Source organism: Flavobacterium sp. LC2016-13 (genome assembly GCF_009707955.1).
Classification (GTDB): Bacteria; Bacteroidota; Bacteroidia; order Flavobacteriales; family Flavobacteriaceae; genus Flavobacterium.
Genome location: NZ_WMDQ01000014.1, coordinates 1 through 115,343 on the forward strand (window position 1 = coordinate 1; position 115,343 = coordinate 115,343).

Sequence of the window (115,343 nt, forward strand, 5' to 3'; positions counted from 1 at the left end):
AATTTATTTTCATTTTGATTTATTTGCCTGTCAGTATTTAAAAGAACGTCTGTCGCTGTTGCGGGTGCAAAAGTAGCACCTTTATTTACATTTACAACACTTTTTATTATATAATTTCAATGTTTTTCTTAACTCGCTGGAAGTGTGTTTTTTATAACACAAAGTTTTTTTTGGCATTTTCTGCTTTTACTGTGTTCTTACTATCTTTTGCAGGTTTTGCCACAAAGGCGCGAAGACACTAATTTTTATTTTTGGGATGGTTTCTTCTCCTTTATACCTGATTTACCTTTGGAAAACCTCTGCCCTAGCCCCGATAGCAGTGGAAATCCTTTTGTTTTTTTTTTTCAAAAGCAAAAGATTGCAACGGATAGCGGGAATAGCTCCTCATTAATTCTAATTACAGAAAAGCTTCTGCCAAAGGAATACTATATAGTTTTACTCTTATTATATAGGTAACAAAAACAAACCCGACAAGTTTTAAAAACTGTCGGGTTGGAGAATGAAATTGTAATCTTATATATATTATATAGAAATTGTACTTATATATGTATACTTAAATTTAAACTATCGATTACTTCTTTGGTAATTTGAATACTTTTTAGTTTGGCTTGATGATCGAAGATTGGACTTGTTGCCATTAATTCATCTACACGGGAATAATCAATAAAATTTTTAAGATCTATTGCTAACTGTTCTTTGTTTCCTGTAAAAGTACATGCGGTCATTTGATTGACATGAAAGCGTTCTTCTTCGCTCATGATATCATCTAAAGATGGTACTGGTGGCTGCAATCCTTTACGATCGTTACGAATTAGGTTCAGGAACATTTGATACAAACTTGTAGACAGGAATTCAGCTTCTTCATTTGTGTCTGCTGCAACGATATTAACACAAGCCATTGTTTTGGGTTTATCTAAAACATCTGAAGCCTGAAAGTTTTCACGATAAAACTCAAATGCCTGTATCATTTGGCGTGGCGCAAAGTGACCTGCAAAAGCGTACGGCAAACCATATGCTGCGGCAAGGGCAGCACTTTCCATGCTTGAACCGAGTATCCAAATAGGAACATTTGTGCCCTCGGCAGGGAATGCACGTACTTTGGCGGTTGCATTTTCGGATGAAAAGTAATCCTGAAGCTTGCTTACATTTGCTGGAAAACGTTGTGCTTGCTCAAAAAAGTCTTTTCTGATGGCTTCGGCAGTTGGCTGATCTGTTCCTGGTGCTCTTCCTAATCCTAAATCAATTCTGTTTGGATAAAGTGTTTCTAAAGTACCAAATTGCTCTGCTACTATTAAAGGAGAATGATTTGGTAACATAATTCCGCCTGAACCTACTCTGATATTTTTTGTCTGACTGGCAATATATCCAATTAAGACTACTGTTGCTGAACTGGCAACGTGTGCCATATTATGATGTTCGGCTAACCAAAATCGCTTGTAATCTAACTGATCTGCGAGTTGTGCTATGTCTTTTGTTTTTTGAAATGTTTCGCCGGCATTGCTATCTTGTGTGATGATAGCTAATTCTAATATTGAGACTGAAATTGGGTTTTTCATGTAATTTTTTAATTTACACAAAATTAATTCATTTATAGAGATGTCTTTTCTTTTCTAATGTTAATAGAATTATAATGTTTAGAATATTACTTAATACTTTATTTAAGTTGAATATTAATTAGTTTATGTTTTGTTTTTCCGTCGCTGGAAATTTTAAAATCTGATGAATCTGATTCTATTTCAAATTTAGATGAAGTATCAATTGTTAACGAAATGTCTCGATTTCGAAAGGTTTTAGGAATTTCAGGAAGTTCAATCGTTACTATTACTTCTTTATTGTTTTGTGTGTATTTGATTTTGATTCTATCACGCAACCATATATACTCATAAACTTCTTGCCAAGGCGCCATCCAAATAGAATCATTTCCTTTTGATCCGTATTTATTAGCAATTGCTGTCATGTAATATTTAAAATCCGGAAAACGCATGCTTAAATTCCAGAGATTTCCGTTTCCAACTCCGTGCGTGAATTCATTATACCAAATTGGATTCGGCAATTTAGCTACGGAATCAAAGGTTGCTAAAAAGCGATCCATTGTTTTAAATCCAATTGTGTCTTTTGAGCTTTGGAGAAAAGTTCTTCCGTAAATCATTTTATCAAGATTGACTTTGTCTTTTACATTGATTACAGGTCCCAATCCGACATAAGATGCCACAGAAAAAGAACCATTTGCTAATGCATCTTTTTCATATTCTAATTGATATCCGGGGTCACTTTCTCCGCCCGGCACCACAAAATGTGACATCGTAAATCCTAAATTTTGTTGTATTGATGTTGTATTTTCTGTTACTTCTGTCAAAAAATTAGTTCCGTGTTTGGTTGCATGATGAAAACCATGATTCAAAATATCCCATCCTGCATCGTACATTTCTTTTACTTCTGCCCATGAAAGATGTCCGCGATAGGCCGAAAAATCTCCAATTGCACCACCGTTAATCGCTAAGCCTAGTTTAAATGGAATTTTATTTCCCAATCCATTAGAATAAAAAAGTCCTTTTGAGTTTGTTCCGTCTCCACCCTGATCATTTTTCCATTCGTTAATCATTGGGCCGCTTATTTTTCCTCCATTAAATAATGGAAAAGCTATTAAATAAGCTGATCGATATCCGTCATCAACGGTAAAACTGTATGCTAAATGTTTATCGAACTTTAATGCTGAAGGTTTAATTGTGATTTTATCAGCTGATTTTAATTTTATTTTAAAAGATATAGTTTTTGATTTTGTAGAATCTATTTTGAAATTTAATCTATTTGCAAAACAAAAAGATGTCAAATTAAGTATTAGAACAATGGTGAATAGAAATGTTTTTGCTCCTGACTGTGGTTTTTTCATTAGAGGTAATTGATTTAGAGTTTTTAAAGATACATTTCTTTGCTAAAATTTTATTTAAAAAAATGATATTTCAATAGTTCTAAATATTTTTTAACGAAATATAATAATTCCCAAAATCATCATTTAGCAACAGCGCTTTAATTTCAAAGCTTTGTAAAAAGGTATGTGATTTGTTATATAAGAGTATTCTGAGTTTCTATACTAATTAAAATCTCAAAACTAAACTATTATGTACCTATCTGATACAAAAACTATTGTGTTTATAACGGGAGCATTTATCAGTCATTCTTGCTGGAAGGAATGGATTGTTTTTTTTAGAGATAAAGGATATAAGACAGTTGCGCCGCCCTGGCCTCAGAAAAATGAATCAGTAGAAATTTTAAGAAATGAACATCCTGATTGTAAAATTGCTTTATTACGCTTGCCGCAATTAATTGATTACTATACTGAAATTATAGAAAAATTACCTGAAAAACCTATTTTAATAGGACATTGTTACGGCGGGCTCTTAACGCAATTACTGATGCAAAAAGAATTGGCCTGGGCCGGAGTTTGTATACATTCTGTTCCTCCGCAATTTGTTTTGCCAAGAAAAATTTCTTTTTATAAAGTGATTTGGAAACCTCTTGGCTTTTTTACTTCTTCAAAAAAAACTTTTTTAATGTCGTTTGAAGAATGGCAAAATTCGTTTACAAACGGAATGTCATTTGAGGAACAAATAATATCTTATGAACAATTGGTACTTCCCGAATCTAAATGTATTTTTAGAAATGTACTAAGCAAAACAGCAAAAATAAATTTCAAAAAAAAACATGAACCGCTGTTGTTTTTGTCTGGCTCTGATGATACTATTATCCCATCATCGCTCAATTATTGTAATTTCAAAAAGTACAAAAACCTTCATTCTATTACTTGTTATAAAGAATTCAGCGGTAAAAACCATTTTGTTTTAGGACAGCCAAATTGGGAAAAGGTTGCATTGTTTATTGTAAATTGGATCGAAAAGGTTTATTAATTTAACTCGCGTTTGATCTCTAATTTTTTGATTTTAGAATTTAATGTCGATGGATGAATGTCTAAAATCTCGGCAGCTCCACCAATTCCTGAAATTTTTCCGTTACATTTTTTCAAAATATATAAAATATAATCCCGTTCGTTTTCAAGAATTGTTTTAATAGAAAATGATTCTGTTGCATTTTCGGCATGCATTTTTGAAGACGCTGAAATTTCGATTTCTTTTATTGTATTTCCTTCGGTCAACAAAATTGTCCGCTGCATTACATGTTCGAGTTCTCTAATGTTTCCCGGCCAGTTGTAATTTATGATTTGCTCTAATGCATTTTCAGAAAGTATAGGAGATTTACGTCCCATTTTTTCGCTGTATATTTTTATAAAATGATTCGCTAATTCGGGAATATCATCTTTTCGTTTTTTTAATGGCGGTACCATAATAGGAAAAACATGCAGGCGATAATATAAATCCATTCTGAATCTTCCGGCTGCAACTTCTTCTTCTAAATCTTTATTTGTTGCTGCAATAATCCTGACATCAATTTTCATGGGCGATTTTCCACCAATGCGTTCAATTTCTCTTTCCTGCAAAACGCGTAATAATTTCACCTGAAGTTCCATTGGCATTTCTCCAATTTCATCCAGGAAAATAGTTCCTCCATCAGCCAATTCAAATTTGCCAATCCGTTTATCCAATGCACCCGTAAAAGCTCCTTTTTCATGACCAAAAAGTAATGATTCTGCCAGATTTTCAGGAATAGCACCACAGTTTATAATAACTAAAGGTTTATCTTTTCGTGGTGATAATGCGTGAATACTTTGCGCTATTTTTTCTTTTCCGGTTCCGCTTTCGCCTAAAACTAAAACTGATGTATCTGAAGGGGCAACTTTTCTAATGTAATTAAAAACAGTCATCATTTGTGTACTGTTTCCAATAATTCCCTCAAAACCAATCATCTCTTTTTCTGAATTTAAGTTCTTATATATTGTTTCTTTTTTAATTTTTTCATCTGCATTTAAAACCTCAACAGAATACATTTTATTAATAAACTGAATAAAATTGTTTTCTAAATTTGATAACAATTTTAAATTATCAGGAGAATAAACATTAAAATTTCTGCTATAAAACGTAATATGGAACTTTTGAATTGCTGCAATTGAAATTGGAAAAACCAAATATGATTTGATTCCGAAATTATGTGCGATTAAACCTTTTATAGGTGCAACCTGAAAATTATTAATGAGATTTTCTTCACTATAAATAATAGGCTCTGAATCTGTTTTTGATTTTTTATAGGTTTCATTTAGTTCTTTTACAGAAATATCGGCGATTTTAGAAAATTTTTCCGGACTTATAATTTGATAATCATCGATATTTTTACGCATAATTCCAAGATTAGCGTAATGCGTTGTATTAGCAAAACCTACTTCTAAATAATCAAATGAAATAAAAGTCTGCATTTTTTTTGCCAGTAAAAGTAAGCTTTCCTCCCATTTTAGATTTGAATTAATGATTTCGGTAATATCATTCTGCAACTGCAATTGTTGCAATAATTGCGATTCTAAACTGTATTCCTGTCGATAAAAAGCAATTTCAAGGGTGGTTAAAACATCTTGATCTCTAAAAGGTTTTACAATAAATCCGTAAGGCTGCGTAGTTTTGGCCTGATCTAAAATTCGTTTGCTTGAATTTGCAGATATATAAATAAACCCAATATGATTTTCTTTAAGAATTTGAGCAAGATCAATTCCGTTTCGGGTTCCTTTTAGCATAATATCCACAAACACTAAATCGGGCTTTTCTATTTGAATTTGCTCCAAAGCCTGATCTACAGAACGTGCAATTCCGGTTACTTCATAATTTGCTTTTTCAAGGATTAATTGCAAATCATGTGCTTCAATAAATTGATCTTCAACAATTAAAATTCGTTTTTTTAATGCAGTTTCAGATGAATTATTGACATCGCCGAATGCAGTTTTCATAATTGTGGTATTTTTAGTATTATAACGTATGTAATATATTGGTATAAAATTAGTTAATTATTATAACTAAAATAAACTTTTCTCCAAATATAAATCATTAAAAATTGCTTTTATGTGAATTTTCCTGATATTATTTTAAAATTCATATTGCTTCATTTCTATATTGTTTATTGAAAAACCGTTCAAAAGTTTAATTCTAAGTAAATTAACAAAGAACTTTTTACGCTCTGTCATTTTTAATTTTATTAGCTTTCAATCATTTGAATATAGGAGCGATCTTAAAATTGAATTTTCGCAAGAATTTCTGTTGAATTAAAAAAGCAAAGTGATTTTAAACCTAAATTTGTACATCAAAATACCAATTCGGTTTTAGCTTATCTGCAAATGACACACAAAATTTTAATTATAGACGACGAAGAAAAACTGAGAAGTCTGTTGGCACGTATTATAAAATCGGAAGGATTTGAAGTTATCGAAGCCAAAGATTTAAAATCAGGTTTTAAAAAACTGGAACAAACGGATATTGATGTTGTTTTATGTGATGTAAAATTACCAGACGGAAACGGTGTTGATTTTCTTCAAAATATAAAAGGAAGTTTTCCGCTTACGGAAGTTATTCTGCTGACTGCTTTTGGTAATATTCCGGATGGTGTTCAGGCAATGAAAAACGGGGCTTTTGATTATATTGTAAAAGGCGACGACAATGATAAAATTATTCCGCTTCTTTATAAAGCAATTGAAAAAGTGCATTTACAAAAGAAAGTACAGCAGCTTGAAAAACGAATCGGCGATAAATATTCTTTCAGTACCATTATTGGAAAATCAAAAGGAATTGAACAGGTTATTGATCTCGCACAAAAAGTAGCCAAAACTGATTCTACCGTTTTACTTACCGGCGAAACCGGAACTGGAAAAGAAGTTTTTGCGCAGGCGATTCATGAAAACAGTAATCGTGTCGGGAAATCTTTTGTGGCTTTAAACTGCAGCACTTTTAGTAAAGAAATTTTGGAAAGTGAACTTTTCGGTCATAAACAAGGCGCTTTTACCGGGGCTTTAAAAGATAAAAAGGGTTTTATTGAAGAAGCAAACGGAGGAACTTTATTCTTGGATGAAATTGGTGAAATGCCAATTGATCTTCAAGCTAAATTATTACGTGTTTTAGAAACCAGCGAATATATTCCTGTTGGAGATACAACTCCAAAAAAGTCAAATTTTAGATTAATTGCGGCTACAAACCGAGATTTAAAAACAGAAAGCGATGAACATCGTTTTCGTTCTGATTTGTATTTTCGTTTGAATATCTTCGAAATTAAATTGCCTTCTTTAAGAGAAAGAATCAAAGATATTGCGGTTTTGACACATCATTTCGTAAAGCAGTTTTCTGAAAAAACAAATAAAAAAACATTACATATCAGTGATGATTTTCTGCAGAAATTAGAAAACTATTCCTGGCCGGGAAATATCCGCGAACTCAAAAATATCATCGAAAGATCGGTTATTTTGAGTAATGGCGATACTTTAACTTCAGATGTTCTCCCATACGAAATGCAGCATCAAGCTGAAAAAAGCACCAAATCAATGTCGGCTTTCTCGATGCAGAGTGTTGAAAAGCTTCATATACAAAAGGTTTTAAATTATACCAAAGGAAATAAAGCTGAAACGGCACGATTACTCGAAATTGGAATTGCAACTTTGTACCGAAAATTAGAAGAATATAATATACAACCGTAATTCATCCTAAAAGGTTTTCAAAACCTTGCAGATTTAGATTTTAAATAATTTGAACTTTACACTTAAATAGAATACCTTCAAGGTTTTGAAAACCTTGCAGGAATCGGTAATAATCGAAACAACCTTATCATTTCAATAAAAGCTTATCATTTTGATAGGCTTTTTTTATGCCTGATTTTTGGCATGCAACGACATTCCTTTTATTGACAGCACTTTAGCTGTTACTTGATTTTTTCGGAACGTATTTTGGCATAAGGAGGAAGAACATTAAAATTCATTCTAAATGAAAAATCAAGTAACCTCAATCTACAAACAAGCTGAACGGTTTGCCGAAATCACTAAAAAATCTATTATTTCCGGCAATATCGTAAGAGCGAAGAAATGTCTGGCTCTTGCCGAACGTTTGTTTATAACCGGAAGCATCGAAACTAAAAATGCCATTTCTAATGTGTATGTTTTTTCGGTTTCTTCTTTTATGGAAATGCGCCACTGCAATATTTCACATCTTTTTCCACAAACGCTAAAAACGGAATATATCAAGCAAATTAATGCTTCGGGCGTATAAAGTTTAATCGGTTAATTGTTTAATTGTTTAATCGAAAAATCTAAAGTCTACAATTTTAAATCTAAAATAAATCCTATGATCACTTTTCTTTTACTCGCATTGGCCGTCGTGCTGTTCGCAATTTGTTTTCTCTCTGTTGAATTTTTTGAAAAAATCTAAATCATGACCGCACTATTTATTATTTCAATCGCCGTTTTCGTGTATTTGGTTTATGTATTAATCAAACCCGAAAAATTTTAAAATATGAATTTTTAGAATTTAAGATTGTCTCAAAGAAATCTAAAATCTAAAATCAACAATCTAATATTAAATATATGAACACAGAATTATTAGGCGTCATTGGTATTTTTATCCTAACCATTGTTTTAGCAATTCCTTTAGGAAAATATATTGCTAAAGTTTATTTGGGAGATAAAACACTTTTTGATCCGATTTTCAATCCAATTGAAAAATTTATTTTTAAAATAAGCGGTATAAATCCTGCTGAAGAAATGAACTGGAAACAACACTTAAAAGCACTTTTAAGTATTAATATGGTTTGGTTCTTTCTTTGCTTTTTTGTCTTATTGTTTCAGGGATCTTTACCTTTAAATCCTGATAACAACCCGTCCATGACGCCAGATTTGGCTTTTAATACGGCTATTTCATTTATTGTAAACTGTAATTTACAGCATTATTCAGGCGAAAGTGGCGTTTCTTACCTTTCACAAATCGTCTTGATGTTCCTTCAATTTGTTTCTGCTGGTATCGGAATGGCTGCTGCTGCTATGATTTTCACGGCAATGAAAGAAAGAACGACAGAAAAATTAGGTAATTTTTACAATTATTTCATCAAAAGCTGTACTCGTATTTTATTGCCGCTTTCAGCAATTGTGGCTGTTGCACTAGTATTTAGCGGAACTCCGATGACTTTTGAAGGTAAAGATGCTATTACGACGCTTCAAGGCGATCATGTAGAAGTTTCTCGCGGACCAGCTGCGGCCTTTATTGCGATCAAACATATTGGTACAAATGGTGGTGGATTTTTTGGAGCGAATTCAGCTCATCCATTAGAAAATCCAACTTATTTTACTAACCAAGTTGAACTTTGGGCGCAAATGATTATTCCGTTTGCCATGATTTTTGCACTTGGATTTTTCCTAAACAAAAGAAAACTTTCAAATATCATATTTGGTGTAATGACGGTTGGATTTTTACTTCTGGTTGTTCCAACAGTTATGAGCGAAATCAACGGAAATCCTGCTATCGAAAAAATGGGAATCGCACAAGCAACCGGAGCGATGGAAGGAAAAGAAGTTCGGTTTGGTCCCGCAATGTCAGGTTTCTGGAGTATTGCTACAACCGTAATTTCTACAGGTTCTGTAAACAGTATGCACGATAGTTCAATGCCAATGTCTGGTACTATGCAGCTATTATCTATGATGGTGAATGCTTTTTACGGCGGATGCGGTGTTGGTATTCTAAACTATTACATTTTCATTATTCTGGCTGTATTTATCTCCGGTTTGATGGTAGGTCGAACTCCTGAGTTTTTAGGAAAGAAAATCGAAGCGCGGGAAGTTAAAATTGCTGCTTTTATCGCCATTCTTCATCCTTTATTAATATTAGCCGGAACTGCTTTAGCTTCTTATTTTGCTGCGTATGACACTGCAATGGGTTATTGGTTTAACGGAAACGCAACAGGATGGTTGAACAATCCAGGAAATCACGGATTCTCAGAAATGTTATACGAATACACTTCTAGTGCTGCTAACAACGGTTCTGGTTTTGAAGGTTTGGGAGATAATAATCCATTCTGGAATATTACTACAGGAATTGTATTACTGTTAAGCCGTTTTATTCCAATCATTGGGCCATTGGCAATTGCAGGTTTATTGGCAGGTAAAAAATACATTCCGGAGAGTGCCGGAACTTTAAAAACCGACACATCAATTTTCGGAATCATGACTTTTGCCGTAATCGCAATTATCGCTGCTTTATCATTCTTTCCAGCGTTGGCGCTTGGACCTTTAGCAGAGTATTTTACACTAAAATAAAAATGCTGAAAATATTCTAAACACATAGAGACATAGAATTTAAATCTATAAAAAAGAATAAAAAGAAAACTCGTTTTCACACATAGTTAGAATAACGATTTTACCATTCGCATTTCAATATAGCCCGTGGTTTCAACCACGGGAAACGAATTGCAGGAACAAAGATTGTGATATACGTTGCGTCCCAGCGGTTGAAACCACTGGCTATATTCTATAATCTATATGTTTTTAGCGCATAACATTTAACAAATAACATTTAACTTTTTACAAGAAAATGACAACTAATAAATCCACATCATTGTTTGAAAGTAAGCAAGTAAAAGAAGCCTTAGCGCAATCTTTTGTGAAGCTTAATCCAAAGTTGATGATCAAAAATCCGGTAATGTTTACCGTAGAAATTGGAACTGCAATTATGTTTGCTGTTTGCGTTTCGATCTTAATGGGCGCAAATGACCAAGGAAGTTTTACTTATAACTTAATTGTATTTTTAATTTTACTGGCAACGCTTTTATTTGCCAATTTCGCCGAAGCAATTGCCGAAGCGAGAGGAAAAGCACAAGCCGACAGTTTAAGAAAAACAAGAGAAGAAACTCCTGCAAGACAGATTCTGCCTAACGGAGAAATTAAAAACATTAGTTCTTCGGCATTAAAAAAAGACGATATTTTCGTTTGCGAAGCCGGCGATTTAATTGCTGCCGATGGTGAAATTATTGAAGGTCTGGCTACAATCGACGAAAGTGCCATTACCGGAGAAAGTGCTCCTGTTATTCGGGAAGCTGGCGGAGATAAATCATCCGTAACCGGAGGAACAAAAGTATTATCTGATAAAATTAAAGTAAAAGTAACTTCTGAACCTGGCGAAAGCTTTTTGGATAAAATGATTGCTTTGGTTGAAGGTGCAAGCCGTCAGAAAACACCAAACGAAATTGCCTTAACCATTTTATTAGCCGCATTTACTTTAATCTTCGTGATTGTGTGCGTTACGCTAAAACCGTTTGCCGACTATGCCAACGCACCCATCACGATTGCGGCTTTCATCGCTTTGTTTGTATGTTTAATTCCAACTACAATTGGAGGTTTACTTTCTGCGATTGGTATTGCGGGAATGGACAGAGCTTTACGAGCTAACGTAATTACAAAATCAGGAAAAGCGGTTGAAACTGCCGGAGATATTGATGTACTGCTTTTGGATAAAACAGGAACCATCACCATTGGAAACAGAAAGGCAACTAATTTTTATCCAACAAAAGGAATTTCTTTGGATGATTTTATTAAATCTGCCGTGTTGAGTTCACTTGCTGATGATACTCCTGAAGGAAAAAGTATTATTGAATTGAGCAAAACGATCGACTTAAATGGTAAAATACAATCTGATATTGCGCATTTCACAGAAAATATTTCTCACACTATAAAATTTACTGCCGAAACCAGAACTTCCGGAGTCGTATTAAAAGACGGAACTAATATTAGAAAAGGTGCTCAGGATGCTGCGAAAAACATTGCGCAGCAAGCCGGAAATTCTTTTCCAGAAGATACTGCACAACAAGTAATCACGATTTCGTCTAACGGAGGAACGCCTCTGGTTGTTATTAAAGACAATGTAGTTCAAGGTGTTATCGAACTTCAGGATATTATCAAAACCGGAATGAAAGAACGTTTTGAGCGCTTACGCAGAATGGGAATCAAAACGGTAATGGTTACAGGTGATAATCCGCTTACGGCCAAATTTATTGCCGAAGCAGCCGGTGTTGATGATTTTATTGCCGAAGCTAAACCTGAGGATAAAATGAATTATATCAAAAAAGAACAGGCCGAAGGAAGATTAGTTGCCATGATGGGTGACGGAACAAATGATGCTCCTGCCCTTGCTCAAGCCAATGTTGGAGTTGCCATGAATAGTGGAACTCAAGCAGCAAAAGAAGCCGGAAACATGGTCGATCTTGACAATGACCCAACGAAACTAATCGAGATTGTTGAAATTGGAAAACAGCTTTTAATGACTCGCGGAACTTTAACTACTTTTTCTATTGCAAATGACGTTGCGAAATATTTTGCTATTGTTCCTGCTCTTTTTATTACTGCGATTCCTGCGCTTCAAGGTTTAAATATCATGCATTTGCATAGTCCTGAAAGTGCGATTTTGTCGGCTGTAATTTTCAATGCGATTATCATTCCGATATTGATTCCGCTTGCGCTGAAAGGTGTTGATTATCGACCAATTGGAGCTAGTGCCATCTTAAAAAGAAACCTTTTGATTTATGGTCTTGGCGGATTGATTGTCCCTTTTATCGGAATTAAAGTAATTGATTTAATTGTTGCCTTATTTATGTAAATAAAAGTTACTAAGGTTCTGAGATGCTAAGGTGCTAAGTTTTTTCTTAGTCCCTTAGAACCTTAGCTCCTTAGAACCTCTAAAAATGAAAAAAATGAAAAATCTATTTTCTATAATAAAACTTACTGCGGTTACTTTAATCTTGTTCGCAGTTATTTATCCTTTAGCGATTTACGGAATCGGACAATTGGCTCCAAATCAAGGAAAAGGAGAAACGATTTCGGTTAACGGAAAAGTTGTTGGTTATCAAAAAATTGGTCAGAAATTCGATAAGTCGAATTATTTCTGGGGAAGACCATCTGCTGTTGATTATAATGCTGCCGGAAGTGCCGGAAGCAACAAAGGTCCAAGCAATGCTGATTATTTGGCTTTGGTTCAAAAAAGAATTGATACACTTTTATTGGTTCATCCATACTTGAAAAAAGCTGATATTCCGTCAGATATGGTTACGGCTTCAGGAAGTGGTTTAGATCCGAATATTTCTCCGCAAGGCGCTTTGATTCAGGTAAAACGAATTGCTAAAGAAAGAAAACTGGATGAAACTAAAGTAAAAGCTTTGGTTGAATCTAAAATTAATACTGCTGTCGTTGGTCCTGAAACGGTGAATGTTTTGGAATTGAATGTAGCGTTGGATCAGCTTCGCTAAAACTCTAAGTTGCTATCCCGAGGCTTCGGGACTAAGATACTGACATTCTAAGTTTTTATCCTGCAAGGTTTTCAAAACCTTGTAGGTATGATTAATCTTCATCAAGCTATTATCATGAAGTAACCGTATAGTTTGTCATCCTGAGGAACGAAGGATCACACGAGAAACTCCGTCCGCATGATCGCCAATCTTTGTCGAGCTTCTGGTGTGATACTTCGTCCGGATGACAAACTTTGGCGAGGATTGGAATCGAAAAACTAAACTTAGAATAATACCTAACAGGTTTTGGAAACCTGTTAGGATATAAAACCTATTAAAATACAAAATGCCTTTTTTACCCCAAATGCCCTAGCCCCGATAGTAGTGGAAATCCTTTTGTGTCTCGTTTCTTTAACGAGACACAAAAGATTGAAACGGATAGCGGGATTAGCTCCTAAAAAATCTACTAATAAATAATAGAATACCACAAAAATGAAAAAAATAATACTTACTGCTTTAATCGCTTTTGGTTACAGCAATTTACAAGCACAAGAAGAATCAAAAAGTCCGTTTACATTTTCAGGATATGTAGACGCTTATTATAGTTATGATTTCGGGAAACCTGAAAATCATACTCGACCGAACTTTTTTTACAGTTATAATAAAAGTAACGAGGTAAATCTGAATTTAGGTATGGCAAAAGTGAATTATTCGAAAGAAAATATTCGTGGAAATTTTGCTTTGATGGCGGGAACTTATGCTGAATATAATATGGCTGCTGAACAAGGTTTATTGAAAAATGTTTACGAGGCAAATGTTGGTGTAAAGATTTCGAAAAGTCATAATTTATGGATTGATGCGGGAATTATGCCTTCGCATATTGGTTTTGAAAGTGCGATTGGAAAAGACTGCCAAACCTTGACGAGAAGTATTCTGGCTGAGAATTCTCCTTATTATGAAACGGGAGTTAAAATTGGTTATACATCAGAATCTGGAAAATGGTATTTGGCCGGAATGTACTTAAACGGCTGGCAGCGAATTGAGAAAGTAGAAGGCAATCAAACGCCTGCTTTTGGAACTCAGGTTACCTACAAACCATCTGATAAAGTGGTTTTGAACTGGAGTACTTATGTTGGAAATGAACAGCCGGATATTGACAAAAAATGGCGTTATTTTAATAATTTCTACGGACAATTTAAAGTAACAGAGAAAACAAATGTAACGGCTGGTTTTGATGTTGGATCTCAGCAGTCGGCTAAAAACAGTAACAAATATGACACTTGGTTTTCGCCAGTTTTGATTCTGCAATACAAGCCAACAGATAAAATTCAGCTTGCAGCCCGCGGTGAATATTATAGTGATGAAAAAGGTGTAATTATCGCGACTGAAACGCCAAACGGTTTTAAATCTTATGGATTTTCAGCTAACTTTGATTACTTAGTTACTGATAATGTTATGTTTAGAATTGAAGCCAGAAATCTTTCGAGTAAAGATGAAATCTTCACCAATAAAGATAATCTTCCAACGGATACAAATACGTTTTTAACGACTTCGTTGGCGATTTCTTTTTAGAAAAATATTTCTTGCCACAGATTACACAGATTAAAAGGATTTTTTTTGTGCTAATTTATTCGCCACGAATTCACGAATTTTTATTTAAAAGAATTCGTGAATTCGTGGCTAAAAAAAAACTTTGTGACTTAGCGCCTTCGTGGCAAAAAAATATGGAAAACGAAAATAATAACGCACAGCACTTTCTCGATTTAATTCAGAAATCAAGAAAGGGAAAGTTTAAAATCTACATTGGAATGAGCGCCGGTGTGGGCAAAACTTTTCGTATGCTTCAGGAAGCACATTCGTTATTGAAAAACGGAATTGATGTAAAAATTGGCTACATCGAAACGCACATGCGAAAGGAAACACATGAATTATTAGCGGGTTTGCCCATAATTCCGAGACGAACCATTTTCTATAAAGGAAAAGAATTGGAGGAATTGGATGTTCAGGCGATTATTAATCTTCGTCCCGAAGTAGTTATTGTCGACGAATTAGCGCACACAAACGTTGAAGGAAGCAAAAATGAAAAACGCTGGCAGGATGTTCTGGAAATTCTGGAAGCTGGAATTAATGTGATTTCGGCTGTCAATATTCAGCATATTGAAAGTTTAAATTCAGCTGTAAAACGTATTACCAACATTGATGTTCAGGAACGTATTCCGGATAATGTTTTACGTTTGGCGGATGAAGTGGTCAATATCGATTTAACATCTGAAGATTTGATAGCGCGTTTGAAAGAAGGAAAAATTTATACTCCGGATAAAATTCAGACCGCTTTAACGAACTTTTTTAAATCGGAACAGATTTTACAGCTTCGGGAATTGGCTTTGAAAGAAGTAGCGAGTCAGGTCGTTCGAAAAGTTGAAAATGAAGTTCCGAATCTTCATGCATTACGACATGAAAAGCTTTTGGCCTGCATTAGCAGTAATGATAAAACGGCTAAAATTGTAATTAGAAAAGCGGCCCGTTTGGCAAGTTATTACAATGGATCCTGGTATGTTTTATATGTGGAAACTCCGCAGGAAAGCAGTACTAAAATTGCTTTGGACAAACAAAGACATTTAATTAATAATTTTAAACTCGCCGTACAATTAGGCGGAGAAGTAGTTAAATTAGAAAACAAAAATATTGCCGATGCGATTTTGGCAACCGTAGAAGAAAAACAAATTACAACTGTATGTATCGGAAAACCGCATTTGAATTTATTTAAAGTAATTTTGTCTACAACAATTTTTAGGCGCTTGTTAAACAAACTGTCTTTATCAAATGTTGATCTTGTTATTCTGTCTTGAAAAAATTTTTAAACCATATAAGTTATATAAGTTCATTTAAATTAGGAACGTGTAGTTTAACCGCAAAGAACGCAAGGTTTATAAGCAAAGTTCGCTAAAGTTTTTTTGCTCGCAAAGTCGCAAGGTCGCAAAGGTTTTTGTTTGTACTATGGAAAAAATCTTTGCGTGCTTTGCGAAATCTTTGCGCCTTTGCGGTTAAAAAAAGCAATTCTAATATTTTCTTATATCACTTATATGGTTCAAAAAAAAATTAAATGTTTTATAAAATGAGAATTAAAACCAAGTTGAATTTGGGAGTTGGATTATTATTTTTAATGATCATTATACTTTCGTTAGTGAGCGGTTATTCTGTTTTTTTGATAAAAGCAGACACAGAAAATATTCTGAAAGCGAATTATAATACGCTGGAATATTCGCGAAATATGATTTTGTCTTTGGATGAAATTAAAGCCAGCCCTGATAGTAAGATTCATGTTTTCAGGGAATATCTTGAAAAACAAACACAAAATGTTACGGAACCCGGAGAAAAAGAAGCAACTGCAAACCTGGAAAAAAGTTTTACGCTTTTAGAACAAAATGGTGCCAACGAAGCTATAAAAGCAAAAATCAGACAGGATATTTTTGCTATTATGAAACTGAATCTGGATGCTATAAAACAGAAAAGCGACATTGCAAAACTGACTGCCGAAAATGCTAATTTATGGATTGCCATTGTGGGAAGTTTATGCTTTTTGATTGCTTTTAATTTACTGGTCAATTTACCCAATAACATTGCCAATCCGATTAAGGAATTAACGCTGAGTATTAAAGAAATTGCGAATAAAAACTACTCTGAGCGCGTTCATTTTACGAGTCATAGCGAATTTGGAGATTTGGCCAAATCGTTTAATACGATGGCGCAGAAACTTCAGGAATATAACGATAGTAATTTATACAAACTCTTTTTCGAAAAGAAACGACTGGAAACTTTAATCAATAATATGAACGATCCTATTATTGGATTAGATAATGAAGGAATTGTTTTGTTTGCCAATGATGAAGCGTTGAAAATTATTGGTTTGAAATTAGAGGATGTTATTGGGAAATCGACTTCTAATCTAGCCTTGTCGAATGATTTGATTCGTTCTTTAATTTTAAAAGAAGATTCAGATTCTCCTAAAAAACATCCGCTTAAAATTTATGCTCACGGAAAAGAAAGTTATTTCGAAAAAGAAATTCTAAATATTACCATAATTCCAACCGGAGAAGAAAAAGAAATTAATATTGGTGATGTTATTATTCTGAGAAACATTACGCTTTTTAAAGAACTGGATTTTGCCAAAACCAATTTTATTGCAACCGTTTCACACGAATTAAAAACGCCTATTGCTTCTATAAAATTAAGTCTGCAGTTGCTTGAAAATGAAAAAACGGGCGACATGAACGACGACCAAAAACAATTGGTCGAAAGTATAAAAGATGACAGTCAGCGATTGTTGAAAATCACGGGCGAATTGCTTAATCTATCGCAATTAGAAACCGGAAATATTCAGTTAAATATCGAAAAAAGCAATCCGCATGAAATTGTAAATTATGCTGTTGAAGCTGTAAAAGTTCAGGCTGATCAAAAACAAATAAATCTTTTAATTGATGCCGATGAAAATCTGCAGGACGTAAAAGCCGACAGTGAAAAAACAGGCTGGGTTTTGATTAATTATTTATCAAATGCCATTCGATATTCTTCTGAAAAAAGTACAATTCACATCAAACTAAAAAAAGAAAACAACCAAATTGTCTTTCAGGTTATCGACACCGGAAAAGGAATTGATACTCGATATAAAGACAAAGTTTTTGATAAATATTTTCAGGTTCCCGGAAGTCAAAAATCCGGAACAGGATTAGGTCTAGCGATAAGTAAAGAATTTATTGAAGCGCAAAATGGAAACGTTGGTGTAGAAAGTAATTTGGGATTAGGAAGTACGTTTTGGTTTTCGTTGAAGGTATAAGAATAATTGTTAATTGTTAATTGTTAATTGTTAATTGTTAATTGTTAATTGTTAAAAGAAAAAAATATTAAAAAATTTAGCCAATCTTAACTCAACTATCTTATTTAAAACCCAGAAATTAATTTTCGCTTAAGGTTCAATTAAGCATAAAATACCTACGTCGAACATTCGTTACTATTGCAAAATATAACGACAAAAAAATGTTTTACAAAACGATTTCTCTGGTATTTCTGTTTGGGTTATTTTCTGCGAATGCACAACAAAATGATTCCATTACAAAAATTGACAGCACTTCAAATCATTTAAAATTTAACTACAAAAAATTAATTATTCCGAGTATTTTAATTGGGTATGGTGTTATTGGTCTTGAAAGTGATCAGTTGCTGAGTTTCAATTCGCAAATTAAAAAAGAAGTTACGGAAGATATAGACGAGAAAATTACTATTGATGATTTCTCTCAATACGCGCCTGCAGCATCTGTTTATGCCTTGAATGCATTTGGTATAAAAGGTAAAAACAATATGCGGGATCGCTCGGTAATATTTGTGACTTCGTACGCAATTATGGCGACAACAATTTTGAGTTTAAAATCGATTGTGCATGAAGAAAGACCTGACGGGAGTTCTAACAATTCTTTTCCTTCCGGACATACTGCAACTGCTTTTGCCGGAGCTGAGTTTTTATGGCAGGAATACAAGGACAAATCGATTTGGTACGGAATTGCCGGTTATGCTGTTGCAACCGGAACGGGATTATTTAGAATTTATAATAACCGCCATTGGTTAACCGATGTTGCTGCCGGAGCGGGAATTGGGATTTTGAGCACTAAACTAGCATATTGGATGAATCCTTATATTACTAAAAAATTATTCAAATCGTCTTCTGAAATTAAATCAACTTCTATGGTTGCTCCTTTTTATAATGGGCAGCAATATGGTTTGAGTTTTGTTAAGGTTTTTTAGGATTTTTTGCCACAAATTCACGAATTTTAATTTAAAATAATTCGTGAATTCGTGGCAATAACTTTTTTAAGTATTCGAAGTATTATTCTTAATTTCTCTAACTTCTCTTTTCAATTCTAAAAGTAAATCCTTCATTGCTCCAGTTTCCGTTATTTCTTGTTTTTTGTCTGATCGGCCTATGTTGCATTCGTATTCCCAAATCTCTAAAATATCAGAAGCTTTCACTTCAAAATTCGGGTAAAAACTATTATCTGATTCTAAGACCAAAGCGTTCTTTTTATTTTTATTGAGACGTTTGTAAACCATTCCTTCGCTTTTGGTTATCAAGATATAAGTCTTTCCATCCATCACTTCTCCCAGCCTTTCTACATAACGACCAATAATAATTGAACCATCTTCATGCGGAGGCATCGAATCGCCTTCAACAGGAAAACCTCTGTGTTTACCCGGTCCTAAAAATGGAAGAGAAACCTGTTGTAAACTTTCGATATATTCCGGATCAGCATAGCCGTTTAGATAACCTGCTTTTGCTTTTTGGGATACGATTTCGATATAATTTTCTCCAAATTGATCGACCTGGATTGGTAAAATGAGTCGGTTGCCTTCCAGTTTTATTAAATTTTCCACGTCAATTTTACGAACATCAACAGACAATAACAAGTCAATGCTCATGTGAAAATATAAAGCAATCTGCTTTAAAATATCATACGGTGCTTCCGAAGTTCCATCTTCGTATTTAACGTATCTTCCTCTTGTAATACTTAGGTTTCCAGCTAATTTCTCCTGCGATATTTTATGCTTAACCCTTAATGCTCTGATGTTGTCTGAAAATAAGGACATAATTAATTTGTTATAATTTGGAACAGCAAATATATGAAAAAATGTTATCATCTGTACTAATTTTGCTTTATACAGAAAACATTTTTTTGAAGTGATCATGAAATTGAGAAATATAAATACCACCAAATCAATAGAGTTGTACATTCCGGATGTAAGTTCTGAAATTAAGCTGCCTTTTTTTGACGTTGGTATCAGCGCAGGTTTTCCTTCGCCTGCAGATGACTTTATCGAATTATCAATTGATCTCAACAAAGAATTCATCAAGCATAAATACACTACTTATTTTGCCCGGGTAAAAGGGCATTCTATGAAAAATGCAGGCATTAATGATGGTGATTTATTGATTATTGATAAAAGTCTGGAGCCTCAAAATAATAAAATTGCTGTTTGTCAAATTGATGGCGAATTTACCGTAAAACGTATCAGGATAGAAAAAGACCTCATCTGGCTTATTGCAGAAAATGAAGATTATCAACCTATAAAAGTAACTCCGGAAAATAATTTTGTGATTTGGGGAATTGTAATTCATAGTATTAAAACTTTTTGAGTTTATTGTCAAACTGACAAAAGAGAAATAGAAATAAAAAAACACATTTAGAAAATGTTTGCTTTAGTCGATTGTAACAATTTTTATGCTTCTTGTCAAAGAGTATTTGAGCCACGTTTAAGAGGAAAACCTATCGTTATTCTCTCGAATAATGATGGATGTGTTATTTCGCGGTCTGATGAAGCCAGAGCTTTGGGCATACCAATGGCCATTCCTGCTTTTAAGTATGAATCTGTTTTTAAAGAAAAAAATATTTTTGTTTATTCTTCTAATTATCCATTGTACGGCGATATGAGCAATCGGGTCATGAACCTGCTTCAAACGTATACGCCCGAAATCGAAATTTACAGTATTGATGAAGCTTTCCTGAAATTTTCAGGTTACGATTTATTCGATCTGAATGCATTGGGTTTAAAAATGCGAAAAGAAGTCACACAAGGAACTGGTATTCCCGTTAGTATAGGTTTTGCGCCTACTAAAGCTTTGTCTAAAATGGCAAATAAAATTGCCCGAAAATTTGCAGATCGTACACAGGGTGTTTATTGCATTGACTCTGAAGAAAAAAGAATTAAAGCGTTAAAATGGTCTAAAATTGAAGATGTTTGGGGAATTGGAAGAAAACACGCCAAACGACTTAAATTAAAAAAAGTCAACACGGCTTATGAATTTACCGAGCTTCCGGATGCCTGGGTAAGAAAAGAAATGTCTGTCGTAGGACTTCGGTTAAAGCATGAATTAGAAGGGAAATCAACTTTAGAATTAGAGGATACGTCAGACCGAAAAATGATTGCAACTACGAGATCTTTCGAAAAAAAATATACTACTTATGAAGAAATCTCTGAAAGAATCAGCACGTTTACAGCATCTTGTGCAGAAAAATTAAGGCGTCAGGATTGTCATTGTAATATGGTAACTGTTTTTATTCAGACTAGTTTTTTAAAGAATGAGCAATCTCATTACTCACGAAGTATTACCATTACGACTGATTTTCCAACCAATTCGACAATAGAGCTTAATGAGGCCGCACAAAAAGGATTTAAAGCTATTTTTAAAAATGGATATCGCTATAAAAAAGCCGGTGTAATTGTAATGGGCTTGACGCCAAATAGTGAAACGCAGCTTAATTTATTCGAAACTTCAAATCCTAAACATGAACCTTTAATGAGGGTAATTGATAAAATGAATCAGAGTTATGGTAATAATAAAATTAAATTCGGAGTGCAGTCCTTAGGACGGCAATGGAAAATGAAGCAGAATAGATTATCTCCCAAGTTTTCTACTTCACTAAAAGATGTTATTACGGTTAAAGTTTAATTTTTTCAGATAAAAAATAAGCCTATTACATATTTTAAATTTTATTAAAACAACAGAAAAACAATCGATTTTACGTTAAATACAGATGAAAAAGCAAGAATATGCCATAGTAGATATTGAAACCACAGGCGGCAATGCCAGTGGAAGCCGTATTACAGAAATTGCGATCATCATTCATGACGGAACAAGCGTAATCGACCGCTTTGAAACACTTGTAAATCCGGAAAGAGAAATACCAATTTCTATTTTTGGATTTACAGGCATTAATAATGAAATGGTGGCTAATGCACCTATTTTTGATGACATTTCAGAGCAAGTATTAGAAATGCTTACTGATCGTGTTTTTGTTGCTCATAATGTAAACTTCGATTATTCATTTGTACGTCATCAGCTTGAACAAGCAGGTTTTAAATGGACGGCAAGAAAGCTATGCACTGTTCGTGCAGCCAGAAAAATTAAACCTGGATTAGGATCATACAGTTTAGGGAATCTTTGCAAGTCGCTGGATATATCTTTAGAAAACAGACATCGTGCCGGTGGTGATGCAGATGCTACTGCTGTATTGTTTTCCCGATTGCTGGAATGGGACGATGAGGGACATATTAGTAAAATGATCAAAAATACGGCGCAAGATCAACGTTTACCGCCTAATCTTCCTCCTGATGATTTTAATAATTTACCTGAAAAACCAGGTGTATATTATTTTTATAATGAGGTTAAAAAAGTTATTTATGTGGGAAAGGCAATCAATTTAAAAAAGCGTGTAGCTTCTCATTTTAGTGGTCATAAGATTAATCCGCAAAGACAACATTTCTTACGGGATATTTATTCAATTTCTTTTGAAGTTTGCGGCAACGAATTAATGGCCCTGCTATTAGAATGTACAGAAATTAAGCATCTTTGGCCAACATATAATAGGGCTTTAAAGCGATTTGAACCAAAATTTGGATTGTATCAATATGAAGCCCGCAACGGATATAAATATCTTGCAATTGGAAAACTCAATAAATTTCAGTCGTGCATTGAGCATTTCAGCAGTATACACGAAGGAACAAATATACTACGGAGTCTGGCAGAACAATTTGAAATTGATTATAGATTTTGTAAATATTCAAGACCTGAAGAAGGAGAAATATTTCAAAATAATGATATAAAAGATTTACCGGATGTTTCGCTTCACAATGAGCAAGTCGACAATGCTATTGATTTTTTATTAAACAACAGACCTACTTTTGCGATTATAGAAAAAGGAAGAACAACAGAAGAAAGAAGTTGTATCTGGATAGAAAATGGTCATTTTTATGGCATGGGATATATTCCATCAGATGTTGCCATTACTGATCCGGCAGAAGTAAAAAATTATGCTACGCCTTATAAAAGCAATCAATACATTGTGCAATTGATTTTTGCTTACGCAGAAAAATACCCGCGCAAAGTATTCTTTAACAAAAAGTTTCTGAAATAAGAACATGAATTCCTGTAAATATTAATGCCTAAAAGCTGTAAATTTAACAATACAACTAATTGAATGTCAAATGAAAATAGCAACTTATAACGTAAATGGAGTCAATGGCCGCTTAAATGTTTTATTACGTTGGCTTAAAGAAGCTAAACCAGATGTTGTTTGCCTGCAGGAATTAAAAGCGCCACAAGATAATTTTCCTGTTCAGGCTATTAATGATGCGGGGTACAATGCTATTTGGCATGGACAAAAGCAATGGAATGGTGTTGCAATTCTCGCCCTTAATATGGAGATTGAGGAAGTAACACGTATTCTTCCGGGTGATGAAGACGATATTCAAAGTCGTTATATCGAAGCTTTAATTAACGGAGTTGTTATCGCATGTCTTTATCTTCCAAACGGAAATCCTGCGCCGGGTCCAAAATTAGAATACAAGTTAAAATGGTTTGACCGTTTGGCTGATCGCACCAAAACACTGCTTAGTTTAAAAACACCCGTAATAATAGTTGGCGATTTTAATGTTATGCCAACAGAATTGGATGTTTATAAACCTGAAAAATGGATAAACGATGCTCTTTTCAGGCCTGAAGTTCGAAAAGCTTTTAAAGATATTGTCTCGCAAGGTTGGACAGATGCAATTAGAAAATTATATCCTGATGAGAAAATTTACACGTTTTGGGATTATTTTAGAAATGCTTATGAACGAGATGCAGGTCTTAGAATTGATCATTTTTTACTAAGTCCACAAATAGCGACAGCATTACGCTCTGGCGGAGTTGACCGCCATGTGCGCGGCTGGGAAAAAACAAGTGACCATGCTCCGGTATGGATTGAAATTGATAAAAAATAAATGGAAACAATGACACTATTTAGCGACACCGAATTATTTACCACAGGTTTGGGAGGAAAAAAAGTTTTTGACATTCCTGACTCTGAATTGATTTTGATTGAAAACTTCTTTACTAAAGAAGAATCTGATCGTTTTTATGAAAAACTCCTTCATCAGACAAAATGGAGAGAATATGAAATGGAAATGTATGATAAAACTGTAACAGCTCCCAGAATGATTTCCTGGTATGAAGACAAAGATAATGATGGAGCAGACCCGAATGGTCCTGACTGGACTTATGAATTGTTAACTATTAGAAGCCGGGTAGAAAAAGAAACTCAACTTGACTTTAATAGTGTCTTGCTTAATCTATACAGAAATGGCAAAGACAGCGTAAGCTGGCATAGCGACAAGGAACATAATACGGGACCAAACCAAATTATTGCTTCGGTAACTTTTGGTGAAACCAGAATGTTTAGATTGCGTCATAAATTTCGAAAAGAGATTCCGCAAGTCGAAATTCCGCTGCATCATGGTTCTTTTTTATTGATGGCAGGAACTACAAATAGTTTTTGGCAACACCAGGTTCCTAAAACGGCTAAAAATGTATTACCCAGAATAAATTTAACTTTTAGAAGGGTAAATCGAAAAATATGATTTTTGATCCATGATTTTAGAAATTACATACTTATGATTCTTTTTGAGTGAAAATTCCTTGCCAAAAAGTTAAAACATCCACAGTATGAACCTTTTATTAGGCAACCCTTATCTTTTTTACTACTTTTGCAACCCTTTTTTATAAATACAATATTACGATGTCATATTCAAATAATGATTTAACGCGTTTTTTAGATGCGCAAAACAAACTTTATCTTACTGCTCTTTCTGAAATTAGTAAAGGGAAAAAAGAAACACACTGGATGTGGTTCATTTTTCCTCAAATAAAAGGGCTTGGCACTAGTGATACTGCAAATCTTTATGCGATTGCGGATTTAAAAGAGGCAACCGAATTTTTAGAACACCCGATTTTAGGAAAACATCTTATCGAAATTTCAGAACTGTTTTTAACTTTTAAAAGAAAATCTGCAGATGGTATTTTAGGAGACTTAGATGCGAGAAAATTACGTTCTTCAATGACACTTTTTTCTTTGGCAGAAAACACAAATCCTGTATTTCAGGAAATATTAGATGCTTTCTTCTCTGGTGAACTAGATCCCCTTACAATGTCTATTATTAATTCAACTATAAAATCTTCTATTGAGCCTTCTGTTGTATAAGGTATCATTGATTTTTAAATCAAAAGACACTGCATAATTGTAGTGTCTTTTTTTTTACAAGTTTGCCAGTTCTTTTTGCACGCGGATTATACAGTTTTTTGCTTATAATCTTCTTATGAAACCAACTGCCCTAGCCCTGATAGTAGTGGAAATCCTTTTGTTTTTTTCTTTAAAAAACAAAAGATTGAAACGGATAGCAGGAAATAGCTCCTTATTAAATTCTAAACTCAACATCTCAAAAGTTATAAATCTCTTTGTTCCTATATTCTTTACTGTCTTGAAATTTCACTAAACTTAATTTGATTAACGAAATATAGTATTTCATATTAGGCTAAACAATGAAAACTCTCTGATTATTAATGTTTTTTACTGTGGCACATATATTGGTTTTAAAGCATTGTTATTGCAAGCTGCTACTGAACTGAAAAATATTTAAAATAATTACCTTAAACTGAAATAGTATGAAAACAACTTCTAAAAATGTAATGTCGGTTACTCACACTTGTTGGAATGAATGGGTGAAATATTTTGAAGAAAACGGCTGTGATGAGTTTCAAGAACCAAACCATAACTTCTTACTTTTAGATGCGTGGAAAGAAAATGCAGATTTTATCGCGAATTGGGTCGACAATGTTTTAGTTGATCTGGATTTTCCGAAAAGGAAAATTTTGACTAATTCTTTTAATTAAGTTTCTTGCCACAAAGGCACTAAGCTCAAAGTTTATTTTTTTTGACTTTGAGTTTTTTTTAACGAAGATTTTAAATATTTTAATCTGTGGTAACTTATTACCCAAAAAAAAGCGCCCGTTATTGCAGGCGCTTTATATTTATATTTTTGAAAAAGGTTTAACTTAGAATCTCCCAACTTAGTAATTCTTAAACTTCTTTTGGTTTTGTTAAGTAATATACCGGAATACCAATTAGCATAATTAAGATTCCCCAACCACAAGTTGAGAATTTCGTAATTAGTAATGAGATACAAATTGCTGTTGCAATTATGATGTATAATAATGGTAAAAACGGATATCCAAAAGCTTTATAAGGTCTTTCTACATCTGGCATTTTTTTACGTAAAATGAAGATTCCGTAGATCGTTAAAATGTAAAAAATTAAAACGATGATGATTACGAAATCTAATAAATCACCATATTTTCCAGTTAAACATAATGCCGAAGCCCAAATACATTGTGCCCACAAAGCCCACGCCGGAACGCTGGATTCGTTAAGAACGGCTGCCTTTTTAAAAAACAAACCATCTTTTGCCATTGTATAATATACTCTCGCCCCCGCCATGATTAATCCGTTGTTACACGCAAAAGTCGAAATCATAATGGTAATTGCAATGATCAAAGTTCCGATATCTCCAAAAATATATTGTGAAGCCACCACTGCTACTCTATCTGATTTTGCTGTTGCAATTTCATCTAACGGAATCACAGCTAAATACATAATATTAGTTAAAACATAAATTATCGTTACGATAAAAGTTCCCAAGAACAAACTGAAACCAACGTTACGTTTTGGATTTTTAATTTCTCCTGCAATAAACGTTACACCATTCCATGCATCACTCGAGAATAACGATCCTACCATTGCGGCCGAAATTCCTGTAATCAGAGCCGTTCCGCTAATTGGTAACCACGAACCACTTTCGGCGTTGTATGAATGTGTCGTCCAGGCATCTGTCCAGTTAGCGTCCCAAACAGAAGCTTTTGCGGCCAATGTTAATCCGAAAACGATTAAACCCAACAATGATAAAATCTTGATAATTGTTAAAACAGTTTGAAGAATTTTACTGTTTTTTACACCTCTACTGTTAATATACGTCAGTAAAACAATTGTAAAAATCGAAACAATTTGAGCTGCATTTAATTTAAAAGCACCCAACTCAAACAATATATTTTCGTCACTTAAAGGTTCATAAATATAAGCTGCAAACTTGGAGAAAGCTACACCAACGGCAGCAATTGTTCCGGTTTGAATTACGGCAAAAAAGCTCCAGCCGTACAAAAAGGCAATTAGTTTATTGTATGCTTCTTTCAGGTATACATATTGTCCACCAGCTTTTGGAAACATCGCACTCAACTCGCCATAACTTACGGCGGCAATAATGGTAATTAATCCTGAGATAAGCCAAATTAATGTTAGCCATCCTGCAGATCCTACTTGTCTGGCAATATCGGCACTTACGATAAATATTCCAGAACCAATCATAGAACCAACTACAAGCATGGTTCCGTCTAGTAATCCGAGTTCTCTTTTAAAATTTTCCTGATCGTTTTCTTGCATTATTTTAGTTTTTGGGTTGGTTAAAGATATACTTTTTTCTGAAATTTTAGGTTTTCTGTTATAAATTTTAGGTTATTAAAATATTTTGGCGTATCCCTCCGGGTCGGGCTATCCCGTTTAATCTTTTATGGTGAACACCACCCTAAAAGGATGCAGTTTCTATCCCTTACGCAAACTTTTCTATAAGAACTTTTTTAAATAAAAACTTCAATTATGGTTTTCCATAAAATATAACTTTTTTGACTGTATACATTTGAAAAATTACAAATCAACAAAATCAAAAATTATGGGACAATTTAGAATTTCAGGAGTTTGGAAAGACTCTAACAATGTAATAACTCACTATGCATTTCATAGTGTAATGGAAAAAACCATATCAAGAGCAGTAAAAAAAAGTAAATCAGAAGCAATCTCATTATTAGAAACTACTGGGAATACTGCTACAACATGGGTCTGGGATTATAATCAATCATATTGGAGTATCGGGGAAAAAGTAGAAGTAGTTAAAGCAATAAATGGAAAATATCTTCGATCAAATCCAGATAATTCTCTAACCGATAACTTAGGTCATTTAATTGACTTTGATTGGATTAAACTTTAATTTATAAAAATCACATTAACACTTATAAAAAACTTCATGATACATAGATTCAAAATTACAATTGTTATATTTTTTTTAGTTCTTATTTATCCAAATCTTTTTGCACAAGAAAAGAAAGAGCTTGACAATGTAAAAACTAAAATGGAATTATTTAGCTCAAAAACAGGAACAATTACAAAATTTACAGATACCAAATTACCCAACCTAAAAACGGCATATAGTATAGCCGAAACTAAGATTAGAAAAATTTCCAGTGGTGCAATTTCGGTTTATTTTTATCAAATAACAAAAGAAGGAAAATATGGCTCAACCACTGCTTCTATTGAGTATAATGATTTGATCGAATTAATAAAGGCTTTAAAAGCATTACAACCAGAAACGGATAAAGATGTTGCCCTTAATCCTGATTATTTAGAAAACAAATTTGTTACAGTTGATGGTTTTCAAATTGGTTATTACGTTAGCGGGGGTAAGGCTAATTGGTATATAAAATTAGAAAAGGGCGGTTCCGACAATACCTTATTTTTAAATAATGGCGATCTTATTGAAACCGCATTCAATGAAGCAAAAATTAAAATCGAAGAATTAAAAAAATAAAAGAATCAGCTATTGATGTTTTATAAATATCTTAAAAAAAAAAACTTCAAATCGAAATAAAAACTGCAATATTAAACATTGCGGTTTTTTAATTTTATACAAAGAAGAATTCTGTATCTTCGAATCTCATTCAAATCAAAAAAATGTTATCATATGTCAGAAACAAATTTTAGTTGTTTTTCCTCGCTTTTTTCATTTTCTATCTAATAAAAAATAGTTACAAACAGCATAAGATTCAAGCTGCTAATAAGTATAAATTCAGAAAGAAAGAGTATTATTTACTCAGGATAGTTTGAGAATTGAATTCGCTAAATTGATAAAAACAAAATAATTGTGGACTGGGAATATAAAGAAGAAATAATCAACAAGATTTCACAAGACAAAGTAGAATTTAATCTTGGATTAAAGCTTCTGATAGAAAATGAAGAATATAATTTCGAAGAGCTTCTCAAAACATTAAGAAATTATATCATCAATTCTATTCCAAACAAAACAGATTATAATTCTGAAGCATATCAAAATGCTTTAAATACAATTCCTTTAAAATCAACCTATACTTCAATTGTAATTTTAAAAACTTATCCAACAAAAATTGCATTAGACAAGTTACTTGAACTTCCTAAAAGTGAAAATATTAAAACAATTACAACTTTACTTTGGATATTTAAAATAACTGATACTGAAAGAAGAAATACAGAATGTAAAAATGGTTGTGGCCATTTTTGGCATGAAATAAAATAAAATTAGATGCTACAAATTATTTTATGTAACTCAAAAAATAAATTCTTTTGTGCCATCTAAAATAGCAAAATAAATTTTAAAAATTCTTTGCTATGCACCTTCACTCGTTAAACAAAAAATATCTTTTTTGAAATTGCTTGTTTTTTTGAAATTAGGTTAATTTAGAGAAAATAAAAATTAATCATCTGCTTTGAAATTCAAAAAAACATTTTTAACCAAAACTAAAACACTGTAAAACAATAAATTAAATATATAAATTTCATTTAAAAAAATTAATAAGAAAAAATACGTCATTTGTAAAATCTTATTATTTTTTTACTAAATTTGAACAAAGCGTTAAACCATTGTTAAAATTTAGCGATTATAATTAACAATTGTTTAATTATGTAATAATCAGGCCCTAATCGATTATTATTAAAATAGCTTGAAAAATAGAACAAGACTGGAATAAATTATTAACCTACAAATTCAGAAGCTATGTTTAAGATCCAAGTTTTAAAGAAACTGCGTTTCCCAAATGTTTTCATTCTTCTGCTAATTGTATTCTTTTCTTGTGCGTTATTAATTTGTATTAATTTTTTTACTATTAAAATTTTATCTGCCAATAGAGCTTATGTGAATGGTGAATCACATTATTCGAAAGGACAAAAAGATGCTTCGCGGCATTTAATTACTTATCTCTATACTCAAGACCCGAATCAGTGGAAACTTTATTTAGAAGAATTAAAAGTTCCTCAAGGCGATGGTACTGCGAGAATGACGTTACTAAAAGCCGGAGATAATAAAATAGCGAGAAAAGCATTACTTGTAGGTCGAAATCATCAGGATGATTTAGATGATCTTATCTGGTTATTTGTCAATTTCAAGCAAGTGTCTTTTTTGGCGAAAGCGATTCACGAATGGGAACAAGGCGATAAATTAATCTTTAAATTATTTATTATTGGCCAACAAATTGATGCCAAAATAAAACATAATATATTAACGGTTTCTGATCAACAAAATTTCCTTTATCAAATTAGTATTATTAGTGACAAACTTACCGTTAACGAACGTAATTTTTCGAATACACTTGGAGAAGGAACACGCAAAATAAAAGATTTGCTCATTTTCACCAATGTTCTTTTTACTTTAATTATCGTTTGCAGTGTTTGCCTTTATTATTCTATAATGGTAAAACGATTAATTGTTTCTAAAAAAGAAATTGAGGTTAAAAATGAAAACTTAATATTGGTAAATCATGAACTTGATCGCTTTGTTTACAGCGCATCGCATGATTTAAGATCTCCAATAACTTCGTTAAAAGGTTTAATAGAAATTACACAATCAGAGGATAATGTTTGTCAAATTAGAGAATATCTAAAACTAATGCATACTAGTCTGGCCAGACAAGATCAATTCATCAGTGATATCATCGATTATTCTAAAAATAAACGAAAACAAATTATTATGGAACCTGTTAGTTTACGGGAAATTTTTGACGAAGCCATATCACAATTGATGCATTTTGAGAATGCAAACCGAATTGCGATTACTAAAGAGTTATTGGTTGATGAAATTCAGAGTGATAGTTTACGTTTAAAAATCATAATTTCTAATTTACTTTCTAATGCTATAAAATATGCTGACTGCAGCAAACAAGAAATGTTTATCTCGATTAAAACCTACATTGTTGATGGTTTAAACAAAATTGAGATATCTGATAACGGAATTGGAATTAAAGATGAATTTAAAGATCGTGTTTTTGAAATGTATTTTGGAACAAACAAAAATAAAGGATCTGGATTAGGGCTTTATATTGTAAAGGAAGCTGTAGAAAACATCCGAGGAAATATTTATATGTCTTCAGAAAATAATATTGGAAGTAAATTTACTGTAACCATACCAATACCGAGTTCAAATGGAATTTAAACCTGTATTTTTATTAATTGACGATAACCTGATAGATCAAGTTGTCATTAAACAACTTATAAGAAAAACTCTTGATGCTGATGTAGTTATAACTAATAATGGCGAGGAAGGGATTCAGTGGCTTTATGATCATCAGGATTTGAAATCTCTGATTATTTTGCTGGATATCCAGATGCCAATAATGAATGGTTTTGGTTTCTTGTCTGAGTATGATAAATTAAGTGAAGAATTTAAAAAAGAAATTCACATTTACGTACTTTCATCAACACTGGATGCTGATGAAATCAAACAAATTGAAGATAATAATTATGTAACTGATTTTTTAAGCAAACCTCTTCCAATTGAGGAATTTAAAAAGAAAATATATCTTAGCTAAATATTATTGTAAAACACGATTTACTTGCGAAAAAGCTCTTTGATAATAAGCTTCTTTTGTCGAAGAAATCATAACGCCTCCGTGAGTTGAAGAATGCACAAATTTAATTTCTCCATCAACTACTTCAACCACCATTCCAACATGATTAATTTGGCGTCTTCCGTTGGTTTTAAAGAAAATTAAATCTCCTTTTTGAGCTTCATCACTCGTAACGACCATTCCGATTCTAGATTGCTCTATCGAACTTCTAGGTAGTTTAATATCAAAATTACTAAAGGTTGAAATCATTAAACCTGAACAATCAAAACCTGCTTTTGTTGTTCCTCCCGATCGATACCTGGTTCCAATATTTTCAGTGGCATTTACGATCAATTGATTAATTAGATCTGAATGATTGCTAACTTTTACAACTGTATTTGTACTTGTAGAATCGTTTTTAACTGAAGCATCTGCAATGGCTGTTTCCGAAACTGATAATGGATCTTTTACTTCCTGGCTTGTTGCAGAAGCTGCTGCTGCATCAGCCTTTTCTTTTGTCGTTCGAATTTTCAGAACATAACCTACAGGCAATTTGCCTTTTATAAATGGGTTTTGTTTTTCTAGTTCTGCAACTGTTATTCCGTATTTTTTTGCAATTGCGTATTTGGTTTCCTTAGGTAAAACTTCTACAACAAGCTCAACGTCATTAGATATTTGATTGTTTTCAACTGGCTTTTCAGCTATTGCAACTGTATTTGACGGAATAGCAATTTGTTGCCCTATTTTTAAACCTTCTGTTTCTAAAAGCGGATTAGCTTTTTTCAAATCTTCTACTGAAACATTATATTTTTTTGAGATTCCCCACAATGTTTCTTTAGCCAAAACTTCATGTGTACCGGGAGTATTATTTACAACAGTTTCATTTGTTGCTACTATTGCTGTAGATGTTTGATTTGTATTTGGAATTAATAAAACTGAGTTTAGTTTTAAAATTTTAGGTGCATTTGGATTTGCTTCTATAATTGCTTTGGGTTTTACTCCGTATTTTTTTGCAATTGAAGTGATATTATCACCTTTAGAAATGGTATGTTTTAAATATTTTTCCTGAGAAAAAACACTACAACTAAAAAACAATAATATAACGACTAATCTAAAAATCATAATTTGGGGGAATTATTTTCATTATCTCTTTATAATCAATTACATAAGATTCAAGGAGACAAATTTGATTACTGATGAAGCGAATTTAACTTTTTTATGTAAAAAAAACGCTTTTTTTAACAACAAATTTTCTTCAAAGCAAAATCTAAAAAATATACAATGAAATAAAAATCTTACAAATATACATCTTTTTAAATAAAAACGCCCTGTTTTCACAGAGCGTTTTTAATATGTAATTAAATTCTTAAAGATTAAGCTTTTCCGGCAGCAATTAAGTTCAATGCTGAACCTGCAACGAACCAGCCAATTTGCCCAGCGTTATAAGTATGGTTTGCTAAGATAATATCTTTAGATCCATCTGCGTGAACGAATTCTAGCGTTAATGGTTTTCCTGGAGCGAATTCCGTTAAATCAGTAAAATTAATGGTATCGTTCTCCTGAATTTTATCGTAATCAGCTTCGTTAGCAAAAGTTAATCCTAAAAGACCTTGTTTTTTAAGGTTTGTTTCGTGAATACGAGCAAAAGATTTTACTAATACTGCTTTAACTCCTAAGAAACGTGGTTCCATAGCTGCATGCTCACGAGATGAACCTTCACCATAATTGTGGTCTCCCACAACTATTGATGGAACTCCAGCCGCTTTGTACGCACGAGCTACTGCAGGAACTGCATCATAAGTTCCTGTTAATTGATTTTTAACTGAATTTGTTTTTTGGTTGAATGCATTTACAGCACCAATCAACATATTGTTAGAAATATTATCTAAGTGTCCGCGGAAACGCAACCAAGGCCCAGCCATAGAAATGTGGTCTGTTGTACATTTTCCGAATGCTTTGATTAACAATTTTGCGCCAGTAATGTTTTTACCATCCCAAGCATCAAACGGAGCTAATAGTTGTAAACGTTCTGATGTTGGACTTACAACAACCTGAACTCCTGAACCATCTTCAGCCGGAACCTGAAAGCCCGGATCTTTAACATCAAATCCTTTTGGAGGCAATTCATCGCCTGTAGGAGCTTCAAGTCTTACTTCTTCTCCATCTTCATTGATTAAAGTATCTGTTAATGGATTGAAACCTAAATCACCAGCAATAGCCATAGCCGTTACTAATTCCGGAGAACCTACGAAAGCTAAAGTGTTTGGGTTACCATCTGCACGTTTTGAGAAGTTACGGTTGAAAGAGTGAACGATAGTATTTCTTTCTTCTTTCTCTGCTCCGTCTCTATCCCACATACCAATACATGGTCCGCATGCATTAGCAAAAACGGTAGCACCAATTTTCTCAAAAGTATCGATAAATCCATCTCTTTCGATTGTATAGCGAACTACTTCTGAACCTGGAGTAATTGTAAATTGAGATTTAGTTTTTAAATTTTTAGCGCTTACTTGTCTGGCTAAAGAAGCTGCACGTGAGATATCTTCGTAAGAAGAGTTTGTACATGAGCCAATTAAACCAACCTGAATTTGTAATGGCCAATTGTTTTTGATCGCTTCTTCTTTCATTTTAGAAATTGGAGTCGCTAAATCCGGAGTAAAAGGTCCGTTTAGGTGTGGCTCTAATTCCGTTAAGTTGATTTCAATAACCTGATCAAAATATTGTTCCGGGTTAGCATAAACTTCCGGATCTCCAGTTAGGTAAGAAGCCACTTTATCTGCAGCATCAGCAACATCAGCTCTGTTTGTAGAACGCAGGTAACGACTCATAGAATCATCATAACCAAAAGTTGAAGTTGTAGCTCCAATTTCAGCACCCATGTTACAAATAGTACCTTTTCCTGTACATGACATAGAAGTTGCACCTTCTCCAAAATATTCTACGATTGCACCAGTACCACCTTTTACAGTAAGAATACCGGCAACTTTAAGGATAACATCTTTAGGAGCAGTCCATCCTGATAATTTACCAGTTAATTTTACTCCAATTAATTTAGGAAACTTTAATTCCCAAGCCATACCAGACATAACGTCAACAGCATCTGCTCCACCAACACCAATAGCTACCATTCCTAAACCACCTGCATTTACAGTATGAGAGTCGGTACCAATCATCATTCCACCTGGGAAAGCATAATTTTCAAGTACTACCTGGTGAATAATTCCTGCTCCTGGTTTCCAGAAACCAATTCCGTATTTATTTGAAACTGACGATAAGAAATCGAAAACTTCGTTACTTTGTGTTTTTGCTCTTGCCAAATCGGTAGCGGCATCTACTTTTGCCTGAATCAAGTGATCGCAGTGAACCGTTGTAGGTACTGCAACCTTAGCTTTTCCAGCGTGCATAAATTGTAATAATGCCATTTGAGCAGTTGCATCCTGACATGCAACACGATCCGGAGCAAAATCAACATAATCTACTCCTCTTCCAAACGCCTGAGACGGATTTCCATCCCAAAGGTGATTGTACAAAATTTTCTCCGTTAAAGTAAGTGGACGACCAACAATCTCGCGTGCTTTATCAACACGCCCTGGCATGTTCTCATACACTTTTTTAATCATTTCAATATCAAAAGCCATAAGTTATAATTGTTTTTGTTTTTTCTATTTTGAACATGACAAGTTACAAATAATTGAGTAGCTATAAAAGAAAAAGCCTGAGTTTATCACTCAGGCTTTTTATATATAATGATTATAACTAATCGCGTGATTACATCACTAATTGCTTACTAGAAGGAGCAAATCTGGTTAGGTTGATGCCTTCAACTGCAGCTGTGTATTCTTCCATTGTAGGAGTTCTTCCTAAAATAGTAGAAAGCACTACAACCGGTGTAGACGAAAGTAAAGATTCTCCTTTTTTACCTTCAGTATCTTCCACAACTCTTCCTTGAAAAAGACGCGTAGAAGTTGCCATTACAGTATCTCCTTTTGCTGCTTTTTCCTGATTACCCATACAAAGGTTACAACCTGGACGCTCTAAATACAACATTTTTTCATATTCAGTACGTGCTGCACCTTTAGGAGCATTATCGTCGAATTCGAAACCTGAGTATTTTTGTAAAACTTCCCAATCGCCTTCTGCTTTAAGTTCATCTACAATGTTATAAGTTGGAGGTGCTACTACAAGAGGCGCTTTAAACTCAACTTTACCATGTAAATCTTCAATATTTTTAAGCATTTGAGCTAAAATTTTCATATCTCCTTTGTGAACCATACAAGAACCGATAAATCCAAGATCTACTTTTTTCACTCCTCCGTAAAAAGAAAGAGGTCTAATTGTATCGTGTGTATATCTTTTAGAAACATCTGCATTATTTACGTCTGGATCAGCAATCATTGGCTCTACAATTTGATTAAGATCTACTACAACTTCAGCATAATATTTAGCGTTTGCATCTGGAGTTAAAGCTGGTTTTTCAGCAGATTTAATTTCAGAAATTCTCTTATCTGCTTTATTGATCAATCCTTGAAGAACTTGTTTATGATTGTCCATTCCTTTATCGATCATGATCTGGATTCTTCCTTTTGCAATCTCTAGTGAATCAATCAAGGTATCGTCTTCAGAAATACAGATCGAAGCTTTTGCTTTCATTTCTGCAGTCCAGTCTGTAAATGTAAATGCCTGGTCAGCAGTAAGAGTTCCAAGATGAACTTCGATAATTCTTCCCTGGAATACGTTTTCACCACCAAATTTCTTAAGCATTTGAGATTGTGTTGAATGAACTACATCACGGAAGTCCATATAACCTTTCATTTCCCCAATAAATGTCACCTTCACTGATTCAGGAATTGGCATTGAAGCCTCACCTGTCGCAAGTGCAAGAGCAACTGTTCCTGAGTCAGCACCAAAAGCAACACCTTTTGACATTCTTGTATGAGAGTCACCACCAATAATGATAGCCCACTCGTCTATTGTAATATCATTTAAAACTTTGTGAATTACATCTGTCATTGAATGATAAATCGCTTTCGGGTCACGAGCTGTGATTAAACCGAAATCATTCATAAACTTCATCAATTTAGGAATATTAGCCTGAGCTTTTTTATCCCATACTGAAGCAGTATGACAACCTGATTGGTATGCACCATCAACGATTGGCGAAATTACTGTAGCAGCCATAGACTCTAATTCCTGAGCAGTCATAAGTCCAGTTGTATCTTGTGAACCTACAATATTAACTTCTACACGAACATCAGATCCGGCGTGTAACACTTTACCTGGAGCTATACCAACAGCGTTTCTGTTGAAGATTTTCTCTACTGCCGTAAGACCTTGACCTTCAATAGAAATTTCTTTTGACGGAGCAAATACAAGAGGTGCTTCTACGTCCAGAATTTTCGCTGCTAATGTTTGAAGCTTTTTACCAAATACAATTGCATATGATCCACCAGCTTTTATAAATTCCACTTTTTGAGGCGTAAATGCCTTAGAAATGTCAATTAGCTCTTGGTCGCCATTGTAAAGTTTCTTCGTTTTTGTATTTATTGTAAGTACAGTACCTGTAGCAACAGAATATGCTTCTTCTAAAACTGGTTCCCCACTTTCATTTCGAATTATATCTCCATTTGCGTCAAGCTTTTTTACCCAGTTTTTAAGATCTAAACCAATACCACCTGTAACATCAACAGTTGTTAGGAAAATTGGAGAAATTCCGTTTGTTCCTGCAACAATTGGAGCAATATTAATAAACGGAACATATGGACTTGCTTGTTTACCTGTCCAAAGTGCTACATTGTTTACACCCGACATTCTAGATGAACCAACACCCATTGTACCTTTTTCTGCAATTAGCATCACACTTGCATCAGGATGTTGTGCCTGCAGCATTTTGATTTCGTCTTGTGCCTGAGGAGTAATCATGCATTTACCATGAAGTTCACGGTCAGAACGAGAGTGAGCCTGGTTACCCGGAGATAGCAAATCTGTCGAAATGTCTCCTTCACCAGCGATATATGTTACTACTTTAATTTCTTCAACTACTTCTGGCAGTTTAGTAAAAAACTCTGCTTTTGCATAGCTTTCAAGAATCTCTTTTGCTATTGCGTTATCATTTTTAAAAGCTTCCTTTAAACGGTCAGTGTCTGCCTCATAAAGAAAAACTTGTGATTTAAGAACATTGGCAGCTTCTTTTGCAATAGAAGCATCATTACCCAAAGCTAAATCCAGTAAAACTTCAATTGAAGATCCACCTTTCATGTGTGACAATAACTCAAAAGCAAATGCAGGAGTTATTTCTTTTACTACTGATTCACCAAGAATAATTTCCTTTAAAAATTTAGATTTTACACCGGCAGCACTTGTGGTACCAGGTACAACATTATAAATAAAAAATTTAAGCGAATCTTCTCTGTATTCGTTATTCAAATCTTTAATTTGTTCAATAATGTCACTTAATAATTCAGCGCCATCGATTGGTTTTGGGTGAAGTCCCTGATTTTTTCTTTCTTCAATTTCTTGGATATAATCCTTATAAATATTCATAGTAAAAGTATTTTCTAGGTATTTTTATTTTTTTGTTCGCAAATTTAGTTATTAAAGCCGAGAATTAAAAAAAATATAACGGAAGTAGCCTTTTCAAAAATTATTATTGTTAAAAAACGATTTTCACTGCTTGTTTTTGTCAAAATATCAATTTTGTATTAAAAAAATGAATTTTTAACATTTTAAAATCTTTTCTTTAACAAAGTCGAAATTTGATGTTGCAAACAAACTGTATTTTGAGCGTATTTTAAGTCAAGAACCTTTCTAAATAAGCAATTATAACGTTATAGTTGCGATTTTGAACACCAAATTCTGCCCTTTTTCCGATAGCCAGATTTTGCATAAATATTGCATGAAAAAAATTAAACAAAATATTTGTAATTCAATTTTTCTATTAACTTTGTAATTCAAAGTTCTTTTAAAAACATAAAACTATGAAATACAAATTAGAAAATGCGAACGATTACATTAATGGAATTGGTGTTGGATTTAGTGTCTTCACCAGTTTATTCAGTGGCTTTTTTTTATTGATTTTATTATTAAATGAAAACACTAAATTTTTCGGTGCTGGAGTATTGGGCACTCTTACATTGATAATGGAGTTTATTTACGGAGTTACCGTTACATTCCTTATTCTTAAAAAAAGGGAAAAATATCTTCATTTAACTCCTTTTCTTATACTTAACTGGTTTATTGGATGTTTCTGCCTAAATATTTTTGTTCCTATATTTGAAGATCTTCCGTTTTGGGTTTACCTCATCACTTTGCTCTTTTTTATTAGTAATTTTTTCATTTACCAAAAAATACAAGGAAATAGTTTTACTCTTTCTCTCTTTTTTATAAATGGATTATCTTATAGTATAATATTGTATTTCACATTCTATCTATTACCCCTTGCACCTTTTGCCTTCATTGGAATTTTATTATTAGGAATCGGCTTTTATGCATTAGTCCCTTTACTTGTTTCCATTATTCATATAGCAACTATGGCTCATTATTTTCAAGAAAATAGAAAACATTTTATTTCATTCATCGCAGGTTTTGGATTTATTTTAGTTATGTTATCTTCTTTTGTTGTAATGCTTGACAGAGAAAGCAGACTTATTAATCTTAGACGTCCCATCAATTCTTTTACTTCAAATGAAGATTTACCCAATTATATTAAAATATCGCAAAGTCTTGAACCTAACTTTTTTAATGAAATTTTACTAAAAAAAGACATCGTTTATACTGGTCCTGAAAAGTTCTTTAACTATGATCTTGGTTCTTTTGGAGTTGAACAATTTAACGAAAGAAAAGTCCACAATCCTTTTATTACAATCGCTTACATTTTCTGTGAAGATCTCAATCTGAGCCAAGACGACCAAATTAATATTCTTAAATCTAATTTTGACAAAAGATTAGAAACCGAAGAACAGTTGTGGAGCGGTGAAGATTTGGTTACCAAAGACATTAAAGAAGATGTAAAATTATATCCAGACAGCAGGCTTGCTTATACAGAAATTACTATGGATATTTCCTGTGAGAAAGAATCCTGGCAAGATAAGGAAGCTATTTATTCTTTCCAGCTTCCTGAAGGTTCTGTTGCAACTTCACTTTCATTATGGGTAAACGGTATTGAAAGAAAAGGAATCTTAACAACAAAAGAGAAAGCTGAAAAAGCATACAAACAAATTGTTGGCGTAGAAAGTCGTGATCCATCTTTAATGCAATGGAGAGAAGGAAACAAAGTTGTCGTGAGGGTTTTTCCTGTAAATTATAAAACCCCAAGAACTTTTAAATGCGGCTTCACTACTCCTTTAAAAGTTGAAGATAATAAATTGAAATACGAAAGCCTTTCTATTAAAGGTCCAAATATTTCAAATGCTTCTACAATTTCCAGAATCCAGATGACAGGAAAAATTGATGTAGAGACAAGTAAGGATTTTAAACTGCAAAATAATTTCTATATTAATGAATCAAAAGGTCTTGATGATTGGCAGGCAATAATGCCTTTGAGCAAAATATCGAAGTTAAATTCTTTTGCATGGAAGGAAAAAATATACGAAGTAAAAGAGAGTCAAAAATTGAACATTCCTTTTAATGCATCAGAAGTCATTTTAGATTTGAATAGCAACTGGACTTTAAATGAAATAGAATCATTTGTAAGCTTAAAAGGAAAAGAATTTTATGTGTATGATGACAAGGAAAAAAAAGTAATAAACAAAGAAAATTTCAGAACTATTTTTTTAGATTTCAAATACTTACATTATTCTTTATTACCTCTATTTGAAATCAAAAAAAATAGTTTGATTATAACTAAAACCGGAAATTTTTCTGCAAATTTTGAAGAACTTAATGAATCTGAATATTTAAAAAAGATTCGAAGTAAAACTAAATCGCAAAATCTGAAAGTTATCAATATTTCCGGAGGCATTAATCCATTTTGGCAGACCGTAAAAGAGCAAAAATATGTAGATTTTTACGAGACAAACTTCAGAAATAGTTTAAAAATGCTACAGGGAAATTATTTCATCAAGTATAAAACTGCCGATAATGTGGTTAATATTGAGCCCTCAAACATTTCGATTCAGGAAAAACCAAAAGACAGTACTATTAAAAGTAATGGTCCAAATCATATTTACAGAATGTATGCTTTTGGGAAAGTTCTTGAGGAACAAATTAAAATTCAAAACGATACCTTAAGTGCTAATAAATATGTAACACTTGCAAAAGACGCCAATATTGTAACTCCAATTTCGTCTTTAATTGTTTTGGAAACTGATGCAGATTACAAAAATAACGGAATAGAGAAAAATGTGGATACTCTTGGCAACTCTTCGATTAAAAATGATGGTGCTGTTCCGGAACCTCACGAATGGTTAATGATTATTATTGGCCTGACTACACTTTTATTTTACTATCAAAAGAACAAAAAACAAAAAGCTTAATGAAAGTTTTACTGCAGTCACACACAAAATTAATTGCTATCCTTGCTATAATCATACTGTTGGTTCTAAACTACAGTATTGTATTTACCGGACTAAACAATAATTTTTTTGGCGTTATATTTTCTATTTTCCTATTTCTTTATGCAGGAAGAAAAACTGCTTTAAAGATTAGTTATCCGCTGCTTGGATTATTTTTTTTATTAGAATTTATAAGCTACAGACTGCATACAAAGTCTTTGCATTTTCATGCTCTTTTGTTGTTTGCCTGTTTTGTTTATTACAGTTTTACACAAAAATTTTCTTTTATCGCTTTTATTTGTCTCTTTTTGTTTTCGTCAATTTTTGATCAGCTATTCAATTATTTAACTGTCGAAATAAAGCAAGCGCTTTGTTACGGAGTGTATCTAACATTAAAAAATTTCGTTCCGATAACTAAAATTGAAGGGGTTAATTTTTATATCAATAATGCGAAAATTTCCATCGATACCGCTTGTATGGGTTTGTCGATGTTTAAAACGGGATTACTCTTTGGCGCTTTTCTATTGACTTTAGAAGAACGTAAAAACAAAAAGTATTTCAACATTCTGCAAATTTTATTTTTTTGCTGCATAGTAGTGATTCTGAATATTATTTCGAATTATTTCAGAATTATCACTTTAGTTTTATTCAATTGTACCGAAGAAAATATACTGCATCACACTATTGGAATTACGTGTTTTGTATTTTATCAAATTATTCCTCTTTTATTTCTAATGCGATTGTTTAATCCAAAAAAAGAAAACATAACTGGCAATTCATTTTTCCCAAAGCTTTTACCAATGATAATTGCTGCCGGAATATTGTTTATTACTAGTTTAGAAATTAAAAAAGAACAAAATTATTCGCTGTTAGAAAACCTTAATCCTAATTATAATATTAAAAAAGGAGTTTGGGTCAATAATGAAGTTTTTAAGATTGCAGCCCCACAAACTTTAATTTATATCAAAACACCAATTCACAAGCCTTTAATTTGCTGGACAGGAAACGGATATAAAATCATTGAGTCTAAAGAAATCATAAGAAACAATGAAAAAATATGGCTCACGAAATTAGAAAAAAATAATATTAGATATTTCTCTTATTGGTGGTATGAATATGATAATAAAAAATACACCTCGCTGACAGAAGTTTTACTGCTAAAACTTTTTCACAACAAAACGGTACGGTTGATAAACGAAACTAGTATTAAAGAATTGAACTAAAAAAAAGCCTGATTTAAAAATCAGGCTTTTTAGATATATCTTACATCAGCTTTTTAATAATAACCTCTTCGGTTATTCCTTCCGCATCTGCTTTGTAGTTTTTAATAATTCTGTGACGCAAAATTCCGGTTGCAACTGCTTTTACATCTTCAATATCAGGAGAGAATTTCCCTTTGAAAGCTGCATGGGCTTTTGCTGCCAAAATTAAGTTTTGCGAAGCTCTTGGTCCTGCTCCCCAATCTAAATAATTCTTTACAAAATCATTAGTTAAAGCATTATCAGGACGCGTTTTACTTACTAAAGTTACTGCATATTCAATAACATTATCTGCCACAGGAATTCTGCGGATTAAATGTTGGAAATCGATTATTTCCTGCGCAGAAAATAAAGGATTTATTGCTGTTTTAGCATCTGATGTTGTACGTTTTACAACCTGAACTTCTTCTTCAAAAGTTGGGTATTCTAATTTTATGGCAAACATAAAACGGTCTAACTGCGCTTCCGGCAACGGATAAGTTCCTTCTTGCTCAATAGGGTTTTGCGTAGCTAAAACAAAATATGGTAAATCTAATTTATGATTTTCTCCTGCAATTGTTACTGAACGTTCCTGCATTGCTTCAAGCAAAGCTGCTTGTGTCTTAGGCGGTGTTCTGTTAATCTCGTCTGCTAAAATAATATTCGAAAATACAGGCCCTTTTATAAATTTAAATTTTCTGTTTTCATCCAGGATTTCACTTCCCAAAATATCCGAAGGCATTAAATCCGGCGTAAATTGTATTCTTTTAAAATCTAATCCCAGCGCCTGAGACAAAGTATTTATTAATAAGGTTTTTGCTAATCCAGGTACACCAATTAAAAGAGCATGTCCGCCAGAAAATATGCAAATCAATATTTGATCTACCACTTCATCCTGACCTACAATAATTTTGGCTATTTCGGCTTTTAATTCGTTACGTTTTTGAACTAAGTTGTGAATCGCTGCTACGTCAGACATTTATGAATGTATTTAAAATTAAAAAGAGTTAGTTCTATGAAAACATAAAACTAACTCTTTTATTTATTTAATAAAATTATTTTTTCAACCAATTGTTTGTAAACTTACAATCTCTGTACTCTCCAATAACTTTAATATAAGTATCTTTAATTTTATCATCAAACCATTTTGCAATTGCATTGATTTGTTTTTCTTTTAAAGCTAATTCTTTAATTTTAGTATAATCTTTAGCATAATCAGCTGTATGCTCGTTGATTCTGTTGGTAACGGTAATCAATTTATATGTTTTTTTACCTTTATCATCTGTGTTTAAAAGTGGTTGAGAAACCTCAGTATCTTTTAAATTTGAAACCTGGCTGTATAATGTAGGATCCATTTTTGTAAGTTCAAAACGAGTATCTTGAGTATTAGGATTTACTAAAGTACCACCGTTTGTTCTTGTTTCTTTTTCATCAGATTCTGTTCTTGCTGCCTCAGCAAATGTAATTTCTTTATTTACTATCTTATTTCTAATATTAGTAATTCTTTCTTTAGCATCTTTTAAAGCTGTTTCAGAAACCGTTGGCGCAATCAAAATGTGACGTAATTCTACTTCTTGTCCTTTTATTTTATCAATCATAATAATATGATATCCAAAATTAGTTTCAAAAGGCTCAGAAATTTCACCTTCGCCTAAACTAAAAGCAACATCTTTAAATTCTTTAACAAAAGGTGTTTTTCTGGTCATTTTATAATAACCTCCACTATGTGCAGATCCCGGATCCTGAGAATATAAAACTGCTTTTGTTGCAAAACTAGAACCTTCTAAAACGTCTTTTCTAATAGCATTTAATCTGTCAATTACTTTTTGTTTGTCTTCTTGAGAAACTTTAGGTTCTACCACAATTTGTGCTACTTCCATTTCTGCTCCAAAAGTTGGCAATTCATCTTTTGGTATTTTCTTAAAGAAATTACGAACTTCTTCAGGTGTAATTTCAACTGCATCAATAATCTTTTTTTGCATTTCTGAAGCCAGTTTTTGCTCCTTTAATATATCTGCAAAATAAGTTTTAAATTCCTCTACAGAATTTTTCTTGTAATAAGCTACAACTTTATTAATATCTCCAACTTGTTGAATCATATAATTCAAACGCTCATCCATCATAGATCTTACTTCGGCATCACTAACAATAATACTATCCTGAATAGCCTGGTGTGCGTATAATTTATCTTCTAAAAGTTTTCCAAGCATTTGACATCTGGTAATATCTTTTGTAGAACCTCCCTGACTTGCGATCTCCAAATATCCTTTATCAATATCAGAATCTAAAACAATATAATCTCCAACATTAGCAATAATACCATCAATTTTTTGCTTTTGTCCTGAAGGAGTCTCAACTGGTTTTTCAGCTACAACAGCATCTGGTATAATTTCTTGTGCCGAGATAATTGAGTTGAAAAAAAATAAAAAACATATTGTTAACCCAAATCTGTAATCAATTGTTTTTAGCTGTAATTTTTTTAATAACATTATTTTAAATTTAATTTGAATGCCTTAGACCTTTTAAACTATAAATCTCTTATTCTGATTTTCAAAATCAATCTGAAAATATTAAAAATGCAGGATCTCGTTTCTTTTAACTTATAACGAACAAAAATAACAATTCAATTACATAATACAACTATCAGCAATACTATTAACAAAAAATTATAGGATACCTTTTCAATTAGATTATTAATCAACTGTTTTTCAGATAAAAAATTGCCTTTCTTGTCAAAATAACACGAACTTTTTCGCAAGCTTTAAAGTTTTCACAACTGATAACTTTCATAATAATAGAAGCAATTATTCTTCAATGGAATATAAAAAGTTTTCAACACTACAACGTTTTCGTAATATAAATATTTTCTTATAAATAAAAACATAGCAAAATTTATATACTTTCGATATGTAATTAATAATTTATTGTGTCTAAAATTATGAATATATCATGTTTACAGTAGAATGATTTTATAATTACAACTTTACTCTAACCTAAACCAAACCTATTATGAAAAATTCTTATGCAAAAATGTATTGCATTCTGGCTACCACAACACTCTTTTTTTCTTGTTCGCAAAATGAACTAAGTGAAACTGACGCAAAATCTCAAAGTCAGCAATTTAAAATTATCAATGTAACACATCATGACGGAAAACCTTTTAGTACCGGGGATGCAAAATCATCTCTTACCGGAAAATATGTAGATAATCCCGGAGGCGGAGTTATGATGCAAGCATTTTATTGGGATGTTCCTGCCGGAGGAAATTGGTGGAATACTGTTACTACTAAATTAACAGACTGGTCGAATGCTGGAATTGGCTCTATATGGCTTCCTCCAGTTTCAAAAGCCCAAAATGGTGCCTTTTCGATGGGATATGATCCAACTGATTATTTTGATTTTGGAGATTATAACCAAAACGGAACCGTAGAAACCAGATTTGGATCTAAAACTGAATTGGTAACCTTGATCACAAAAGCACATACTGAAAACATGAAGGTATATGCTGATATTGTAATTAATCACAATAGCGGAGGACAATCAGAAGCAAATCCGTTTACAGGAACTAATACGTGGACGAATTTTAATGGTGTTGCTTCGGGAAAATTCAAACGCACTTATAACGATTTTTATAAAAACAGTTTTGGCAATAATGATGAAGGTTCGTTTGGAGGATTTCCAGATTTATGCCACGCAGCTCCCAACGTAAAAGATTGGCTATGGCTAAGAACTGATGGCGTTGGTAAATACTATAAAAACACAATGAAATTTGATGGATGGAGATTTGACTACGTAAAAGGTTTTGGTGCTTGGGTTGTAAATGCATGGAATGCTAATGTTGGTGGATTTTCTGTTGGAGAATTATGGGATTCGAATGTAAACGTATTAAATGACTGGGCAAACAATGCGAATAGTTCTGTATTTGATTTTGCTTGTTACTATAAAATGAATGATGCTTTTGACGGAAACAATCTTGCATTATTAAATGATGACATGATGTGGAAAAGAAATCCGTATAAAGCCGTAACTTTTGTTACGAATCATGATACTGATGAAATTTCCAATAAACTATTGGCTTATTCTTATATTTTAACTCATGAAGGATATCCAACAATTTTTTACAGAGATTACGAAGAATGGCTGGATAAAAATAAATTGAATAACCTTATCTGGATTCATAACAATAAAGCAACGGGTACAACTTCAATTTTATATTCAGATAATGATGAATATGTGGCGAGAAGAAACGGTTATAACGGAAATCCGGGATTAGTTGTTTACATTAATAACTCAACAACCTGGCAAGAAAGATGGATTGAAACTAATTGGGCTAATACTCAAATTAAAGATTTTACAGGAAATTCTACTTGGTACCCAACAACTCAGGCAGATAAATGGGTAAAAATTCAATGTCCGCCTAAAGGATATACGGTTTGGTCAATTAATCAATAATATACAAAAATGAAAATTTAAGGCTGTTCTAAAAAAGCAGCCTTATTTTTTTGTTTAAAACTTCTCTTCTATAAAGTAAAGACTTCTAAATTAAGAAGTGAATATTTTTATTAAGCCGTAATTAATAGTACTTTTGCAACCTATTTATACAAAATATGAGCTTTTTAAAAGAAATACAACGCAGAAGAACATTTGGAATTATATCGCATCCTGATGCTGGTAAAACGACTTTAACTGAAAAATTATTATTGTTTGGAGGGGCGATTCAGGAAGCTGGGGCTGTAAAAAACAACAAAATTAAAAAAGGAGCAACGAGTGATTTCATGGAAATCGAACGCCAAAGAGGTATTTCGGTTTCTACATCTGTACTTGCTTTTAATTATAAAGACAAAAAAATCAATATTCTTGATACGCCAGGTCACAAGGATTTTGCCGAAGATACTTTTAGAACTTTAACCGCTGTTGATAGTGTAATTGTTGTTATTGACGTTGCAAAAGGGGTTGAGGAACAAACAGAGAAATTAGTTGCTGTTTGTAGAATGCGTAACATTCCGATGATTGTTTTCATCAATAAATTAGACCGTGAAGGAAAAGATGCCTTTGACTTAATGGATGAAGTGGAACAAAAACTTGGTTTGACAGTTACGCCTTTAAGTTTCCCTATTGGAATGGGTTATGATTTTCAGGGAATTTACAATCTTTGGGAACAAAACATCAATCTTTTTAGTGGAGATAGCCGTAAAAATATTGAGGAAACAATTGCTTTTTCTGATGTTCAGAACAATCCGGAATTAGATAAAATTGTTGGTCAAAAAGCAGCTGAAAAACTTCGTGAAGAATTAGAATTGATTGATGAAGTTTATCCAAAATTTGAACGTCAGGATTATTTAGATGGAAAAATTCAGCCTGTGTTTTTTGGTTCTGCATTGAACAATTTTGGAGTTCGCGAATTGTTAGATTGTTTCGTTACGATCGCGCCATCGCCAAGACCAAAAGATTCTGAAACTCGTTTAGTTGATCCTGCTGAGGAAAAAATGAGCGGATTTGTATTTAAAATTCACGCTAATATGGATCCAAAACACCGTGATCGTTTAGCTTTTATCAAAATTGTTTCGGGAACTTTTGAAAGAAACAAACCTTACTATCACGTTCGTCAGAAGAAAAATTTAAAATTTTCAAGTCCGAATGCCTTTTTCGCTGAGAAAAAAGAAATTGTTGATATTTCTTATCCGGGAGATATTGTTGGTCTTCACGATACAGGAAATTTTAAAATTGGAGATACTTTAACTGAAGGTGAAATAATGAGTTTCAAAGGGATTCCGAGTTTCTCTCCGGAACACTTTAGATATATCAATAATGCTGATCCTATGAAGGCTAAACAGCTAGATAAAGGAATTGATCAGCTAATGGATGAAGGTGTTGCGCAGTTATTTACTTTAGAGATGAACAATCGTAAAATAATTGGAACTGTTGGAGCGCTACAATACGAAGTAATTCAATATCGTTTAGAGCACGAATATGGTGCTAAATGTACTTATGAGAATTTCCCGGTTCATAAAGCTTGTTGGGTAAAACCTGACGACGCTAAAAATGATGAGTTTAAAGAATTTAAGCGTATCAAACAAAAATTCTTAGCTCATGATAAATACGGTCAATTGGTATTTTTAGCTGATTCTGATTTTACAATTCAAATGACACAAAATAAATATCCGAGTGTGAAATTATTCTTCACTTCAGAATTTGATTAATTACTTTCTTTAAAAAAAAAGAAAACATTAAAGCCTTTTAAAAAATAATTTTTAGAAGGCTTTTTTTATCTTCATAAAACCCCAAAATGTTTATTTCAAATTTGTTTAATATCTTTTCCACGAGAATAATTAATCCCCAATCCTCCCATGATCATCACATTAACTTTAGAAAGTTCTTCTTCGTTCATAAATATATTTTGCCACAATACATTATTCTTAATCGCTTCTACAGTAAAGGGTATTGTTTTTGAAAAATAATAATCATCTGCAGTAACTGTAACAACAAGGGTTTTGCTATTTTTTAAAACTTGCACAGGAATAGAAAACGCTCCTGTTTCAGGATTTACTTTTAGTGTGCTTTCCGAACCATTAATCGTAAGTACTAGATTTCGGTACGTTTTCTTATTAAGCGGTTTATTTGTTTTCGTTTCTAATAATTTACCTTTTACTAGTATCGAAACTTCCTCATTATCATTCTGGTTATAAGCAACTTTACCAACAATATAATTGTTAGGTTTGATGGTATTTATTTCAGTTTCAACTGGTGTTTTTTCTTGAGCTGTAATATTCGATGCTATTAAAATGGATGCTGCTACTGCGGCATACTTCAAATTATTGATTTTAGAAAATTCATTATATTCAAATTCTCCTTCTAATTGTGTTGTTTTAAGTCTCGCACAAATAGTTGCATCTTTGTTTTCTGCAATAAACTTAGCAACCTCAGAATTTGTCTTTCTGCTCAAATCGATTACGTTTTTCGCACAGGAACCACAAAATGATCCACTTGCATTAGGAATCATTTTATCAAAATTTTCAGAACAAGGACTTGCTATTTCTAGGGTGAATTTCTTTTTCATACTATACTTTTTTTTAAGTTAAAATCCGTCACAGATACTTATACTTATATAGAGTATATTTTTCACAAAAAGGTTGGGAAGAAAATAAAATTATTTTTTTTACAGAACAATTTGATTACACTTTTAAGCTCGAAAAATCTTTAAATAAAAAAAGCGCTAATTGTTACTAGCGCTTTTTTAATTAATTTGAATTAATCAACCTTATACTAAGTCATTATATTCTAAAAATTAATCTTTTATTAGGAATCTTAAAATTAAGACAATAAGACTTACAAAAGAAATATAGTCGATGAAAGTGAATTAAATCGGGTAAACTGCATTTTAATCTAAATCTTAAAAATAAAAAAGCCCCATTACTGGGGCTCTTTAGTTTTATGCTTGTCCTGCCGGACCAAAATTAAGCGGTATTGGCGCTTGTTCAGTGTCTTTGATTTCGCCATGAGCGGCTTCAAAACGATGAATGTTTTCACCAATTGCTTTCAATAATCTTTTAGCATGTTGTGGTGTCAGGACAATTCTTGACTTTACCTTGGCTTTAGGAATACCTGGCATAATGCTCACAAAATCTAAAACAAACTCTGATGATGAGTGATTGATAATCGCAAGATTAGAATAAATTCCTTCTGCGACTGTTTCGTCTAACTCAATATTAATTTGCTCTTGTTGTTGTTTCGGATTACTCATAGTTTCCTAATTAATAAATATATTCTTCTTTATTCGCCATCATTTCATTGTAATCGTCTTTAGATCCTACGATAGTGTTATCGTATTCTCTCATACCAGTTCCCGCAGGAATTCTGTGTCCAACAATTACATTTTCTTTTAATCCTTCTAAATCATCTACTTTACCAGCTACAGCAGCTTCGTTAAGTACTTTTGTTGTTTCTTGGAAAGAAGCAGCAGAGATGAATGATTTAGTCTGTAGCGAAGCTCTTGTAATACCTTGTAAAACTGGCGTTGCAGTTGCAGTAATTACATCTCTAGCTACAACTAGATTTTTATCAGTTCGTTTAAGCAATGAGTTTTCATCACGTAAATCACGAGGAGAAATAATCTGACCTGGTTTCAATACAGCAGAATCTCCAGCATCTTCAACTACTTTCATACCGTATAATTTATCATTTTGAACGATAAAATCTTTAGTGTGAATTAATTGATCTTCTAGGAATAATGTATCTCCTGGATCTTGAACTCTTACTTTACGCATCATTTGACGAATAACTACCTCAAAGTGCTTGTCATTAATTTTTACCCCTTGTAAACGGTATACCTCTTGAATTTCATTTACCAAGTACTGTTGAACAGCAGCCGGTCCTTGAATTCTTAAAATATCATCTGGTGTAATTGCACCGTCAGACAATGGTACTCCTGCTCTTACGAAGTCATTTTCTTGTACTAAGATTTGGCTAGAAAGTTTAACTAAATACTTTTTAATTTCACCAAATTTAGATTCGATAACGATCTCACGGTTACCTCTTTTGATTTTTCCAAAAGATACAACACCGTCAATTTCAGATACAACTGCTGGGTTTGAAGGATTACGAGCCTCAAGCAACTCGGTAATTCTTGGTAAACCTCCCGTGATATCGCCTGCTTTAGAAGAACGACGTGGAATTTTTACTAATACTTTACCTGCTTTAATTTTCTCACCGTTCTCAACCATAAGGTGTGCTCCTACTGGTAAGTTATACGAACGAATCAATTCACCTTCTTTACCGTAAACCAATAAAGTTGGAATTAATTTTTTATTTCTAGCTTCAGAAATTACTTTTTCCTGGAAACCTGTTTGCTCATCGATTTCAACCATGAACGATTGTCCTTGCTCTAAATCTTCGTAAGCAATCTTACCAGTAAATTCAGAAACAATTACACCATTATATGGATCCCACTTACAGATTACAGATCCTTTAGTAACAGTTTCACCATCTTTAACAAAGATACTAGAACCGTAAGGAATGTTATGTGTATTTAAGACGATTCCAGTTTTCTCATCAACTAATTTTAATTCAGTTGAACGTGATACTACGATATCAACCGCATTACCTTCACTGTCTTCACCTTTAACAGTTTTTAAATCTTCAATTTCAAGTCTACCGTTAAATCTTGTAACAATACTAGATTCTTCAGAAATACCTCCGGCAACCCCTCCAACGTGGAACGTACGAAGTGTTAACTGTGTACCTGGCTCTCCAATAGATTGAGCTGCAATAACTCCGACAGCTTCACCTCTTTGTGTCATTTTACCAGTAGCTAAGTTTCTACCGTAACATTTAGCACAAATACCTTTTAAAGCTTCACAAGTTAATGGAGATCTAACCTCTACTTTTTCAATTGGAGAAGCTTCGATAGTTCTCATAATTGCTTCAGTAATTTGTTGACCTGATTGAACCATTACTTCATTAGTAAGTGGATTTATTACATCTTGCAATGCAACACGTCCTAAAATTCTTTCTCCTAATGATTCAACGATTTCCTCATTTTTCTTCAAAGCAGAAACTTCAACACCTCTCAATGTTCCACAATCTTCGATGTTAACAATAACATCTTGAGAAACGTCATGAAGCCTTCTTGTTAAGTATCCGGCATCGGCAGTTTTAAGAGCCGTATCCGCAAGTCCTTTACGAGCACCGTGAGTAGAAATGAAATACTCAAGGATCGAAAGACCTTCCTTAAAGTTAGAAAGAATCGGGTTTTCAATAATCTCACCACCACCAGCAGTAGATTTTTTAGGTTTAGCCATCAAACCACGCATACCAGTTAACTGACGAATCTGTTCCTTAGAACCCCTCGCTCCAGAGTCAAGCATCATATATACAGAGTTGAAACCTTGTTGGTCTTCTCTAATATTTTTCATTGCTAATTCTGTTAACTGAGCATTTGCTGAAGTCCATACGTCAATAACTTGGTTGTAACGCTCGTTATTAGTAATAAGACCCATGTTATAATTCACAGAAATACCTTCAACTTGCTCTCTGGCATCTGCAATTAATTTTGTTTTTTGTTCTGGAATTCTAATATCACCTAAAGAGAATGATAAACCTCCTCTAAATGCAAATTTATACCCCATATCTTTCATGTTGTCCAAGAAAGCTGCAGTAGTAGGTACATCAGTCACACTTAAAATGTGTCCGATAATATCTCTAAGGTTTTTCTTAGTCAATACATCATTGATATATCCAGCTGCTTCAGGTACTACTTCATTAAATAATACACGTCCTGCAGTTGTTTGAATAATTTTAAACACTAATTCTCCAGCGTCATTAAAATCTTTTGCTCTAATTTTCACACGAGCGTTCAATTCTAATCTTCCTTCGTTTAATGCAATGTTTACTTCTTCAGCAGAATAGAAAGTTAAGTCTTGACCTAAAATTATGTGTTCTGGTGTAGAGATACGTTCTTTGGTCATATAATATAGACCCAAGACCATATCCTGAGAAGGTACAGTAATTGGTGCTCCATTTGCAGGGTTAAGAATATTGTGAGAAGCCAACATTAATAATTGTGCCTCTAAAATAGCCTCTGGTCCTAATGGCAAGTGAACTGCCATCTGATCCCCATCAAAATCGGCGTTGAAAGCCGTACATACTAATGGGTGCAATTGGATCGCTTTTCCTTCAATTAATTTTGGTTGGAAAGCTTGAATACCAAGTCTGTGCAACGTAGGAGCACGGTTAAGTAATACTGGGTGACCTTTAATTACATTTTCAAGGATATCCCAAACTACAGGCTCTTTTTTGTCTATGATTTTCTTAGCAGATTTTACTGTTTTAACAATACCTCTTTCTATCAATTTACGGATAACGAAAGGTTTGTATAACTCAGATGCCATATCTTTTGGCAATCCGCATTCGAATAATTTTAATTCAGGACCAACAACAATTACCGAACGAGCAGAATAATCCACACGTTTTCCAAGTAAGTTTTGACGGAAACGTCCTTGCTTACCTTTTAATGAATCTGATAATGATTTTAATGGTCTGTTAGATTCTGTTTTAACAGCAGAAGCTTTACGAGTGTTATCAAATAATGAATCTACAGATTCCTGTAACATACGTTTTTCGTTTCTTAAGATAACTTCTGGAGCTTTAATCTCCATTAATCTTTTTAAACGGTTGTTACGGATGATTACACGACGGTATAAGTCATTTAAATCTGAAGTTGCAAAACGACCTCCATCAAGTGGCACAAGTGGACGTAATTCTGGTGGGATAACCGGAACTACTTTCATGATCATCCACTCAGGACGATTTTCGCGGTTTAAGTTTGACTCACGGAAAGACTCAACAACTTGTAATCTTTTTAAAGCTTCAGTTTTACGTTGTTTAGATGTCTCATTGTTAGCGCTGTGTCTTAATTCATAAGATAAAGCATCTAAATCAATACGAGCTAATAAATCCATAATACATTCTGCTCCCATTTTGGCAACAAATTTATTAGGATCTAAATCATCTAAATATTGATTTTCTTGCGGAAGAGTATCTAAAATATTTAAATATTCTTCTTCAGTTAAGAAATCTAATCTTTGTAATGATTCTCCGTCTACATTTTTAGCAATACCAGCTTGAATTACAACGTATCTTTCGTAATAAATGATCATATCTAATTTCTTAGATGGAAGACCAAGGATATAACCAATTTTGTTTGGAAGAGAACGGAAGTACCAGATATGAGCAATAGGCACAACAAGGTTGATGTGTCCTACTCTGTCACGACGTACTTTTTTCTCAGTAACTTCAACACCACAACGGTCACAGATGATACCTTTGTAACGAATTCTTTTATATTTACCACAAGCACATTCAAAATCCTTAACAGGTCCGAAGATTCTTTCACAGAAAAGTCCGTCACGTTCTGGTTTGTGAGTTCTGTAGTTAATTGTTTCTGGTTTCAACACCTCTCCTCTTGATTCTTTCAAGATAGATTCTGGTGAAGCTAATCCAATTGAGATTTTATTAAATCTTTTAACCGGATTTTTATCTTTATTATTATTTCTATTATTCATCATAGTTTTTACTATTGATTTATCTGCAATTAAAAAATTGATTTTAACTTATAACCTTCTCTTTAAAAAAGAGTAAAACCATCAAGTCACTACCACGGATTACTTCTCTAAACTTCAAACGTCAATTTTTGAAGTGCTAATTACAAAACCTTAAGGTTTATAAGTAAAAAATCGGAACGGTTTACGGGTATAAATCCTAAAAACTTTATTTTAATAAACAGCTTCAGTCTCAGCTTTCAGTGTTGAACTGAATACTGAGACTGTAACTGAAAACTTTATTTATTCTTCTAAACGAATGTCAAGTCCAAGACCTTTCAATTCATGCATTAATACATTGAATGATTCAGGTAATCCTGGTTCTGGCATAGACTCACCCTTAACGATAGCTTCGTAAGTTTTAGCTCTACCAATAACGTCATCTGACTTAACTGTTAAGATTTCACGAAGAGTACTTGATGCTCCATAAGCCTCAAGTGCCCAAACCTCCATCTCTCCAAAACGCTGACCTCCAAATTGAGCTTTACCTCCAAGTGGTTGTTGAGTAATCAACGAGTATGGTCCGATAGAACGTGCGTGCATCTTATCATCAACCATGTGTCCTAATTTAAGCATGTAAATTACACCCACAGTTGCAGCTTGATGGAAACGCTCTCCAGTACCACCATCATAAAGATGTGTATGTCCGAAACGTGGTACTCCAGCCTCATCAGTTAATTCATTAATTTGATCTAAAGAAGCACCGTCAAAAATTGGAGTAGCAAATTTTCTACCCAAGTTCATACCAGCCCATCCAAGAACAGTTTCATAAATCTGACCAATGTTCATACGTGAAGGTACCCCAAGTGGATTCAATACGATATCTACTGGTGTTCCGTCTTCAAGGAAAGGCATATCTTCATGACGAACGATTCTTGCAACAATACCTTTGTTACCGTGTCGTCCTGCCATTTTATCCCCTACTTTCAGTTTACGTTTTTTAGCGATATAAATTTTCGCCAATTTCAAGATTCCAGATGGTAATTCATCTCCAACTGTAATAGTGAATTTTTCTCTTCTTAAAGATCCTTGTAAGTCGTTCAGCTTAATTTTATAGTTATGAATTAAATCATTAACCATTTTATTTGTAGCATCATCAGCAACCCATTGACCTTTGCTTAAGTGAGCAAAATCTTCTACTGCGTAAAGCATTTTTTGAGTATATTTTTTACCTTTTGGTAAAACTTCTTCACCCAAATCATTCATTACACCTTGAGATGTTTTTCCGTTCACGATCAAGAACAATTTCTCAACCAATCTGTCTTTTAATTCAACAAATTTAGTTTCGAATTCCATTTCTAAAGCGCCTAAAGCATCTTTATCCTGAGTACGTTTACGTTTATCTTTTACGGCTCTTGCAAATAATTTTTTGTCAAGAACTACACCATGTAAAGATGGAGAAGCTTTTAATGAAGCATCTTTTACATCACCTGCTTTATCCCCGAAGATTGCACGAAGCAATTTCTCTTCCGGAGTAGGATCTGATTCTCCTTTTGGTGTAATTTTTCCGATTAGAATGTCGCCAGGTTTAACCTCTGCTCCAATTCTGATCATACCGTTTTCATCTAAATCTTTAGTAGCTTCTTCAGAAACGTTAGGAATATCGTTTGTTAACTCTTCATTTCCTAACTTAGTATCTCTAACCTCTAATGAATAATCATCAACGTGGATAGAAGTAAAAATATCATCACGAACTACTTTTTCAGAAATTACAATCGCATCCTCAAAGTTATACCCTTTCCATGGCATGAACGCAACTTTTAAGTTTCTACCTAAAGCTAATTCACCATTTTGAGTAGCATATCCTTCTGATAATACTTGACCAAGAATAACTCTGTCACCTTTTCTTACGATTGGTTTCAAGTTAATACTTGTACCTTGATTGGTTTTTCTAAATTTAATTAAATTGTATGTTTTCTCATCAGCATCAAAACTTACCATTCTTTCTTCTTCAGTACGGTCGTATTTGATAGTAATGATATTAGCATCAACATATTCTACAGTTCCATCTCCTTCAGCATTAATCAATACTCTAGAATCTGAAGCTACCTGACGCTCTAAACCTGTACCAACAATTGGTGCTTCCGGACGGATCAAAGGAACCGCCTGACGCATCATGTTAGATCCCATCAACGCACGGTTCGCATCATCATGCTCCAAGAAAGGAATCAATGAAGCCGAAATCGAAGCGATCTGGTTAGGAGCAACGTCTGTATAATGTACTGCAGATGGTTCTACAACCGGGAAGTCACCTTCCTCACGAGCAATAACATTAGAAGCAGTAATTTTTCCAGAAGCATCCATTTCAATGTTTGCCTGAGCAATCATTTTACCTTCTTCTTCTTCAGCACTCAAATAAATAGGAGTACTTTCTAAATCAACTACACCATCTGTTACTTTACGGTATGGAGTTTCGATGAAACCCATTCCGTTAACTTTTGCATAAACACCAAGAGATGAAATCAAACCAATGTTTGGTCCCTCTGGAGTTTCAATCGGACATAAACGACCATAGTGTGTATAGTGAACGTCACGAACCTCGAAACCAGCTCTCTCTCTCGAAAGTCCACCTGGTCCAAGTGCAGAAAGTCTTCTTTTGTGTGTAATCTCAGCTAATGGATTCGTTTGATCCATAAATTGAGATAACTGGTTAGTACCAAAGAAAGAGTTGATAACCGATGATAATGTTTTAGCATTAATCAAATCGATTGGTGTAAACACCTCGTTATCTCTAACGTTCATTCTCTCACGAATAGTTCTAGCCATACGTGCTAAACCAACACCGAATTGTTGAGACAATTGTTCTCCAACTGTTCTAACACGACGGTTTGATAAGTGATCAATATCATCAATCTCTGCTTTAGAGTTGATCAATTCGATCAAATATTTTACAATGGTAATGATATCTTCTTTGGTAAGCACTTGCTTTTCCATTGGGATATCTAAACCAAGTTTTTTGTTCATTCTATAACGACCAACTTCACCTAAGTTATAACGTTGATCAGAGAAGAACAATTTATCTATAATACCACGAGCAGTTTCTTCATCAGGCGGTTCAGCGTTACGCAACTGACGGTAAATGTGCTCTACAGCTTCTTTTTCAGAGTTTGTCGGATCTTTTTGTAACGTGTTGTGGATAATAGCATAATCTGCTTGGTTATTATCTTCTTTGTGTAACAAAATAGATTTAACGTTAGAATCGATGATTTCTTCAACATTATCTTTGTCGATAATAGTATCTCTATCAAGGATGATTTCGTTACGTTCGATAGAAACTACCTCACCAGTATCTTCATCAACGAAATCCTCGTGCCAAGTATTCAATACACGTGCAGCAAGTCTTCTTCCAATATATTTTTTAATACCAGTTTTAGAAACTTTAATTTCTTCAGCAAGGTCGAAAATTTCAAGGATATCCTTATCTCTTTCGAACCCAATAGCACGGAATAAAGTTGTAACCGGTAATTTTTTCTTTCTGTCGATATAAGCATACATTACGCTGTTGATATCTGTAGAAAATTCTATCCAAGAACCTTTAAAAGGAATTACTCTGGCAGAATAAAGTTTTGTTCCATTTGCATGGAATGATTGACCAAAGAAAACCCCAGGAGAACGGTGTAGCTGAGATACTACTACACGCTCAGCACCATTGATAACAAAAGTACCGCTTGGAGTCATGTAAGGTATTGTTCCAAGATAAACATCTTGTACAATAGTTTCAAAATCTTCGTGTTCAGGATCTGTACAGTATAGTTTTAACCTAGCTTTTAAAGGCACACTATAAGTAAGACCTCTCTCTATACATTCTTGAATTGTATAACGTGGTGGATCAACAAAATAATCTAGGAATTCCAATACAAAGTTATTTCTTGTATCTGTAATTGGGAAATTTTCCATGAAGGTGTTGTATAACCCTTCGTTGCCTCTTTCGTCAGATTTCGTTTCTAATTGAAAGAAATCTTTAAAAGATTTAACCTGAACATCTAGAAAATCTGGATAGTCAGGAATATTTTTTGTAGAGGCAAAATTCAATCTTTCAGTCTGATTTGTTATCATCAATGGACAAAATTTTGATTAAAAAAAAGTAATTTTTTTTGTGTGAAACACACTGTTTAATCTATACTTTCTTATTATAATCAATACATCTTTAAAAATAAACCAAAAGTAAGTTCAATTTTTTTTCTTCGTATTGATCAAAAACTTTTTCGTATTTTAAACTATTTGATAATAAAACTTGATATATTTTATTATACGAAAAATGGTTTAGGCCTTTGAGTGTTAACTCAGGACCTAAACCTAGTTCTTAAAACCGAGTTGAATTATTTTAATTCAACAACAGCTCCAGCTTCTTCTAATGATTTTTTAAGACCTTCAGCCTCTTCTTTAGAAACACCTTCTTTAACGTTACTTGGAGCACCGTCAACTACATCTTTAGCTTCTTTCAAACCTAAACCTGTAAGTTCTTTTACTAATTTCACAACTGCTAATTTAGAAGCACCAGCTTCTTTTAATACAACTGTAAATTCAGTTTGTGCTTCTTCAGCAGCACCTTCTCCACCACCAGCAGCAACTACTACAGCTGCAGCAGCAGGCTCGATACCATACTCGTCTTTTAATATTGTTGCTAATTCGTTAACTTCTTTAACTGTTAAGTTAACTAATTGTTCTGCGAATTGTTTCAAATCTGCCATTTTTTCTATCGTTTAAAATGATTTGTAAAATATAATTTATTTATTGTGCGCTAATTAAGCAACAAGGAAATTAAATTCCCTGCTTCGAATATTATGCTTCAGTTTCTTCTTCGCTACCAGCGAATTTGTTTTGTAAAGCAGAAATAATTCTTTGTGCTGGTGATTGCAATAATCCAATAAGTTCTCCGATAAGTTCTTCTTTAGATTTAATAGTTGCTAATGCATCTAATTGATCATCTCCAATATAAATTTCAGAATTAATATAAGCTCCCTTTAATACAGGTTTAGCTGATTTTTTTCTGAAATCTTTAATTATTTTTCCAGGTGCATTTGCAACATCTGAAATAAATATAGCACTATTACCAGTCAATACTGAAGGTAAATCACCATAGTCATTAGCAGAAGCTTCCATTGCTTTTGCAAGCAATGTGTTTTTTACAACCTCTAATTTAATACCTGCTTTAAAGCAAGCTCTTCTCAAGCTTGAAGTTGTTTCTGCATTTAATCCAGAAATATCAGATACATAAATAATATTTGTACCAGCTAACTGTGCAGTTAAATCTTCAATCGCGATTGATTTTTCTTCTCTAGTCATACTAAAAATTATTAACTACCAATTATACTGCTTTAGGGTCCAATGCAATTGCAGGACTCATAGTGCTTGTAAGGTGAATACCTTTAATGTAGGTACCTTTAGCAGCAGTTGGTTTAAGTTTGATTAATGTTTGAATAATTTCGTGTGCATTGTCATAAATTTGCTCAGCTCCAAAAGAAACTTTACCAATTCCTGCATGTACGATACCAGTTTTATCAACTTTAAAGTCAATTTTACCAGCTTTAACCTCTTGAACAGCTTTTGCAACATCCATAGTTACAGTACCTGTTTTAGGGTTTGGCATTAAACCTCTAGGCCCTAAAATACGACCTAATGGACCTAATTTACCCATAACAGCTGGCATAGTGATAATAACATCAACATCTGTCCAACCATCTTTAATTTTTTGTAAATAATCGTCAAGACCAACATAATCAGCCCCAGCTTCTTTAGCTTCCGCTTCTTTATCTGGAGTAACCAATGCTAATACTTTAACGTCTTTACCAGTTCCGTGAGGTAATGTAACTACACCTCTAACCATTTGATTCGCTTTTCTTGGATCTACACCCAAACGAACTGCGATATCAACAGACTCATCAAATTTTGCAGAAGCTATAACTTTAATCAATGCAGCTGCATCTTTTAAAGAGTATAGTTTGTTCTTTTCAATTTTTGAAGCAGCCTCTTTTTGCTTTTTTGTTAATTTTGCCATTTCTTTCTCTTAATTAAAAAGGAGCATCTCCTGATACAGTTATACCCATAGATCTAGCAGTTCCAGCGATCATGCTCATTGCAGATTCGATTGTGAATGCATTTAAATCTACCATTTTATCTTCAGCAATTGCTTTGATAACGTCCCAAGTAACGCTAGCTACTTTTTTACGATTTGGTTCACCTGATCCAGACTTTAGCTTTGCAGCTTCCAATAATTGGACAGCAGCTGGAGGAGTTTTTACAACAAAATCAAATGATTTGTCTTTATACACAGTAATTTGTACTGGGCATATTTTGCCAGGTTTATCTTGTGTTCTAGCATTGAACTGCTTACAGAACTCCATGATATTAACCCCAGCAGCTCCTAAAGCAGGTCCAACCGGTGGCGATGGATTCGCAGCACCTCCCTTAACTTGTAGTTTAACTACCTTACTAATTTCTTTAGCCATTTTTTAAAAAATTTAACACCGTAATCATTGGAAGCGACTACAGTGGTTATTATAGATGTAACAAAAATTATACTTTTTCAACTTGCATAAAACTCAATTCTAATGGAGTTTTTCTTCCGAAAATCTTAACCATTACTTCAAGTTTACGCTTTTCTTCATTGATTTTTTCAACTGTTCCGTTGAATCCGTTAAATGGACCATCGATCACCTTAACCGTTTCACCTAAGTTGAAAGGAATAGCACGAGTATCTGTATTTACAGCTAACTCATCTACTTTACCTAACATTCTATTTACTTCAGAAAGTCTCAAAGGAACAGGTTCTCCGCCTTTGATCTCACCTAAAAATCCAATCACACTAGTAATAGACTTAATAATATGAGGTATCTCACCAACTAAATTGGCTTCGATCATAACATATCCAGGGAAATAAACTTTATCCTTAGACATTTTCTTTCCTTCTTTTACAGTAACTACTTTTTCTGTAGGTACTAAAACTTGGGAAACATAATCACCCATACCTAATCTGGCAATCTCAGTTTCGATGTAAGCTTTGACTTTATTCTCTTGTCCGCTTACAGCTCTAACTACATACCATTTTTTCACATTATTATCTGCCATCACAAAAAAATTATCCTTTTAACCAGTTAAAAAATCCAGCCAAAGCTTTTGCAAAAAATTCGTCTACTCCCCATGTTGCCAAAGCGAATAAAACCGAAAATACAGCCACAACAATTGTCAATTTTTGAACCTCAGCCCAAGCAGGCCAAGTAACATTTGACTTTAACTCTTCGAAAGCCTCTGATAAATAATTAGTAACTTTTGTCATTTGATATATTTTATATTGCACGGGCGGAGGGATTCGAACCCCCATCAACGGTTTTGGAGACCGCTATTCTACCCTTGAACTACGCCCGTAATTAAAAGCCAGTGATTTCAGTTAAGAAAATCAACTGGCTTTTTATAATATTTATAGGATTATCCTACGATTTCAGTCACCTGACCTGCTCCTACTGTTCTACCACCTTCACGGATAGCGAAACGTAAACCTACGCTCATTGCGATTGGGCTTAATAAAGAAACATTAATAGTCAAGTTGTCTCCTGGCATTACCATCTCTACTCCTTCTGGTAAAGTAATAACTCCTGTTACGTCAGTTGTACGTACGTAGAACTGTGGACGGTAGTTATTATGGAATGGAGTATGACGTCCACCTTCTTCTTTTTTCAAGATATAAACCTCAGCTTTGAAAGTAGCGTGTGGTTTTACTGATCCTGGCTTAATGATAACCATCCCTCTTTTGATAGATTCTTTATCAATACCTCTTAACAATAAACCTACGTTATCTCCAGCTTCACCTCTATCAAGGATTTTACGGAACATCTCAACTCCTGTAATAGTAGAAGTTAATTTATCAGCTCCCATACCAATGATTTCAACTGGATCTCCTGTATTAGCAATACCTGTTTCGATACGACCTGTAGCAACAGTTCCACGACCAGTAATTGTAAATACATCTTCAACCGGCATCAAGAATGGTTTAGCAACGTCACGCACTGGCTCTTCGATCCAAGCATCAACAGCTTCCATTAATTCAATGATTTTTGGTACCCAAGCAGGATCATTATTCAATCCTCCTAAAGCAGAACCTTGAACTACAGGACCATTATCTCCATCATATTCATAGAAAGATAATAAATCTCTAATTTCCATTTCAACAAGCTCTAACAATTCAGCATCATCAACCATATCCACTTTGTTCATGAAAACAACGATTCTTGGAATACCTACCTGACGACCTAAAAGGATGTGCTCACGAGTTTGTGGCATTGGACCATCTGTAGCAGCAACTACTAAGATAGCTCCGTCCATTTGAGCAGCTCCAGTAACCATGTTCTTTACGTAATCCGCGTGACCTGGACAGTCAACGTGAGCGTAGTGACGGTTAGCTGTTTCATACTCTACGTGTGATGTATTAATAGTAATACCTCTTTCTTTCTCCTCTGGAGCGTTATCGATTTGATCAAACGATTTTGCTTGACAGTAACCTGCATCAGACAATACTTTTGTAATTGCAGCAGTTAATGTAGTTTTTCCGTGATCCACGTGTCCAATTGTACCTATGTTTAAGTGCGGTTTGGAACGATTAAAATTCTCCTTTGCCATTTTACTTAATTTTTAATCTTAGTTATATATTAATTTCAATTTCCTACTTACTTGAGCCAATGTCGGGAATTGAACCCGAGACCTCTTCCTTACCAAGGAAGCACTCTACCCCTGAGCTACACCGGCAGAGAGTTCTGATTTTCGATTTTTGAATTTAGATTTCAGATTTTTAAAAATCTAAAACCCAAAATCCGAAATCTCAACTTCTTTTTTTTGTGGGGAGAGCAGGATTCGAACCTGCGAAGTTCACACAGCAGATTTACAGTCTGCCCTCGTTGGCCGCTTGAGTATCTCCCCATTTTTTTATCAATAATTGCATGAACAATTTCAAATCGTATTTGAAATATTTTGAGCCGGCGGAGGGACTCGAACCCACGACCTGCTGATTACAAATCAGCTGCTCTAGCCAACTGAGCTACGCTGGCAATATCAATAAAAAAGCCCGCTATTTCTAACGGACTGCAAATGTAGCTATTTTATCTTTGAATCAAAACATTTTTTGAAAAAAATTTCAATTATATATGTGTTCTAATTTTTTCTTTCCTTTTTACCAGTAAACGTTCTAAAGATTCTGCCGAAAGTTCAACTGCTTCTTCGAATGTTTTGCATTGTTTTTTAACCAAAAAATCATCTCCAGGAACATTAATCTTAATCTCAACCGCCTTATTCTCTTTATCACTTGTTCTTTCAACTTTTAAAAAAACGTCGGCCGAGACAACTCGATCGTAATATTTTTCTAATTTATCCATTCTTTCCTGAATAAAATCTACCAACTTTCTGTCAACAGTAAAGTTAACGGCATGAACATCTACCTTCATAATACTAATTTTAGGGTTAAACATTTCAGAATTATTATTTATTTCTTGGATGCGCGTTAGTATACACCTTTTTAAGCTCCGCTAAACTATTATGAGTATAAACTTGTGTAGACGCCAAACTCGAATGCCCTAATAATTCTTTAACTGAATTTAAATCTGCTCCGTTATTTAGCAAGTGGGTCGCAAAAGTATGCCGAAGCACATGCGGACTTTTTTTTACCTTTTCAGAGACTTTACTAAAGTAAGAATTTATTAATCGATACACAAAAGATTCGCTCAATTTTAACCCTTTTTTTGAAATAAAGAAAAAATCTGTATCAACTATATTTTCAACAGAAGCACGTTCATTCAGATACAACCTAAGCTGCTCAACAATAATCGGCAAAACAGGAATAATACGCTCTTTATTTCTTTTCCCTAAAACCTTAATAACATTTGAAGACAAATCTACATTTCGCAGCATTAAATGTATCAACTCTGCTCTTCTCATTCCGGTTGTATAAAACATCTCAACAATAAGTTTATCACGAACTTCTTCAAAACCAACAGGCTCTTCTATTTGCTGAATTAAATCCGTAAGTTCTTTTTCTGAAAATGGAATCTGAATAATCTTAGGAGTTTTCAATGCCTTGTGTTTAAGCATTGGACTAATCTCTATTTGCTTTGTCTTTAATAGAAATTTATAAAAGCTTTTTAAGGAAGCCATTTTTCTATTTACAGACACATTAGAAATATCCTGATCGACTAAAGAAACAATCCAACTTCTAATCTGACTATAATTTACTGCTTCTATATTTTCCTGATCAAAATGAGCTTTATTAAACTCTTCAAAAAACGAAATGTCATTTAAATAAGCATTAACGGTGTGAGAGGAATATTTTTTCTCTAATTGAAGATAATCACGAAACGCTTCTTTATTTGACTTCATATGAATAAACTTTATTTTACAAAAAACAACACTCAATTTTGACTACACATCCAATCTTACTACTTCAAAATTAAGCATAAAAAAACCGTTAGCATCAAATTTTGACAGCTAACGGTAATTATTTTTGAAAAGCGATATACTAACTTTCTAAACCATCTCTCATGTTTTGAATGTAAGCAGCTTTTTGAATTTGAGCTCTTTTGATAACAGAAGGCTTAATAAAAGCAGTACGTGCTCTTAGTTGACGAACAGTTCCTGTTTTATCAAATTTTCTTTTATAGCGCTTTAATGCTCTATCGATATTTTCTCCGTCTTTAATTGGTATAATTAACATAATATAGACACCTCCTCTCGTTAAGGCTGCAAAAGTATGTATTAATTATTAATTATGAGTTATAAATTATGAATTATTTTAAAAGAAAAAAGAACATAGAGAAAAGAGAATAGATTTTAGCTCAAATTCTTTATTCTTTATTCTTTATTCTTTATTCTTTATTCTTTATTCTTTATTCTTTATTCTTTATTCTTTATTCTTTCAACAAATTTCTTGAGATAACTAATTTTTGAATTTCAGTTGTGCCTTCTCCAATTGTACATAATTTAGAATCTCTATAGAATTTTTCTACCGGAAAATCTTTTGTATAACCATAACCTCCGTGAATCTGAACTGCTTCGTTTGCAATCTTCACACAAGCTTCAGAAGCATACATTTTTGCCATCGCCCCAAGTGTGGTAACTGGCTTATGTTCTTGTTTTAAGAAAGCTGCTTTATGCAATAATAATTCTGAAGCTTCAATTTCTGTTGCCATATCAGCTAATTTAAATGAAATTCCCTGAAAACTACTTATAGGTTGCCCAAACTGATATCTCTCTTTAGAATATTTTAAGGCTGCTTCATAAGCTCCTTTTGCAATACCTAAAGACAGTGCTCCTATTGAAATTCTTCCTCCATCTAATATTTTCATGGCCTGAACAAATCCCTTACCAACTTCTCCTAATCTGTTAGCATCGGGAACGCGACAATTATCAAAAACTAATTCTGCAGTTTCACTGGCACGCATTCCTAATTTATTTTCTTTTTTTCCAGATGTAAATCCTGGCATCCCTTTTTCAAAAACAAAAGCTGTCATCCCTTTAGAATCTCCTTTTTCTCCGGTACGAACAATTACAACTGCAATATCTCCAGAAATAGCGTGTGTAATAAAGTTTTTCGCACCGTTTACAATCCAGAAATCACCATCCTTTACAGCGGTTGTATTCATTCCTCCTGCATCAGAACCTGTATTATGTTCTGTTAACCCCCACGCTCCAATATATTCGGCAGTAGCTAATTTTGGCAACCATTTTTTCTTTTGATCTTCATTTCCAAAAGTTAAAATATGATTGGTACATAATGAATTATGAGCAGCAACAGAAAGCCCTATTGAAGGATCTACTTTTGAAATTTCTTCAACAACGGTAATATATTCATGGTATCCTAAACCAGATCCTCCATATTCTTCCGGAACTAGAACTCCCATAAATCCCATTTCTCCTAATTTTTTAAATAGTGGAACCGGAAAAACCTGAGCTTCATCCCATTCCATTATATTAGGTCTGATATTTTTCTCTGCAAAATCCTTTATAGATTGTGCAATCATTAATCGTGTTTCGTTATAATCAAAATTCATTGTTAGTCGGTATTTTTTTAGAACTCCAAATATAAACTAATTATTTTTGCTTTTTCAACAGGAAAATCTTTAATTTTTGATAAATCCTCAATATTTTTAAAATTTCCATTCATGCTTCGGTATGTTACAATTTGTTTTGCCAAGGCATATCTAAAATATGGAAACTGTGACAATTCTTTTAAAGAAGCATCATTTATAGCTATCTTTTTAAAATTTGGTAAAGCATAAATTTTAAAATGTGCATTTAATTCAAAAACAACTTCCGGCGAAAGCCCCCAAACTTCTTTGATTTGTTCCATAGAAACAAAACCTCCCAGAATTTCTTTTTGTTTTAATATTCTTAAAGATAATGCTTCTCCAATTCCGTAGATTTTCATAAAATCTTCCTGAGTTGCTTCATTTATATCTAAAATTACTATTTTTTCTTTTTTCGGAAATACGTTCTTAACATATTCTTTTTTCTCTTCTTTAAATTTCTTTTCATTTTGAATCCAGTTTGGAAATTTAAAAAACGGAGAGATTACATTTAATAATGAATCAGATATTTTTGTTACTTTCTGAAACTCTTCAGCCGAATTAACATATTTATCCTCTTTTCTAAATGCCATTAATCTATCTATTTCCTGAACAGATAAACCAAGTTTATATCCTTTATAATCTGAAATAAAATTTGGGTTAAAAGAATACATTTTGGGTTTGGCATCATATTTTATCAATTTCATTGAATCAATTTCAAATTGTAACGACATCCATTCCTGTTCTTTTCTGGGAGAACTTTTTTCAGGTGCTGCAAAATTGGTAAAAAAATATACCATTTGTAAAATTATAATTATACTAAAAAGCAAAATAATGCCTTTACGTTGTTTGTTTGTAAATTTAAAATATGGCGCTGTTGCCTTAAAATCAATCATTAAGTAAATTCTTTTTTTAACCAAAAGAGATTATTTATCAAGAAAAATAGTATAAAAATAACCCGTAACTATTATATTACCTTATTTCATGTTAAGTTAAGTTGATGAAATACACTACTAAAAACCTATTTTACGTTGATATGTTATAAATTTTAAACATTTTATAACTTATAATTACATAATTGTTTTTATTTTTTATAAAAAACGATACATTTGGAGCTTAATAACAATTAACCACTAATATTATATGTCAATTTGGAGAGTTAAACCAATATCAGCTTTTGAAGCGGATATGAAAAAAAGTGATTTAAAAAGAGTTTTAGGGAAATGGAGCCTTACGGCTATTGGAGTTGGGGCCATTATTGGTGGAGGAATTTTTGTTCTTACTGGTACAGGCGCATATTATCATGCAGGTCCGGCGTTAGCACTTTCCTTTATTATTGCAGGAATTGCCTGCGTTTTTGCAGCTCTTTGCTATTCTGAGTTTGCCTCAATTTTACCTGTTGAAGGTTCTGCTTATGCGTATGCCTATGGTACAATTGGAGAAATCTTTGCCTGGATTATTGGTTGGGGACTCATACTTGAGTACGCAATGGGTTCAATGACAGTAGCGGTTTCCTGGTCCGGATATTTTAACAAATTACTTAAAATGTTTCATATTAAACTTCCAGAATGGCTCACAACAGATCCGGCAAGTTATACTGGTGAAGGTTTTTCAATGAACCTACCTGCTTTCTTAATCGTTATTTTAGTTATTTCACTACTTATTAAAGGAACAAAAAGCGCAGCAAAAGCAAACAATATGATTGTTATTCTTAAAGTTTCTGCTGTAATATTTGTAATCGTTGCAGGTCTTTTCTTTATTAATACTGATAACTGGCATCCATTTATTCCGGCGGCAACTCAAATTATTGAAAAAGAAACAACTCATAATGCATATGGAATAGCAGGAGTTGTATCAGGAGCTGCTGCAATTTTCTTTGCTTATGTTGGTTTTGATGCAGTTTCAACACAAGCTGGTGAAGCTATTAATCCTAAAAAAGATGTTCCGTTTGCCATTATTGCTTCTTTATTAATTTGTACAACATTATATATTCTTGTTTCTTTAGTTTTAACAGGAATGATGAACTATCAAGACTTTAATCCACTAGGGAAATATCCAGAAGCTATAAAAGCACCAGTAGCATACGCATTTGATATTGCCGGGCAACCTTGGGCTGGCTTTATAATTACAGTTGCGGCAACTATTGGGTTAATTTCTGTACTAATGGTAATGATTATGGGACAATCAAGAATTTTCCTTGGTATGTCTAAAGACGGTTTAATTCCTTCTGTATTTTCTAAAGTAAATCCAATTTCAGGAACACCAAAAACTAATTTAATGATCTTAGGAGGTATTATTGCTATAGTTGCATCTTTTACACCAATTAACAGATTAGCAGATATGACAAGTTTTGGTACCTTATTTGCTTTTACTATGGTTTGTATTGCTGTTTGGATTTTAAGAGTAAAACAACCTCAATTAACAAGAACATTTAAAGTTCCGGCTCTTCCAATAATCGCAATTTGTGGTATTTCAATCAATACCTATTTAATGATTAATTTAAGTTTAGATGCTCAATTACTTTCATTAGGATGGTTAGCTATAGGTATCGTTGTTTATTTTGCTTACAGTAAAAAACGTGCAAAACTAAACAGACCACAACAAACAGAAGAATAAAAAAAATAGAAAATGAAAAAAAGCCCCTTAATTGTTTAAGGGGCTTTTTTATATCAAAATTTTAAAAATTACAAATCAAAAACAGAAGTTCTTTTGGCACGAATTAAATCTTTAAGACGAATCCAGAAAGCCAGCGTTAAATAGATTCCGAAACCTAAACCGGCTGTGACGAACGAAATATAAATAAAAAATAATCGTACGCTTGTAACACGCATTCCGAGTTTATCAGCTAATCTGGATGAAACATGAAATCCGTATTTTTCGAAAAAGAATTTAAGCCTTAAAATAGCTGACATATTTTTAATTTTAGATTTATCCTTCGACTTCGCTCAGGATGACATTCAACTTTGATCACAATTACAAAAGTACTAAATTATCTATCATTCGATTTTCTAATTTTTAATTAATTATTCTTTAGCAACTCCATTCCTATTGCACATTTTAAACAAGCTTTATGGTTGCAATATTCGTTTTTAAGTTGCAACAAGGTTTGTGTGTCAAAAGCATTTTTTGATAAAATGCCAAAAGACTCAAATTTATCTATAATTGAATTCTTTTCTGGCGCTACTTCATTCATTAACTCAATCAAATCTTCAGAATTAGATTCTCCCATAATATGGGAATAAGCAAATTGAATGGGTATAATTGTATTTAAAATCAATAAGTCTATAAATGATTTAGAAAGGGCTTTAGATTTTTTTGGACTTTCTTTATCAAATTGATAATGGTTTTGCCAATATAAACTTGCTGAAACATCTAATAATTTATAAATGTCTTTTACGGATTTTAAATATATAATTTTAGAAAATAAGTTCTGATGTTTACTATATAAACTTGCAAGTTGCGAAAGTCTAATGGTTGGAAAATTATCCGGACGATGTTTAAAAAACTCAACCGGATCTGCATATACTTTATCTAATTGATATTTATGCAGAAGATAAAAATACCTAATTTTTAAATCTTTAAAGTATACATCTTCTTTATCACAATCTAATAAACCGGAAGCTCCTAAAAGCAAAGCTTCAAGGTTTTCAACTTCAAAACTTTCTTTTCGAATAATTGAAAACGGAATCGATTTGGCAACTTGTAAAAAAGAATTCCCATTTGAATTTAGTCCAAAATTCTTCGCCAACAAGCAAAATAAAACGGCTTCCCAGTCCTGATTTGTTTGTTCGAGTAAATCATAAATAAACTTTGATTTACGTTCTAATCGTTCAAAAAACAATCTTTCTTGCCAATTTTTAAAAACGAATTCATCAATTTGAACAATTTGCTTTTCGCAGGATATCCAGGATTTTGGACTTATTAAGGAATGGTAGCTATTTACTATTTCTGATGAAACATAATCCTTCAAAACCAAAACAGGAATCTTAGTATTATTCTCTCTAAAAATCTCTGTATCATGTTCCCATACTACGTGTAAAATAACATTGTCATAAGCAGTATCTCTTTCATGTCCATGCACATACCAATCCGAAGATTTTAAATGTATCTCAACATTTCCTGCCCATTTTTGTTCATCAATTTTAATTTGTGCATTGAAAAAATCCGGTCCGGCAAGTTCTAAATAATCACCTGTTTTAATAATGGTAATTTGTTCATTTTGAGTAGTTCTTAAATTGAGTGTTTCAAACTTCTTGAATCTCCAGAGATAATGAAGAAAATCTTCTTTCATTTATAGGCTTTTAAATTAAAATTTACAAAAGCCTAAAATTAAATAAAATAATATTAATCTTACAATTAAATCATTTTTTATTATCGTAACAGATATAATTTAGCACAAGCTCTTGCATCTGATAAAGCTTCATGATGGTTTAGCTGAATTTTCATCTCGCGACAACAATCACTTAATTTAGTTGGTTTTAAACCTTTTGCCTTATATATCTTAACGGTACATTCCCATTTTGGAGCAATGTTTAAATCTTCATATTGCAGACCATGAAGCGCCATAGATTTCATTAACACATTACGGTCAAAACTTTCGTTATGAGCTACAACAACTCTGTTTTTCAAACGTTTCTCAATTTCAGGAAAAACTTGTGCAAATGATTTTGCATTCACCGTATCTTTTGGGTAAATACCATGAACCTGAATTGTAAAATAATTGTATTCGTTATTTGGTGGTTTTATTAAACTAACAAACTCATCTACTATCACACCATTTTGCACAGTAACAATTCCCACAGAACATGGATGGTGCCCTGTTGCGGTTTCAAAATCTATAGCGGTAAAGTTCATTATTACATTTATTTAAGCTAAAAATCCATAAATCTAATTGTTATTAAACTAGATTTATGGATTTATAAAATTATTAAAATTGTCTTATTTTATTGCTCCGATAATATCATATTTGGTAATAATATGATGTTTACCATTTCCAAGATCTACTAACACAGCTTCATTTTCTTTGCTAAATAATTTCGAAACTTCTTCGATTGTAGTTCCTAATTTTACAATAGGGAAAGGTTTGCCCATTACTTCCTTAATTGGTTTTTCGGCAACATTTTTATCGGCAACATAACTTCTGAATAAATCTGTTTCATCAACAGATCCAACAAATCCGTTGATATCTACCACAGGAATTTGCGAAATTTTGTATTTACGCATACGCTCAATAGCATGAGAAACCAATTCTTCTGTACGCACCACGATCAATTCTTTATCAATATGATCTTTAATCACATCTTCTGCCTTTGTTACGTTTTCTTCCAGGAATCCACGCTCACGCATCCAATCATCATTAAACATTTTACCTACATAACGGCTTCCTGAATCGTGAAAAAGTACAACCACAACATCTTCTGGCTTAAAATGTTCTTTTAACTGTAATAAACCTTTTATACAGGCTCCGGCAGAATTTCCAACAAAAATAGCTTCTTCAAGAGCAATTTTTCTGGTGTAAACAGCAGCATCTTTATCGGTTACTTTTGTAAATCCGTCAATTAAAGAAAAATCTACATTTTTTGGTAAAATATCTTCTCCAATTCCTTCCGTTATATAAGAGTAAATTTCGTTTTCATCAAAAATTCCTGTTTCATGGTATTTTTTAAAAACAGAACCATATGTATCAATTCCCCAAATTTTGATGTTTGGATTTTTCTCTTTCAAATATTTTCCAACTCCTGAGATTGTTCCTCCTGTTCCTACTCCAACAACAAAATGAGTAATTTTTCCATCAGTTTGCTTCCAGATTTCCGGACCGGTTTGTTCGTAATGTGCCAAAGAATTTGACATATTATCGTACTGATTTACATACCAAGAATTAGGTGTTTCCTCGGCCAAACGTTTTGAAACGGAATAATAAGAACGGGGATCTGTTGGCTCAACATCTGTAGGACAAACAACTACTTTAGCACCAACGGCACGCAAAATATCCATTTTTTCTTTTGATTGCTTATCAGATATTACACAAATCAATTTGTATCCTTTAATGATGGCCACAAGTGCCAATCCCATTCCTGTATTTCCCGAAGTTCCTTCAATAATAGTTCCGCCTGGTTTTAAACGTCCATCAGCCTCAGCATCTTCAATCATTTTTACGGCCATTCTGTCTTTAACAGAATTACCAGGGTTAAAAGTTTCGACTTTTGCCAATACTAACGCATCAATTTCAGCAACAATTTTGTTGAGTTTTACTAATGGTGTATTACCAATTGTTTCTAAAATGTTATTTGAAAAGTCCATTTTATATGAATTTAATTTATTTGTTTTTATATAATCTTATTGGAAAAAATTCCACACTAAACCAAATTGGATAGTAAAATCACGATATGGATTATTAGGCGCTGAATAATAATTATTCCCGGAAAAAGCAGCATTAAAATGTTCTGCTTTAAAGTAAAATCTCGTTTGTCTGATTCGGAAATTTATAAAATAATCAAAGTTGCTATAATTCCCGATTTTCTTATCATTTTGAACAAAAAATTCTCCAACAACCGGATTGTAATCATTACCGTAATATTCTGTAAAATAATTAAATGTTAATCCTGTCTGCATAAAAAGTGCCTTCTTAAAAAAGTAAGCTGAGTAATAAAGTGTATTTCTGGTTACAAAATCAGGAAGATTTAAAATTAAATCTGATTGATCTACTTTTTGATACAAGAATGTATTATCAAAGCCAAATCGCCCAAATTTAAATTCTTTATTTGCTTTTACTGAGAAATAATTTATTGCATTTCCGTATTGTGCCGGATTTATAATTTGAGTTTTGGCTGCTATTTGTGCATCTGTAGAAACATCTTCAAAATATAAATGATCTTTTAAAACGGTGTATTGAACTTCTGCGTTTAACCACGGCGTATAAATATTAGCACTTATTAAATTTATTTTTTCGTTTTTAAAATTGTTCGACCAATTATATTCTACATAACTACTTTGGTACAAATTGTAGTTGTTATTGGGTAATTTATTAATGTTTCTGTATCTAAAATCGAACTGAATCTGATCGTTTAAATTATATCTTAATTTGGCATCTAAATCAGAAAGTGACTGATTTGTAATTGATCTGGTGTATAAAAATCTTCCATTCCATTTATTCTTTTGATATTCATATTGTCCTCCAACATTATTAATCTGAAGAAATAAATTATCCGGAATCATGCTTCCGTCTTCTTTAAATACAATCCTGTTATATTTATAGTTAGATCTGTAATCGTCTATAAAAAAATTGAATTTTCCTAAAAGTGAGTTTTCATAAGTAAGCCCAGCTTTATTGTATAATTTTTCAAAACGCGTCTGATCATTTATTCCACTTGCCAGATATGATTCTCCGAATCGATTTACAGATAAATTAGTCATATTACTTCCCGTACCTGTTGTAACGGTAGACATAACGGTTGGTTGGTTGTATTCGAAAAATTTATTTTCGTAATTAAACTGATGTGTTACGTATAAATTATTGTTTCCTTCGGTTGGATTTATTCTAAAAGCATGATCAAAAAACAAACGTCTTCCTTTCAGGAATGATTTTGCATCTGTTAGATAAACCTGTAATCTTTGGCGATTTTTGAAATCCGCATCTCCACTTTCAAAATCTTCAGGTCTTGTTATCCCTCCATTTTCTTCATTTGAAATGTCCTGAGAAGTAAAATGAGCATTTAAAACATATCTTTTATCGGTTGTAAAATAACTTGTCGTCATTCTTAAATTCCCCGAACTAACCAATTGATTTATATACTTACCTTCAGAACGTAAACCTCTGTAAGCAATTGAAAAATTAAGATTTTTTGAAGTATTTAAGGTAATAAACGAATCTACGTTTTGTCCTTTATTTATAGTTGTATTAAAAAATAATTCTGTTAAAGGCGTTGCAACAGAATAATACTGAATTTGATTGGCTTCGAGAAAATTAAAATGTTTGCCTTTGAATCCAATTTCCGGATATGGTGAATAATCTGTTAAACTATATTGTAATGTATTATAGGTTTGCCCAATATTCGCAAAAGGCAAAAGTCCGAAATTATCCTTTCTAAGATAATTTTGTCTGTAAGAACTTTTAAGCGTTAAAGAAGTATCTGCATAAGTTGTATCATGTTCTAAAGTATATTTTTGATACTGCTCAATTTTTGCTACCAATGCTTTTTTCTTTTTTACTGTATCGGTAATACTGGAATATTTTGTGTTCATATCTAAATTATTTTTAGACGCATTTTTTTCTTGAGAAAACAATAAAGTTGGTACGACTAATAGATATAGAAAAAAGAATATTCTCATTTGATAGCTTTATATATAGTTATTTTGGCAAAATTTGTCTGGCAAAGGTAAAAGATAAAAACGTATAAAAAAACACTTCAATTCGTATTGGGAAAATTTCAAAACTGAATAACAATTATAGATAATTAATATTTAAAATTTTGTCTTAAATTTTTATTTAACAATTATTTATAGCACTGATATTTAAACCAATATAAATCACTTTCAATCTTTTGAAACAAAAGAAAACCCCCGATTACAAAAAAGTAATCGAGGGTCTTTCAAAAAAAATCAAAATATTTATTTTCTATATTCCATATTGGCTTTTAATTTATTTTAAGCTTCAGCAGAATTGCTGATTCAAAATACAAATTATTGTTTATCCCAGAATATTTTTGTTTCAAATAAGTCACCTCCAATATCGCTGGCAGCTTTTTTGTAGTTTGTACCATTTATTGATGCTTCAACTCCTGGATAAGTATATCTTACCGGAACAAACATGATACCTTTATTTTTAGCAGAAGTTGGCGATGCCAAAACTGGAAAATCTAATCTTCTGTATGAATTATAAGCTTCATATCCTCTATTATAAAGAGCGAACCAAGCTTGCATACCAATTTTTTGTTTCCAAGTTGCTCCACTAAGCGCATTAGTATAATCTACTTTAGGGCTAGCAAGGTAAGTTGCAGCATTAGCAGCAGTTAATCCCCAATCTACAAAAGAAGCAGTAATACCTGCATCGTAATAAACTTTAGCCTGAGCAGAACCACCTGGAATTAAATTTTTCTCAGCAGCTTCTGCCAATAAAAATTGTAATTCAGCGTAATCAAATATTACACCTGGAACAGCAGGATTATTTAATGTTGCTGTAATATGTGAGTAAGATGTAAATACGTTAGCTTCTCCATATGTACCACCTACAAATGTTCTTCCTGCAGGAAGTACTGGTGCAGGCGAAGTTGCGTTAACGAAATATTTAGCCATCCTTGGATCACCTCCAGCAACAGTAGCATCCATTGCTGCAACAAAAGGTTCAGCAGGAATAAAATCATTTCTGTTACTTGTTACTAAATCAGCATACAATGGATTTTGATTTCCTGATGTAGTTAAATATACCAATTTTGTATTATCAGCATTACTAGCCAATGGTCCAGAAGCAAGAGCTGTCTGAACTTGAGTAGCAGCATAAGCTGGTTCTACATCTGAAATATTTACTGCTAATCTTATGATAAGAGAGTTAGCAAATTTTGCCCATTTTGCATTACTTGCAGCAGTTCCTCCATAAATGATATCTGCACTACCAAAGTTAACATCTGCAGTATTTGTTTTCAATATTACAGCATCTGCAGCTAATCTTGCGATAAGATCTTTGTAGATAGTTTTTGCATCATCGTAAGCTGGCAAAGGATATTTTACAATATCTATCGCCTGAGAGTAAGGTACATTCCCAAAAGTATCAACTAATATACTGTAAGAATAAGCCTCCAAAATATCAATAACTGCTATTTTGTTTTGCTTAACCGCGATATCAGAAGCCGTTACTGTAGAAGTAGCCTCTATCAAAACTTTTGCATCGTGAAGATCCGCAAGCACGTCTCTATACAGCACTAAGAAATGAGTATCAGGAATTTTTCTGTTCGAAAGATTATACTGGCTTTCGTCTGGATAAGTAGTTTCTGCCCATTGTTGAGATAACAATCTAAAAACATTGTTATTCACATTCGTACTTACCACTTGATCTACTACTTTTTTCTCAGCATTAGAAAACAAATATTCCGGTCTAGTAACAGTTGGTCTTTTAGGGTCTGTATTTATATCTGTAATATCTGAGGTACATGAAAAAGCGATGCCCGCAAAAGATATTAATAAAAGTATTTTTTTCATGATTTAGAATTTTAATGTTAGGTTACAACCAATGTTTCTTGTTGTAGGTAGTGAACCTCCTGAATAACCTGCTGAAAGGTTACCAGAACCAAGTCCGCTTTCTGGATCTGCATCTGGAAGATTTTTATGGATGATCCATAAATTAGAACCTACTAAAGAAAGGCGTAAATCTGTCAAATTCAATTTTGAGATAAGATTTGATGGAAAGCTATAAGTAATATTTACCTCTCTTAATTTGATAAAACTTGCATCGTAAATAAAAGCTTTTTGTGGGTTTTTAGTATATCCGTAGATACCTCCTGCAACCTCTGGTGCCGGTGTTCTTGTTGTATTTGGCGTACCATCAGCATTTACTCCCGGAAGTATAACTCCACCACCGTTAGCAAGTGTATTTCTTACTGGGTTTCCTAACTCGTTATATCCTGCAGTAGACTCATATAAACCAGAATTTTGTCCGTAATATTGGTCAAGAGAGAAAATATCTCCTCCTTTTTGCATATCGATCAAGAAACCTAATGAAAGTTGTTTGTAAGTAAATTTGTTACGAACTCCACCAATCCAGTCTGGAGTAACATTACCAATCACATTATTAGTTGTTGCAGTCATCAAATAAACACCATTTTGTGTTACTTTTTGTCCATCTTTATAAATATAATCTTTACCAATGATATCTCCGTAAGGGTGACCAACAGTTCCTATTATACTCACACCTCCCTGAAGAGTACCTAATGTAAGAGTTTCGATTCCTGGCGTTAAAGCCACAACCTCATTTTCATTTTTAGACCAGTTTACAATAATATCCCATTGAAAATCTTTAAATTTTAATGGTGTTAAATTTAATTGTACCTCTATACCTTTATTTTCTACAGATCCTGCATTAACATATCTTGAAGAGTTACCGGTTGAAGTAGAATAATCTACAGGAAATATCTGATCAGAGCTTAAACTTTGGTATACACTCACCTCAAATCCTACTCTTCTGTTAAACATTTGTGCCTCTAGACCAAGCTCTTTAGATGTAGTTTTTACAGGACGTAATTCTGAGTTATTCGCAATATTTGGTCTTGAATAAAGTTGAGCTGCACCAAAAGGATTAAATTTAGTAAAAATATCCGTTATTGAATATGGATCAGGACTTCCTTGTGGGTTTTCAGCATAACTTGCTCTTAATTTTCCAAAAGTTAACCATGGCGCATCAATATGTTTTGTAAAAACATAACTTGCTGATGTAGAGAATGTATTCAAAGAATTATTCCCTTTTGGCAATGTAGAAAAAGCATCATTACGAAAAGTTCCGTCTACGTATAAGAAATCTCTGAATCCTAATGAAACAGAAGCAAACATACTATTTACTGATGTATTATTTTCAACTTCTCCAGGAAATGGTGAAGGGTTTATTGAATTTGATAATGCATAGATACCTGGTATAATAAGTCCTCCATCTGTAGAAGCAATTGTAGAAGTACGTCTTGATCTTAAAGCATTAGATCCAAGTAGACCCGTCAAAGAGAAATCTTCTGTTAACTTTTTATTGAAATTTAAAGTAAACTGGTAGTTTTGCTCAGAGAACATACCAACATATTTTTGGTATCCAGAACCAACAGCTAATCTGTTTAGTCCAAATGTTCCATTCAAAGATCCTACTGCCTTTCTTTCTTCTCTTAAATCAGAATAACTATCATTAGTTACTTTTCCTTGAGCTGTAAGCCAATCCGTAACTTTATAATCTAATTGTACATAACCAATAAAACGGTTTCTTTCGTCTGACTGGTAATTTTTATATCTTGTAAAATACGGGTTATCCCAATATTTAGGAGTAGTATCTCCATTAGCAGGATCTGCCATATTCCATGATATATTTTGTCCACCTGAAGCATCAAAAACCTCTTTTTGAGCTTTAATATCTACGTTTGTACCCCACCATTGACGGAATAAACCAGCAACGTTATCTCCACCATATCCTGTTGTATTTCTACCAACTGTAGTTTGCGCTACATAATTTGCGAAAACATTTGCAGAAAATTTATCATTAAACTTATGGTTGAATTTTAAACTTACATTGTTTTTTCTTAATTCACTGTTAGGTAAAATTCCGTTTTCTTTATAATTATTATAATTTAAAACAAAATTAGTTTTTTCATTACCATCCTCTAAAGAGATTGAATTACTAAATGTACTTGCTGTCTCGAAAAAAGTAATTGGTCCATTATCAGCAGCTTTCCATTCTGTTTTCTTTCCATAATTTGGAGAATATTTAGAATAAGCATCCCATTGATAAACTTGTAAGCTTGGGTCAAAAGCTACACCATAAGAAGCATCATCTATTGTAGTTGCAACCTGGTTACCATTTTTATCGATAGTAAAAAATGCCCCTGTAGGACCTACTGGAATGCCTTTAGGATTACCTAATGCATCATAAGTTGGTCCGTAACCTTGTCCGTATTTAGTTTGGTAAACAGGAAAAGTTTTTTTGTCAACAGTACCTACGGTAAATTCACTTGAAATAGTTACACCCATTCCTTTTCTACTTTTTCCTTTTTTAGTTGTAATCATGATTACACCGTTACCAGCCAGATATCCGTACAAAGCAGCTGCAGCAGCTCCTTTTAAGATGTTTACTGACTCGATATCATCAGGGTTAATGTCCATAGCGGCATTACCATAATCATAAGTATTACGAGCACCTGTAGATTGGTTTGCTCCGTTTCCTTGAGATACACTTGCACTTGTATTACTGTTATTAATTGGCATACCATCAATAACAATAAGCATTTGGTTATCTCCTGTTAAGTTTTTAACACCTCTTGAAACTACGTTCGTAGAACCTCCAAAGTTTGTGTTTTTTCTAACATAAACACCGGCAGCTTTTCCAGAAAGATCGTTAAGAAAGTTATTGCTGGCAGCACCTGCTGTTAAATCAGCACCTTTAACCTCTTGTGAAGCGTAACCTAAAGATTTTTTCTCTCTTTTAATACCTAATGCAGTTGTTACAACAACACTTTCCAGTTCTGTAGTATTGCCTCCTAATACGGCATTTACTGTTGTTGAACTAGCAGCTATTTCTTGAGTTTTCATCCCAATGTAGCTAAATACTAAGATTTGACTTGATGCTGCTTTCACAGAGTATTTTCCATCAAAGTCTGTTTGCGCTCCAGTTTTTGTTCCTTTAACTTGTACACTCACACCTGGCAAAGGCATTCCTGCGTTATCGGAAACCATACCCGAAACAGTTCTTTCTTGCGCAAAGGTTAATTGCGCCATAAGTACTACCAAGAGTACTAAGAATCCATTAAACTTAAGTTTCATTTTTGAAAATTTTGAATTAGTATCCGGCAAACATCATAATAATTTCTTAAAATAACAAGGAATTTTCATTTTAGTCTGTCTTTTTTTTAATAAAGCTTTAACATTTAGACAAAATAAAACAACTTATTCACTGTAAAACAGCATTATTAGTAACATTTTTGACAAAAAAGTGATTTTTCAGTAAGTGATTTTTTTTACAAATTTTAACATTTCAAATTGTACTAAAATTAAAAAAAGAGCGTTTGTGTCACGATAAATTCTAAAAATTAACATCCCAATTTCTCCTTTATTTAAGTTTTTTAGCTTCGATTTAATTATTGAGATGGAATTTTGTTCTCTTTTTACTTTTTTGAAATACTTTTATCTCTTATTAAATTCCATTTTTTTGTAGGTTTCCAGAAAAAACATAATATTTGCTATTCACAAAAAGAATTATGCTTCAAAGAAATTTTTCAGGGTTTGTATTTGAAACTGGCACCGACGAAGCCGGAAGAGGATGCCTGGCTGGACCTGTAACCGCTGCTGCTGTAATTTTACCTGCTGATTTTGCGAATGAATTTCTAAATGACAGTAAACAGTTGTCCGAAAAAATAAGAGAACAATTAAAACCTGTAATAGAAAAACATGCTGTTTGTTTTGCTGTTACACATCTTCATCCAGAAGAAATAGATGAAATAAATATCCTGAATGCATCAATGAAAGGAATGCAGGAATGCATTTTAAAATTAAATCAACGTCCCGAATATATTATTGTAGACGGTAATCGTTCGCTAAATGCGAAACTCGGTTTGAAAAATAGTTCCGGGAAACAATTTTCTGCTACAGAAATAGAATTATTAAAGTCAATTCCTAATCAATCAATAATAAAAGGAGATTCTAAATTTTTAAGTATTGCCGCAGCTTCTATTTTAGCAAAAACGTATCGAGATGAGTATATGAATCAAATTCATGAAGAATTCCCGATGTATAATTGGAAAAGGAATAAAGGATATCCTACCAAAGAGCATCGAGAAGCCATCAGGAAATACGGCACGACAAAATACCACCGAATGAGTTTCAAGCTTTTGCCTGATCAATTAGAATTAGAGTTTTAATTTTTCTCTGTTAATTGATTTTCTTCTAAAATAGAAATAAGTTGATTTCCCCATTCTGAAATATTTTCTGCAGAAGCTCTGTCTGCTTTATCAAAATATAAATGATGTTTGATTTCTAAGCCCGAGTAAATAAAAATTCCGGTATCAGAAGTTAATCTTAAAGCTTTATCCATTCCCATTGCTTCGTATTCTGCATTTGATTTTCCGTGAGAATTGATAATAATTGTTTGTTTACCGTTCAATAATCCTTTTTGAACACCTTGATCGTAGCGATACGCAAATCCGTAACTAAATACGCGATCAATATAACCTTTCATAATTGCCGGCATTCCTGTCCACCAAATTGGGTAAATAAAAATAATTTGATCAGCCCAAGAAATAAAATCTTGTTCAGTTTTAACATCTTCTGCAACTTGTCCTATTCTTTGTCCTTGCATATCTTCTAAAGAAAGAACCGGATTAAAATTGATTTCATTTAAATCTCTAACTACAATTTCCTGACTCGATTTTTGCAAATTTTCAACAATAGTTTGCTTAAAAAAATGGTTTAGGCTAGCTGAATTTGGATGTGCGTAAATAATTAAATTTTTCATGTTTTCTGTTTTTAAGATTGAACATGACAAATGTAGAAGACAAGGTTTGTTGACAATTGTAAGAAAACGAAAAGCCAACTAGTTAAAGTTGGCTTTTCGTTTTAAATGTTGGTGAAGAATTTTTCGTTTAATTAAACGAATTCTGCTTCAAACAAATTTGTCAAATGTTTTATAATTTTAGCTTTTACTTCGGCTTCGTCGACTTTTTCTACACCAAGTTCTACCTGTAATGAAGTAACGCCTTTTCCGCGAATTCCGCAGGGAATAATATTATCGAAATAACCTAAATCGACATTTACATTTAAGGCGAATCCATGCATGGTTACCCAACGTGATGCGCGCACACCAAGAGCACAAATTTTACGCGCAAACGGAGTCCCAACACCTAGCCAAACTCCGGTTTCTCCTTCACTTCTTCCGCATTCTAAACCGTATTCTGCTAATGTCAGAATAATAGATTCTTCCAGAAAACGTAAATATTTATGAATATCTGTAAAGAAATTTTCTAAATCAAGAATAGGATATCCTACAATTTGTCCCGGTCCGTGATATGTAATATCGCCACCACGGTTGATTTTATAAAAGGTTGCTCCTTTAGCTTCCAGTTGTTTTTCGTTTAATAATAAGTTCTCTAAATCGCCGCTTTTTCCTAAAGTATACACATGCGGATGTTCTACAAACAGCAAATAATTTGGGGTTGGTAAATCGAGTTCTTCTCTTCTGTTTTTGATTTTTAAGTCTACTATATCCTTAAAAAGTTCTTCCTGATATTCCCAGGTCGATTTATAATCTTTACTTCCTAAATCTTGAAGTTGAATTTTTGTATTCATTTTAATTATTTTTCAAACTCAACATCAAAGTTAAGTTTGTCAGGATTCTCCATATAATCCGTAAAAGGGTATTGAATTGTTATTGATTTTCTATCGTCGCTAAATAGTGCATTCGGGTTTGATACTTTCTTGATTTTTTTCGGGAAATGATATTTCACAATATAATTCGACGAAGCATAAATCATTTTAGACATGTCAGCTCCAGAATCAGCTGTTTTTTCATCATCTTTTGGTTTTTCGATTGTTGCTTTTCTGCTAAATTTTTTCCCGTCATAACTGTAACTTAATTTACTGTTATTAGTAAAACTATTACCTAAAGGAGATGCCGGACCTCCTGTTCCTTCTAACTTTTGAATTGTACTGGCCGCTTGTAAAACATCTTGAAGTTCATTTACATTTTTAAAATCGGTCGATAAAATCATTAAAAACTGTTTTTTCTCGGTGCTCATTTTAGTATTTACAACAAAGTTTTCCAGTTTTTTTAGTTCTTTTTGAACCTCAGGAGATAATTTGGCAATGCTGTCTTTTTTTTCTTCGAATAACTGTTTAAAGGTAAAAGTAGAATCGATATCTTTTTTAGCATCGGCTCCCATTTGACTTCCTATTTGGTCCCCAGCCATTTCCATCAATGCTGAACCATCCATATCAAGAGAAAACTTTCCTGTTCCTTTATCGTTTACGTAAATATTTTCAGTGAAAGTGCAACTTGTAAGCGTTGCTAATAAAAAAGAAAAACTAAGTAATTTATATAATTTCATACTAAAATAATTTTTTATCAAATATACGAACTCTATTCTTATTGTTTAATCGTTTAGTTGTTGATTTGTTTAATCACAGAATTGGTTTTATTTATAATTGTTTTGTTTTTCTATCATTTCGAATGAGACTTGAAATGATACACTTTACGATAACAGCAAATTAATAGCCATACAAAATCAAACGTATATCAAATCTTATTCTAAAACCACTTCCAAACTTGTCATTTCGGGATTTTGTAAACAATCTAAAAGAGGAAATTCGACAGTGAAAGTTTTTTTATCCGAACTAATAATGGCTTTTTCATTTGAAACGGATTTTATTTTTTTCGGAAAATGATAGCGAAGTGTATATGTTTGCGTCAGTTTTAAAGAAGTATATTTAGAGTCCATTTTCTTAAACTCATCTTTTGTTTTTTGAAGTTCGACGGGATCTGTAATAGAAACAAAGCGCTTAAAAATTTTTCCATCAAAAGAATATTCTATTTTATAATAATGACTTTCAGCAGTTAAGGCATAATTATACTTTATATCGCCTGCATAATTTTCTGTTTTATACAAATCAGGAATTTCCGGGACTTTATCAAAATCAAACGAAAAAACTTTTTTGAATTCTTTTTCGAAAGAGCTTTCTTTAATATACACTTTTACATTAGAATATTTCTGAAATAGCTTTTGTTCTTCGGGTATATATTTTAAAAAATTCTCTTTGTGCTTTTCAATATATTCCTTAAAAACATAGGTTGTATCTTTAAAAGTTTCTTCATGAGAATAACTTTCGCCTGCTAATTGCATATAACTATTTTCATCACGAAGCTGAACTACTTCAATATTTCCGCTCCCGTCCGGATTAATTATGATGGTTTCTGTGACTTGGCAACTTGTTGCCAGAAATAGAATTACAAAGGCTTTTATGAATTTCATTTTTCGGAAGGTTCTGAGGTTTTGAATCGCTAAGATAGTTAGTTTTTAAGGTTTTGTTCTTACAGAAAAATATTTATACTATTTTAAATGTGTCTATTTGATATCAAAAAAACCATGAACGTTTCAACTAAAAAGGTCTTTTGAAAATAAAAATTCCTAACCTAGCCCCAATAGCAGCGGTATCCTTTTTTGTCTCGTTTGCAGAACGAGACAAAAAAGATACAAGCGAATAGCGGGACAAAAGGGGATTGAAAACACAAAAATTACTGCTACAAAAAATCTAAAATCTGCATTCTAAAATCTACATTCTTTTCTTTATCTTTGCACACTTAAAAAAGAGCACAAAATGGCATTATCAGAACAAGAAATCATCCGAAGAGAAAAACTTCAAAACTTACGCAACTTAGGAATCAATCCTTATCCAGCTAATCTTTTTCCTGTAAATCATACTTCAAAGCAGATTAAGGAAACTTTTGAAGAAGGTAAGAAGGTTATTGTTGCCGGGCGTTTGATGAGTGTTAGAGATCAAGGAAAAGCTTGTTTTGCTGAATTACAGGATAGTGAAGGACGTTTGCAATTGTACGTGAATCGCGATGTTTTGTGTGAAGGTGATGATAAAACTTTATACAATACCGTGTTTAAAAAACTAACTGATTTAGGTGACTTTATTGGTATTGAAGGAGAATTGTTCACTACAAAAGTTGGTGCGCAATGTATTCGTGTTGATGGATTTACATTTTTAAGTAAGACCCTTCGTCCTTTGCCTTTACCAAAGGTTGATGAAGACGGAAAAGTACACGATGCTTTTAATGATGCTGAATTGCGTTACAGAATGCGTTATGTAGATTTAACAGTAAATCAGCATGTTAAAGATACTTTTATCAAACGCACAAAGTTGTTTAACGCTATGCGTGGTTACTTTAACGATGCAGGTTATATTGAAGTTGAAACTCCGGTTTTACAGCCAATTCCCGGTGGAGCTGCGGCTCGTCCGTTTATCACGCACCATAATTCGCTTGATATTCCGCTTTACATGCGTATTGCGAATGAATTATATTTAAAAAGATTAATTGTTGGTGGATTTGAAGGTGTTTATGAATTCTCGAAAAACTTTAGAAATGAAGGTATGGACAGAACGCATAATCCTGAATTTACCGCAATGGAAATATATGTAGCCTACAAAGACTACAACTGGATGATGGAATTTGCTGAAGGTTTGCTTGAACATTGCGCAATTGCCGTAAATGGTACAAGCGAAGTTACTTTTGGTGAGCACCAAATTAACTTTAAAGCGCCTTACGCTCGTGTAACAATGACAGATTCTATTAAACATTTTACCGGATTTGATATTTCAGGAAAAAATGAAGATGAATTGTTTGAAGCTGCAAGAGGAATGGGAATCGACGTTGATAAAACAATGGGTAAAGGAAAACTGATTGATGAGATTTTTGGAGCTAAATGCGAAGGAAATTATATTCAGCCAACTTTCATTACAGATTATCCTAAAGAAATGTCGCCTCTTTGTAAAGAGCACAGAGACAATCCTGAACTTACAGAGCGTTTTGAATTGATGGTTTGTGGTAAAGAAATCGCAAATGCTTATTCTGAATTGAATGATCCAATTGATCAACGTGAGCGTTTTGAAGATCAAATGCGTTTGTCTGAAAAAGGTGATGATGAAGCAAATGGTATTATCGACGAAGATTTCTTAAGAGCTCTTGAATATGGTATGCCTCCAACTTCTGGAATGGGAATTGGAATGGATCGTTTGATTATGTACTTAACAAACAACGCATCTATTCAGGAAGTTTTATTGTTCCCGCAAATGCGTCCGGAGAAAAAACAAGCTCAAATTGAATTATCTGATGAAGAGAAGTTCATCTTAGATTTATTGAAAGGAAATGAAAATAAAATGGATCTTCAACAATTAAAAATTACTGCAAATTTAAGCGGTAAAAAATGGGATGCTTCAATGAAAAACTTATCTAAACACGGCTTGACTAAAGTTGTTGTTGACGGCGAGTTTAAAATGGTTGAATTGGTGGAGTAATCTTTGTCTTATTTTATTACAAATACAACCCGATAGGCTTATAACTTATCGGGTTTTTCGTTTTATTTACATAACTTTGATTAACCAAAATTGCATTATTATGAGCACTCTAGAAATAAAATTAGAAATATTTGATAAACTAAAAAATATTGAAGATGTTAGCTTATTAGAGAAAATCAGAAATCTTCTAAAAAATGCAGATACTTCTGAGGTTTATCAATTTGAAGAATATGAATTGGATATGTTGAGAGAAAGTGAAGAAGACATAAAATATGGAAGGGTTATTTCTCAAGAAGATTTAGACAAAGAAGACTTAGAATGGCTCTCAGAATAATTTGGACCGTTACTGCTGTTAATCAAAGAAGAAAAATACTGAATTATTGGAACAAAAGAAACAAATCAAAAATTTATTCAAGAAAGTTAGTTTCTGAAATAACACAGAGAGTTAAGTTTCTTGTTAATAATCCTGAAATTTATGTCAAAACTGCTTTTCCAGATATTAGAACCTCAACGTTAGGACATTATAATATCTTTTATAAAATAACGACAAAAGAATTAATTGTCATAGCATTTTGGGATAATAGACGAAACCCAAAAATACTTTCTAGGATATTAAAAGGATAATTATAACGAACCTGACAGTCCTAAAGTTACGGGATAAAATCCTGTCGGTTTTTTTTATTTAAACCAACAAAGCCGCCTTATTCTCGATATCATTATCTTTCAATAATGATTTAATATTATTAAAAGTAACCAAAGCAATCTGTGTTAAAGCTTCATTCGTAAAAAATGCCTGATGTGCTGTCACTAAAACATTCGGAAAACTCATTAAACGCTGAATCGCGTCATCCTGAATAATATCTGCAGATAAATCTCTAAAAAAAAGCTTTTCTTCCTGTTCGTAAACATCGATTCCTAGATAACCAATTTTGCCTTCTTTTAAACCTTCAATAACGCAGGCAGTTTCTATTAATCCGCCTCGACTTGTATTGATAATCATTACACTATCTTTCATTAAAGCAATCGACTTACTATTAATAACATGTTTTGTCTGATCATTTAATGGGCAATGCAAAGAAATAATATCACTAGATTTAAAAATGGTCTCTAAAGACACGAACTCTACTCCGTCCTTTTCCATTTCTGGATTTTTTACAATATCATACGCCAAAACTTTGCATCCAAAACCTAAAGCAATTTTAGCAAAAGCTTTTCCGATATTTCCTGTTCCAATGATTCCGATTGTTTTTCCGAATAAATCGAATCCTAATAATCCATTTAGGGAAAAATTCTGTTCCCGAACTCTGTTGTAGGCTTTATGCGTTTTTCTGTTTAAGGTTAAAATCATGGCCATAGCATGTTCCGCCACCGCTTGTGGAGAATAAGCAGGAACACGACAGACTTTTATATTGTATTTTTTAGCTGCCTCTAAATCGACATTATTAAAACCGGCACAGCGCAATGCAATAATTTTTACCTTTTTTTCGGCTAATTGTTTTATAACAGATTCGTTGACAATATCATTTACAAAAACACAGACAATTGTAGCACTTTCAATTAAAATTACCGTTTGCGAATTTAATTGTGTTTCGAAAAAGTCTAATTCAAAACCAAAATCTGAATTATATTTATTAAAGAACGCTTTATCATAAGGCTGTGTTGAAAAAAAGGCAATTTTATTATTGTTTAATGTGGTATCTAAACTCATAGTCTGTCTGTTTTTTTGGTTGACAACTTATAGGTTTACTAAGTTAAACAATTTTAACAAACTACTTTCCGTTTAGTTAATAAACCTATAATTCTTACAATCAAATTAAACCAATTGAATTTGATAAAGTCTAACTGTTATAACCTTTAAAAGAATAAATTATGAAAAAATTATTTATCGCTGCTTTGTTATTCGTTGGAATAACAAGTTTTGCACAAGATGCTGATCAAAAACCGGAACGCGAACAAAGAGAAAGATTAACTCCGGAACAACGTAATGAAAAACAATTGCAAAAATTAACTTCTGAATTAAGTTTAGATGCCAATCAACAAGCTCAGGTAAAACAATTGCTGGCTGAAAGAAGTGCCAAAGCAGAAAAATTTAAGGAAGCAAGAAAAGACAAAAAAGACAGTGGCACAAAACCAACTGCAGAAGAAAAAGAAGCATTTAAAAAAGAAATGCTGGCTGAGAAAGATGCAAACGATGCTAAAATGAAATCGATTTTAACTGCTGATCAATACACAAAATGGCACGCTTTACAAGAAAAAAACAAAGACAAAGCCAGAGAAAAAATAAAAGAATACAAAAAAGAAAATAACTAAACATCGTTTATAAAAAGAGGCCTTTCGCCTCTTTTTTATTTTCAAAAAATCTTTTATGCTTTCATTAATAACTTCTGTTAAATAAAAGATAAATCTGACAATCCAATTAAACTTAGCAAACTCTTTGAAGTCTAATTGGTATAAACCTAAAAAAAATAGACTATGAAAAAATTATTTATCGCAGCTTTATTATTCGTTGGAATAGTAAGTTTTGCACAAGATGTCAATCAGAAATCGACACGTGATCAAAGAGAAAAATTAACTCCGGAACAACGTAATGAAAAACATTTACAAAAACTGACTTCTGATTTAAGTTTGGATAAAAAACAACAAGAACAAGTAAAACAGCTTTTAGCAGAAAGAAGTGCTAAAGCAGAAAAATTTAAAGATTCCAGAAAAGACAGTAAAACAAAACCAACTGATGCGGAAAGAGAAGCTTTTAAAAAACAAATGAAAGCTGAAAAAGAAGCAACTGATGCTAAAATGAAAGCGATTTTAAATGCTGATCAATATACTAAATGGACTGCACTTAAAAAAGAACACAAAGGCGATCATAAAGGACACGGAGATCATAAAACGCCGCAAGAACGTGATCAGGCACATTTGCAAAAATTAACAACAGACTTAAACTTAAGTGCTGCTCAGCAAAAACAAGTTGGCGAACTTTTATCTGACAGAAGTACTAAAATGGCAATGCTTAAAAAAAGCAGAGGTGACGCAAAGCCAACTGATGCAGAGAAAAAAGCCATGAAAAAACAAATGGAAGAAGATCATAAAGCTTATGATGTAAAAATGAAATCTATTTTGAATGCAGATCAATATAAAAAATGGACCGCGATTCAAAAAGAGCATAAAGACAAAATGAAAGATCACCGAAAAGATAAAATGTAATTGAGATCAAAAAAAAGAGGCTTTAAAAGCCTCTTTTTTGTTATTTAAAATGTTTTCGAAACCTTATCGATCGCATTAATAGTAAAATCTAAATCTTCATACGTTAAAGCATCTGTAATAAACCAAGTTTCGTATGCTGATGGCGCAATATAAATTCCTTCCTGCAATAATCCGTGGAAGAATTTCTTAAATGTTTCGTTATCTCCTTTTGCAGCCGTTTGAAAATCTGTAACCGGATTTGCATCAAAGTGAACAGAAATCATAGAACCTACTCTATTGATGGTAAAAACAACATTGTTAGCTTTTAAAACCCTGTCAATTCCTGCTTCTAAATAAGCTGTTTTTTCTTCTAAACGAGTAAATATTTCACGATCATTATTTAATGATTGTAACATTGCTAAACCTGCAGCCATAGCTAACGGATTTCCTGATAAAGTTCCTGCCTGATAAACCGGGCCAAGCGGTGCCAAATAATTCATGATTTCTTCGCGTGCAGCAAAAGCTCCAACCGGAAGTCCACCACCAATTACTTTACCGAAAGTTACAATATCAGCATTGATATTATACAATTCCTGAACTCCACCGCGAGCCAAACGGAAACCCGTCATTACCTCATCAAAAATCAGTAAAATTCCGTTTGCTGTACACAATTTTCTTAAACCTTCAAGGAAACCTTTTTGAGGTGGAATACAACCCATATTTCCTGCAACAGCTTCGATAATAATCGCTGCAATTTCACCTTTATTAGCTTCGATTAAAGTTTTTACATTCTCTAAATCATTGTATTTTGCCAATAAAGTATCTTTTGCAGTTCCTTCTGTAACGCCCGGACTATTTGGTGAACCAAAAGTTACGGCACCGCTTCCAGCCTGAATCAAAAATGAATCAGAATGTCCGTGATAGCAACCTGCAAATTTGATGATTTTATCTCTTTTTGTAAATCCACGTGCCAAACGAATCGCACTCATACAAGCTTCTGTACCAGAATTTACAAATCTAATTTTATCAATATTCGGAACCATAGAAACAGCCAAAGCAGCAATTTCAGTTTCCAGTTCTGTTGGCATTCCAAAAGAAGTTCCAAGTTTTGCTTTTTCGATTACCGCATCAACAACCGGCTGATAAGCGTGACCCAAAACCATTGGTCCCCAAGAGTTAATGTAATCTATTAATTTATTTCCGTCTTCGTCATATAAATAAGCACCTTTGGCACTTTTTACAAAAATAGGAGTTCCTCCAACCGCTTTAAAGGCTCTTACTGGTGAATTTACTCCTCCCGGAATTACTTTTTCTGCTTCAGCAAAAAGCTGACTACTTCTTTTATATATCATTCTTATATTTTAGATTTCTGATTTTAGATTATAGATTATTTTCAAACTGAAAACTTTACTTAACCTTCAACTTCTGCCCTATCGAAAGCGCATTATCTGTTAGATTATTTTTTTGTTTTAAATCATCAACTAATAAATTGAATTTTTTTGAAATTGAATACAACGTATCGCCTTGTTGCACTTCGTATAAATTAGGATCGTTTGAATTTGAACTTTTGGTTGAACTTGGTGTTTTAGTTGGTGTTGAACCTGATTTCTCAAAAGGTTTATAATCTTTACCCGTAACCTGACAATCATATTGATGCAGATTATAGCGTTCGATATAACTAATTAATTTATCCGGATAATTAGGATCTGTGGCATAACCCGCGGCTCTTAAGCCTTTTGCCCAGGCTTTATAATCGTCTTTTTCGAAAGTAAATAAATTAGCATACCTTTTTTTTCCAACTAAAAATAAGGCATGATCACGATATGATTCTGAAGCTTCTGTATATTTTCTAAAACATTCCTGAGATGCATCATCGTCATGACGAACACTTTCTCCCAGCCAATCACTATGGCATTTAATTCCGAAATGATTATTGGCTTCCATAGCTAAATCTCCTTTTCCTGCTCCCGATTCTAAAATTCCCTGAGCCAGAATAATACTTGCAGGAATACCGTATTTCTGCATATTTCCCATTGCAATATCTTTATATTGCAAAACATAATCTGTAATTACATTGCTGGTTACAACTGTTTTTGATGTAGATTGAATAACCTCAGTTGTATTATTAGTCGATGGATATTTATTAGCAACTGGCTTAGAATTAGTCGGCTTTTTAGTGTTTGCTACTCTTGGTTTTTGAATTGCTGCCGCTTTTTTGGTTGTTGCAACAGCCGGTTTACTAGAAGAACAGCTTGCCAGAGTTGCAATTATGAAAAGTATTATAAATTTTTTAAACATTTTTTCTAAGTGTTGGTAATTTCTTCTGCCTCAACATTATATTCATCCCTTCAATCCCTTGCAATCCGCCTGTGTGAATGAGTAAAATTTTTGAATGCGCAGGAAAATAATTTTTGCTGATTAAATCTATAACGCCAAAAACCATCTTTCCTGTATAAATTGGATCTAAGGGCACTTTATTATCTTCTAAAAATGCATTGATAAACTCAATTAATTCTAAATTTATCTTGCCATAACCTCCAAAATGATAGTCAGAAATTAAATCCCAGTTATCTTGTTTTGCAAAAATACGAATTTCATCTTTTAAAAAGTCACCTTTTAACGCCGGAAACCCTAAAATTTTCTGATTTGGCAATGCACTATTAATTAATCCTGAAATAGTTCCGCCCGTTCCAACAGCGCAACAAACGTAATTAAAAACCGCATCCTCATCGGTTAAAATTTCTTCACAGCCTTTTACAGCGAGTTCGTTTGTGCCGCCTTCCGGTACTAAATAAAAATCGCCAAACTTGTTTTTCAGCTTTTCTATAAAAGATTCTTCGTTTTTTAAACGATACTCTTCTCTTGAAACAAATTCAAATTGCATTCCGTTTTCCTGAGCGAATTTTAAAGTTGGATTTCCTTCAATTTTATCAAAAAGTTCATCGCCCCGAATTATTCCAATTGTTTTTAAACCCTGCTCTTTTCCTGCAAAAGCAACTGCAGCAATATGATTCGAAAAGGCACCGCCAAAAGTCAGTAAAGTATCTTTGTTTTCGGCTTTCGCCTGAAGTAAATTGTATTTTAGTTTTCTAAATTTATTTCCTGAAACAAACGGGTGAATTAAGTCTTCACGTTTTATTGTCAAAGAGATTTCGTTCGGAAAAGTGATATGAATTTCTTGGTTCAAAATCGGTTTTATTTTAAATGGATGTAATGCAGAAACTGATAAAATTTTCGGTTTTTCAAATAATTTAAATCCTTTTCATTTGCGTAAGCTTCTCTTTCAAAACTAATATTTCTATATGCTAAATCCTTATTTTTATATTGTATTAAGCGAACTAAATATTCTGAAAAATACCAAATAAAAAAGGGAAGAATCAGCATTTCTAATTGTTGTTTTAAATGTATTTTTTCGTGATTTACAAAAGTTCGATTTCCTTTATCAAAATCATATTTCATTAAAACAAACGGAAACACAGCCATTCCCCGATATCCTTTTGGAATTAAATATTTAGCAACAATCAGAAACATTGGCTGTAAAATTTATAAATTTGTAGCTATAAAATTGTTCGATTTCAATAAAATCACAATCAAATATTTTTATTTTTGATTTTTAAAGTTATCGAAACATGAACGCGAAGCAGATTTATGAAAGAGCAAAGTAATGAAAATAAATTAATCGAAGGCGAAGATTTTTACTATACGCCCGAAGGTTATAAGTGCTTTACTGAAAAACACCACTTAAAAAGAGGCTATTGCTGCAAAAGCGGCTGTCGTCATTGTCCTTATGGATTTGATAAAAAAACAGGGCGAATAAACAAACCGTTATAAAGAATAAAACAATACATAATGAAGGTTTTTATAAACAAAAATATACCCGAGGCAGGCATTTTATTACTTCAGGAAAAAGGCATAAATCTTACCATAAATCCAACGGAAAATGTATTATCGAGAAATGAGTTTATAAAAATCTGTCAGGAAAATGATGTTCTTTTGAATGTTGGAGCCAATAATTTAGATGAAGATTTTTTTGAGCAATGTCCCAATTTAAAAGGCATCGCCTTATTTTCTGTTGGATATGATTCTGTTAATATTCCATCAGCTAATAGCAGAAAAATACCTGTTGGAAATACGCCTGACGTTTTGAGCAGAGCGACATCGGATGTTGCTTTTTTATTGATGCAAAGCGTAGCCAGAAAATCATTTTATAATCACAAAAAAATTATAAACGGAGATTGGGGAAGTTTTAATGCTTTAGAAAATTTAGGACAGGAATTGTATGGAAAGACTCTGGGAATATTAGGTTTAGGCAGAATTGGTTTTGAAATGGCGCAAAAGTGCAAAGCTGCATTTGGAATGAACATTATTTACCACAATCGCTCTCATAATGAAAGTGCCGAAAAAGAACTTGACGCTACATTTGTAGATTTTGAAACGCTACTTTTGCAAAGTGACGTTTTGAGCATTCATGCTAATTATTCTGCAGAAAATAATGAACTCTTTAATAAAAATGCTTTTGGTAAAATGAAACGCAATGCTATTTTCATCAATACAGCAAGAGGAAAATTTCATAATGAAGACGATTTGTTTGATGCCCTGACTAATGACATAATCTGGGGCGCGGGACTTGACGTTACCAATCCGGAACCAATGAATAAAAACAATCCGTTATTATCATTGTCAAATTGTTGTATTTTGCCACATATTGGTTCAGCAACATACGAAGCAAGAAATGCAATGGCAGTTTGTGCTGCACAAAATATAATAGCGCTTTTTGAGCATAAAAAAATGCCATTTTGCGTTAATGAAGAAGTTTATTTTTAAATAAAATTCCAATCTAAAATCTAAAATATCATATATGGATATTCGCTCAAGAAAATTTAGGATTAAAATCCACAAATCTTATCATAGGTCGGATATTCGTTATCCTTAGTTTTTTAATTACCAAATTGTCACATTTAAGTTCCAGCGTGACAACATAATTAAAAAAACAAAAAATTAATCTGTTGTTAATCTAGCTACAATATCTTAGTAGCCTAGTTCCGAAGCTTCGGGATAGCAACTTAGTATCTCTAAAAAGAAATGACTTTCAAAGAACAAATACAACAAGGAATTCCATCGATATTACCTTCAAAAGCAGTATACGATTTAGCGATTAACCATGCGCCAAAACGAAAAGAAATTCTTTCTGCAGAAGAAAAAAAACTGGCTCTTAAAAATGCATTGCGCTATTTTGAACCCAAACATCACGCTGAATTAATTCAGGAATTTTCAGAAGAATTAGAAACTTACGGGCGTATTTATATGTATCGTCTACGTCCGGAATACAGAATGTACGCGCGTCCAATTGATGAATATCCGGGAAAATCATTGCAGGCAAAAGCGATTATGCACATGATTCAGAATAATCTGGATTATGCTGTGGCGCAACATCCGCATGAATTGATTACGTATGGCGGAAATGGTGCTGTTTTTCAAAACTGGGCACAATATTTATTGACAATGAAATATTTGTCTGAAATGACAGATGAGCAGACTTTAACGATGTATTCAGGACATCCGATGGGATTATTTCCTTCACATTCTGAAGCACCGAGAGTTGTCGTTACAAACGGAATGGTGATCCCAAATTATTCTAAACCGGACGATTGGGAAAAAATGAATGCTTTGGGCGTTTCGCAATACGGACAAATGACTGCAGGAAGTTATATGTACATTGGCCCACAGGGAATTGTACACGGAACTACAATTACGGTTTTAAATGGTTTCAGAAAAATAAAACAAAATCCGGAAGGAAGTTTATTTGTAACTTCCGGACTTGGCGGAATGTCTGGTGCGCAACCAAAAGCCGGAAATATTGCCGGTTGTATAACAGTCTGCGCCGAAGTAAATCCGAAGATTACTAAAATCCGTCATGAACAAGGATGGATTAATGAAATCGTAACTTCTACAGAAGAATTGATAAAAAGAGTCGCTTCGGCGAAAGCCAATAAAGAAACGGTTTCAATTGCTTATTTAGGAAATGTAGTTGATGTTTGGGAATGTTTCGACAAAGAAAATATCAAAATTGATTTAGGTTCAGATCAAACTTCACTTCATAATCCATGGGCTGGCGGTTATTATCCGGTTGGGATTTCTTTTGAAGAAGCCAATAAAATGATGGCTAAAAATCCGGATTTATTCAAAGAAAAAGTTCAGGAAACTTTACGCCGTCATGCTGCTGCAATAAACAAACATACGGCAAAAGGAACTTACTTTTTTGATTATGGAAATGCGTTTTTACTTGAAGCTTCGCGCGCTGGTGCCGATGTAATGGCAGAAAACAATATCGATTTTAAATATCCGAGTTATGTTCAGGATATTATGGGACCAATGTGTTTTGATTACGGTTTTGGCCCTTTTAGATGGGTTTGTACTTCTGGAAAACCAGAAGATTTACAAAAAACAGATACAATTGCAAGTCAGGTTTTAGAAGAATTGGCGAAAACTTCTCCAAATGAAATTCAGCAACAAATGCAGGACAACATCAAATGGATAAAAGGAGCGCAGGAAAATAAATTGGTTGTAGGTTCTCAGGCTCGTATTTTATACGCTGATGCTGAAGGAAGAATTAAAATTGCAGAAGCTTTTAATCAGGCGATTGCAAAAGGTGAAATTGGAACTGTGGTTTTAGGCCGCGATCACCATGATGTTTCAGGAACTGATTCTCCTTACAGAGAGACTTCTAACATCTATGACGGATCTCGTTTTACGGCAGATATGGCGATTCAAAACGTGATTGGTGACAGCTTTAGAGGGGCAACCTGGGTATCTATACATAATGGCGGCGGAGTTGGCTGGGGAGAGGTTATTAACGGTGGATTTGGTATGGTTCTTGATGGTTCTAAAGAGGCTTCAAAACGTTTAGCATCAATGCTTTTTTGGGATGTTAACAACGGAATTTCAAGACGAAGCTGGGCCAGAAATGACGAAGCTATTTTTGCCATAAAAAGAGCAATGGAAGTTCAGCCTTTATTAAAAGTAACTTTGCCTAATATTGTAGACGAAAGTTTATTTTAATTGATAGTGTCATCCTGAGCGAAGTCGAAGCCTGACAAAGAAACAAGAACATTAAACATTTTAAAAATATGAAAACATTCAAATTAGTACCCGTTTTTTTGCTTTTGATACTAGCCTCTTGCAGCACCGTTAGTGTTTATTCTGATTACGACAAAAACGTAGATTTTGCGCCTTATAAAACGTATGCCTTTTTTAAGCCGGGAATTGATAAAGTCGAAATTTCTGATTTGGATAAAAGAAGAATTCTGCACGCAATAGATACTGAATTACAGGCAAAAGGTTTTACCAAAAGCGAAAATCCTGATTTATTAGTAAACATTTTTACTAAATCGAGAGAACAAGTAAACGTAAACCAATTTAGCGCCGGATGGGGCTATGGTTGGGGATGGGGATGGAATCCTTACATGATGTACGGAAACCAAACTACTGTTTCGACTTCTACAGAAGGAACTTTATTTATTGATTTAATCGATGCCAAAAAGAAAGAAATGATCTGGCAAGGTGAAGGCGTTGGAACTTTAACTAAAAACGTCGATAAAAAAGATGCTAAAGTACAAGAGATTGTAAGCAAAGTTTTGGCACAATATCCTCCGGTTAAAAAATAATTAATACATTTGTTTTTCAGAGAAGAAAAAATGACAAACTTAAATATCATCATTATCGCTATTATTAGCATTATTGCAATTAAGCAATAATGGCGAGGTGTTGTATAAATAAGTAAACAAATACAATTTTATGAAACCTCCCAAATCGGGAGGTTTTTTTATTTTAATGAATATTTAAATAGCCACGAATTACACGAGTTTACATGAATTATTTTTTTGTTTAGTAAAAAAAAAATCAGATAAAATTTGTGGAATTCGTGACCAAAAAAACAATACAATGGATTTATTTAACGAAGTACTTGCCGCAAAAAAGCAACTCGAAGATGTAGTTGCCGCTACTCCACTCACTCAAAATTTGAATCTTTCAGATGAATTTGAATCTACTATTTTATTAAAAAGAGAAGATTTGCAAATTGTCCGGTCGTATAAAATCAGGGGCGCGTACAACAAAATTTCTTCGTTGACAGATATTGAAAAAGCAACCGGAATTGTTTGTGCAAGCGCAGGAAATCATGCGCAAGGCGTCGCTTATTCCTGTAATCTTTTACAAATAAGAGGCAAAATTTATATGCCAAAAACGACTCCGAAACAAAAAGTAAAACAAGTTCAGTTATTCGGAAAATCGTTTGTTGAAATTGTGCTAACCGGAGATACTTTTGATGATGCTTATGCTTCGGCAATGGCAGATGCCATCAAAAATCATAAAATTTTTATACATCCTTTTGATGATGAAAAAGTAATTGCAGGACAAGGAACTGTAGGTTTAGAGATTTTGGAGAGCTTTAAAGAACCTATCGATTATGTTTTTGTTCCGATTGGTGGCGGCGGACTGGCTTCGGGATTATCAGAAGTTTTCAAACATTTAAGCCCTAATACTAAAATTATTGGCGTTGAACCAAAAGGTGCTCCTTCAATGAAAACTTCGATTGAAGAAAATAAAAATACGGCTTTAACAACCATTGATAAATTTGTAGATGGCGCGGCGGTAAAACAAGTTGGAGACAAAACTTTCGAAATTTGCCGTTATAATCTTGAAGATATTATTCTGGTTCCCGAAGGAAAAGTATGCACGACAATTCTTCGATTATACAATGAAGAAGCAATGGTTGTAGAACCTGCAGGAGCCTTGACAATCGCTGCTTTAGATTTTTATGCAGATAAAATAAAAGGCAAAAATGTAGTTTGTGTGGTTAGCGGAAGTAATAATGATATCGAAAGAACTGCCGAAATAAAAGAACGCTCATTGCTTTATGAAGGTTTAATGCATTATTTCATGATTCAGTTTCCGCAACGTCCGGGAGCTTTAAAAGAGTTTGTAAATAATATTTTAGGTCCGGATGATGACATTACCTATTTTCAATTTGCGAAGAAAAACAGTCGTGAAGTTGGATCTGTAGTTGTTGGTTTAGAATTAAAAAACAAAAATGATATTATGTCCATCAAATTGAATATGACAAAAAATGGTTTTGAGTTTCAATATCTAAATGATAACCAGGATTTGTTTACACAATTAATCGGCTAATTAAAAACGAAAAAGGCTGCATGATATGTCATGCAGCCTTTTAAAATCAAAAATAAAATTACTAATTAAATTTCCGATTCCCAGTTTATTGTTTCAGTACTTTTTTAGAATATGATCTCTGGCTATCATTTACTTTAACAACATAAAGTCCTTTTGGTAATTTAGAAATTTCTATTTGAGCTTCATTTCCATTTACAAAATCGACAGTTCTTTTTAATACACTTTGACCCGATACAGAATAAACTTCAACTTGACCTGAACCTGAATTTGGAGTATTAATTTTTAAATAATCATTGGTTGAATTTATGTAAACAGAAAAATCTAATGAAGTCGCTGGTTCTGCCACGCCAACTTTTTTAGCCGTAGATTCAACCTGTACAAGTTGCCATTGTTGGTTTAAATTTGCTGTATAAGCCCAAACCTGAATATTGGCTCCGTTTGCTGTAGAAACATTTTCAACATCTAATGATTTTCCACTGTTTACATTAATGATTTTATAATAACCGCCGCCAAGACTTGTAACTGTCCATTTAAATTCATTTGAAGCAGAGAATGTTCTTTGCTGCACTTTTATTCCATCTGCAGTACTATTATTTTCAGTTGCCAGATACATTCCGGTCGATTTTACAATAATGTAGAAATTTCCGCTTCCGTCAGGAACAAATTTCCAACGTTGATTATTTCCGCCTCCATTTGTAACATCATATTGCTGAATTCTGCCACCGCTTGTTGTCGAATTATCAGCAACATCTAATCCTTTATTACTATTTCTCGAAATAATATTATAATATCCGGGAAAAGTTGATGACGATGTTGTTACAGTTATCGCGCTTGTTGCAGTTTTAGCCCCATCTACAGTTGTTACGGTTATAGTTGCTGTTCCTTGTGAAACTCCAGTTACCAATCCGTTTGAATTTACGCTTGCAACAGCTGTGTTGCTTGAACTCCAGTTTACGTTTTGGTTTGTAGCATTACTTGGTGAAACTGTCGCTGATAATTGCGTTGTCGCTCCCGCTGCAACTGATGCTGAAGCCGGACTCACGCTTACTGCCGTAACCGGAACTGATGAACCTGTTGCCCAATTGAATGTAACCGCTGATGAAGCAGGAACTGAATAATTGAAGGCTGATGATCCTGAAACAACTTTAATTGTATTTGCTCCTCCTGAATTATAAATTACAAGTGCAATTGATCCGTCAGGGTTTTTAAATCCGGCTGAATAAATAGAGCCACTTGTGCTTGAAGAAGAAATTCTTAAAGCACCCGGTTTCACAAATTTTGAGATTTGACCAATAATATAATACGCTACATTTTTAGTATAATTTGTACTATTGTTAACCGTAATAGCGCCTAAACAAGTCGAACATCCGCCTGGAGTACGTGGCCCTAAACTTGAGTTATTTGCTGCATTCCATTCTAATACCGTTTTTGCCCAGTTATTTGTACTACCAATAACTACGTTTTGCATGTGCCAGCCAAAATCTCCGCTAAAACTTCCGCCTGATCCGGTATATTGTTCTGTAAAATATACGTTTTTGTTGGTCGCATTTCTTACTGTTGACATCGCTGAAATATTTCCTAGATACAAGTGAAACGCAGCACCATCAACATAACTGCTGTTGTTTAAAACATCTATAGGATAAGCTGTATTATCGCAATTGTGATCAAAAGCTATGATTTTTATATTTCCGTAACCTGCAGTTGCCATTTGTGGCCCAAGTTGTTGATTAATAAAATTCTTTTGTTCTGTAGAATTCATTAACATACTTGGCTCATTATTTGGGTTTTCCGGTTCGTTTTGAGGCGTGATTCCCCAAATCGAAATTCCTTGTGCCTGCATCGCTGCAAAGTATTTTACAAAATATCTCGCATAGGCAGCATAATATTGTGTTTGCAAACTTCCGCCAACCCATGAATTATTGGTTTTCATCCAACGCGGTGCTGACCACGGCGTTGCCAATATTTTTATATTAGGATTAATAAGCAAAATCTTTTTTATAAATGGAACTAAATAAGTCAAATCCGGTCCGTTAAGACTGAAATTGTTCATATTTACATCGCCCGAAGTTTCGTTATAACTATAAGAAGAGCTGCTTAAATCAGAAGCACCAATACTAATTCTGACAACGTTCGCATTTAATCCCGTAGTTGGATTATACAAATCATTAAGTAATTGATTTTGTTGTGTGGCAGCCATTCCGCTAATAACTTCGCAACTACCTTCGGTAAGTGTATAACCAAATCCATCCATGGTTTGATAAGTTGTTGCTGCATTAATTGTAACTGTAGAAGGATTTGTTCCTGAATTTGCTCCAAAGCCAACAGTCGCTTGCTGTTGCAATAGTTTTGTCTGGTCTCCTGATGTTATCCAAGGCGTAACAGTTTGAGCATTAGTAATAAACGAAGTCATAATAATGATATACATTATTAAGGTAAACTTCATTCGGTTTTGTGGTTTTTGGGTAATTTTCTTCATTGTTTTTTGATTTTTTAATAATTAAATTTTTCTCATTTTTTAAGATTAATATTATTAATTCACATCAATATTATGTCAAAAATAATTAAAATAGCAATTATTTAACTTTACAAAAACCCATCATTTTGAAATTTAAACCTTACAAAAACTTATCAACTTTTTTTTCAATTTATTGAATATCAATTTATTGAATAATTTAAAAACAGCTAAAATCTTACTTTAATTTTAAGCTATTACATATCAAACGATTAAACAGAGAATTAAGTTTCTAAAATCCGTTTATAGCTGCTTTTTTACACTAATTAATAATTGGAAAATGACAAATATCAGTGAATAGACAGAAAGTTAAATCGTATTTTTGCAATTCATTTATACCACAAAAACATGACAACTCTTAAAGATATTTCTAATATAGAAGACATACAACAAATGGTTAATACTTTCTATGATAATGTTAGAAAGGATGACTTAATTGGACCCATTTTCAATGATAAATTACAAGATCGCTGGTCTGAACATTTGCAAAAAATGTATGGTTTTTGGCAAACGATTCTATTTGATGTTCGTGCATACTCAGGAACTCCTTTTCCACCACACAAACAATTATCGGTAGATAAAACGCATTTTGATCGTTGGATTCAACTATTTAATACAACAATTGACGCTCAGTTTTCAGGACCAATTACCGAAGAGGCAAAAATGCGAGCTACAAATATGGCATATATGTTCAACCATAAAATTGATTATTTCAGGAATTTAGAAAAATAATTTTTCTATTTTTTCTTTGCAGTTATGATTTGTCCATTTTTGTATTGATGTTTCCCATCTTCCCAAACACCATATTCTGAGGTTTGTTTAAACGTTTCAGGATTTGCTCCTTTTAAGATATCATTCTTAAAGTAAACATGTTTAGCGTCTTTTGAATATTCATTTGAAATAATTTTGAAACTTGAATAATCGGCTTCAATGATTTTTTTACAATCATAATAAACACTATTCTTGTCTTTTGAGAAATTATAATCTAATACTTCAAAAGTTTTTACATCAATTTCAGGAAACATAATCCCTTTGTTAATCAAAACATTATCAACAACTATTGTCCAATAATCTATTTTTTCTACTGCAGTAATGGAGTCGAAAGTATTAAGTTCAAATTCAGCCTTTGTAAAAGCAGAAACGACTGAATTACCAATCTGAACATACGTTTCATTGATAGGATGAATTTCACCATCGATCATTTTATGTTTTCGAATAACCTCATCAACTTCCAACGTTTCTATTCCTTCACCTCTATAACTGATAATAGCATAAATAAAATTGGCATCAACGGCAATTGCGTCATTTAAAGGCCTGAAAGTATCCGGATTACCTTCAACTTTTTTATTTTTAAAATAAACAGAATTCGCATCTTTAAACCAATAATTACGTCGGTAATCTTTAATTGACGGATCTAATAACTGATACGTTTTTGGGTCTGCACCATCAACAATTTCCAGTTCGTCAAATTTTTTACCGTTAACATTGTATACGTGATTCTTATCTTTAATAACAAAAGCATCAATTTTAAAAGTATCAAAATCAACTGATTGTTTTTTTCCTTTCCAGAATACATTCATATTATCTTTTCCAAAATCTTCATTTATAGGCTCAAAAGTGGAAACATCTGCATTAGATTCAAAATAACCTAACTCAAACCAATTACCCATTGGTGAGTAAACAATTAGATTTTTTCTGTAATGATGAAAATAGGAATTTGAGACTTTTAAATTTACGGGGTCTCCTATTTTAAATAGAAAAAACCTAATGCCAAAAAAGCCTAAAATAATTATTGATAAAACGATAAGTAAAACTTTCATGTTTGTGTAATTTCAAATAATACTATCTGTAAATCTAACTAATTTTTAATACTATTCTAATAGTTGCATTTTATTTAAAAAAAACAGAAGAAAAGACTCGAATGTAATTTTAGCTGAAAGGAAATAAATTAAAGATTGTGTAATAAAATGATCTTAATATTAAAAATCTCTATTAAAAAAAATTATTTTAGTACTCTAAATTCGTAATTTTACATTCTTAATCTACAACGTTTTCGAAATGAACGCAAATATTGAAACAAATCCGTTATTAGAAAGATTGCCTAAACACTTAAAGCAATTTATTAAACCTCAAGATTATAGCGATTATACGCCAATTAATCAGGCGGTTTGGCGATATGTTATGCGCAAAAATGTAGATTATTTATCGAAAGTCGCACATCATTCTTATTTAGATGGTTTGAAAAAAACGGGAATCGAGATTGATTCTATTCCGAGTATGTACGGAATGAACCGAATTTTGACTGAAATTGGCTGGGCTGCAGTTGCCGTGGACGGATTTATTCCGCCAAATGCTTTTATGGAGTTTCAGGCTTATAATGTTTTGGTTATTGCATCAGATATTCGTCAGCTTGAACATATAGAATATACGCCTGCTCCGGATATTATTCACGAAGGTGCCGGCCACGCTCCTATTATTGCAAATCCGGAATATGCCGAATATTTACGCCGTTTTGGTGAAATTGGCTGCAAAGCAATTTCATCTCACAAAGATTATCAAATGTATGAAGCAATTCGTTTGCTTTCTATTTTGAAAGAAGCCGAAGATACGCCTCAGGAAAAAATTGACGCTGCCGAAAAAGCGGTTGCCGATTTACAAAATAATATGGGCGAATTATCTGAAATGGCCCAAATTAGAAACCTGCATTGGTGGACTGTTGAATATGGTTTGATTGGAACTGTTGAAAACCCGAAAATTTATGGTGCGGGATTACTTTCTTCTATTGGCGAAAGTGCCTGGTGTATGACTGATAATGTAAAGAAAATTCCTTATGATATCTCAGCTGCGAATCAAAATTTTGATATTACGCAGTTGCAGCCTCAACTTTATGTAACGCCAAATTTTTCTTATCTGAGTTTGATTTTAGAAGAGTTTGCAAATAAAATGGCTTTGAGAACCGGAGGTCTTTCGGGAATTAAAAAATTAGTTCAATCGAATGCTTTAGGTACAATTGAATTGAGTACAGGTTTACAAATTTCAGGCGTTTTTACGAATGTTATTGAAGAAGAAGGAAAACCGGTTTACATTCAAACTACCGGAAAAACGGCTTTATCGTATCGTGAAAAAGAATTGGTTGGTCACGGAACTTTAACACATCCTGATGGATTTGGAAGTCCGATTGGAAAACTAAAAGGTTTCAATTTAGCAATTGAAGATATGAGTCCTAAAGATTTACAGGCTTACAGCATTGTTGAAAATGAAACGGTAAAACTGGAATTTGAAGGTAATATTATTGTTGAAGGTGAAATTATTACAGGTTCAAGAAACTTACACGGAGAAATTATTTTAATCAGTTTTAGAAATTGTACTGTAACGCACGGCGAAACAATTTTGTTTCTGCCAGAATGGGGAAATTATGATATGGCAATTGGTAAAAAAGTGGTTTCTGCTTTTTCCGGTCCAGCCGATGTAAATAGTTTTGACCTTATTGATAATGTCCCAAAAACGACAACTATAAAAGCAAAACATTCAGACGAACGCGATGATTTAGAAGTGCTATATCAAACGGTTCGTATGATTAGAGAAAATAAGGATTCTAAATCAGAACTAAAAGCTGTTTTTGAAAAACTAAAAAACAATCACGCTAACGATTGGTTATTGTCTGTTGAAATTGCTGAACTTTTGAAAGATTCAGAAGAGAAACAACTTTTACAGGAAGTATTGGTTTATCTTGATCAATTAAAAGAAAAACGTCCTGAAATTGCACATTTAATTTCTGGTGGTTTGGATTTGATTTTTGATAGTTCGTTGCCACAAAGGCACTAAGGCGCAAAGTTTTACTAAATTTATTTCACGCAGATTTTGCAGATTTAAGCTGATCTGCACAGATTTGAACTTATAGTTGTCATTTCGACGAAGGAGAAATCTCCGCAAGTAAGTCCGCAATGAGAATCCAATCTTTGTCGAGCTTCTTGCGGAGATTTCTCCTTCGTCGAAATGACGCAGATTGTGAAAAACTTTGAACCTTTGTAACTCTGAACCTTTGAACCTTCTTTCTACAATTTCGAATTTAAATCCTGACTCAACTCAGTTTCAGATTCAATTGTTTTTCCATTGTATTGAAGTTTCCAGCCCATTGAATTTGTTAGAATCAAAATCTTGGATAATTCGCTGATTAATCGGTTTTGGGCATTTGTTTTTAGGGAAGATTTATCGATTTTCTTTGCCAGATTTGCTTTTACAGATTTGTTGATTTTATTGTAATCATCTCCCGTAAACGGATTAAGTTTGCTTTGTTCTACATCATAAAACTGAATATCCGGATTAATCGTAATTTCTTCTTTTGGAATATTAAGAATGGTTATTGTTTTATTTTTTTCATCAATATCATATTTCATTTTATGCAAATCGTAGGCTACGGTAACATTTGCATTTACTACAATTAGCGCTTTCTTTTCAAAAGAAACCATGTCCATCAAATACTTTTGTTGGTTTTTATACGTTAGAACTTCAGAGAAATGTCCTTCGGTGACAACCAGTTTTCCAACATTTAGAATTTGTTGCTGAATCAAGTTGGTGTTATAATCGATTGTAGAATCGTCGTTTTTTTTGAACTCACAATATTTAAACGCGAGTACAATTATTAGGATAACTCCAACTAAGGCTAAAATTCTTTTAAGCATAATTTTCATAATAAATTTGATATAGCCAATTTAGGCATTTTTTTATAAAACTCCCGTCATTGTTGCGATGACTTACAAAAAATAATTTGTAACTATTTGCAAACATGGGAATTATATAAAACAAAGTGTTTCTAAAATAAGATTAAACAAGTAGTTGTGTGGTAAGTTTGCCTCAACTCATTTGAACCCCAAATTTAAATTACTATGATAGAGAAAATCAAAGAATTACCATCAAATATGATTGGCTTTAAAACGGCCGGACATATCGTAAGAGGAGATGTAGATTTTGTTACATCTGAAGTTAAACTTTTAATAGATGATACGGAAAAACTAAATTATCTGCTTTTTTTCGATAATTCTCCAACAGATTTTAGTTTGGGAGCGTGGTTGCATGAATCGCTTTTAAGCATCAAAAACCTTTCAAAATGGACTCGTGCTGCAATTGTTACTGATTGTCAGAGAATGATCAATTTTACAATGGTTTTTAATAAAATTATGCCGGGAGAATTTAAAGGTTTTAAAAAAGAAGATTACTTACTGGCGATCGACTGGACTTCAGAAAAAATAGATTTGGAATAAAATTTTGCAAACATTAAATATTGAATTAGTATATAAAAAAAGAGACTCTTATTGGAGTCTCTTTTTTTATGTATTTTATTTATGGTTCAGTAATTAAAACGGATATCCAATGGCAATATTCAGTATCAGGTTTTCTTTTCTCCAGGGGCCGCTTCCAAAATTAATATCATCGATCACCCATCTTTCGTTTTCAGGTAAATACGGTTTTCTTAACGGAAATGCCAAATCGGTTCGTAAAATCAGGAACGATAAATCGAAACGTAATCCTGCTCCGGCACCAACGGCGATTTCTTTCATAAAATCTTTAGAAATCTCTGCTCCGGGTTTATTGGGATCGGCATTCATAAGCCAGATGTTTCCGGCATCGACAAATAAAGCGCCTCTTACGATACTAAAAAGTTTCGCCCTGTATTCTGTACTAAATTCTAATTTTAAATCTCCTGATTGATCCGGTAAATAAGAATTGGTTGTTTCTGTATTTAAGTAACTTCCTGGTCCAAGTGTTCTCGCTCTAAAGGCACGAATACTATTGGTTCCTCCTACTACAAATTGTTTAGATGTTGGCAACGCTCCTGAATTTCCATACGGAATTCCGGCTCCAACAATAATTCGGCTTGCCAGTTCACTTTCTTTTCCGAGTTTCAAATAATGCCTGAAATCTGCTTTTACTTTTACATATTGACTAAACGGAACATCAAATATTTTTATGGTGTCATTTTTTTTGACATTTGCGCCTGTCGCCAAACCCGTTATATTTCCTGCCAAATCTAATTCTCCATTAAAGTAAAACGTATTTTTTTTACGTTTTTGCATGGTATTCGTATATGTAAAAGAATAAGTTGGGCCAAAAATTAGTTGTTTTTCGATTACTTTTCCAAGCGCCGGATCTTCTAAAATATCTTGTCGATATTCGGGTGTAACATTATTCGGGCTTACATACGTAATATCCATTATATTCAATTGATGTTCTTTGCGGATGTTTTCTTTCCATAAATAACCGAAAGATGCATTAAAGGAATTTAAGGCATAAAGCTGTGTTCTGTTTTGAAACTCGTATCGAAGTGTCGCTTTTGTTCTTGGAACAAACTCGCTTGAACCGCTAAATTTTTTAAATGGCGTAATAAATCTTGGCCATGTTAAACTGGTTTCTGCTCCAAGTTTATAGATATTTTTTCCGTTATTCTGACCGGAAAGCTGAAAATCGGCTCCACCAAAAACAGAAACGGTTAGTAATTCTGCACCACGAAATAAGTTTCTGTTATTCCAGTTTACATTTACTTCTGTTCCGGTATAACTGGCTGAATTTGTTTTTCCTAAAACCTCAACACGAATAAATTTTTTAGGCAAAAGCGTTAAATAGTAATAGGCGTCTAAAGTATTTTTTAAACTATCTGATGGTTTGAATTCATTTTTTACAAAATTGAATGTTCCCAGATTTACAAATCGATTTAAAGTAAGATTGTGGTCTTTTCTATTATAAAAATCACCTTTTTTAAAATAAATTGTTCTGTCAAAAACTCTGGGATTAAACGTGTTTGCAGTATCAATAATTGTAAAATCGTTGTACTGAACGATATCTTCTTTTTTATATTTGACGCTGTCTTTTGAAATCGAGAAATTAGGATAAACAACAATCTTATCTATTTTATATGCTTCTTTCGCTTTTTCAGGTGTTTCGCTTTTTATTTTCAATCTGATATTTACTTCATAATCACCTTTTGAACTGTCAACTTGTGCCAGAATATAATCAGGATTAAAGTAATAATATCCTTTTTCCTTAAGTCTTGCATCAATACGTTCACGTTCATTTTTTATAACATCCAGATCATACGGATTTCCTGGTTTTAATAAACTTCTTCGGCTTGTTCTTGCAATTGCTTTTCCTAATGCCGATGAATCTTCGGGAAATTTAACATTCTTTATTTTATATTGTCTTTTGGGCTGAACTATATATTCTGCAGTTGCCCTTTTATTTTTGGCTGTAGAATCTGCGCTTACGCGAACTTTAAAATAACCTCGGTTTTCTGTAAAATTTCTTAATACAGATGCATTATAATCTAAGTCGACTTTGCTAAAAAGTACTGGTTCTTCGCCCACTTTATTACGCAGCCAATATCTTATCCCTTTTTGTTTTTTAGGTTCGCCTGCAATATTATAAATCCATAATTTTGGCCTTAAACCAAGAATTTGTTTATTTGGTTTAGGGCGTAATAAATCTTCTAATTCTTTCTCAAGCGCTTTTCGTTCTTTCTTTTTTATAACAGAATCTTTTATCGTAACCGAAGATCCTGTATATAATAAATCGCCTTCAGGCAAATATTTAGTATTGCTGCATCCAAAAACAAAAAATAAGGATAGCGCTATAAAATATCTTATATATCTGTTTCCCATTATATTATGTTTTTTGCTCATTTCCAACAACTTGTTCTTCTTGATTTTCTCCTTTTTCTTTTGCTTCTTTTTCTTTGAGTTTTCGTTTTTCTTTGCGCAATTTTTCTTCTTTAATCATTTCTTTTTCTGCTGCACTTCGATGAAAAAGCTCGCTGAATTTATTGTAACTCATTGTAATAATAAAGGCAACTCCAGTTTCTATAACCTGCCCTTCTACCGCAACCTGATATTCGTTTTTACGATACGCACGAACCATATAGCGACCGTCTTTTGTAAGCTGATAATCCAGCGCAACATCGCCTGCAATATTGGTACTTTCTTCATTGGCGCGCTCCTGGCCTTCTACCCCAAAACTACTTCCTACGGTAACTTTCAATCGGTCATCTAAAAGTTTTTTAGAAACACCAACATTCAAATCCGTTCTGTTTTCTCGTGTTCCGGTTGTATAATCATCAGTCGATTCAAGATCAAATTCTAACTGAACTCCTTTTATTAATTCTCCGGCAAGATCATTTAATTGTTGCGACAATATTTTGCTCACACTTTGTCTTGCTAGTGATTCTGCGCTTGTTCCGCCGCTTTCGCTCGCAAACGGATTTTCGCCAATAAATCTGTTCAATAATAAAAGCGCAAAAACCTGTTTATTCAACTCTGCAGGATCTTGTCGTAATTGCTCCAGTTTTGCCTGAGAAGCCGAAACAATATCTGATGAAACATCATAATTTCCATCGGGAAGAACAATATCAAAAGAGATTTCCGGTTTCAGTAATTCACCTTTCATTTTCAAATGGGTTTGAAACGGAATTTTTTGCTTGTATGTATTTCGTATCGTTGGACTTACAGAAAGTTGATTTCCTAATAAATCGATTGGTGCCGTTTCTACTTTATAAATGGCCGTAATATTTAAAGTGGCCATAGTTGGTTCACCATTCCAGATAATATAACTTCCTTTTTGAATATCAAATTTTCTGCGGATCATGTTGAAATTCATTTCATAAGCACCTTCAGAAAATTCATATTTACCGGTTAAAGTTGTTTTTCCCGAAGGATCGATTCCACCTGTAAGTTGCGCTTCGCCTTTTAGGTTTAGATAATCTCCGTTTCCTTTATCGATAACTAAAGTCAGTTCTGCATTTTTATCAATAGTAATATCAACGCTCACATCCATTCCCATTAACTCAGATTGATTGAGTTTTTCCTGCATGGCAACAGTTTGTTTCAGATATAAATTATCTTCATCTACAAACTCTACAATTCCTTCTCTGTCAGCAATTGAAGGATCTGATTGTGGTAAAACAACAGAGAATTTGGTTTCATCTTTTATTTTGATATTTCCGCCAATAACCGGACTTTCTAATGTTCCTTTTACATTTAATTTTGTGTCTAAAAATAAATCTCCGTAAAACAAATCGTTGTCTGCCGCTTTAGAATGTATAGCTCTAAAATCGTTCGCAACAATGGTTAAACCAAAATTATACGTTTTAAAATCCGGAGATTGTATCGTTCCGTCAACATACAAAGTGTTATCATTTTCATCATTAAGCGTAAACTTATCAAACGTAATAATATCATTGCTAAACGTGATTTTTTCCTGATCTGTTTTAAAATACGAATTCAGTTGTTTGATTCTAAATCCGGTATCATTAAAATTTAATTCGCCGGCAACTTTTGGCGCACTTGCATTTCCGTTAACTTTAAAATTTCCTGATAAATATCCCGTTCCTTCGGTCACATTTCCCATCGTGAAACCCTGAATACTTTTGATGTTCAACTTATTAACAGCAACATTAAAATCTAAGTTTCCGTCATTAATTCGGTAATTTCCGTTTACATTAACATCATTTCCTTCTCCGCTAAGCGTAACATTTGCAGCGAGAGAATTGTTGGTTTTATTATCGACTTTTATGGCAATATCTCCAACCGGTTCGCCTCTAAAAGCAAAATCGTCTATTTTTAAATCTGATGTAAAAGTTGGGTTTGTCATTACATTTTCGACCAAAGCATTTCCGTTGATCAAACCTTGCATTAACAATTTATCTTTTTTGACCATATTCATAATGGTCTCAATTTTAAAATTCACAAAATCGACTTGCAATGGTGCATTGTCCTGCGTTCCTTGCGATTGAATTTTTAATTGATTTCCTGCATTATCTAAATAAAACTTGTTGATGTAAAGTCTTTTACCTCCAAATTCAACTGCATTTTCAGGATCAATACTCCATTTATCATAATTTAAAACAAAATTCTCTGCATCAATTTTAAAGATGTTTTTAGAATCTTCTGATTTGAATTCTCCGGCAATAAAATATTGTTGTTTTTGTTTTGCATCCTGAACTTCAAGCGCGTAATTCAATACATTATTTTCTACTTTTCCTGATAAACTGGTAAACGGAATTTTTAATGAACCGCTTTCGATTGTCGCTACAGAAATTTGATATTCTAAAGCATTTTCTTTGGCTTCGATATTTATTTTTCCGTCGGCGATTGTATTATTGGCGTAGACAATTCTCGGAATCGTTCCTTTTATTTCTAAAGAATCGGTTACGTTATTGTATTTTCCTGTGATTTTAACGGGTTCTAAACCTGTCAGTTTCGGAATTAATTTAAACAAAATCGGATCATTATCTACGGTTAATGTAAAAGCCAATCTTTGTTCATCAGATTCTCCATTTGTTTTTGGATTTTTTAAATCGATGTATTTTGACAATGATTTTTTTACCGCCGCAACTAATGTTGTCAGTTTGTATTTTCCGTCAACTTCAGCTTTTAAAAACTGAGATGATATTTTAATATTGTTTCTGGTATTGTCTGAAAAAGCAATTACACGAACTGAATCTAAAACAATTGGTTCTGCATCCTGCAAAATCTGAATGTTTGATAGAAATACTTTTCCATTTAAAAAATCAGGATTACTGTTGGCAACATCTGCATCAATATTTCCGCGTAATTTCATTGGTCCAGCGTGCAGGTTTAGCTTTTCAAGATCAGCAATATCCAGGTTTAATTTTAATTTTATAGATGGATATTTATCTTTCGTATCGCCGCTTGCATCCAAATTAAAATTCAAATTTGGGTCTTTCATTCCGGATTTTACGGCAAAAGATCCGTTTTCGATATTTCCTTTTAAAGATAAATCTCTGTACGTATATTTATTAAAAACGGCTTTCTGAACAATCCCGTCCAAATTTGCCTGCGCTGTTTTTGGGTCTAAACCTTTTCCTTTAACTTTCGCTTTAAGTGTAATTTTTCCGATGGAATCGTTTTTGATTAATTTTCCTAAATCAAAATCAAGCAAATAAACTGTTGCATCATATTTCTCTTTTTTCTTAACGCGTTGATCAAATAAAGCGTCGACTTTTGCATTTCCGAAACTGCTGTTTAGAGCCAAATTGGTTTTGAAATTCTGAACCGAACCTTTAAATTTTCCAATTAAATTAAATTGAGAAGGCAATTGAATATTTTTCGGAATTGTTCCTGCAGGCACAAAAGAATAAACGTCTTTTGAAGTGCTTGAGAGTTTCTTGATATTTAAATCGTAATAGGCATTTTGCGCATTTGGCAATCCGGTGATTTTCCCCGAAAGGGAAACTTTTGTGGTTCCGATTCCGCTCATTTCGAACAACGGAATATTCAGGTCTTTTATTTTTCCGCTTAAGCGTGTATTCAAATATAAAACCGCATTTGGATTTCCTTTAAACGGATTTGTTTTTTGTAAATCAGGCGCAAAAAGCAAAATGTCTTTAAAGCCAACTTTTGATTGATTTAAATTGGCATCTATGGCAAGATTTGCAATGTCTTTTTTTAATGCGGCAAGCGAGGCATATTTTAACTTGATTTTATTCTGCAAAAGCGTTTGAGGCGTTCTCACATATAAATTTTCCAAAGAAGCATTTTTTGGCCCGTAAAAGAAATTCGTTTTTAGAGACTGAATTTCTAATCCGCGTTTTTCATTGGCGGCAAGCGATTTTATATTTCCCGAAATAGTATCATTTCCGTAATATAATTTCTCTGCATTAAGATTGAATTTACTTAAATCTAAATGACTGTAATCAATTCCTTTTTGAGTTGGTTTTGATTGCATATCATCAAATTTAAAAGCAATATTTTGAATGTTTACAGTGTTTAGTTTTACTTTCCAACCGCTTTGTTTTATAGAAGTTGAATCTAAACTTGGCGCTTTAATTTGTTTGTCTTTTGCGCCTAATCGTAAGTTTCCTTTTAGGTTTTTTAATTCGAAAGAATCAAAATCTAAAAGCTGTTTGTTCAGGTCAATTTCATTTACTGATAAATCTAAATTTCCCAGTTTTATTCCTGAATCTAATTTTGAATCTTTATTATCGTATGCAATATCAATTTTTGATAAACTGATTTTATCTAATTTTAATTTGAAGTCTCTTCTTTTAGAAATTGTATCAACGGTTTCAACAGAAACTTCTGCAATTTTTTCTACCGCATCCTGATCTAAAACTAATTTTAATCCGTTTAAATTAATATTCGGAATATCGAAATCCATTTTGTCTAAATCGAATTTATTGAATTTAGTATCAAAATGCGTTAGTTTTACTTTTACATCATTTTTGGCAAAATCATCTTTAAAATTAAAATTGACATTATCGAGATTTACTTTTACAACTGATATTTTGAAAGGTTTACTATTTGGATCTTCTACTTTTGGTTCTTTTGATTCGAAAGCTTTTATGATATAATCGAAATTGAAAACGCCTTCTTTATCTCTTGAAATATTGGCATTGACATTTTCCAGAGAAACAGAATTGATTTCGAGTTCGCTGCTTACTAATTTAAATAAATCAACATCGACTTCTAATCGTTTACCTGCCAGCAAAGTATCTTTGTTTTGATCTTCAAAATAAAAACCTTCAAGAACTACATCTTTCGGGAATTTAATCGAAATATGATCTAATGAAACTTTGGTTTTTATTTTATTATGAAGGTAGGTTACGGCTTTATCTTTAACATAATTCTGAATCGACGGAACCTGAATTAAAATAATAAGAAGTAATAAAATTGCAATAATAGAACCCACGCACCAAAGTAGTATGCGTAATGTTTTTTTAAGAAAATGAACGGATTTCTTATTCATATATCAGTAAAACACTTTAGATTAAAATTGCGTTATAATTAAGACTGTATTATACAGTCTACAAAATTGTAAAATTTAAACTTTAACAATTTACATAATTACAGGCAATTATTCTAAAATTTCACTGCTAAATAGTTAATTTCTTACTTTTTATTTTTAGCTACAAAGTCGCTAAGACACAAAAAAATCATTTTAAGTTGTCACATTGGTTAAAACCAATAAGACAACTTAAAATTAAAATTTAATGTGTGGTAATTTTTCTCTTAAGAGATTTATTTTTTGTTGAAGTTTTGCTAAAAATTTCTGATGTTGCTCTGATTCCGGATTGAAGCTTCGATGACGAAGGCTCTTTTGTATTTCTTCTACTTCCTGCATTGTCGAAAGACTGTTTTCTGCAATATAATTTTCACTAAAACGTGACCAGATATAATCGATTGCGACTTGATTTGGATGCAGCATATCTTCCGCATAAAAGCGATAATCACGAAGTTCATCCATCATGATTTCGTAAGAAGGGAAATAGTTGAAAGTCGAAAGTCGAAAGTCAAAAGTTTGATGCAAAGCCGTAAATAAATGCGATTTACTTAATTGATTTTCTGTAAAACCGTCTTTTATGTGGCGAACCGGAGAAATGGTGAATATGAAATTAATATTCGGGTTTAAAGTCTGAATTAAATCGATGGTATTTTGAATGCTTTTCTGAATTACATCAACCGATAATAATTCTTTTGAAAATTGTTTCTGAGGCACTTTATGGCAATTGGCAACAATATCATTGCTTTCTATATTTCTATAAATCCAGGAAGTCCCGTAAGTGATAATAATGTGCGTAGCTTGCTTTATCTGCTTATTTGTTATCTCGATTGCCTTATTTAATGTTTCAAGTAATTCTTGTCTGTCTGAATTGCTTAAATCTGAATGTGTTTCGAAAGAATGCCAGCGTTCGTTATAGAAAAGAACATCTTTCTCAGTAAACAATTCTTCACGAACTGTTCTCTCCATTATTTTCTCAATCGAAACCGGATTGAATATAATTCCGAATGGATTTGTTTCATTCTGAAATTTAAAATAATCAAATTTATCAGCTATATTTTCTGCAAAGCAAGAACCAAAAGATAAAACTTTCGAATTATAATCGATTGGATTATTGGTTTTAGAAAGCGGTATTAGGGTTCTGAATTGCATGGTTTTATTTTAAACACGAATTTCATGAATTTTCAGCAATAAAAAAACCAAATACAGAAGTATTTGGTTTTATAAAAATTATATACGTTTAGGTATTAGTATGTATATTTTGCAGTTTGGGTTAATGTTCCTTCGCCGTTAAAAGATTTTT

Annotated in this window: 91 protein-coding genes and 4 tRNA genes (1 of these 95 running past the window's edge); 42 read left to right on the forward strand and 53 right to left on the reverse strand. The window is 33.0% G+C overall.

Features of this window, described 5'->3' with window-relative positions; genetic code table 11:
• Positions 1–539: 539 nt before the first annotated feature.
• Both GKZ86_RS21690 and GKZ86_RS21695 read right to left on the reverse strand, forming a co-directional pair.
• Positions 540–1,556: an LLM class flavin-dependent oxidoreductase gene (locus GKZ86_RS21690; RefSeq protein WP_154785151.1), complete on the reverse strand. Its 1,017-nt coding sequence runs from the start codon at positions 1,554–1,556 to the stop codon at positions 540–542.
• A gap of 98 nt (positions 1,557–1,654) precedes the next feature.
• On the reverse strand, positions 1,655–2,890 hold the full coding sequence (locus GKZ86_RS21695) for a polysaccharide deacetylase family protein (RefSeq protein WP_154785152.1): 1,236 nt from the start codon (positions 2,888–2,890) through the stop codon (positions 1,655–1,657).
• Positions 2,891–3,119: 229 nt separating this feature from the next.
• On the opposite strand from GKZ86_RS21695, the gene GKZ86_RS21700 reads away from it, so the two are divergent.
• Positions 3,120–3,905 (forward strand): alpha/beta hydrolase, encoded by a 786-nt coding sequence (locus GKZ86_RS21700; RefSeq protein ID WP_154785153.1) that lies wholly within the window; start codon positions 3,120–3,122, stop codon positions 3,903–3,905.
• Here the strand turns inward: GKZ86_RS21700 and GKZ86_RS21705 are convergent.
• Positions 3,902–5,884 carry a sigma 54-interacting response regulator gene (locus GKZ86_RS21705; protein ID WP_154785154.1) on the reverse strand — a complete coding sequence of 661 codons (1,983 nt, stop codon included), beginning with the start codon at positions 5,882–5,884 and terminating at the stop codon, positions 3,902–3,904. The genes GKZ86_RS21700 and GKZ86_RS21705 overlap by 4 nt on opposite strands.
• A gap of 384 nt (positions 5,885–6,268) precedes the next feature.
• Between GKZ86_RS21705 and GKZ86_RS21710 the strand changes: the two genes are divergently transcribed.
• The 10 genes from GKZ86_RS21710 (at position 6,269) to GKZ86_RS21755 (ending at position 18,969) form a co-directional block, all read left to right on the forward strand.
• Positions 6,269–7,615: a sigma-54 dependent transcriptional regulator gene (locus GKZ86_RS21710; RefSeq protein WP_154785155.1), complete on the forward strand. Its 1,347-nt coding sequence runs from the start codon at positions 6,269–6,271 to the stop codon at positions 7,613–7,615.
• A gap of 283 nt (positions 7,616–7,898) precedes the next feature.
• On the forward strand, positions 7,899–8,180 hold the full coding sequence (locus GKZ86_RS21715; RefSeq protein ID WP_154785156.1) for a hypothetical protein: 282 nt from the start codon (positions 7,899–7,901) through the stop codon (positions 8,178–8,180).
• 162 nt (positions 8,181–8,342) lie between these two features.
• Complete coding sequence (gene kdpF / locus GKZ86_RS21720) at positions 8,343–8,420, forward strand: K(+)-transporting ATPase subunit F (protein ID WP_081909388.1); 78 nt, start codon at positions 8,343–8,345, stop codon at positions 8,418–8,420.
• Positions 8,421–8,494: 74 nt separating this feature from the next.
• Positions 8,495–10,216: a potassium-transporting ATPase subunit KdpA gene (kdpA, locus tag GKZ86_RS21725; protein ID WP_154785157.1), complete on the forward strand. Its 1,722-nt coding sequence runs from the start codon at positions 8,495–8,497 to the stop codon at positions 10,214–10,216.
• 274 nt (positions 10,217–10,490) lie between these two features.
• Complete coding sequence (gene kdpB, locus GKZ86_RS21730) at positions 10,491–12,548, forward strand: potassium-transporting ATPase subunit KdpB (protein WP_154785158.1); 2,058 nt, start codon at positions 10,491–10,493, stop codon at positions 12,546–12,548.
• A 94-nt stretch (positions 12,549–12,642) separates the two neighbouring features.
• On the forward strand, positions 12,643–13,194 hold the full coding sequence (locus GKZ86_RS21735) for a K(+)-transporting ATPase subunit C (protein ID WP_154785159.1): 552 nt from the start codon (positions 12,643–12,645) through the stop codon (positions 13,192–13,194).
• A gap of 471 nt (positions 13,195–13,665) precedes the next feature.
• Positions 13,666–14,745 (forward strand): porin, encoded by a 1,080-nt coding sequence (locus tag GKZ86_RS21740; RefSeq protein WP_154785160.1) that lies wholly within the window; start codon positions 13,666–13,668, stop codon positions 14,743–14,745.
• A 152-nt stretch (positions 14,746–14,897) separates the two neighbouring features.
• Positions 14,898–16,022, forward strand: coding sequence for a sensor protein KdpD (locus tag GKZ86_RS21745; protein WP_154785161.1), 1,125 nt, complete (start codon positions 14,898–14,900; stop codon positions 16,020–16,022).
• Positions 16,023–16,288: 266 nt separating this feature from the next.
• Entirely contained in the window at positions 16,289–18,007 is a 1,719-nt protein-coding gene (locus GKZ86_RS21750) for an ATP-binding protein (RefSeq protein WP_154785162.1), read from the forward strand.
• Positions 18,008–18,207: 200 nt separating this feature from the next.
• Complete coding sequence (locus GKZ86_RS21755; protein WP_154785163.1) at positions 18,208–18,969, forward strand: phosphatase PAP2 family protein; 762 nt, start codon at positions 18,208–18,210, stop codon at positions 18,967–18,969.
• Between the two features lie 66 nt (positions 18,970–19,035).
• Here GKZ86_RS21755 and GKZ86_RS21760 read toward each other — a convergent pair whose 3' ends face one another.
• The gene (locus GKZ86_RS21760) at positions 19,036–19,809 is read right to left on the reverse strand and encodes a LexA family transcriptional regulator (protein WP_154785242.1); all 774 of its coding nucleotides are present in this window, start codon (positions 19,807–19,809) and stop codon (positions 19,036–19,038) included.
• 97 nt (positions 19,810–19,906) lie between these two features.
• Between GKZ86_RS21760 and GKZ86_RS21765 the strand changes: the two genes are divergently transcribed.
• The 7 genes from GKZ86_RS21765 to GKZ86_RS21795 all read left to right on the forward strand — a co-directional run bounded on the left by GKZ86_RS21765 (position 19,907) and on the right by GKZ86_RS21795 (position 25,927).
• Positions 19,907–20,356, forward strand: coding sequence for a LexA family transcriptional regulator (locus GKZ86_RS21765; protein WP_154785164.1), 450 nt, complete (start codon positions 19,907–19,909; stop codon positions 20,354–20,356).
• A gap of 54 nt (positions 20,357–20,410) precedes the next feature.
• Positions 20,411–21,670, forward strand: coding sequence for a Y-family DNA polymerase (locus GKZ86_RS21770; RefSeq protein WP_154785165.1), 1,260 nt, complete (start codon positions 20,411–20,413; stop codon positions 21,668–21,670).
• Between the two features lie 85 nt (positions 21,671–21,755).
• Entirely contained in the window at positions 21,756–23,135 is a 1,380-nt protein-coding gene (locus GKZ86_RS21775; protein ID WP_154785166.1) for an exonuclease domain-containing protein, read from the forward strand.
• 70 nt (positions 23,136–23,205) lie between these two features.
• Positions 23,206–23,982: an exodeoxyribonuclease III gene (gene xth / locus GKZ86_RS21780; RefSeq protein WP_154785167.1), complete on the forward strand. Its 777-nt coding sequence runs from the start codon at positions 23,206–23,208 to the stop codon at positions 23,980–23,982.
• A 9-nt stretch (positions 23,983–23,991) separates the two neighbouring features.
• Complete coding sequence (locus GKZ86_RS21785; RefSeq protein WP_154785243.1) at positions 23,992–24,618, forward strand: alpha-ketoglutarate-dependent dioxygenase AlkB; 627 nt, start codon at positions 23,992–23,994, stop codon at positions 24,616–24,618.
• 158 nt (positions 24,619–24,776) lie between these two features.
• The gene (locus GKZ86_RS21790) at positions 24,777–25,238 is read left to right on the forward strand and encodes a DUF1810 domain-containing protein (RefSeq protein WP_154785168.1); all 462 of its coding nucleotides are present in this window, start codon (positions 24,777–24,779) and stop codon (positions 25,236–25,238) included.
• 461 nt (positions 25,239–25,699) lie between these two features.
• Positions 25,700–25,927, forward strand: a complete 228-nt coding sequence (locus GKZ86_RS21795; RefSeq protein WP_154785169.1) for a hypothetical protein — start codon at positions 25,700–25,702, stop codon at positions 25,925–25,927.
• A gap of 187 nt (positions 25,928–26,114) precedes the next feature.
• On the opposite strand, the gene GKZ86_RS21800 is transcribed toward GKZ86_RS21795, so the two are convergent.
• Positions 26,115–27,527, reverse strand: a complete 1,413-nt coding sequence (locus tag GKZ86_RS21800; RefSeq protein WP_154785170.1) for an APC family permease — start codon at positions 27,525–27,527, stop codon at positions 26,115–26,117.
• A 286-nt stretch (positions 27,528–27,813) separates the two neighbouring features.
• Between GKZ86_RS21800 and GKZ86_RS21805 the strand changes: the two genes are divergently transcribed.
• From GKZ86_RS21805 to GKZ86_RS21825, 5 genes are all read left to right on the forward strand, one after another.
• On the forward strand, positions 27,814–28,128 hold the full coding sequence (locus GKZ86_RS21805; RefSeq protein WP_154785171.1) for a DUF3892 domain-containing protein: 315 nt from the start codon (positions 27,814–27,816) through the stop codon (positions 28,126–28,128).
• A 36-nt stretch (positions 28,129–28,164) separates the two neighbouring features.
• Positions 28,165–28,725, forward strand: a complete 561-nt coding sequence (locus tag GKZ86_RS21810) for a hypothetical protein (protein WP_154785172.1) — start codon at positions 28,165–28,167, stop codon at positions 28,723–28,725.
• Positions 28,726–29,058: 333 nt separating this feature from the next.
• Positions 29,059–29,466, forward strand: a complete 408-nt coding sequence (locus tag GKZ86_RS21815; RefSeq protein WP_154785173.1) for a DUF5958 family protein — start codon at positions 29,059–29,061, stop codon at positions 29,464–29,466.
• A 477-nt stretch (positions 29,467–29,943) separates the two neighbouring features.
• On the forward strand, positions 29,944–31,374 hold the full coding sequence (locus GKZ86_RS21820; protein WP_154785174.1) for a HAMP domain-containing sensor histidine kinase: 1,431 nt from the start codon (positions 29,944–29,946) through the stop codon (positions 31,372–31,374).
• On the forward strand, positions 31,364–31,750 hold the full coding sequence (locus GKZ86_RS21825; protein ID WP_154785175.1) for a response regulator: 387 nt from the start codon (positions 31,364–31,366) through the stop codon (positions 31,748–31,750). The genes GKZ86_RS21820 and GKZ86_RS21825 overlap by 11 nt, the downstream gene beginning before the upstream one ends.
• Positions 31,751–31,753: 3 nt before the next feature.
• Here GKZ86_RS21825 and GKZ86_RS21830 read toward each other — a convergent pair whose 3' ends face one another.
• The 3 genes from GKZ86_RS21830 to GKZ86_RS21840 all read right to left on the reverse strand — a co-directional run bounded on the left by GKZ86_RS21830 (position 31,754) and on the right by GKZ86_RS21840 (position 38,308).
• On the reverse strand, positions 31,754–32,890 hold the full coding sequence (locus tag GKZ86_RS21830; protein WP_154785176.1) for a C40 family peptidase: 1,137 nt from the start codon (positions 32,888–32,890) through the stop codon (positions 31,754–31,756).
• Between the two features lie 251 nt (positions 32,891–33,141).
• Complete coding sequence (locus tag GKZ86_RS21835) at positions 33,142–35,406, reverse strand: aconitate hydratase (RefSeq protein WP_154785177.1); 2,265 nt, start codon at positions 35,404–35,406, stop codon at positions 33,142–33,144.
• A gap of 130 nt (positions 35,407–35,536) precedes the next feature.
• Positions 35,537–38,308, reverse strand: a complete 2,772-nt coding sequence (locus tag GKZ86_RS21840) for a bifunctional aconitate hydratase 2/2-methylisocitrate dehydratase (RefSeq protein ID WP_154785178.1) — start codon at positions 38,306–38,308, stop codon at positions 35,537–35,539.
• Between the two features lie 434 nt (positions 38,309–38,742).
• Here GKZ86_RS21840 and GKZ86_RS21845 point away from each other — a divergent pair, with 434 nt between their 5' ends.
• On the forward strand, positions 38,743–41,238 hold the full coding sequence (locus GKZ86_RS21845; RefSeq protein WP_154785179.1) for an XrtN system VIT domain-containing protein: 2,496 nt from the start codon (positions 38,743–38,745) through the stop codon (positions 41,236–41,238).
• Entirely contained in the window at positions 41,238–42,479 is a 1,242-nt protein-coding gene (gene xrtN, locus GKZ86_RS21850) for an exosortase N (protein ID WP_194632629.1), read from the forward strand. The genes GKZ86_RS21845 and xrtN overlap by 1 nt, the downstream gene beginning before the upstream one ends.
• 40 nt (positions 42,480–42,519) lie before the next feature.
• Here xrtN and GKZ86_RS21855 read toward each other — a convergent pair whose 3' ends face one another.
• Both GKZ86_RS21855 and GKZ86_RS21860 read right to left on the reverse strand, forming a co-directional pair.
• Positions 42,520–43,473, reverse strand: coding sequence for a MoxR family ATPase (locus tag GKZ86_RS21855; RefSeq protein WP_154785181.1), 954 nt, complete (start codon positions 43,471–43,473; stop codon positions 42,520–42,522).
• Between the two features lie 76 nt (positions 43,474–43,549).
• The gene (locus tag GKZ86_RS21860) at positions 43,550–44,983 is read right to left on the reverse strand and encodes a peptidylprolyl isomerase (RefSeq protein WP_154785182.1); all 1,434 of its coding nucleotides are present in this window, start codon (positions 44,981–44,983) and stop codon (positions 43,550–43,552) included.
• A gap of 520 nt (positions 44,984–45,503) precedes the next feature.
• On the opposite strand from GKZ86_RS21860, the gene GKZ86_RS21865 reads away from it, so the two are divergent.
• Both GKZ86_RS21865 and GKZ86_RS21870 read left to right on the forward strand, forming a co-directional pair.
• Positions 45,504–46,946, forward strand: a complete 1,443-nt coding sequence (locus tag GKZ86_RS21865; protein WP_154785183.1) for an alpha-amylase — start codon at positions 45,504–45,506, stop codon at positions 46,944–46,946.
• A 155-nt stretch (positions 46,947–47,101) separates the two neighbouring features.
• Positions 47,102–48,694, forward strand: a complete 1,593-nt coding sequence (locus GKZ86_RS21870) for a peptide chain release factor 3 (RefSeq protein WP_154785184.1) — start codon at positions 47,102–47,104, stop codon at positions 48,692–48,694.
• Positions 48,695–48,789: 95 nt separating this feature from the next.
• Here GKZ86_RS21870 and GKZ86_RS21875 read toward each other — a convergent pair whose 3' ends face one another.
• The 20 genes from GKZ86_RS21875 to GKZ86_RS21970 all read right to left on the reverse strand — a co-directional run bounded on the left by GKZ86_RS21875 (position 48,790) and on the right by GKZ86_RS21970 (position 67,529).
• The gene (locus tag GKZ86_RS21875) at positions 48,790–49,551 is read right to left on the reverse strand and encodes a hypothetical protein (RefSeq protein ID WP_154785185.1); all 762 of its coding nucleotides are present in this window, start codon (positions 49,549–49,551) and stop codon (positions 48,790–48,792) included.
• 372 nt (positions 49,552–49,923) lie between these two features.
• On the reverse strand, positions 49,924–50,235 hold the full coding sequence (locus GKZ86_RS21880) for a DUF3467 domain-containing protein (protein ID WP_154785186.1): 312 nt from the start codon (positions 50,233–50,235) through the stop codon (positions 49,924–49,926).
• 10 nt (positions 50,236–50,245) lie between these two features.
• Complete coding sequence (rpoC, locus tag GKZ86_RS21885) at positions 50,246–54,556, reverse strand: DNA-directed RNA polymerase subunit beta' (RefSeq protein ID WP_154785187.1); 4,311 nt, start codon at positions 54,554–54,556, stop codon at positions 50,246–50,248.
• Between the two features lie 276 nt (positions 54,557–54,832).
• Positions 54,833–58,645 (reverse strand): DNA-directed RNA polymerase subunit beta, encoded by a 3,813-nt coding sequence (rpoB, locus tag GKZ86_RS21890; RefSeq protein ID WP_154785188.1) that lies wholly within the window; start codon positions 58,643–58,645, stop codon positions 54,833–54,835.
• Between the two features lie 263 nt (positions 58,646–58,908).
• Positions 58,909–59,280 (reverse strand): 50S ribosomal protein L7/L12, encoded by a 372-nt coding sequence (gene rplL / locus GKZ86_RS21895; protein WP_007807437.1) that lies wholly within the window; start codon positions 59,278–59,280, stop codon positions 58,909–58,911.
• A 91-nt stretch (positions 59,281–59,371) separates the two neighbouring features.
• The gene (rplJ, locus tag GKZ86_RS21900; RefSeq protein ID WP_154785189.1) at positions 59,372–59,875 is read right to left on the reverse strand and encodes a 50S ribosomal protein L10; all 504 of its coding nucleotides are present in this window, start codon (positions 59,873–59,875) and stop codon (positions 59,372–59,374) included.
• 22 nt (positions 59,876–59,897) lie between these two features.
• Complete coding sequence (gene rplA, locus GKZ86_RS21905) at positions 59,898–60,587, reverse strand: 50S ribosomal protein L1 (protein ID WP_055094620.1); 690 nt, start codon at positions 60,585–60,587, stop codon at positions 59,898–59,900.
• A 13-nt stretch (positions 60,588–60,600) separates the two neighbouring features.
• Positions 60,601–61,038, reverse strand: coding sequence for a 50S ribosomal protein L11 (gene rplK / locus GKZ86_RS21910; protein WP_007807442.1), 438 nt, complete (start codon positions 61,036–61,038; stop codon positions 60,601–60,603).
• Between the two features lie 67 nt (positions 61,039–61,105).
• A complete protein-coding gene (gene nusG / locus GKZ86_RS21915) occupies positions 61,106–61,657 on the reverse strand; it encodes a transcription termination/antitermination protein NusG (protein ID WP_029273444.1) in 552 nt (183 codons plus the stop codon).
• A 10-nt stretch (positions 61,658–61,667) separates the two neighbouring features.
• Positions 61,668–61,865 carry a preprotein translocase subunit SecE gene (gene secE / locus GKZ86_RS21920; protein WP_041517377.1) on the reverse strand — a complete coding sequence of 66 codons (198 nt, stop codon included), beginning with the start codon at positions 61,863–61,865 and terminating at the stop codon, positions 61,668–61,670.
• Between the two features lie 18 nt (positions 61,866–61,883).
• Positions 61,884–61,954: transfer RNA gene (locus tag GKZ86_RS21925), tRNA-Trp, on the reverse strand.
• 60 nt (positions 61,955–62,014) lie between these two features.
• A complete protein-coding gene (gene tuf / locus GKZ86_RS21930; RefSeq protein ID WP_007807448.1) occupies positions 62,015–63,202 on the reverse strand; it encodes an elongation factor Tu in 1,188 nt (395 codons plus the stop codon).
• Between the two features lie 54 nt (positions 63,203–63,256).
• A tRNA-Thr gene (locus tag GKZ86_RS21935) sits at positions 63,257–63,328 on the reverse strand.
• A gap of 90 nt (positions 63,329–63,418) precedes the next feature.
• Positions 63,419–63,499 (reverse strand) — tRNA-Tyr (locus tag GKZ86_RS21940).
• 54 nt (positions 63,500–63,553) lie between these two features.
• Positions 63,554–63,627 (reverse strand) — tRNA-Thr (locus GKZ86_RS21945).
• 90 nt (positions 63,628–63,717) lie between these two features.
• On the reverse strand, positions 63,718–64,020 hold the full coding sequence (gene hpf, locus GKZ86_RS21950) for a ribosome hibernation-promoting factor, HPF/YfiA family (protein ID WP_127340290.1): 303 nt from the start codon (positions 64,018–64,020) through the stop codon (positions 63,718–63,720).
• 34 nt (positions 64,021–64,054) lie between these two features.
• Entirely contained in the window at positions 64,055–64,948 is an 894-nt protein-coding gene (locus GKZ86_RS21955; protein ID WP_154785190.1) for a tyrosine-type recombinase/integrase, read from the reverse strand.
• A gap of 139 nt (positions 64,949–65,087) precedes the next feature.
• Positions 65,088–65,282 carry a 30S ribosomal protein S21 gene (gene rpsU / locus GKZ86_RS21960; protein WP_026985791.1) on the reverse strand — a complete coding sequence of 65 codons (195 nt, stop codon included), beginning with the start codon at positions 65,280–65,282 and terminating at the stop codon, positions 65,088–65,090.
• Positions 65,283–65,475: 193 nt separating this feature from the next.
• Entirely contained in the window at positions 65,476–66,618 is a 1,143-nt protein-coding gene (locus tag GKZ86_RS21965; RefSeq protein WP_154785191.1) for an acyl-CoA dehydrogenase family protein, read from the reverse strand.
• Positions 66,619–66,635: 17 nt separating this feature from the next.
• Positions 66,636–67,529, reverse strand: a complete 894-nt coding sequence (locus tag GKZ86_RS21970; RefSeq protein WP_154785192.1) for a helix-hairpin-helix domain-containing protein — start codon at positions 67,527–67,529, stop codon at positions 66,636–66,638.
• Between the two features lie 247 nt (positions 67,530–67,776).
• Between GKZ86_RS21970 and GKZ86_RS21975 the strand changes: the two genes are divergently transcribed.
• On the forward strand, positions 67,777–69,249 hold the full coding sequence (locus GKZ86_RS21975; RefSeq protein ID WP_154785193.1) for an APC family permease: 1,473 nt from the start codon (positions 67,777–67,779) through the stop codon (positions 69,247–69,249).
• Positions 69,250–69,317: 68 nt separating this feature from the next.
• Here GKZ86_RS21975 and GKZ86_RS21980 read toward each other — a convergent pair whose 3' ends face one another.
• From GKZ86_RS21980 to GKZ86_RS22010, 7 genes are all read right to left on the reverse strand, one after another.
• Positions 69,318–69,545 (reverse strand): PspC family transcriptional regulator, encoded by a 228-nt coding sequence (locus GKZ86_RS21980; RefSeq protein WP_042564002.1) that lies wholly within the window; start codon positions 69,543–69,545, stop codon positions 69,318–69,320.
• Between the two features lie 107 nt (positions 69,546–69,652).
• The gene (locus GKZ86_RS21985; protein WP_154785194.1) at positions 69,653–70,924 is read right to left on the reverse strand and encodes a DUF2851 family protein; all 1,272 of its coding nucleotides are present in this window, start codon (positions 70,922–70,924) and stop codon (positions 69,653–69,655) included.
• 80 nt (positions 70,925–71,004) lie between these two features.
• Positions 71,005–71,487 (reverse strand): 3'-5' exonuclease, encoded by a 483-nt coding sequence (locus GKZ86_RS21990; RefSeq protein WP_154785195.1) that lies wholly within the window; start codon positions 71,485–71,487, stop codon positions 71,005–71,007.
• 84 nt (positions 71,488–71,571) lie between these two features.
• Entirely contained in the window at positions 71,572–72,933 is a 1,362-nt protein-coding gene (locus tag GKZ86_RS21995) for a pyridoxal-phosphate dependent enzyme (protein ID WP_154785196.1), read from the reverse strand.
• A gap of 36 nt (positions 72,934–72,969) precedes the next feature.
• Entirely contained in the window at positions 72,970–74,961 is a 1,992-nt protein-coding gene (locus GKZ86_RS22000) for a putative porin (RefSeq protein ID WP_154785197.1), read from the reverse strand.
• 351 nt (positions 74,962–75,312) lie between these two features.
• Positions 75,313–76,824, reverse strand: coding sequence for a SusD/RagB family nutrient-binding outer membrane lipoprotein (locus tag GKZ86_RS22005; protein ID WP_154785198.1), 1,512 nt, complete (start codon positions 76,822–76,824; stop codon positions 75,313–75,315).
• 3 nt (positions 76,825–76,827) lie between these two features.
• Positions 76,828–80,130: a SusC/RagA family TonB-linked outer membrane protein gene (locus tag GKZ86_RS22010; RefSeq protein ID WP_154785199.1), complete on the reverse strand. Its 3,303-nt coding sequence runs from the start codon at positions 80,128–80,130 to the stop codon at positions 76,828–76,830.
• A 434-nt stretch (positions 80,131–80,564) separates the two neighbouring features.
• Between GKZ86_RS22010 and GKZ86_RS22015 the strand changes: the two genes are divergently transcribed.
• Positions 80,565–81,224 (forward strand): ribonuclease HII, encoded by a 660-nt coding sequence (locus tag GKZ86_RS22015; protein ID WP_154785200.1) that lies wholly within the window; start codon positions 80,565–80,567, stop codon positions 81,222–81,224.
• On the opposite strand, the gene GKZ86_RS22020 is transcribed toward GKZ86_RS22015, so the two are convergent.
• From GKZ86_RS22020 to GKZ86_RS22035, 4 genes are all read right to left on the reverse strand, one after another.
• Positions 81,221–81,817: an NAD(P)H-dependent oxidoreductase gene (locus GKZ86_RS22020; protein WP_154785201.1), complete on the reverse strand. Its 597-nt coding sequence runs from the start codon at positions 81,815–81,817 to the stop codon at positions 81,221–81,223. The two genes, GKZ86_RS22015 and GKZ86_RS22020, sit on opposite strands and share 4 nt — an antisense overlap.
• A 131-nt stretch (positions 81,818–81,948) precedes the next feature.
• On the reverse strand, positions 81,949–82,647 hold the full coding sequence (gene lipB / locus GKZ86_RS22025; RefSeq protein WP_154785202.1) for a lipoyl(octanoyl) transferase LipB: 699 nt from the start codon (positions 82,645–82,647) through the stop codon (positions 81,949–81,951).
• Positions 82,648–82,652: 5 nt separating this feature from the next.
• On the reverse strand, positions 82,653–83,405 hold the full coding sequence (locus tag GKZ86_RS22030; RefSeq protein ID WP_154785203.1) for a hypothetical protein: 753 nt from the start codon (positions 83,403–83,405) through the stop codon (positions 82,653–82,655).
• Between the two features lie 195 nt (positions 83,406–83,600).
• Complete coding sequence (locus GKZ86_RS22035; protein WP_154785204.1) at positions 83,601–84,326, reverse strand: hypothetical protein; 726 nt, start codon at positions 84,324–84,326, stop codon at positions 83,601–83,603.
• A 346-nt stretch (positions 84,327–84,672) separates the two neighbouring features.
• Here GKZ86_RS22035 and lysS point away from each other — a divergent pair, with 346 nt between their 5' ends.
• From lysS to GKZ86_RS22050, 3 genes are all read left to right on the forward strand, one after another.
• The gene (gene lysS, locus GKZ86_RS22040) at positions 84,673–86,376 is read left to right on the forward strand and encodes a lysine--tRNA ligase (RefSeq protein WP_154785205.1); all 1,704 of its coding nucleotides are present in this window, start codon (positions 84,673–84,675) and stop codon (positions 86,374–86,376) included.
• Between the two features lie 100 nt (positions 86,377–86,476).
• Complete coding sequence (locus tag GKZ86_RS22045; protein WP_154785206.1) at positions 86,477–86,710, forward strand: hypothetical protein; 234 nt, start codon at positions 86,477–86,479, stop codon at positions 86,708–86,710.
• Positions 86,695–87,000: a type II toxin-antitoxin system RelE/ParE family toxin gene (locus GKZ86_RS22050; RefSeq protein ID WP_154785207.1), complete on the forward strand. Its 306-nt coding sequence runs from the start codon at positions 86,695–86,697 to the stop codon at positions 86,998–87,000. The genes GKZ86_RS22045 and GKZ86_RS22050 overlap by 16 nt, the downstream gene beginning before the upstream one ends.
• Positions 87,001–87,058: 58 nt before the next feature.
• Here GKZ86_RS22050 and GKZ86_RS22055 read toward each other — a convergent pair whose 3' ends face one another.
• The gene (locus GKZ86_RS22055) at positions 87,059–88,084 is read right to left on the reverse strand and encodes a 2-hydroxyacid dehydrogenase (RefSeq protein ID WP_154785208.1); all 1,026 of its coding nucleotides are present in this window, start codon (positions 88,082–88,084) and stop codon (positions 87,059–87,061) included.
• A gap of 161 nt (positions 88,085–88,245) precedes the next feature.
• Here GKZ86_RS22055 and GKZ86_RS22060 point away from each other — a divergent pair, with 161 nt between their 5' ends.
• Together GKZ86_RS22060 and GKZ86_RS25495 are read left to right on the forward strand one after the other, a co-directional pair.
• Positions 88,246–88,686: a hypothetical protein gene (locus GKZ86_RS22060; protein WP_154785209.1), complete on the forward strand. Its 441-nt coding sequence runs from the start codon at positions 88,246–88,248 to the stop codon at positions 88,684–88,686.
• A gap of 162 nt (positions 88,687–88,848) precedes the next feature.
• The gene (locus GKZ86_RS25495) at positions 88,849–89,577 is read left to right on the forward strand and encodes a hypothetical protein (protein ID WP_228526639.1); all 729 of its coding nucleotides are present in this window, start codon (positions 88,849–88,851) and stop codon (positions 89,575–89,577) included.
• 44 nt (positions 89,578–89,621) lie between these two features.
• On the opposite strand, the gene hemL is transcribed toward GKZ86_RS25495, so the two are convergent.
• From hemL to GKZ86_RS22085, 4 genes are read right to left on the reverse strand one after another with little or no spacing between them, the layout of a single operon-like run.
• Positions 89,622–90,908 carry a glutamate-1-semialdehyde 2,1-aminomutase gene (gene hemL / locus GKZ86_RS22070; RefSeq protein ID WP_154785210.1) on the reverse strand — a complete coding sequence of 429 codons (1,287 nt, stop codon included), beginning with the start codon at positions 90,906–90,908 and terminating at the stop codon, positions 89,622–89,624.
• Positions 90,909–90,963: 55 nt separating this feature from the next.
• A complete protein-coding gene (locus GKZ86_RS22075; protein WP_154785211.1) occupies positions 90,964–91,854 on the reverse strand; it encodes a glucosaminidase domain-containing protein in 891 nt (296 codons plus the stop codon).
• Positions 91,847–92,743 carry a 1-aminocyclopropane-1-carboxylate deaminase/D-cysteine desulfhydrase gene (locus tag GKZ86_RS22080; RefSeq protein WP_154785212.1) on the reverse strand — a complete coding sequence of 299 codons (897 nt, stop codon included), beginning with the start codon at positions 92,741–92,743 and terminating at the stop codon, positions 91,847–91,849. The genes GKZ86_RS22075 and GKZ86_RS22080 overlap by 8 nt, the downstream gene beginning before the upstream one ends.
• An 8-nt stretch (positions 92,744–92,751) precedes the next feature.
• Positions 92,752–93,087: a hypothetical protein gene (locus GKZ86_RS22085; protein WP_154785213.1), complete on the reverse strand. Its 336-nt coding sequence runs from the start codon at positions 93,085–93,087 to the stop codon at positions 92,752–92,754.
• A gap of 117 nt (positions 93,088–93,204) precedes the next feature.
• Between GKZ86_RS22085 and GKZ86_RS22090 the strand changes: the two genes are divergently transcribed.
• From GKZ86_RS22090 to ilvA, 5 genes are all read left to right on the forward strand, one after another.
• Positions 93,205–93,387 carry a DUF5522 domain-containing protein gene (locus tag GKZ86_RS22090; RefSeq protein ID WP_059115986.1) on the forward strand — a complete coding sequence of 61 codons (183 nt, stop codon included), beginning with the start codon at positions 93,205–93,207 and terminating at the stop codon, positions 93,385–93,387.
• A gap of 18 nt (positions 93,388–93,405) precedes the next feature.
• The gene (locus GKZ86_RS22095) at positions 93,406–94,380 is read left to right on the forward strand and encodes a D-glycerate dehydrogenase (RefSeq protein WP_154785214.1); all 975 of its coding nucleotides are present in this window, start codon (positions 93,406–93,408) and stop codon (positions 94,378–94,380) included.
• A 258-nt stretch (positions 94,381–94,638) separates the two neighbouring features.
• Positions 94,639–96,615 (forward strand): urocanate hydratase, encoded by a 1,977-nt coding sequence (locus tag GKZ86_RS22100; RefSeq protein ID WP_154785215.1) that lies wholly within the window; start codon positions 94,639–94,641, stop codon positions 96,613–96,615.
• Between the two features lie 68 nt (positions 96,616–96,683).
• Positions 96,684–97,220: a DUF4136 domain-containing protein gene (locus GKZ86_RS22105; RefSeq protein WP_154785216.1), complete on the forward strand. Its 537-nt coding sequence runs from the start codon at positions 96,684–96,686 to the stop codon at positions 97,218–97,220.
• Between the two features lie 277 nt (positions 97,221–97,497).
• Positions 97,498–98,742 (forward strand): threonine ammonia-lyase IlvA, encoded by a 1,245-nt coding sequence (gene ilvA, locus GKZ86_RS22110; protein WP_154785217.1) that lies wholly within the window; start codon positions 97,498–97,500, stop codon positions 98,740–98,742.
• 85 nt (positions 98,743–98,827) lie between these two features.
• Here ilvA and GKZ86_RS22115 read toward each other — a convergent pair whose 3' ends face one another.
• Positions 98,828–101,218 (reverse strand): RICIN domain-containing protein, encoded by a 2,391-nt coding sequence (locus tag GKZ86_RS22115; protein ID WP_154785218.1) that lies wholly within the window; start codon positions 101,216–101,218, stop codon positions 98,828–98,830.
• A 384-nt stretch (positions 101,219–101,602) separates the two neighbouring features.
• On the opposite strand from GKZ86_RS22115, the gene GKZ86_RS22120 reads away from it, so the two are divergent.
• Entirely contained in the window at positions 101,603–101,986 is a 384-nt protein-coding gene (locus GKZ86_RS22120) for a group III truncated hemoglobin (RefSeq protein ID WP_154785219.1), read from the forward strand.
• 5 nt (positions 101,987–101,991) lie between these two features.
• On the opposite strand, the gene GKZ86_RS22125 is transcribed toward GKZ86_RS22120, so the two are convergent.
• Entirely contained in the window at positions 101,992–103,074 is a 1,083-nt protein-coding gene (locus tag GKZ86_RS22125) for a DKNYY domain-containing protein (RefSeq protein ID WP_154785220.1), read from the reverse strand.
• Between the two features lie 238 nt (positions 103,075–103,312).
• Between GKZ86_RS22125 and GKZ86_RS22130 the strand changes: the two genes are divergently transcribed.
• Positions 103,313–105,079, forward strand: a complete 1,767-nt coding sequence (locus GKZ86_RS22130) for an aromatic amino acid hydroxylase (protein WP_154785221.1) — start codon at positions 103,313–103,315, stop codon at positions 105,077–105,079.
• Positions 105,080–105,309: 230 nt separating this feature from the next.
• Here the strand turns inward: GKZ86_RS22130 and GKZ86_RS22135 are convergent, their stop codons facing one another.
• On the reverse strand, positions 105,310–105,936 hold the full coding sequence (locus tag GKZ86_RS22135) for a DUF4230 domain-containing protein (protein WP_154785222.1): 627 nt from the start codon (positions 105,934–105,936) through the stop codon (positions 105,310–105,312).
• Between the two features lie 204 nt (positions 105,937–106,140).
• Here GKZ86_RS22135 and GKZ86_RS22140 point away from each other — a divergent pair, with 204 nt between their 5' ends.
• On the forward strand, positions 106,141–106,515 hold the full coding sequence (locus GKZ86_RS22140) for an STAS/SEC14 domain-containing protein (protein WP_133509543.1): 375 nt from the start codon (positions 106,141–106,143) through the stop codon (positions 106,513–106,515).
• A gap of 93 nt (positions 106,516–106,608) precedes the next feature.
• On the opposite strand, the gene GKZ86_RS22145 is transcribed toward GKZ86_RS22140, so the two are convergent.
• The 4 genes from GKZ86_RS22145 to GKZ86_RS22160 form a co-directional block, all read right to left on the reverse strand.
• On the reverse strand, positions 106,609–108,927 hold the full coding sequence (locus GKZ86_RS22145) for a BamA/TamA family outer membrane protein (RefSeq protein ID WP_154785223.1): 2,319 nt from the start codon (positions 108,925–108,927) through the stop codon (positions 106,609–106,611).
• Positions 108,911–114,007: a translocation/assembly module TamB gene (locus tag GKZ86_RS22150; RefSeq protein WP_154785224.1), complete on the reverse strand. Its 5,097-nt coding sequence runs from the start codon at positions 114,005–114,007 to the stop codon at positions 108,911–108,913. Before GKZ86_RS22150 ends, GKZ86_RS22145 begins: the two co-directional genes overlap by 17 nt.
• Before the next feature lie 234 nt (positions 114,008–114,241).
• Positions 114,242–115,192: a GSCFA domain-containing protein gene (locus tag GKZ86_RS22155; RefSeq protein WP_154785225.1), complete on the reverse strand. Its 951-nt coding sequence runs from the start codon at positions 115,190–115,192 to the stop codon at positions 114,242–114,244.
• A gap of 95 nt (positions 115,193–115,287) precedes the next feature.
• Positions 115,288–115,343 carry the 3' portion of a hypothetical protein gene (locus GKZ86_RS22160; RefSeq protein ID WP_154785226.1) on the reverse strand. It continues 739 nt past the right edge of the window, so the window shows 56 of its 795 coding nt (coding positions 740–795); its start codon lies beyond the right edge, outside the window; it ends in the stop codon at positions 115,288–115,290.

Excerpts from the sequence above, each read along its gene's own strand:
- xrtN (WP_194632629.1), top strand. The coding sequence starts at position 41,238 with ATGAAAGTTTTACTGCAGTCACACACAAAATTAATTGCTATCCTTGCT.
- GKZ86_RS21865 (WP_154785183.1), top strand. The coding sequence starts at position 45,504 with ATGAAAAATTCTTATGCAAAAATGTATTGCATTCTGGCTACCACAACA.
- GKZ86_RS21995 (WP_154785196.1), bottom strand. The coding sequence starts at position 72,933 with ATGGACTTTTCAAATAACATTTTAGAAACAATTGGTAATACACCATTA.
- GKZ86_RS22100 (WP_154785215.1), top strand. The coding sequence starts at position 94,639 with ATGACTTTCAAAGAACAAATACAACAAGGAATTCCATCGATATTACCT.
- rpoB (WP_154785188.1), bottom strand. The coding sequence starts at position 58,645 with ATGATAACAAATCAGACTGAAAGATTGAATTTTGCCTCTACAAAAAAT.
- GKZ86_RS21695 (WP_154785152.1), bottom strand. The coding sequence starts at position 2,890 with ATGAAAAAACCACAGTCAGGAGCAAAAACATTTCTATTCACCATTGTT.
- GKZ86_RS21845 (WP_154785179.1), top strand. The coding sequence starts at position 38,743 with ATGAAATACAAATTAGAAAATGCGAACGATTACATTAATGGAATTGGT.
- GKZ86_RS21835 (WP_154785177.1), bottom strand. The coding sequence starts at position 35,406 with ATGGCTTTTGATATTGAAATGATTAAAAAAGTGTATGAGAACATGCCA.
- GKZ86_RS22145 (WP_154785223.1), bottom strand. The coding sequence starts at position 108,927 with ATGAGCAAAAAACATAATATAATGGGAAACAGATATATAAGATATTTT.
- lysS (WP_154785205.1), top strand. The coding sequence starts at position 84,673 with ATGGCATTATCAGAACAAGAAATCATCCGAAGAGAAAAACTTCAAAAC.
- GKZ86_RS22120 (WP_154785219.1), top strand. The coding sequence starts at position 101,603 with ATGACAACTCTTAAAGATATTTCTAATATAGAAGACATACAACAAATG.
- kdpB (WP_154785158.1), top strand. The coding sequence starts at position 10,491 with ATGACAACTAATAAATCCACATCATTGTTTGAAAGTAAGCAAGTAAAA.
- rpsU (WP_026985791.1), bottom strand. The coding sequence starts at position 65,282 with ATGTTAATTATACCAATTAAAGACGGAGAAAATATCGATAGAGCATTA.
- GKZ86_RS22115 (WP_154785218.1), bottom strand. The coding sequence starts at position 101,218 with ATGAAGAAAATTACCCAAAAACCACAAAACCGAATGAAGTTTACCTTA.
- GKZ86_RS22075 (WP_154785211.1), bottom strand. The coding sequence starts at position 91,854 with ATGTTTAAAAAATTTATAATACTTTTCATAATTGCAACTCTGGCAAGC.
- GKZ86_RS21955 (WP_154785190.1), bottom strand. The coding sequence starts at position 64,948 with ATGAAGTCAAATAAAGAAGCGTTTCGTGATTATCTTCAATTAGAGAAA.
- GKZ86_RS21715 (WP_154785156.1), top strand. The coding sequence starts at position 7,899 with ATGAAAAATCAAGTAACCTCAATCTACAAACAAGCTGAACGGTTTGCC.
- GKZ86_RS21975 (WP_154785193.1), top strand. The coding sequence starts at position 67,777 with ATGTCAATTTGGAGAGTTAAACCAATATCAGCTTTTGAAGCGGATATG.
- GKZ86_RS21970 (WP_154785192.1), bottom strand. The coding sequence starts at position 67,529 with ATGATTGATTTTAAGGCAACAGCGCCATATTTTAAATTTACAAACAAA.
- rpoC (WP_154785187.1), bottom strand. The coding sequence starts at position 54,556 with ATGATGAATAATAGAAATAATAATAAAGATAAAAATCCGGTTAAAAGA.
- xth (WP_154785167.1), top strand. The coding sequence starts at position 23,206 with ATGAAAATAGCAACTTATAACGTAAATGGAGTCAATGGCCGCTTAAAT.
- GKZ86_RS21795 (WP_154785169.1), top strand. The coding sequence starts at position 25,700 with ATGAAAACAACTTCTAAAAATGTAATGTCGGTTACTCACACTTGTTGG.
- GKZ86_RS21790 (WP_154785168.1), top strand. The coding sequence starts at position 24,777 with ATGTCATATTCAAATAATGATTTAACGCGTTTTTTAGATGCGCAAAAC.
- GKZ86_RS21755 (WP_154785163.1), top strand. The coding sequence starts at position 18,208 with ATGTTTTACAAAACGATTTCTCTGGTATTTCTGTTTGGGTTATTTTCT.
- hemL (WP_154785210.1), bottom strand. The coding sequence starts at position 90,908 with ATGATATATAAAAGAAGTAGTCAGCTTTTTGCTGAAGCAGAAAAAGTA.
- GKZ86_RS22020 (WP_154785201.1), bottom strand. The coding sequence starts at position 81,817 with ATGAAAAATTTAATTATTTACGCACATCCAAATTCAGCTAGCCTAAAC.
- GKZ86_RS22155 (WP_154785225.1), bottom strand. The coding sequence starts at position 115,192 with ATGCAATTCAGAACCCTAATACCGCTTTCTAAAACCAATAATCCAATC.
- GKZ86_RS21870 (WP_154785184.1), top strand. The coding sequence starts at position 47,102 with ATGAGCTTTTTAAAAGAAATACAACGCAGAAGAACATTTGGAATTATA.
- GKZ86_RS21855 (WP_154785181.1), bottom strand. The coding sequence starts at position 43,473 with ATGTCTGACGTAGCAGCGATTCACAACTTAGTTCAAAAACGTAACGAA.
- GKZ86_RS22140 (WP_133509543.1), top strand. The coding sequence starts at position 106,141 with ATGATAGAGAAAATCAAAGAATTACCATCAAATATGATTGGCTTTAAA.
- GKZ86_RS21830 (WP_154785176.1), bottom strand. The coding sequence starts at position 32,890 with ATGATTTTTAGATTAGTCGTTATATTATTGTTTTTTAGTTGTAGTGTT.
- GKZ86_RS22130 (WP_154785221.1), top strand. The coding sequence starts at position 103,313 with ATGAACGCAAATATTGAAACAAATCCGTTATTAGAAAGATTGCCTAAA.
- GKZ86_RS22030 (WP_154785203.1), bottom strand. The coding sequence starts at position 83,405 with ATGAAATTATATAAATTACTTAGTTTTTCTTTTTTATTAGCAACGCTT.
- rplK (WP_007807442.1), bottom strand. The coding sequence starts at position 61,038 with ATGGCTAAAGAAATTAGTAAGGTAGTTAAACTACAAGTTAAGGGAGGT.
- hpf (WP_127340290.1), bottom strand. The coding sequence starts at position 64,020 with ATGAAGGTAGATGTTCATGCCGTTAACTTTACTGTTGACAGAAAGTTG.
- GKZ86_RS22105 (WP_154785216.1), top strand. The coding sequence starts at position 96,684 with ATGAAAACATTCAAATTAGTACCCGTTTTTTTGCTTTTGATACTAGCC.
- GKZ86_RS21875 (WP_154785185.1), bottom strand. The coding sequence starts at position 49,551 with ATGAAAAAGAAATTCACCCTAGAAATAGCAAGTCCTTGTTCTGAAAAT.
- GKZ86_RS22135 (WP_154785222.1), bottom strand. The coding sequence starts at position 105,936 with ATGCTTAAAAGAATTTTAGCCTTAGTTGGAGTTATCCTAATAATTGTA.
- GKZ86_RS21810 (WP_154785172.1), top strand. The coding sequence starts at position 28,165 with ATGATACATAGATTCAAAATTACAATTGTTATATTTTTTTTAGTTCTT.
- GKZ86_RS22005 (WP_154785198.1), bottom strand. The coding sequence starts at position 76,824 with ATGAAAAAAATACTTTTATTAATATCTTTTGCGGGCATCGCTTTTTCA.
- GKZ86_RS21785 (WP_154785243.1), top strand. The coding sequence starts at position 23,992 with ATGACACTATTTAGCGACACCGAATTATTTACCACAGGTTTGGGAGGA.
- GKZ86_RS21985 (WP_154785194.1), bottom strand. The coding sequence starts at position 70,924 with ATGAAAGAAGATTTTCTTCATTATCTCTGGAGATTCAAGAAGTTTGAA.
- GKZ86_RS21760 (WP_154785242.1), bottom strand. The coding sequence starts at position 19,809 with ATGTCCTTATTTTCAGACAACATCAGAGCATTAAGGGTTAAGCATAAA.
- GKZ86_RS21740 (WP_154785160.1), top strand. The coding sequence starts at position 13,666 with ATGAAAAAAATAATACTTACTGCTTTAATCGCTTTTGGTTACAGCAAT.
- GKZ86_RS21710 (WP_154785155.1), top strand. The coding sequence starts at position 6,269 with ATGACACACAAAATTTTAATTATAGACGACGAAGAAAAACTGAGAAGT.
- GKZ86_RS25495 (WP_228526639.1), top strand. The coding sequence starts at position 88,849 with ATGAAAAAATTATTTATCGCAGCTTTATTATTCGTTGGAATAGTAAGT.
- lipB (WP_154785202.1), bottom strand. The coding sequence starts at position 82,647 with ATGAATACAAAAATTCAACTTCAAGATTTAGGAAGTAAAGATTATAAA.
- tuf (WP_007807448.1), bottom strand. The coding sequence starts at position 63,202 with ATGGCAAAGGAGAATTTTAATCGTTCCAAACCGCACTTAAACATAGGT.
- GKZ86_RS21700 (WP_154785153.1), top strand. The coding sequence starts at position 3,120 with ATGTACCTATCTGATACAAAAACTATTGTGTTTATAACGGGAGCATTT.
- GKZ86_RS21750 (WP_154785162.1), top strand. The coding sequence starts at position 16,289 with ATGAGAATTAAAACCAAGTTGAATTTGGGAGTTGGATTATTATTTTTA.
- rplL (WP_007807437.1), bottom strand. The coding sequence starts at position 59,280 with ATGGCAGATTTGAAACAATTCGCAGAACAATTAGTTAACTTAACAGTT.
- GKZ86_RS21800 (WP_154785170.1), bottom strand. The coding sequence starts at position 27,527 with ATGCAAGAAAACGATCAGGAAAATTTTAAAAGAGAACTCGGATTACTA.
- GKZ86_RS22000 (WP_154785197.1), bottom strand. The coding sequence starts at position 74,961 with ATGAGAATATTCTTTTTTCTATATCTATTAGTCGTACCAACTTTATTG.
- GKZ86_RS21820 (WP_154785174.1), top strand. The coding sequence starts at position 29,944 with ATGTTTAAGATCCAAGTTTTAAAGAAACTGCGTTTCCCAAATGTTTTC.
- GKZ86_RS21775 (WP_154785166.1), top strand. The coding sequence starts at position 21,756 with ATGAAAAAGCAAGAATATGCCATAGTAGATATTGAAACCACAGGCGGC.
- GKZ86_RS21735 (WP_154785159.1), top strand. The coding sequence starts at position 12,643 with ATGAAAAATCTATTTTCTATAATAAAACTTACTGCGGTTACTTTAATC.
- GKZ86_RS22050 (WP_154785207.1), top strand. The coding sequence starts at position 86,695 with ATGGCTCTCAGAATAATTTGGACCGTTACTGCTGTTAATCAAAGAAGA.
- ilvA (WP_154785217.1), top strand. The coding sequence starts at position 97,498 with ATGGATTTATTTAACGAAGTACTTGCCGCAAAAAAGCAACTCGAAGAT.
- GKZ86_RS22090 (WP_059115986.1), top strand. The coding sequence starts at position 93,205 with ATGAAAGAGCAAAGTAATGAAAATAAATTAATCGAAGGCGAAGATTTT.
- GKZ86_RS21840 (WP_154785178.1), bottom strand. The coding sequence starts at position 38,308 with ATGAATATTTATAAGGATTATATCCAAGAAATTGAAGAAAGAAAAAAT.
- GKZ86_RS22085 (WP_154785213.1), bottom strand. The coding sequence starts at position 93,087 with ATGTTTCTGATTGTTGCTAAATATTTAATTCCAAAAGGATATCGGGGA.
- GKZ86_RS22150 (WP_154785224.1), bottom strand. The coding sequence starts at position 114,007 with ATGAATAAGAAATCCGTTCATTTTCTTAAAAAAACATTACGCATACTA.
- GKZ86_RS21980 (WP_042564002.1), bottom strand. The coding sequence starts at position 69,545 with ATGTCAGCTATTTTAAGGCTTAAATTCTTTTTCGAAAAATACGGATTT.
- kdpF (WP_081909388.1), top strand. The coding sequence starts at position 8,343 with ATGACCGCACTATTTATTATTTCAATCGCCGTTTTCGTGTATTTGGTT.
- GKZ86_RS21860 (WP_154785182.1), bottom strand. The coding sequence starts at position 44,983 with ATGTTATTAAAAAAATTACAGCTAAAAACAATTGATTACAGATTTGGG.
- rplA (WP_055094620.1), bottom strand. The coding sequence starts at position 60,587 with ATGGCAAAATTAACAAAAAAGCAAAAAGAGGCTGCTTCAAAAATTGAA.
- GKZ86_RS21745 (WP_154785161.1), top strand. The coding sequence starts at position 14,898 with ATGGAAAACGAAAATAATAACGCACAGCACTTTCTCGATTTAATTCAG.
- GKZ86_RS21690 (WP_154785151.1), bottom strand. The coding sequence starts at position 1,556 with ATGAAAAACCCAATTTCAGTCTCAATATTAGAATTAGCTATCATCACA.
- GKZ86_RS21765 (WP_154785164.1), top strand. The coding sequence starts at position 19,907 with ATGAAATTGAGAAATATAAATACCACCAAATCAATAGAGTTGTACATT.
- GKZ86_RS21705 (WP_154785154.1), bottom strand. The coding sequence starts at position 5,884 with ATGAAAACTGCATTCGGCGATGTCAATAATTCATCTGAAACTGCATTA.
- GKZ86_RS21825 (WP_154785175.1), top strand. The coding sequence starts at position 31,364 with ATGGAATTTAAACCTGTATTTTTATTAATTGACGATAACCTGATAGAT.
- nusG (WP_029273444.1), bottom strand. The coding sequence starts at position 61,657 with ATGGCAGATAATAATGTGAAAAAATGGTATGTAGTTAGAGCTGTAAGC.
- GKZ86_RS21770 (WP_154785165.1), top strand. The coding sequence starts at position 20,411 with ATGTTTGCTTTAGTCGATTGTAACAATTTTTATGCTTCTTGTCAAAGA.
- GKZ86_RS22095 (WP_154785214.1), top strand. The coding sequence starts at position 93,406 with ATGAAGGTTTTTATAAACAAAAATATACCCGAGGCAGGCATTTTATTA.
- GKZ86_RS21965 (WP_154785191.1), bottom strand. The coding sequence starts at position 66,618 with ATGAATTTTGATTATAACGAAACACGATTAATGATTGCACAATCTATA.
- GKZ86_RS22035 (WP_154785204.1), bottom strand. The coding sequence starts at position 84,326 with ATGAAATTCATAAAAGCCTTTGTAATTCTATTTCTGGCAACAAGTTGC.
- GKZ86_RS21805 (WP_154785171.1), top strand. The coding sequence starts at position 27,814 with ATGGGACAATTTAGAATTTCAGGAGTTTGGAAAGACTCTAACAATGTA.
- GKZ86_RS21880 (WP_154785186.1), bottom strand. The coding sequence starts at position 50,235 with ATGAGTAATCCGAAACAACAACAAGAGCAAATTAATATTGAGTTAGAC.
- rplJ (WP_154785189.1), bottom strand. The coding sequence starts at position 59,875 with ATGACTAGAGAAGAAAAATCAATCGCGATTGAAGATTTAACTGCACAG.
- GKZ86_RS22060 (WP_154785209.1), top strand. The coding sequence starts at position 88,246 with ATGAAAAAATTATTTATCGCTGCTTTGTTATTCGTTGGAATAACAAGT.
- secE (WP_041517377.1), bottom strand. The coding sequence starts at position 61,865 with ATGACAAAAGTTACTAATTATTTATCAGAGGCTTTCGAAGAGTTAAAG.
- GKZ86_RS22125 (WP_154785220.1), bottom strand. The coding sequence starts at position 103,074 with ATGAAAGTTTTACTTATCGTTTTATCAATAATTATTTTAGGCTTTTTT.
- GKZ86_RS22015 (WP_154785200.1), top strand. The coding sequence starts at position 80,565 with ATGCTTCAAAGAAATTTTTCAGGGTTTGTATTTGAAACTGGCACCGAC.
- GKZ86_RS21990 (WP_154785195.1), bottom strand. The coding sequence starts at position 71,487 with ATGAACTTTACCGCTATAGATTTTGAAACCGCAACAGGGCACCATCCA.
- GKZ86_RS22045 (WP_154785206.1), top strand. The coding sequence starts at position 86,477 with ATGAGCACTCTAGAAATAAAATTAGAAATATTTGATAAACTAAAAAAT.
- kdpA (WP_154785157.1), top strand. The coding sequence starts at position 8,495 with ATGAACACAGAATTATTAGGCGTCATTGGTATTTTTATCCTAACCATT.
- GKZ86_RS22055 (WP_154785208.1), bottom strand. The coding sequence starts at position 88,084 with ATGAGTTTAGATACCACATTAAACAATAATAAAATTGCCTTTTTTTCA.
- GKZ86_RS22010 (WP_154785199.1), bottom strand. The coding sequence starts at position 80,130 with ATGAAACTTAAGTTTAATGGATTCTTAGTACTCTTGGTAGTACTTATG.